At 37.2% G+C, this 92,619-nt stretch carries 76 protein-coding genes and 4 pseudogenes; 45 read left to right on the top strand and 35 right to left on the bottom strand.

Going from position 1 to position 92,619, the window contains the following annotated elements; genetic code table 11:
* Positions 1 to 213: 213 nt before the first annotated feature.
* Positions 214 to 1,563, bottom strand: coding sequence for a helix-hairpin-helix domain-containing protein (locus AC2JBO_RS01680; protein ID WP_496951883.1), 1,350 nt, complete (start codon positions 1,561 to 1,563; stop codon positions 214 to 216).
* A 421-nt stretch (positions 1,564 to 1,984) separates the two neighbouring features.
* Here AC2JBO_RS01680 and gatA point away from each other — a divergent pair, with 421 nt between their 5' ends.
* Positions 1,985 to 3,445, top strand: coding sequence for an Asp-tRNA(Asn)/Glu-tRNA(Gln) amidotransferase subunit GatA (gene gatA / locus AC2JBO_RS01675; RefSeq protein ID WP_496951882.1), 1,461 nt, complete (start codon positions 1,985 to 1,987; stop codon positions 3,443 to 3,445).
* 99 nt (positions 3,446 to 3,544) lie between these two features.
* On the opposite strand, the gene AC2JBO_RS01670 is transcribed toward gatA, so the two are convergent.
* Positions 3,545 to 4,420: a helix-turn-helix domain-containing protein gene (locus tag AC2JBO_RS01670; RefSeq protein WP_496951881.1), complete on the bottom strand. Its 876-nt coding sequence runs from the start codon at positions 4,418 to 4,420 to the stop codon at positions 3,545 to 3,547.
* A 355-nt stretch (positions 4,421 to 4,775) separates the two neighbouring features.
* On the opposite strand from AC2JBO_RS01670, the gene AC2JBO_RS01665 reads away from it, so the two are divergent.
* Both AC2JBO_RS01665 and AC2JBO_RS01660 read left to right on the top strand, forming a co-directional pair.
* Positions 4,776 to 5,507, top strand: a complete 732-nt coding sequence (locus AC2JBO_RS01665; protein ID WP_496951880.1) for an alpha/beta hydrolase — start codon at positions 4,776 to 4,778, stop codon at positions 5,505 to 5,507.
* A gap of 372 nt (positions 5,508 to 5,879) precedes the next feature.
* Positions 5,880 to 7,013 carry a helix-turn-helix domain-containing protein gene (locus tag AC2JBO_RS01660; RefSeq protein WP_496951879.1) on the top strand — a complete coding sequence of 378 codons (1,134 nt, stop codon included), beginning with the start codon at positions 5,880 to 5,882 and terminating at the stop codon, positions 7,011 to 7,013.
* Positions 7,014 to 7,174: 161 nt separating this feature from the next.
* Here the strand turns inward: AC2JBO_RS01660 and AC2JBO_RS01655 are convergent, their stop codons facing one another.
* Complete coding sequence (locus tag AC2JBO_RS01655; RefSeq protein ID WP_496951878.1) at positions 7,175 to 7,555, bottom strand: aspartyl protease; 381 nt, start codon at positions 7,553 to 7,555, stop codon at positions 7,175 to 7,177.
* On the bottom strand, positions 7,552 to 7,857 hold the full coding sequence (locus tag AC2JBO_RS01650; protein WP_496951877.1) for a hypothetical protein: 306 nt from the start codon (positions 7,855 to 7,857) through the stop codon (positions 7,552 to 7,554). The genes AC2JBO_RS01655 and AC2JBO_RS01650 overlap by 4 nt, the downstream gene beginning before the upstream one ends.
* Before the next feature lie 256 nt (positions 7,858 to 8,113).
* Here AC2JBO_RS01650 and AC2JBO_RS01645 point away from each other — a divergent pair.
* The 6 genes and pseudogenes from AC2JBO_RS01645 to AC2JBO_RS01620 all read left to right on the top strand — a co-directional run.
* Positions 8,114 to 8,452 (top strand): annotated as a pseudogene (locus AC2JBO_RS01645) (tRNA-dihydrouridine synthase); the annotation flags it as partial.
* A gap of 197 nt (positions 8,453 to 8,649) precedes the next feature.
* Positions 8,650 to 8,892 (top strand): antitoxin AF2212-like protein, encoded by a 243-nt coding sequence (locus tag AC2JBO_RS01640; RefSeq protein ID WP_496951876.1) that lies wholly within the window; start codon positions 8,650 to 8,652, stop codon positions 8,890 to 8,892.
* A gap of 377 nt (positions 8,893 to 9,269) precedes the next feature.
* The gene (gene dusB, locus AC2JBO_RS01635) at positions 9,270 to 10,322 is read left to right on the top strand and encodes a tRNA dihydrouridine synthase DusB (RefSeq protein WP_496951875.1); all 1,053 of its coding nucleotides are present in this window, start codon (positions 9,270 to 9,272) and stop codon (positions 10,320 to 10,322) included.
* 208 nt (positions 10,323 to 10,530) lie between these two features.
* Positions 10,531 to 11,802 (top strand): chloride channel protein, encoded by a 1,272-nt coding sequence (locus tag AC2JBO_RS01630; RefSeq protein ID WP_496951874.1) that lies wholly within the window; start codon positions 10,531 to 10,533, stop codon positions 11,800 to 11,802.
* 363 nt (positions 11,803 to 12,165) lie between these two features.
* Complete coding sequence (locus AC2JBO_RS01625) at positions 12,166 to 13,131, top strand: protochlorophyllide reductase (protein WP_496951873.1); 966 nt, start codon at positions 12,166 to 12,168, stop codon at positions 13,129 to 13,131.
* Between the two features lie 688 nt (positions 13,132 to 13,819).
* On the top strand, positions 13,820 to 14,416 hold the full coding sequence (locus AC2JBO_RS01620) for a hypothetical protein (protein WP_496951872.1): 597 nt from the start codon (positions 13,820 to 13,822) through the stop codon (positions 14,414 to 14,416).
* Here the strand turns inward: AC2JBO_RS01620 and AC2JBO_RS01615 are convergent.
* From AC2JBO_RS01615 to AC2JBO_RS01585, 7 genes are all read right to left on the bottom strand, one after another.
* The gene (locus AC2JBO_RS01615) at positions 14,369 to 19,711 is read right to left on the bottom strand and encodes a trifunctional serine/threonine-protein kinase/ATP-binding protein/sensor histidine kinase (protein WP_496951871.1); all 5,343 of its coding nucleotides are present in this window, start codon (positions 19,709 to 19,711) and stop codon (positions 14,369 to 14,371) included. The two genes, AC2JBO_RS01620 and AC2JBO_RS01615, sit on opposite strands and share 48 nt — an antisense overlap.
* 78 nt (positions 19,712 to 19,789) lie before the next feature.
* Positions 19,790 to 20,467, bottom strand: coding sequence for a hypothetical protein (locus tag AC2JBO_RS01610; RefSeq protein ID WP_496951870.1), 678 nt, complete (start codon positions 20,465 to 20,467; stop codon positions 19,790 to 19,792).
* Positions 20,468 to 20,501: 34 nt separating this feature from the next.
* The gene (locus AC2JBO_RS01605; protein ID WP_496951869.1) at positions 20,502 to 21,977 is read right to left on the bottom strand and encodes a pyridoxal phosphate-dependent decarboxylase family protein; all 1,476 of its coding nucleotides are present in this window, start codon (positions 21,975 to 21,977) and stop codon (positions 20,502 to 20,504) included.
* A gap of 690 nt (positions 21,978 to 22,667) precedes the next feature.
* The gene (locus tag AC2JBO_RS01600; protein ID WP_496951868.1) at positions 22,668 to 23,144 is read right to left on the bottom strand and encodes a hypothetical protein; all 477 of its coding nucleotides are present in this window, start codon (positions 23,142 to 23,144) and stop codon (positions 22,668 to 22,670) included.
* Between the two features lie 54 nt (positions 23,145 to 23,198).
* A complete protein-coding gene (locus AC2JBO_RS01595; protein WP_496951867.1) occupies positions 23,199 to 23,324 on the bottom strand; it encodes a hypothetical protein in 126 nt (41 codons plus the stop codon).
* A gap of 206 nt (positions 23,325 to 23,530) precedes the next feature.
* Positions 23,531 to 23,905 (bottom strand): phage integrase N-terminal SAM-like domain-containing protein, encoded by a 375-nt coding sequence (locus tag AC2JBO_RS01590; RefSeq protein ID WP_496951866.1) that lies wholly within the window; start codon positions 23,903 to 23,905, stop codon positions 23,531 to 23,533.
* 122 nt (positions 23,906 to 24,027) lie between these two features.
* Positions 24,028 to 24,183, bottom strand: a complete 156-nt coding sequence (locus tag AC2JBO_RS01585) for a variant leucine-rich repeat-containing protein (RefSeq protein WP_496951865.1) — start codon at positions 24,181 to 24,183, stop codon at positions 24,028 to 24,030.
* A gap of 60 nt (positions 24,184 to 24,243) precedes the next feature.
* Here AC2JBO_RS01585 and AC2JBO_RS01580 point away from each other — a divergent pair, with 60 nt between their 5' ends.
* Both AC2JBO_RS01580 and AC2JBO_RS01575 read left to right on the top strand, forming a co-directional pair.
* Complete coding sequence (locus AC2JBO_RS01580; RefSeq protein ID WP_496951864.1) at positions 24,244 to 26,340, top strand: GUN4 domain-containing protein; 2,097 nt, start codon at positions 24,244 to 24,246, stop codon at positions 26,338 to 26,340.
* Positions 26,341 to 26,562: 222 nt separating this feature from the next.
* Positions 26,563 to 26,982: a pentapeptide repeat-containing protein gene (locus AC2JBO_RS01575; RefSeq protein WP_496951863.1), complete on the top strand. Its 420-nt coding sequence runs from the start codon at positions 26,563 to 26,565 to the stop codon at positions 26,980 to 26,982.
* Between the two features lie 81 nt (positions 26,983 to 27,063).
* Here AC2JBO_RS01575 and AC2JBO_RS01570 read toward each other — a convergent pair whose 3' ends face one another.
* On the bottom strand, positions 27,064 to 27,438 hold the full coding sequence (locus AC2JBO_RS01570; protein ID WP_496951862.1) for a DUF4870 domain-containing protein: 375 nt from the start codon (positions 27,436 to 27,438) through the stop codon (positions 27,064 to 27,066).
* 155 nt (positions 27,439 to 27,593) lie between these two features.
* Here AC2JBO_RS01570 and AC2JBO_RS01565 point away from each other — a divergent pair, with 155 nt between their 5' ends.
* The 5 genes from AC2JBO_RS01565 to AC2JBO_RS01545 all read left to right on the top strand — a co-directional run bounded on the left by AC2JBO_RS01565 (position 27,594) and on the right by AC2JBO_RS01545 (position 31,915).
* Positions 27,594 to 28,304, top strand: coding sequence for a HEAT repeat domain-containing protein (locus AC2JBO_RS01565; RefSeq protein ID WP_496951861.1), 711 nt, complete (start codon positions 27,594 to 27,596; stop codon positions 28,302 to 28,304).
* Positions 28,305 to 28,469: 165 nt separating this feature from the next.
* Entirely contained in the window at positions 28,470 to 28,877 is a 408-nt protein-coding gene (locus AC2JBO_RS01560; protein ID WP_496951860.1) for a GNAT family N-acetyltransferase, read from the top strand.
* 35 nt (positions 28,878 to 28,912) lie between these two features.
* A complete protein-coding gene (locus tag AC2JBO_RS01555) occupies positions 28,913 to 30,055 on the top strand; it encodes a M50 family metallopeptidase (protein ID WP_496951859.1) in 1,143 nt (380 codons plus the stop codon).
* A gap of 15 nt (positions 30,056 to 30,070) precedes the next feature.
* Complete coding sequence (locus tag AC2JBO_RS01550; RefSeq protein WP_496951858.1) at positions 30,071 to 30,961, top strand: hypothetical protein; 891 nt, start codon at positions 30,071 to 30,073, stop codon at positions 30,959 to 30,961.
* A gap of 198 nt (positions 30,962 to 31,159) precedes the next feature.
* Positions 31,160 to 31,915, top strand: coding sequence for a DUF4058 family protein (locus tag AC2JBO_RS01545; RefSeq protein ID WP_496951857.1), 756 nt, complete (start codon positions 31,160 to 31,162; stop codon positions 31,913 to 31,915).
* A 438-nt stretch (positions 31,916 to 32,353) separates the two neighbouring features.
* Here the strand turns inward: AC2JBO_RS01545 and AC2JBO_RS01540 are convergent, their stop codons facing one another.
* Positions 32,354 to 34,210 (bottom strand): hypothetical protein, encoded by a 1,857-nt coding sequence (locus AC2JBO_RS01540; protein ID WP_496951856.1) that lies wholly within the window; start codon positions 34,208 to 34,210, stop codon positions 32,354 to 32,356.
* A gap of 208 nt (positions 34,211 to 34,418) precedes the next feature.
* Here AC2JBO_RS01540 and AC2JBO_RS01535 point away from each other — a divergent pair.
* The 5 genes and pseudogenes from AC2JBO_RS01535 (at position 34,419) to AC2JBO_RS01515 (ending at position 41,466) form a co-directional block, all read left to right on the top strand.
* Positions 34,419 to 34,714 (top strand): annotated as a pseudogene (locus AC2JBO_RS01535) (nucleotidyltransferase family protein).
* Positions 34,711 to 35,121 (top strand): HepT-like ribonuclease domain-containing protein, encoded by a 411-nt coding sequence (locus tag AC2JBO_RS01530; protein ID WP_496951855.1) that lies wholly within the window; start codon positions 34,711 to 34,713, stop codon positions 35,119 to 35,121. The pseudogene AC2JBO_RS01535 and the gene AC2JBO_RS01530 overlap by 4 nt, the downstream one beginning before the upstream one ends.
* 148 nt (positions 35,122 to 35,269) lie before the next feature.
* Positions 35,270 to 35,905 carry a sigma-70 RNA polymerase sigma factor region 4 domain-containing protein gene (locus tag AC2JBO_RS01525; protein WP_496951854.1) on the top strand — a complete coding sequence of 212 codons (636 nt, stop codon included), beginning with the start codon at positions 35,270 to 35,272 and terminating at the stop codon, positions 35,903 to 35,905.
* 41 nt (positions 35,906 to 35,946) lie between these two features.
* Positions 35,947 to 36,861: a DUF1822 family protein gene (locus tag AC2JBO_RS01520; RefSeq protein ID WP_496951853.1), complete on the top strand. Its 915-nt coding sequence runs from the start codon at positions 35,947 to 35,949 to the stop codon at positions 36,859 to 36,861.
* A 78-nt stretch (positions 36,862 to 36,939) separates the two neighbouring features.
* Positions 36,940 to 41,466 carry an nSTAND1 domain-containing NTPase gene (locus AC2JBO_RS01515; protein ID WP_496951852.1) on the top strand — a complete coding sequence of 1,509 codons (4,527 nt, stop codon included), beginning with the start codon at positions 36,940 to 36,942 and terminating at the stop codon, positions 41,464 to 41,466.
* A 268-nt stretch (positions 41,467 to 41,734) separates the two neighbouring features.
* Here the strand turns inward: AC2JBO_RS01515 and AC2JBO_RS01510 are convergent, their stop codons facing one another.
* Both AC2JBO_RS01510 and AC2JBO_RS01505 read right to left on the bottom strand, forming a co-directional pair.
* Positions 41,735 to 42,013, bottom strand: coding sequence for a hypothetical protein (locus tag AC2JBO_RS01510; protein ID WP_496951851.1), 279 nt, complete (start codon positions 42,011 to 42,013; stop codon positions 41,735 to 41,737).
* Positions 42,014 to 42,154: 141 nt separating this feature from the next.
* On the bottom strand, positions 42,155 to 42,322 hold the full coding sequence (locus tag AC2JBO_RS01505; RefSeq protein WP_073616654.1) for an NblA/ycf18 family protein: 168 nt from the start codon (positions 42,320 to 42,322) through the stop codon (positions 42,155 to 42,157).
* A gap of 369 nt (positions 42,323 to 42,691) precedes the next feature.
* Here AC2JBO_RS01505 and AC2JBO_RS01500 point away from each other — a divergent pair, with 369 nt between their 5' ends.
* From AC2JBO_RS01500 to AC2JBO_RS01475, 6 genes are all read left to right on the top strand, one after another.
* Positions 42,692 to 43,279, top strand: coding sequence for a phycobiliprotein lyase (locus AC2JBO_RS01500; RefSeq protein WP_496951850.1), 588 nt, complete (start codon positions 42,692 to 42,694; stop codon positions 43,277 to 43,279).
* Positions 43,280 to 43,346: 67 nt separating this feature from the next.
* Entirely contained in the window at positions 43,347 to 43,934 is a 588-nt protein-coding gene (locus AC2JBO_RS01495; protein ID WP_496951849.1) for a hypothetical protein, read from the top strand.
* A gap of 107 nt (positions 43,935 to 44,041) precedes the next feature.
* Complete coding sequence (locus AC2JBO_RS01490; protein WP_496951848.1) at positions 44,042 to 44,773, top strand: phycobilisome rod-core linker polypeptide; 732 nt, start codon at positions 44,042 to 44,044, stop codon at positions 44,771 to 44,773.
* A gap of 289 nt (positions 44,774 to 45,062) precedes the next feature.
* Positions 45,063 to 45,833, top strand: coding sequence for a phycobilisome rod-core linker polypeptide (locus AC2JBO_RS01485; protein WP_496951847.1), 771 nt, complete (start codon positions 45,063 to 45,065; stop codon positions 45,831 to 45,833).
* Between the two features lie 527 nt (positions 45,834 to 46,360).
* Entirely contained in the window at positions 46,361 to 48,949 is a 2,589-nt protein-coding gene (locus tag AC2JBO_RS01480; RefSeq protein WP_496951846.1) for an esterase-like activity of phytase family protein, read from the top strand.
* A 124-nt stretch (positions 48,950 to 49,073) separates the two neighbouring features.
* Positions 49,074 to 52,892 carry an alkaline phosphatase D family protein gene (locus tag AC2JBO_RS01475; RefSeq protein ID WP_496951845.1) on the top strand — a complete coding sequence of 1,273 codons (3,819 nt, stop codon included), beginning with the start codon at positions 49,074 to 49,076 and terminating at the stop codon, positions 52,890 to 52,892.
* A 50-nt stretch (positions 52,893 to 52,942) separates the two neighbouring features.
* Here the strand turns inward: AC2JBO_RS01475 and AC2JBO_RS01470 are convergent, their stop codons facing one another.
* The 4 genes from AC2JBO_RS01470 to AC2JBO_RS01455 form a co-directional block, all read right to left on the bottom strand.
* Positions 52,943 to 53,212 (bottom strand): Imm5 family immunity protein, encoded by a 270-nt coding sequence (locus AC2JBO_RS01470; RefSeq protein WP_496951844.1) that lies wholly within the window; start codon positions 53,210 to 53,212, stop codon positions 52,943 to 52,945.
* Complete coding sequence (locus AC2JBO_RS01465; protein WP_496951843.1) at positions 53,184 to 53,306, bottom strand: hypothetical protein; 123 nt, start codon at positions 53,304 to 53,306, stop codon at positions 53,184 to 53,186. The genes AC2JBO_RS01470 and AC2JBO_RS01465 overlap by 29 nt, the downstream gene beginning before the upstream one ends.
* Before the next feature lie 190 nt (positions 53,307 to 53,496).
* Positions 53,497 to 54,138: a hypothetical protein gene (locus AC2JBO_RS01460; RefSeq protein WP_496951842.1), complete on the bottom strand. Its 642-nt coding sequence runs from the start codon at positions 54,136 to 54,138 to the stop codon at positions 53,497 to 53,499.
* Positions 54,139 to 54,552: 414 nt separating this feature from the next.
* Positions 54,553 to 55,143 carry an alpha-ketoglutarate-dependent dioxygenase AlkB gene (locus tag AC2JBO_RS01455; protein ID WP_496951841.1) on the bottom strand — a complete coding sequence of 197 codons (591 nt, stop codon included), beginning with the start codon at positions 55,141 to 55,143 and terminating at the stop codon, positions 54,553 to 54,555.
* 49 nt (positions 55,144 to 55,192) lie between these two features.
* Here AC2JBO_RS01455 and AC2JBO_RS01450 point away from each other — a divergent pair, with 49 nt between their 5' ends.
* From AC2JBO_RS01450 to AC2JBO_RS01435, 4 genes are all read left to right on the top strand, one after another.
* The gene (locus AC2JBO_RS01450) at positions 55,193 to 55,630 is read left to right on the top strand and encodes a hypothetical protein (RefSeq protein WP_496951840.1); all 438 of its coding nucleotides are present in this window, start codon (positions 55,193 to 55,195) and stop codon (positions 55,628 to 55,630) included.
* A gap of 95 nt (positions 55,631 to 55,725) precedes the next feature.
* The gene (locus AC2JBO_RS01445) at positions 55,726 to 56,265 is read left to right on the top strand and encodes a hypothetical protein (RefSeq protein ID WP_496951839.1); all 540 of its coding nucleotides are present in this window, start codon (positions 55,726 to 55,728) and stop codon (positions 56,263 to 56,265) included.
* Positions 56,266 to 56,420: 155 nt separating this feature from the next.
* The gene (locus AC2JBO_RS01440) at positions 56,421 to 56,687 is read left to right on the top strand and encodes a hypothetical protein (protein WP_496951838.1); all 267 of its coding nucleotides are present in this window, start codon (positions 56,421 to 56,423) and stop codon (positions 56,685 to 56,687) included.
* Between the two features lie 30 nt (positions 56,688 to 56,717).
* Positions 56,718 to 57,776: a 3-deoxy-7-phosphoheptulonate synthase gene (locus AC2JBO_RS01435; RefSeq protein ID WP_496951837.1), complete on the top strand. Its 1,059-nt coding sequence runs from the start codon at positions 56,718 to 56,720 to the stop codon at positions 57,774 to 57,776.
* 112 nt (positions 57,777 to 57,888) lie between these two features.
* On the opposite strand, the gene AC2JBO_RS01430 is transcribed toward AC2JBO_RS01435, so the two are convergent.
* Entirely contained in the window at positions 57,889 to 59,049 is a 1,161-nt protein-coding gene (locus AC2JBO_RS01430; protein ID WP_496951836.1) for a hypothetical protein, read from the bottom strand.
* Positions 59,050 to 59,365: 316 nt separating this feature from the next.
* Here AC2JBO_RS01430 and AC2JBO_RS01425 point away from each other — a divergent pair, with 316 nt between their 5' ends.
* Positions 59,366 to 61,627, top strand: a complete 2,262-nt coding sequence (locus AC2JBO_RS01425) for a cache domain-containing protein (protein WP_496951835.1) — start codon at positions 59,366 to 59,368, stop codon at positions 61,625 to 61,627.
* 104 nt (positions 61,628 to 61,731) lie between these two features.
* On the top strand, positions 61,732 to 62,400 hold the full coding sequence (locus AC2JBO_RS01420; RefSeq protein WP_496951834.1) for a hypothetical protein: 669 nt from the start codon (positions 61,732 to 61,734) through the stop codon (positions 62,398 to 62,400).
* A gap of 36 nt (positions 62,401 to 62,436) precedes the next feature.
* Here the strand turns inward: AC2JBO_RS01420 and AC2JBO_RS01415 are convergent, their stop codons facing one another.
* Positions 62,437 to 67,842 carry a trifunctional serine/threonine-protein kinase/ATP-binding protein/sensor histidine kinase gene (locus AC2JBO_RS01415; protein WP_496951833.1) on the bottom strand — a complete coding sequence of 1,802 codons (5,406 nt, stop codon included), beginning with the start codon at positions 67,840 to 67,842 and terminating at the stop codon, positions 62,437 to 62,439.
* A 41-nt stretch (positions 67,843 to 67,883) separates the two neighbouring features.
* Positions 67,884 to 70,994, bottom strand: coding sequence for a non-ribosomal peptide synthetase family protein (locus AC2JBO_RS01410; protein ID WP_496951832.1), 3,111 nt, complete (start codon positions 70,992 to 70,994; stop codon positions 67,884 to 67,886).
* Between the two features lie 472 nt (positions 70,995 to 71,466).
* On the opposite strand from AC2JBO_RS01410, the pseudogene AC2JBO_RS01405 reads away from it, so the two are divergent.
* Both AC2JBO_RS01405 and AC2JBO_RS01400 read left to right on the top strand, forming a co-directional pair.
* Positions 71,467 to 71,808, top strand: a pseudogene (locus AC2JBO_RS01405) (DUF4351 domain-containing protein); the annotation flags it as partial.
* A gap of 133 nt (positions 71,809 to 71,941) precedes the next feature.
* Positions 71,942 to 72,178 carry a DUF4351 domain-containing protein gene (locus AC2JBO_RS01400; protein WP_496951831.1) on the top strand — a complete coding sequence of 79 codons (237 nt, stop codon included), beginning with the start codon at positions 71,942 to 71,944 and terminating at the stop codon, positions 72,176 to 72,178.
* Between the two features lie 11 nt (positions 72,179 to 72,189).
* Here the strand turns inward: AC2JBO_RS01400 and AC2JBO_RS01395 are convergent, their stop codons facing one another.
* Positions 72,190 to 75,012 carry a DEAD/DEAH box helicase gene (locus tag AC2JBO_RS01395; RefSeq protein ID WP_496951830.1) on the bottom strand — a complete coding sequence of 941 codons (2,823 nt, stop codon included), beginning with the start codon at positions 75,010 to 75,012 and terminating at the stop codon, positions 72,190 to 72,192.
* A gap of 422 nt (positions 75,013 to 75,434) precedes the next feature.
* Between AC2JBO_RS01395 and AC2JBO_RS01390 the strand changes: the two are divergent.
* Together AC2JBO_RS01390 and AC2JBO_RS01385 are read left to right on the top strand one after the other, a co-directional pair.
* Positions 75,435 to 76,079, top strand: a pseudogene (locus AC2JBO_RS01390) (hypothetical protein); the annotation flags it as partial.
* Between the two features lie 133 nt (positions 76,080 to 76,212).
* Positions 76,213 to 76,863, top strand: coding sequence for a hypothetical protein (locus AC2JBO_RS01385; protein ID WP_496951829.1), 651 nt, complete (start codon positions 76,213 to 76,215; stop codon positions 76,861 to 76,863).
* A 472-nt stretch (positions 76,864 to 77,335) separates the two neighbouring features.
* On the opposite strand, the gene AC2JBO_RS01380 is transcribed toward AC2JBO_RS01385, so the two are convergent.
* From AC2JBO_RS01380 to AC2JBO_RS01365, 4 genes are all read right to left on the bottom strand, one after another.
* Positions 77,336 to 77,962, bottom strand: coding sequence for a restriction endonuclease subunit R (locus AC2JBO_RS01380; protein WP_496951828.1), 627 nt, complete (start codon positions 77,960 to 77,962; stop codon positions 77,336 to 77,338).
* A gap of 87 nt (positions 77,963 to 78,049) precedes the next feature.
* Positions 78,050 to 78,199: a DUF8639 family protein gene (locus AC2JBO_RS01375; protein WP_496951827.1), complete on the bottom strand. Its 150-nt coding sequence runs from the start codon at positions 78,197 to 78,199 to the stop codon at positions 78,050 to 78,052.
* Between the two features lie 7 nt (positions 78,200 to 78,206).
* A complete protein-coding gene (locus tag AC2JBO_RS01370) occupies positions 78,207 to 79,775 on the bottom strand; it encodes a rhomboid family intramembrane serine protease (RefSeq protein ID WP_496951826.1) in 1,569 nt (522 codons plus the stop codon).
* Between the two features lie 24 nt (positions 79,776 to 79,799).
* Positions 79,800 to 80,060, bottom strand: a complete 261-nt coding sequence (locus AC2JBO_RS01365; RefSeq protein WP_496951825.1) for a hypothetical protein — start codon at positions 80,058 to 80,060, stop codon at positions 79,800 to 79,802.
* A gap of 218 nt (positions 80,061 to 80,278) precedes the next feature.
* On the opposite strand from AC2JBO_RS01365, the gene AC2JBO_RS01360 reads away from it, so the two are divergent.
* Positions 80,279 to 80,584 (top strand): hypothetical protein, encoded by a 306-nt coding sequence (locus AC2JBO_RS01360; protein WP_496951824.1) that lies wholly within the window; start codon positions 80,279 to 80,281, stop codon positions 80,582 to 80,584.
* A 38-nt stretch (positions 80,585 to 80,622) separates the two neighbouring features.
* Here AC2JBO_RS01360 and AC2JBO_RS01355 read toward each other — a convergent pair whose 3' ends face one another.
* Positions 80,623 to 81,120 carry a helix-turn-helix domain-containing protein gene (locus AC2JBO_RS01355; protein ID WP_496951823.1) on the bottom strand — a complete coding sequence of 166 codons (498 nt, stop codon included), beginning with the start codon at positions 81,118 to 81,120 and terminating at the stop codon, positions 80,623 to 80,625.
* 343 nt (positions 81,121 to 81,463) lie between these two features.
* Between AC2JBO_RS01355 and AC2JBO_RS01350 the strand changes: the two genes are divergently transcribed.
* Entirely contained in the window at positions 81,464 to 82,234 is a 771-nt protein-coding gene (locus tag AC2JBO_RS01350) for a Rossmann-like domain-containing protein (protein WP_496951822.1), read from the top strand.
* 64 nt (positions 82,235 to 82,298) lie between these two features.
* On the opposite strand, the gene AC2JBO_RS01345 is transcribed toward AC2JBO_RS01350, so the two are convergent.
* The 3 genes from AC2JBO_RS01345 to AC2JBO_RS01335 form a co-directional block, all read right to left on the bottom strand.
* Positions 82,299 to 82,694, bottom strand: a complete 396-nt coding sequence (locus AC2JBO_RS01345; protein ID WP_496951821.1) for a hypothetical protein — start codon at positions 82,692 to 82,694, stop codon at positions 82,299 to 82,301.
* A gap of 222 nt (positions 82,695 to 82,916) precedes the next feature.
* Entirely contained in the window at positions 82,917 to 83,378 is a 462-nt protein-coding gene (locus AC2JBO_RS01340) for a TOBE domain-containing protein (RefSeq protein ID WP_496951820.1), read from the bottom strand.
* A 693-nt stretch (positions 83,379 to 84,071) separates the two neighbouring features.
* A complete protein-coding gene (locus tag AC2JBO_RS01335) occupies positions 84,072 to 84,959 on the bottom strand; it encodes a LysM peptidoglycan-binding domain-containing protein (protein ID WP_496951819.1) in 888 nt (295 codons plus the stop codon).
* A 241-nt stretch (positions 84,960 to 85,200) separates the two neighbouring features.
* Between AC2JBO_RS01335 and AC2JBO_RS01330 the strand changes: the two genes are divergently transcribed.
* Both AC2JBO_RS01330 and AC2JBO_RS01325 read left to right on the top strand, forming a co-directional pair.
* A complete protein-coding gene (locus AC2JBO_RS01330) occupies positions 85,201 to 85,374 on the top strand; it encodes a hypothetical protein (RefSeq protein WP_496951818.1) in 174 nt (57 codons plus the stop codon).
* A gap of 168 nt (positions 85,375 to 85,542) precedes the next feature.
* Positions 85,543 to 86,070 carry an HMA2 domain-containing protein gene (locus AC2JBO_RS01325; RefSeq protein ID WP_496951817.1) on the top strand — a complete coding sequence of 176 codons (528 nt, stop codon included), beginning with the start codon at positions 85,543 to 85,545 and terminating at the stop codon, positions 86,068 to 86,070.
* A gap of 482 nt (positions 86,071 to 86,552) precedes the next feature.
* Here AC2JBO_RS01325 and AC2JBO_RS01320 read toward each other — a convergent pair whose 3' ends face one another.
* Together AC2JBO_RS01320 and AC2JBO_RS01315 are read right to left on the bottom strand one after the other, a co-directional pair.
* The gene (locus AC2JBO_RS01320) at positions 86,553 to 86,741 is read right to left on the bottom strand and encodes a hypothetical protein (protein WP_496951816.1); all 189 of its coding nucleotides are present in this window, start codon (positions 86,739 to 86,741) and stop codon (positions 86,553 to 86,555) included.
* 202 nt (positions 86,742 to 86,943) lie between these two features.
* Positions 86,944 to 87,195: a hypothetical protein gene (locus AC2JBO_RS01315; RefSeq protein ID WP_496951815.1), complete on the bottom strand. Its 252-nt coding sequence runs from the start codon at positions 87,193 to 87,195 to the stop codon at positions 86,944 to 86,946.
* Between the two features lie 285 nt (positions 87,196 to 87,480).
* Between AC2JBO_RS01315 and AC2JBO_RS01310 the strand changes: the two genes are divergently transcribed.
* The 3 genes from AC2JBO_RS01310 to AC2JBO_RS01300 all read left to right on the top strand — a co-directional run bounded on the left by AC2JBO_RS01310 (position 87,481) and on the right by AC2JBO_RS01300 (position 89,080).
* Positions 87,481 to 87,744: a hypothetical protein gene (locus AC2JBO_RS01310; protein WP_496951814.1), complete on the top strand. Its 264-nt coding sequence runs from the start codon at positions 87,481 to 87,483 to the stop codon at positions 87,742 to 87,744.
* A gap of 245 nt (positions 87,745 to 87,989) precedes the next feature.
* Entirely contained in the window at positions 87,990 to 88,538 is a 549-nt protein-coding gene (locus AC2JBO_RS01305) for a sensor histidine kinase (protein ID WP_496951813.1), read from the top strand.
* Between the two features lie 65 nt (positions 88,539 to 88,603).
* Positions 88,604 to 89,080, top strand: coding sequence for a hypothetical protein (locus AC2JBO_RS01300; RefSeq protein ID WP_496951812.1), 477 nt, complete (start codon positions 88,604 to 88,606; stop codon positions 89,078 to 89,080).
* 235 nt (positions 89,081 to 89,315) lie between these two features.
* Here AC2JBO_RS01300 and AC2JBO_RS01295 read toward each other — a convergent pair whose 3' ends face one another.
* Positions 89,316 to 89,921 (bottom strand): CAP family protein, encoded by a 606-nt coding sequence (locus AC2JBO_RS01295; RefSeq protein WP_496951811.1) that lies wholly within the window; start codon positions 89,919 to 89,921, stop codon positions 89,316 to 89,318.
* A gap of 456 nt (positions 89,922 to 90,377) precedes the next feature.
* Between AC2JBO_RS01295 and AC2JBO_RS01290 the strand changes: the two genes are divergently transcribed.
* Complete coding sequence (locus AC2JBO_RS01290) at positions 90,378 to 90,953, top strand: PadR family transcriptional regulator (protein WP_496951810.1); 576 nt, start codon at positions 90,378 to 90,380, stop codon at positions 90,951 to 90,953.
* On the opposite strand, the gene AC2JBO_RS01285 is transcribed toward AC2JBO_RS01290, so the two are convergent.
* Positions 90,919 to 92,325, bottom strand: a complete 1,407-nt coding sequence (locus AC2JBO_RS01285; protein ID WP_496951809.1) for an alkaline phosphatase family protein — start codon at positions 92,323 to 92,325, stop codon at positions 90,919 to 90,921. The two genes, AC2JBO_RS01290 and AC2JBO_RS01285, sit on opposite strands and share 35 nt — an antisense overlap.
* Positions 92,326 to 92,619: the final 294 nt, after the last annotated feature.

Here is a 92,619-nt window from a genome sequence, read left to right as displayed (position 1 = left end):
TGTTGCTTACTTAACGTATTAATGGTGCGTGAAAGCACTGTATTTGGCGTTACATTGCTTGATAGTAATAGCTTGAAAGCACCCTACCCAATGCGCGTTGGCGCCTCAAAATGCGTGGAATAGGCCATTCCACCTTATGATCAGGTAAGGTGCGTGACACCACCAGGTCACTAGCTTCGTTTATGGACTGTTGGAAGTGTCACGCACCCTACGTTAATTTATTAAGGGTTGAATACGTGCTTTGAATTCGGCGTTTTGGAGTGCGCTGATAGCGTTGATGGAATCTTGTACCCAAAATTGTCTACCGAAACGAACGAGTTGACGGGTTCCCCCAGATTGAACGACTCCAATAATGGGGGTTTTGCCTTTTTCACTGCCACCTGCAAGTTTTATCAAAACATTTCGTAGACGGTCTTGTTCTTCGATGACGGTTGCTTGTTCAGGAGTAAGCTCAACCATTATCATTTGTAATTGTTCAACTGGCTCTACATCATCTACTATTAATTGGTTTTGTTCGTCACGACGTTTAATCTTAGCCCAGATAATTAATCGGGCATCGACTTGGAGTAAGGTGCTAATACGCTCATAGATTTTGGGAAAGACGACAGCTTCGGATTGTGTTGTTAGGTCTTCGATTTGTAAAATTGCCATCGGGTCGCCTTTTTGCGTGATACGCTTAATTACGTTGTTAAGCATCACAACAGTGCAAATTGCAGCGTCTTCTTTTTGTTCCGGGATTTGCGATAGATTTATGGGTGACAGAATACGCGCGGATTGGCGAACTGATTTGAGAGGGTGGTCAGAAACATAAAAACCAAGCAGTTCTTTTTCTTTATGGAGTTTTTCTTGCGGAGGAAAATCTGGAACAGGTTTGGCTTTCGGCGCCGTATCGAAACTATTCTTTTTAGAACTATTATCGTTACTGCCAAATCCTCCTCCCAGTAAATCAAATAAATTTCCTTGACCACTAGCACGGTCTTTAGCGCGCGACTGTGCCCAGTTATAAGTTAATTCTAAGTCGTAAATTAATTGTTGGCGATTAGACTCGATTTTATCGAAGGCACCGCAATATATAAGAGACTCGATAGTTTTACGACCAACCGCACGTAAATCAACACGGTCACAAAAATCTCCAAGCGATTTAAATTCACCATCTTGTTGACGCGCTTCTAATATCGAAGAAATGGCGCCTTGTCCCAAACCACGCACTGCACTAAGTCCAAATACAATCTTGCCATCCGTTGGGGTAAAATCAATACCCGAACGATTAACATTCGGTGGCTCGATTGTAATAGACATACTTACACAGGTGGAAATATACCTTTGCACCTTCTCTGTATCACCGCTGTTAGCAGTTAAAAGTGCCGCCATATATTCCAATGGATAATTAGCTTTTAAATACGCAGTTTGATAAGTGACATATCCATATGCAGTAGAGTGAGACTTGTTAAAGCAGTTAGAAGCTATCAAGCCTTGTTTAATTATAAAATTGTGGTCTTGCGCTACCCCAATGTCATAAACATCTTGTACGCCTTCATATTTTCTGGCAACTATTTTTACCATATCCACACCTAGTACACTTAAAAAAATCAACCTATAAAATCAACTATTTATCTAAATAAAGCCGTGAGATCAATACTAATGCAGAATCCGTTACTTATGGCACCCCGCATTACCACACCACAATTAATCGAGCAGAAGAAGCCAACCTATACTAAAATCAATCATTTGATAAGAGTTATGAACAATGAGTTAGGAGGCTCGAAGGTAGGGTGTGTGAGGCTACAACAATTCTTAAACGAAGCAATTATTAGGTGGGGTCACGCACCTTATGAGCTTCGCGTCTCTACATTCCTAATTTCTAACTCTCTCCTGTGCGTGACGCTACTAGATCATTCGTTTTGTTTCACAATTGTTATAGCGTCACGCACCCTACCTCTCAGCACTCAGCACTTTCCACTCAGCACTAAATTAAGGAATTACTATGGCATCAATTCGCGAGTTACACGAGCAATTAGTTAAAAAGGAACGTTCTGCGGTTGAAATTACGCAGGAAACATTAGAGCGTATAGAAGCTTTAGAACCAAAAGTACAAAGCTTTTTGTCCGTTACCGCATCTAAGGCAATCGAACAAGCGCGCGCTGTAGATGCTTTAATTGCCGCAGGTGAAGAAATTGGTATGTTGGCTGGCATACCAATTGGGATCAAAGATAACATGTGTACTAAGGGAATTACGACAACTTGTGCTTCACGAATATTAGAAAATTTTGTACCTCCCTATGAATCAACGGTAACGCAAAAGTTATTCGATGCTGGTGCGGTGATGGTTGGTAAAACGAATCTTGATGAGTTTGCAATGGGAGGTTCTACAGAAACATCAGCTTACAAGAGAACAGCAAACCCTTGGGATTTATCGCGCGTACCAGGTGGATCATCGGGAGGTTCAGCAGCAGCTGTTGCAGCTGGTGAGTGTGTTGTGTCGATAGGTTCTGATACAGGTGGTTCAATCCGTCAACCTGCATCTTTCTGTGGTGTTGTGGGTATTAAACCGACTTATGGACTAGTATCACGGTATGGGTTAGTGGCATTTGCATCGTCTCTTGACCAAATTGGACCGTTTTCACGCAGCGTTGAAGATTCTGCAATTTTGCTTAATGCCATAGCAGGTTATGACCCTAAAGACTCGACTAGTTTGAAAGTAGAAATTCCTGATTACACAGCCAATCTCAGACCTGATTTAACATTTAATGGTAAAAAAATCCGTGTTGGTATTATTAAGGAAACTTTTGGCGAAGGCTTAGACCCACAAGTTGAGCAATCTGTCAATAAGGCTATTGAAAAACTTGAGGAATTAGGAGCAGAAGTAATTGAAGTTTCTTGTCCTCGTTTCCGCTACGGTCTACCAAGCTATTACATCATTGCACCTTCGGAAGCTTCTGCTAATCTAGCTCGCTATGACGGAGTTAAGTATGGTTTACGTGCATCTGATGCTGAGAATTTACTATCAATGTACACTCGCACCCGTGCCACTGGTTTCGGCGCCGAAGTGAAGCGAAGAATTATGATAGGTACATACGCTCTATCATCTGGTTATTACGATGCATATTATTTGAAAGCTCAGAAAGTCCGTACTTTAATTAAGCAGGACTTTGAAAAAGCGTTTGAACAAGTAGATGTTTTGGTATCTCCGGTTGCTCCTACAACTGCATTCAAAGCAGGAGAGAAAACAACTGACCCATTGAGTATGTACTTAATTGACTTGATGACGATCCCCGTTAATTTAGCAGGGCTACCTGGTATAAGTGTTCCCTGTGGTTTTGATAGCGATGGAATGCCTATTGGTTTACAGTTAATTGGTAATGCGCTGCAAGAAGACTTATTATTTAGAGTTGCGTATGCATATGAACAGTCAACTGAATGGCATAAGCACGAACCGAATATATAAAAGCTCATAAAAGCTCGTAGTGAGGGCTTCAGCCCTCTTCTTATAATTACGGATAATTACTGAAGTATTTACTACAAGTATATACACACTTACGAGCTTTTATGGAGTTGGAGAAGTTGTTGGAGTTGCGGTTGTTTCCGAAGTGTACTTAATTTCTCTGACACTACCTTCTGTACCCATCGCTTCTGCTGGTTGCTTATTGGCAGATACTAAAACGGCGCCAGCGTTACCTGAGCGTATTGATACCTCTTTTTGGGCACTCCAGGTTTTTTTATCTCCTTTATTCAAAGTTCCTTCAAAATCAGTCTTTCCATCGACTTTCACTCGTATCCATGAACTTTCCTGCAACTCAATTCCAACTTCAACCCCAGAACCAGCTTGAGTTATTGGGGATGAAGTTGGTGTTGGTGCTATTGCGCCTGTAGTCGGTGTTGGTAGTGCTGATGCAACTGGAGAAGTTTTTGGGTTGGATACAGAACTCAGTTTTTGTGACGCAGGTAATGATGCCACTGGCGAAGCTTTTGTTAAAGCCACTGTCTGCTTAATAGTATTTTTGTTCTGAACTACAGATTGGGTTCCTCGCCTTGGAACAAGAATATAGATAAGTCCTAAAGAAGCGGCAACTAATAGTAAGATATACGGTACAGCTAAAGGTATATATAAATTTGATTTCTTTTCTACGTCTTGTGGTGTACTCTCTGTCTCCACGGGTAAAAATACGTCACCAAAATTTGCTGTTAAGGTGGCGCCGTCAATACCGATAACGTCACAGTAGCGGCGAACAAATCCCTGTACGAAAACGGCCTCTGGGAGTACGGACGCATTTCCCTCTTCTATCGCCTGTATGAACGCTGGACGTATCCGCGTATGTACTGCGATTTCATCGATACTAATAGATTTGTCTTCGCGCCGTTTGCGTAGATAAGCCCCTATTTCCTTTAATTGCTCTGCCTGAGCTTCATTTACTAACTTCACGTTCTTCTCCTGTTATCCACCTATGCTTATAATTCAAAAGAGAAAATACTGATTTTTGTGTATATAATTGAACTGGTTAATCAAAATTATTAAGAATTCATATTTGATTGAACATCTCTAATTTAATAGAGTACCAAACTTGGTCACAAAAAGAATAATCATTATGTTTAGAATCACCTGAAGGAGGGAAGGAAAGCTGCTATATATAATACATTTACTCCCTCAGTTAATTCTGGGTCTTGGAGTGCTAATTACTGTTGCGTACTTCGTAGCGTGCTTATTTTTATACTCGCAACAGCATAAGTATCTTTTCTATCCTTCTCCAAACATTGAAAAAACGCCCCTCTTATATAATGTGCCGTTTGAAGAGGTATGGATACCTGTCGCTACCAACGGTAGTATTGAGCATATCAACGCTTGGTGGATGGATAATTCTAAGTGTTCCAACGGCAAGGTGCTGCTTTATCTCCACGGGAATGCGCTTAATATCGGCGCCAATGTTTATGCAGCTAGTGGGTACTATAAGGCTGGATTTTCAGTATTGTTAATTGATTATCGAGGATTTGGTAGGAGTGAGGGCGGTTTTCCGAATGAAAATCGTGTTTACGAAGATGCTGCGATCGCTTGGAGTTATCTAGTTAAGCAGCTAAAAGTTCCTGCTCATCAAATATATATATATGGACATTCGCTAGGTGGCGCCATTGCTATAAACTTAGCGCTCAAGCATCCCGAAGCTGCCGGTCTAATTGTAGAAAGCACTTTCACTTCAATTCGCAATGTTATTGTGGCTCGGAAACTTTTCCGTTTCTTCCCCGTCAAGTTAATCCTGAAACAAAATTTTGATTCAATCAGCAAAATACCACTGATCAAGATACCGATTTTGATAATTCATGGTGCCGAGGATTTAACTGTGCCAGCGTTTATGAGTAAGCAACTCTATAATGCTGCTCCAGAGGTTAAAGAATTAGTCATCATACCTGGTGCGAACCATAATAATGTTGGAGAATTTGCTCCGTCTACTTATCTAAAAGCTGTACAGTCTTTTGTAAAGGTCGTTGAAGCAAAGACCCAACCGAATATCTATTAATTTAATTCAAATTGATTTACTAATTTATTTAATTTTATGAATTTGTAATTGATTCAGCATTTATTACGTGAAATGATAGTATAAAACATCGTCAGTAGATATGACGCTAGGAATTACTCAATTCGATAGAGTAATTCTCAGTATAAAGAATTTAGCAAATGTTTTATTAATTACTAAGTATTATTAAAGCAATTATACGTAATTACTGAGTGTAATTGCTTAAGTTTACATTAGTTAATAAAAGCATTTTAGTAGTTGAAAATACTTGAGCAATTGATACACAACAATCCGGAATCATCCGCAAACAGTCGAAGAAATTACACAGGGAAGAATACTTCGCTCTTATAAATATTATCGGTTAAAACAAAGATTATGACAGCCGTATACTCACTTAGTATTTCTGGGAAATCAACTATTGAAGTCAGCCAAGATGAACTACGGGCAATCTTAGGTCAAATAGAAGCGGAGTTACACCGCAGCAAGGTTTACCGTCGCGCGTTAGCAGCTGTTCAAAAAATGTTAGGAGACTCCGAAGAACAGTTCAAGCAGTTGTTCAAAGCTGTCGGACGTGAGGCAATTAGTATAGCTTTTCATCAATTTGCACAACAGCATAAAGTACGAGATAATCAAGCTGATATAGGCTCCAGTCCTAATATTTCAGCTGATGAAGCAAAACCTGAATTAGAAGCAAATTCCGCAAATGATTCTGAAAAATATGAAACTCCAGCAAGTAATGATTTAGGTGATTTATCTGATTGTTTAACGAGTGCGAAGTTTCACTCAAGAGCAGAGCATGAAGATTCAGCAGTGGATACAGTTTCTGAAACTCCTATATCTAAAACCCCTATACTAAAGGAAGAAGTTAAACAGAGCAATAAAAAGTCCAACTTATCTTTACCGTGGTCTAAGAACAAAAAAGCATTGAAAGCTGAACTTGCGAAACAAGCGGCAGAGGAACAACGTTTTGAAACCTTACGTGAAATTGGTAAACAGTTACGACAAGCGCGCGAACTTAGAGGAATGTCGCTTACGCAGTTAAATATCTATACTCACGTACCAATCTACCAAATGGAAGCGATTGAGAATGGGAAATGGGATAGTTTACCTGAAGAAGTGTATGTTCGTGGGTTTATTCGAGTCATGGGTAATGCATTAGGACTTAATGGCACTCATTTAGTTGCTTCTTTACCTGCTGCTGAACCAGCAAAAACAATTGCACCCATTTGGTACAAGAACCAAAATAACAATTCTCGTGGAGGAGGAATTGGGTTTGATATTAAACCAATGCATTTGTATATGGGTTACACTGCACTTGTTGTAGGTGCCGTTGGTGGACTGTCAGTAATGTCGCAGCAAGCAGAAGCGAAACGACTACTTCCGGATAGCAATGCATCCTCATCTTTTACTCAAACACCAAAAGACAAGCATTCCGACAGTAAACCTGGACTACAATCTAACGGTCAAGTTTCGGTAGGTGCCGGTATTGCAGCACCCGAAGCTCTATAACAAGATTACATATATATGTGTATGTGTACGAGTGTAGAGACGTTACATGTAACGTCTCTACAATTTTTGTCACATCTACAAACCTATAATTTAATTGCAATATAGAAAAGGTAAAATTTTCTATAAATAACACCTAACTAAAAAGTTAATTTGTCACGTATTTATGGCTGTAACATTTCAAGTGTTAAAATTTCATTTGGTTTATCAGCGACCAGCCGCATAATATCTAGCCAAAAAGAACCCATAATAGTTTCGGGAAGTTCTCTACCAACATGGACAGGAATGATAACCTCGACACCATCAATTATAATTTTGCCTGAGCAGATATTAAACTTTGCGGAACCTCGTGCTGTTTGCATATCCACTTGTAAAGTTATCAAAGACCACCCTAAAGCATCCAAGTCCTGACTATTGATAGCTAACCAGCCATCAGTAAATCCGGTATCTAACAAAGCTTCAATCGGAAATTGCTCACCATTGGTAGCAACAAGAATAACTTCAAAAAACAACTCCTTGTTGTCACCAAATCTTCCTTCAATCATATCCTTCCGCAATAACCAGTATTATTGAGCTTAAACATTGTTAGCTTTGGGTCATTACCATAACCATAAGCTTTTATAACCTTTTTGATTATTCCATCAAAACTTGGGTCAATAATGTGCTGTTCTGTATCGGGGTCAATAGCAATATACCAGTTATAGTGATTTTCTATCAAGCTAGGAAGCACACGCTCAAATATAACACGACAGCGTGCGGCAAGTTCATCACTGTACTTTTGGGACTGGGCTTCTTCTTCCTCTGATATTGGTTTGCTCTTTAAAATACGGGTGTTTTGTGGATGCATAGTGTCATGTAAACATGCAGGAATGTTCTAAATATAATTTTATTATGCCGTTGATTTTGAAATATAGCGACCATCGCTAAAAACTATTTTCTCTGTGTTCTCTGTGCCTATGTAGTAAAATATCTTACAAAAAGACACATCAATGGTGCATGACAGCAGTTTAATTGTTCGTTTTGATTTTAGTTTGTAGTTGCTCAGAGCGCACCTTACGTAATGTCAGAATATAGAAGCTATATAGATTTTATGTTTACCTTTTATGCTCCAATTAACTGCTCATCTTAAAGCAAGATTCTCTACACCTCTAAAAATAGGCGCCCTTTGTGTAAACAGTCGTATGCTTCAATCTCCTTTATCTGGTGTAACAGATTTAGTATTCCGGCGCCTTGTTCGTCGTTATGCTCCTGAGTAAATGTTATATACCGAGATGGTTCACACTTCCAGGTTGCAGCATTTAAAGGAAATTCTAATTATTATGGAAATTGACCCAAACGAACGTCCGGTAATTATACAATTATTTGGTTGTCGTCCACATTTTTTAGCTGAAGCTGCACAAAAAGCGGTTGCTGAAGGTGCCGATACTGTTGATATTAATATGGTGTAACATTGTTCTCTTTGAAATGGCACCTGCTGCATCCGTATTAGCGAGTACAAATTGTTAAATTTGATTCTCTTACCTATACAGTATTAACAAAGCATAAGTAAAACTGTAAATCTAAGTGCTATAATATGGAAATATATTGTAATAAATCTATATCTAAATGTAGTTATCCAAATTAACATAAAGTTATCTGTATGCCTCAAACTTTAAAAGCAACTTACAGTAATGGCACCTTTATATTACAAACAACTTGTGATATACCAGAAGGCGAAGAAGTTGAGTTCTTAGTGAAATCTTCTAATGTTGTAGCGCCAACAATTTCTGACGTAGAAAACAAAAAGAGCTTTCTAAAAGCGCTAGTTAAACGGATGCAGGAAAACCCAATTCCTTTTGATGCAGAACCTTTCACACGGGATATGCTGCATGAACGCCGTTGATACTAATATTTTAATTTATGTAAACGACCCACGCGATACTATTAAACAGGCCACAGAATCTTCTCTAATTTCTAACCTAATAGATGGTGTGTTACTCTAGCAGGTTGCATGTGAGTACCTAGCTGCAAGTCGAAAGTTAGAGAAGTTAGGGTATAATAGAGGTCAAGCTTACCAATATATCCGTGACGGTGTAGATATTATTAACCCTTTTAAAGTTTGATAGGCAATACATTAATTTTTAATGAAATCTCAACGGTGCGTGACAGCAGTTAATTAGCCATATGCATTTCTAGTTTGTTATTAGCTGTCATGCACCCTACGTATATATGTAAGAATGTCAAAATATAAAAGCTATATGAATTTTATATTTACCTTTTATGCTGCAATTATCTCCCCATCTCAAAGTGAGACTCGCTACACCTCTAAAAATCGGTGCCCTCTTAATTAACAGTCGTGTGCTTCAATCTCCTTTATCTGGTGTAACAGATTTAGTATTCCGGCGCCTTGTTCGTCGTTATGCTCCTGAGTCAATGTTGTATACCGAGATGGTTCACGCTTCCAGGTTGCAGCATTTAAAGGAAATTCCCATTATTATGGAAATTGACCCAAACGAACGTCCGGTAAGTATTCAGTTATTTGATTGTCGTCCACATTTTTTAGCTGAAGCTGCACAAAAAGCGGTTGAGTCGGGCGCCGATACAGTTGATATAAACATGGGGTGTCCGGTAAATAAAATTACTCGTAAGGGAGGGGGTTCCTCGTTATTACGACAACCGGAAGTAGCTGAGGAAATTGTAAGAGAAATAGTTAAGGCAGTGAATGTACCTGTTACCGTAAAAACACGTATTGGATGGGATGATGCAGAGATTACGATACTAGATTTTGCTCTTCGTATGCAAGATGCAGGCGCCCAGATGATTACTGTACATGGTCGTACACGTGCCCAAGGTTATACAGGTAACGCGCGTTGGGAATGGATAGGAAAGGTAAAACAAGTATTGGATATTCCAGTAATTGCCAACGGGGATATATTTTCTGTAGAGTCAGCAGTGCGATGCTTGGAAGAAACAGGTGCCGATGGTGTAATGTGTTCGCGCGGGACTTTGGGATATCCGTTTTTGGTGGGAGAAATTGATTATTTTTTGAAAACAGGGGAAATATTAGCGGCGCCAACACCTGTACAAAGACTTGAATGCGCCAAAGAACATTTAGAAGCGTTGTATGAATATAAAGGAGAACGCGGTATTTACCAAGCGCGTAAACATATGGCTTGGTATGCAAAAGGATTTGTCGGCGCCTCTGAATTACGTGGTGAGTTGAATAAAATAGAAACTGTAGAGCAAGGCGCCGAGTTACTAGATAAAGCAATTGACCAGTTAGCTAATGGTTATGAAGTTATCGAGGAAAAAGAAGTTGTTATGTTGCAATGACATTGCTTGTACTTATCACTGACATAAATAAAATTTAATATACATTCTGTGTATTTTGCTACATTTTTTGAAAAAATTAAGATATTATGACATAGAGGAAAGGAATGTAGGGTGTGTGACAGCCATAACAAACCAGAAATAAAACAACAAATAAAGTGCTGTCACGCACCATCAACTATCTTTGTATGTACTTTAGAAGCAGAGTATTTTGAAAAGACATCAACAAACTTTAGCTTGGCTCAACGGTATAACCGCGCGTAACCCCTTAACAGTATCGCGTTGGCTTTTGTGCTGGGCAACTATAGGAATTTGCAGCGGTTTATTTGCAGGACTATACTGGCATATTCTTGAGCAAGTAACTAAGTTTTTAAGTTCATTTCAAGGTTATAGCTTGTTAGTTGTGATGCCGTTATCAGGATTACTGATAGGATTAGTAATACATTTTCTTGGTAATCCAGGCGAGATTGCTTTAATAGTTGATAATATCCATTTTCGTGGTGGAAGAATTGATAAGCGCGAAAATCCCTCTATGATTATCTCGTCGCTTATTAGTATTTCGGCAGGGGGAAGCCTTGGACCAGAGGCGCCGATGGTTCAGGTAACAGGCTCTTTGGGGACTTGGGTTGCAGATAAATTGCATCTGGAAGGCGAAAAATTACGCACGCTTAGTATTGCTGGTATGGCTGCTGGTTTTACGGCTTTGTTTGGTGCCCCATTAGGAGGAGCTTTTTTCGCATTAGAGATTTTGCACCATGAGTATTTTTTAGAGTACTATGAAGCGGTTTTACCTGCTATTGTCTCTAGTTGTGCTAGCTACTTAGTATTTGTTGTAATTACGCACTTGGGTATTGCGCCTACCTGGAATTTTCCGCAGTATCAAGTTAATAATATTGATGACTTTATTATCGCTATTTTATATGCGATTGTTGGGGCTGTCGCAGCATGGGTGTTTATCAGTATTTTTCAACTTTGCAGGCAGATTTTTACTAAAATTGCGGTGCCTATTTATTTGAAAACAACACTAGCAGGGTTAATATTAGGAATTCTAGCAATAGTTTTACCACTAACCCGCTACTTTGGACATGAGCAACTTAATACAGTTGTTGAGAATAATTTTAGTGCTTATACATTACTAATTATAGTACTAGCTAAAATGATTGCGATTAGCGTCACTGTAAACGGCGAGTGGCGAGGTGGATTTATTATTCCCCTATTTTTTACTGGAGCATGTCTAGGTAAAGCAATAGCAACTTTAATACCAGGGGTACATCCTGTACTGGCAATGATTTCAATAATGGCAGCAATTAATGCCGCAGTTACTCGTACTCCAATTAGCACCACGTTACTACTTACAAAACTAACAGGCTTTACCCCCTTTACACCAATTCTATTTGCTAGCTTAGTTGGGTTTTTTCTATCACCGAAAATGCCGCTTATAAAATCACAGTTGAAATCTCAAAATAGAGAAACGACGCATTAGTAAAAAAAGTGTAATTAATTTTACATTTTTCATGCGAATATCAAACATTATTAAAGATTTATCATTTATATAGAGTCTGTAAAATCAAATCAGCTTTCTTAAGCTTATGTATATTCAATCGCTTAACAATAGTTTACAAATAAATGTAAATAAAGCATAACAACTAGTGAATTTATTCATAGCATTGAAAAATACGTCAAATTTTGGGAATGATTAAGATAGATAAACTTTTAATAATATCTTATATAGAATCATTTATTATCATTTCACCATATTTATTTTTGTTTGACGAATTGCGAACATCGCATGAGATTCTAGAAACAGCGAAAAAAATTTAATTCTGTTTTGATGAGGTTTTAACAAATGGTGCAAGGTCAAAAACCAACGGTGATTATTACAGGCGCCTCTTCGGGAGTAGGTTTGCACGCTGCGAATGCGCTGGTTAAACGTGGTTGGTATGTGGTCATGGCGTGTCGAAATTTAGAAAAGGCAGAACAAGCAGCAGCTAGTTTGGGGATGCCAAAGGACAGCTACAGAGTTATTCATCTCGACTTGGGCAGTTTAAACAGTGTGCGCGCGTTTGTAAACAGTTTTCGAGAAACTGGCAAATCGCTGGATGCATTGGTATGTAACGCTGCTGTGTATATGCCTTTGTTGAAGGAACCGTTGTATAGTCCAGATGGTTACGAGTTAAGCGTGGCGACAAACCACTTTGGGCATTTTCTGCTGTGTAACTTAATGTTGGAAGATTTGAAAAATTCAGGTGCCAAGGAACCAAGGCTGGTAATATTAGGTACTGTAACAGCGAATTCTAAAGAGTTAGGAGGAAAAATTCCTATTCCGGCACCAGCAGATTTGGGAGACTTGAAGGGATTAGAAGCTGGGTTTAAGGCGCCTATCTGTATGATAGACGGAAAGAAATTCAAAGCAGGTAAAGCTTATAAAGATAGCAAGCTGTGTAACATGATTACCGTGCGCGAGTTACACAAACGTTATCACGACTCCACAGGCATTACTTTTAGTTCGCTATACCCAGGATGTGTTGCTGACACACCTTTATTTCGCAACAGCTACCCACTATTCCAAAAAGTGTTTCCTTGGTTCCAGAAAAACATTACCGGAGGATATGTTTCTCAGGAACTATCAGGTGAACGAGTAGCACAAGTCGTAGCTGACCCAGAGTTTAATAAATCTGGCGCCCATTGGAGTTGGGGCAATCGTCAAAAAGAAGGGCGCCAGTCTTTTGTACAGGAACTCTCTAATAAAGCTACCGACGATAAAACCGCAAAACGTATGTGGGAGCTTAGTGAAAAACTAGTTGGATTATAAGATACGTAGGTTGGGTGAAGCGACAGCAGAACCCAACAAAAATCTTATTGATGTTAACCCTCTTTTGTCAGTTTGGGAAAAGGCAGTCGCTGAAAGGCTTACGGAGCTTAAGTTTTCTTGTTTTAGCTACAATTTTGAGTTTTTATTAGGAAATAAAAGCTCAAACTTAGACGGGTCTTAACTTTCAAATTTTGACCAAGATTATTGTTTTACGAGAGTGACAAAAGAGGGTTAAGCTGCCCGTTTAGTAATTAGGACAAAAACATTAATAAATATATGAATCATTCTGTGGTGTGAATAATTCGGGATAAACCGGACACTCGCTTTGTGATCCTGTTTGATACACCAATCGAAAAGACGACGGAACTAGCCGCTACTTTTTTCAGGGGGTAATACACTTAGTTCGGTTTTAGTATTAGTTAAACTTTTCGCTTTGGCAATTTTACTTAGATAACGCTTCCTAAAAGGAATCAGCTAAGTTGAGTGCTAGTATATTTGAATTATAATATTACAATAATAATTGCACCGGTTCTCTCCTCTTAGTAATGTCTTAATACTACAGTCTTTTCTTTAATTCAGTCTCTAACTATTCATTTGTACTAAAAAAACCGCCTGGTTTTGCTCTGATAATAGCAAAAGCCTTGATTATAAAGGATAATTATCGATTTTAATTAAAATTTAGCACGCTATGTACGGAAAGACCGATTTTCTTTTAGTAGCTTTGATGGCTTATTTGTCTAGGGTTACAGGAGAATTATCGTTTGATGTTGGGTTTAGTTATTCCGATTTGCAAAATGAAGTAAAAGAATTAGAACTTTTTGCTACCCATGTTCCTTGCCGTATTAACTCCTGGTTCGCTCATTTTTTTTTGAGTTTGAGAAATTACCAAAAAAACATAAAATCTATATTCCACAACGGTTTGAGCGATTTACCTAAATTTACCTTGAACTACCATCCCGCTCTAAAAACTCTATTTCTATGGGATGGCGCCAATTCGCCACAAAGTACATTTGAATTACAAGTTAGAACCCTTATTAAATCGTTCAGCTTTTTCCTAACTCAATTTAAAATAGGCGAACCAGGAGTATTTGGGCAAAGTCGAGACAATTGGAAAGAAAAAGCTCTGGTTCTTTACTACGAGGTACTGAAAGCGAGCGACCTTTTCACTTACCATTTTTTAGCTTGTATTATTGTATTATTAATCTATACTATAATGTTAGGGCGAGTTATTTTATTATTATTTCTGTGGAATCTTAATTACAAAAGTTGTCCCCTTGCCGGGTGATGATATACACTCTAAGGCACCTCGATGTTTTTGCGTAACAATTTGATAACTAATCGACAAACCTAACCCAGTACCTTTACCAACAGGTTTGGTAGTAAAGAAGGGGTCAAAAATTTTACTTTTTATCTCGTCATCCATTCCCATACCGTTATCAGAAATGCAAATAACGACTTGATTATTTGCTTTTAATTTTGTGCAAATACAGATAGTTGGAACTGTAAATCTTTGTAAAGTTCTATCTTTTATAGCATCAATAGCATTACTAAGTAAATGCAAAAAGACTTGATTTAACTGTGAAGCATAGCATTTAACACCACGTATATGACCATATTTTTTAATAACTTGAATTTGTCCTAAATTTTGCTGGAGAATCATGAGAGAGCTTTCAATTCCTTCATGTATATCAACTTCTTTACAATCAGCTTCATCTAATCGCGAAAAGTGTCGTAAAGATGTGACAATATCACAAATTCGTGACGCTCCTATATTCATGGATTGAAGCAGCATTGGCATATCAATTTTGATAAAATCTATATCAATCTCATTATTTTTATTCAGAATTTTCTGTGTGGCATTAGGAAACTCTTCTTGGTAGATAAGAAGTAATTCAAGCAGGGATTTAGCATAATCTGACGTGTAAGCTAAATTAGCATAGATAAAATTTATTGGGTTGTTGATTTCGTGGGCAATACCTGCTACTAATTGTCCTAAAGAAGACATTTTTTCACTATGTATAAGTTGAGCTTGAGTACGACGTAATTCTTTCAAAGTTGTTTGTAGTTGCTGATTTTTTTCTTCTATTTGTTGTGTACGCTCATTAACTCGTGCTTCTAAGGTCGTATAAAAATTAGCATTTTCTAAAGAAATAGCTGCTTGAACAGACAGTATTTGTAAAACTTCTAGTTTATCTTTGGTAAAAGCGTTGGTGGTAAGGTTATTTTCTAAGTATAAAATTCCAATCAGCTTACAAGAATGGATAATGGGTGATACAAGGATAGATTTTGGTTGATTCAGAATAATATAAGGATCAAAATTAAAATTTTCTGCCTTGGAAGCATCATCTAATACTACATGTGTTTGAGTTCTTTCTACGTAGTTAATTATAGATGTTGCTAGATAAGAGTGTTTGGTAATAGGAACAGATTGTAAAACTGTTATGGAGGCTTGTTCTGTTAATGAAGCTTCAATAACTAATTCATTATTTTTTTTGGTAATAAAAAATACTTTTTGGGCACCTGCATTTTCTTTGACTAGATGCATAAGTTTTTCCAGTAAATTTGATAGTAAAATCTCGCTGCTTAGTGCTTGCGATGCTTTTACTACTGTTGAGGCATCTAAAGATAAAGATTTGGTATAAGTTTTTGAGATACTACTAGCAGGCAATAAGAGTGATGTTAGTTGCGATGTTTTAATAAGCAAATGAGGATAGCGTTCCTCTAAGTCTTTTACTTTAGCCATAGCTCCCCAGGTGATATAAGCATAATAAGCTTCACTTATATAAGCGGCACCAATGGTATTTTTATTCTGAAAAAAATAAAACTGTGCAGCAAGTTCTGAAGCAATAGCAACTTCATGGGTATAGTTGTTAGCGCGCGCTCCTGCGATAGCTTTGTCATAGAGTTCGGCTGCTAAGATATTTTTATTTAATACCCGTGCTTTTTCAGCCTCTACCAAGTCATATTTATGCTGAAAGTTACAAGGAGCATGGTATGCCCACAGCTTCATTTTCTTTTGATTAACAGTAACTTGATCTTTATATTGTTTTTGTTCTTTATGTGAGGCACTATTATATTGAGCAAGAAGCGCTAGTGAATAGTAGAAGTTATTGACCTGATACATCAAGAAAGCAGGATTATTTTCCTGATATTTTACTACTATTGAAGCAGTATTAATTGCTTGAATATAATCACCAAATAAATAATTAAGAAGTGTTTTGAATGAATAAAAGGCACTTAACCAAGAATAATTATTTCCAAGAAAAGGAAGCATTTCTGTTTCATGAAAAACATCACCCATTAAAATCTGTCTATTTGATGAAATACCTTGTAAATTTAAAGACGTTTGTCTAACAATATTAATAGCTAAAACAATTGAATCTAGTTTCAATTCCTGCATCATTTGAAGACAATTTAGCAAAGTTTTATCAACTACTTCCAAATTAGCTCCACTGAACATTGAATGACAGCTTAAAGAAGTCGAACAGTAGCTAGCAAATTCTATATCTCCTGTTTCTAGCCCAGTCTGTATGCTTTCAGTTAAAGAAGTGATAGTATCTTTTACTGGCACCTTCAAATGTCGAATCGTTGCATCAAATAAAAAATAAACTTTACATTTGAGGGAGCTAGCGTTCATTTTGTTTAATAAGGTTAGCCCCAACCGCCCAAAGCTATAGCCTGTTTCAATGTCTCCTAACTTGTCGCATAAAATGGCAGCATAAAAACTGTAAGCTAAAGCGGCTTCTTTTGAGTTACCATATTTGACCGATAACTTAACAAGCGCATTGACTGTTAGCGGAAAGTATAAAGAACCTGCTTGACTGGCAGCAGCAGCAATAAGCATTAAAATTTGCATAGCTGCTAGCTTATGAGGGTCTGTCATTTGTGGTAAATTAGCTAAATCTTCTATCTTTTTTAATGCTAATGTGAGCTTAGTTTGTAATATCGCCATTAAAACATTAAGCATTTTAGGTTTTATCGGCAATCTGATACCTAAAATATTGAGGGCTTGCACACCAATATCAATAGCTGACTGTAGGCAATTTTGTACAGTATAAGACTGGATTAGTATTTGATAAACTCTAACTTTATCTAAAACACTATTAGCGTGTTGTAAAGTTAGTTGGCAGAGATATTTTGAGTTTTCAAAATTGCCCGTTAAATATAAACTTTCAGAATATTCTATATAAAGATTTAACGTCAAATGATAGTGAGTTTGCCAACTGTCTTCTGTCAGCAGTGCTAAACCTATATTGAAATATTTGTTAGCAATCTCATATGCGGCTTTAGATTTAGATTTTTGACCAGCTATAAGATTTAGTTGTGCTAGCTCTAATATGTCTTTTTCTTGCGTGATTAAGTCGATACCATAATTGAGATGGTGGACAATATCTAAAATATTATCTGCTAATTTTTCATTACTAATAGATTGTCGTAACAACAAACCAATTTTTAAATGATTTGCTTGTTTTTCACTATTTGAAATTAGAGAATAAGCTTCTTGCTGTACTCTGTTGTGTAAAAATTTGTACTTAATGTTTTCAATATCTAAATTTTCTTGATTAAAGTTATTAAGTGAATCATTAATAGATAAAATTAATCCTGCTTGCAAAGCTGGATATAGTTCCTGTATAATGTGTTGAGGTGATTTTTGGTTGATAATGCATAAAACATCTAAAGTAAATATATTTCCTAAAGAAGCTGCTAATTGAAGTATTTTTTGAGTAGATTCTGGTAATTTTGCAATTTTACTGATAACTAGCTCAATAATACTATTATTACTGATACCATATGCTTGGATATCTTTAAGGCACCATTGCCATGACTTGCTAATAAAGTCAAAATGTAAAAATTTTTCTTGATATAAATTTTGAAGCAACTGTGTTAAGAACAAGGGGTTGCCGTCGGTTTTATTAAATAAAGTTTCCGCTAAAGGCTTACAATACTCTTTTTCTGAACTTAATGCATCTGCAACTAACTCAATGGCATTATTTATAGTCAATGGCTGCAATACTATTTTACTAATATTAGTACCAAAGTTTTCAACTTGTTCTATTGTTTGTGCTAATATATGAGACGAGTTTAGCTCTGAGTCGCGATAGGTGCCAATTAATAACAAGTACTTAGTATCGTTATCACATATTAAAAGTTGCAGTAAATTTAGCGTAGCAAAGTCACAATAGTGTAAATCATCTAGAAATATCACCAAAGGATGCTCTTGGCAAAACACTTTAATGAATTGATAAAGTACCCTATGCAATCTATTTTGTGATTCCGTTGGTGGTAGTTGTGCTATCTCCGGTTGTTTACCTATGATTAGTTCTACTTGGGTAATAATTTCAATTAGAACTTGCCCATTTAAACCTATAGCTTTTAAAATTTTGTATTTACATTCTGCAATTTGAGTAGCATTTTTTGTAAGTAATTGCTCTATTAATGAAGTTAAAGCTTGTATCAATGAAGAGTAAGGAATATCACGTGTAAACTTATCATGTTTGCCACTTATAAAATAACCAGATTGTGGGGCAATAGTTTTACTAATTTCACTGACTAGACTCGATTTTCCGCTACCTTCTTCACCAGTTATAAGTATAAGTTCGCAGCTTCCTTGATTGACACGCTTAAATAATTGAAGTATTATGTCAACCTGTTTTTCTCTACCATAGAACTTTTGAGGAATTAGTAATTGACTTTTTGTATCTAATACTCCCGGTATGAAATCATTAATTTTGACCGTTGATGAAAACAATTCTTGAGTACATTCTAAATAAGTCAAATCAGCCAACAACCCATTTGCGCTTTGGTATCTGTCAACAGCATTTTTTGCCATTAATTTTGCAACAATTAAAGCAATAGAGTCAGGAATTTCTGGGTTCAATTGCTTTATAGGAAGTGCTTCAGAGGCGATATGACAGTATATTAACTCGCTTACGTCATGTGTAGTATAAGGTAACTGACCCGTTAGCATTTCATAGAAAGTTACCCCCAAAGAGTAAAAATCACTACGGTAATCTACTGAGCGGTTCATTCTCCCAGTTTGTTCTGGAGACATATACGCAAGTGTCTCAAGCGTTAGTAGATTCTCGGAAAGCAGTTGAGATGTAAGTGCATCATTGTTTGAAGCTATACTAAAATCGGTGAGCTTTACTACTCCAGTTTGCGGGTTGATAATGATATTGGCGCCGTTTACATGGTTATGAATAATCCCATTGGTGTGGACATAGACAAGGGCTTGTGCTAGTTGTACTCCAATCGCAAGAAAATCTGAAATTGATAATTTTTGTTTCTGTTTACTCAGAAACTGCTTGAGACTCAAACCACCAAAGTCTTCAAGCACCAAAGCCGGATGTTTGTCATGGAGTTCTAGTTTGAGAACTTTGACTATATTCTTATGTTCTAAATTTTTAGCAATAGAATACTCGTGTTTGATGCTAGCAACAGCCTCTACTGTAGGTGATTTCAGGATTTTCAGGATAACGGCGCCACTTGTTTGTGACGTACCCCGATAAACAAGAGTATTTGCACCCTGATAAATAACCTCGGTAAGGTAATATGTTGGGATATGGAGGGTTGCGAGCATCACGAGTACACCTTCCTAGACTAAAATCGCTTATATGTCTAGGATTCCCATTTATGTTCTCAAAATGAACAAATTCAATTAGATATCCCTATAATCCTTCCAGACAATTTGACAGCTCGCACATTCAGAGATGTTTGCAAATACGTGTTTACCGTAGTACTCAAACTTCGCATAAGTTATTGGTTCTACTCCTTCAACGTCTTTAAAGCCTAAGCGCTTAGTACAAATTTTGTGAGATATAAGACCTGTAGTTTCTGCAATAGCCGCAATATACCCTTTTTCACGAGCTATAATTTCTGCCGTCTTTGTCAATGGAAGTGATAGTCCTGCATATTCTTTATAGACACCCACCATAAATATATGATACAACTCACCTAGTTTAACTGGATATTTCTCCTTATATCTAGTATCAAGAGCCTCCAATAGTTCAAAAATAGGTAAAAACTTCGGTGAAATAGTCTCAAGACTTGCTGGGGGTTCGGTGATAAAGTCTTCAGCGATTAACACACCTACTACTTTCCCGGTGATATTATCAAGAGCTACTACTGAAAGCTTATCCGAAACGGCTTTGCGTAAAAAAATGCCAGCAAAGTATTTAAATTCTTCTAATGTAATGTCCAAAGCCTTTGTCATGGGTTCTCCAAAGTAAAAAGTGCTGGAAATACATTCAATAGCACTTTTTAAGTTATCTTCAGCAAGAATCTGGTAGCTAATATGCCGCAAGAGTGATACTGATGGCACTAGTATTGTTTGCATTCTTTTCTCTGTTTAGTAAACTAATTACAAATTTTTATGAAACCAAAACGCTGGGTGTTAATGACTTTGCAATGTCATTAAGCTGAATTATTGTTTGTAGGATATCTTCCTCAGTAGTGCGAGGGTTTATTGTACACATGCGGATAACTTTACGTTCTTTAAGTACTGTAGTACTGAGCATTGCAAAACCGCTACTAACTATTTGGTTTACGATTTGCTGGTTAATGGCATCAATCGAAGTATTGCATCTAGTTGGAATATATCGGAAAGTTACAATTCCAATCGAAGCAGAACTAACAACTTCCCAATCTGGTAATTGCTGTAATAAATGCTCGGCAACTTCAGCAAGCCTCATCCCCCAGGAAATAGCCTCACTAAATGTTCCTACTCCAAATGCCTTAAATGACATCCAAAGCTTCAATGCTCGAAAACTGCGAGTTAGTTGGGTGCCATAGTTACAGTAATTGATTTCGTCTTCTGCGGTTTGGTTAACATCATGAAGATACTCTGGCATGATACAGAAAGTATCTTTCAAAGTTCGCTGTTCACGCACGAGAAGACAGCCTATTTCATAAGGTTGAAACAGCCACTTGTGAGGATCAATTGTTATAGAGTCTGCGCGTTCCAATCCTGCAAGCTTCTTTTTCCCCATCGAAGTGAGAACTGTAGCTGCACCAAAAGCACCATCCACATGCAACCATAAATTTTCTGTCTGACAAAAGTTTGCTAAATCTGCTAGTGGGTCAATTGCTCCAGTGTTAGTCGTGCCAGCATTAGCAATTACACAAAAAGGGATATTACCTTGTTCACGGTCACAAGCTACCTGATTCCAGATATCTTCCATCAATAAACGATAATCTTTATCACACGGAATTGACCGTAATTGATGTGGTGCAAAGCCCAGTATTTTCAGCGCTCGAATAATTGATGAATGAGTTTGGTCAGAAAAGTAGACAACAGCCTTATTTATCCGGTCATTGAGCTTGATATGGCGCGCGGTAGCAAGTGCCGTAAGATTAGCCATCGAACCACCACTAACAAACAATCCACCCGCGCTTTCTGGTAAACCACAAAGTTGACGCAACCAATCGATAGTTTCCCGCTCGATTTCTGCGGCACCTTTACCTACTAACCACGTACCTGCAAATATATTAAAACCAGATACAAGAGTATCAGCCATAACACTGACAAAATTGTTGGGGCTAGGAACAAAAGCGAAGAATCGTGGATGGTCAGTATGTACTACTTGATTGAGAATATTTTTTTCAAGTTGTTGAATTATACACCTGATATCCGTTCCTAAATAAGGTATTGATTCACGTTGTCGCCCTAACAGTTCTTCACGTTCAAGGGTCTTTTGAATAGGAAGCTGTTTTGCGAGCTTTTTTACCACAGGTAAACTGTGTAAGTTCTCAAAGTGTTCGATTACTAAATCGATAATTTGGTTAGATAACGCACGCATTTCTGACTGAGACAACTCTAAGTTTTTCGATGTTTTTTTTGGATTCATACTGTTAAAACGCAGATTGCATAAATGTTTGCTATTTTTTGCATCACAAATACTTGCCAATTGCATAATCTACAACTAGCTTTGTATTCAGCTTCAAGTTACTTTTTGCGCTTTCTACAGATATCTTTAAAAAGCGTCAAAAAAGTAATTTTTTTAACAAGAAGCTAACATAACCATAAACAGTTAAAATCCGCGTATATCATAGCGTGAAGTAATAGAGTACATATTGGCTAATAACAACTAGAATACTTTCGTCGTTAGTAAAATACTAGTAGCATACTTTACTTTGACAATATAGTATTGCAGTTTACACTTCTTACCAAGCTATTAGATGGCTAGTTGCTAGCACTATAATTACGTGCAGATCTCTTTTTTTTATGTATTGTTTCACTGACTGCTCCCAACACCATTGGTTGTTTATTGGTGAGTATTGCTTATCCACTGGAGCAAGCAAGCGTGCAACTAGTCTCATAAACCACTTTCTCTACGTATTTATACATAATTATACTTGCTTAATAATTAAAGTTCCGGAAATTTTCTACTTTATTGAGTATTTTCCCTGACTACATAGTTCTAACCAACATTCCGTACTTCAGAATATCGCATGATGTATTACAAAAATACTTATAAATGGCAGTCAATAAAAATATTTATTAGTTTCTAAATCCGTTTCATGCCCATTGTACCTAATTAAACTTGTTTGTTTGACAGATAGTAGATTACTTCGAGACCAATGGCTACTCCTACCATGAATATTAAAACCCAGACAGTTTGTGGGTCTCGAAGCAAAGCAAACCAAATTAACATTCCTAGTGCCGCCAAACATATGAGAGCACCTAAAAGTGAAATCCACTGCTTGCTATGAGTATAACGATGCATACGAGCATTAGCTAAATTAACCGCAGCAAATATCAGGAGAAACCCGGCACTACCCATCGTTGAGATATGATTTACATCAAAAAAATTGGCGATGAGTAAAGTAATACCACTAGTAATAAATAGACCAATGGAAGATTGGTCTATGCCATTTATTTGGCTGCCATCAAAACCCCTAGATTGAGCAATAATAGAGCTAAAACGTCCGGAACTGTAGAGTGTTGCGTTACTAGCTGAGATAGTTGATAACAAAGCAGCAATAGTAATCAAAACAGATCCAAATTGCCCCATAGTTGATTTGGCAACCTCAGCCAAAGCATACTACATTCATCAATTAAACTTATATTATGAAGCTGTGAATATTGGTTTTGAGCTATGACGGTCGTAAGTGTAGCGTTTCAGAACATCTAACAGTATGACATCGACAACTAGACTAAGCAGTAAAAAACCACCCAGCAGCACTGAGTTCATAAAACACAACCATTACTACATTCAAAACTAATTTGCCACCTCTTCGGGCAGGTGCCTACCTTTACGATTGTGCCACCAAGCATACAAAGGGCTAGCTATAAAAATACTCGAATATGCTCCCATTGTAAAACGGCTCTTCCGTACTTTACGTGCTAAATTTGAATTTAAATAGATAATTATCCTTTAAAATCAAGGTTTACAGGCACTTATAGATGAAATTTAATGAATTTGATATTTATAAAAGTAATAGTAGCTCGAAGATAAGCACAGCAAGGATTTAAACCTGATTTTTCAAAAAATTTAGCACGTAAAGTACGGAAGAGCCACTTTTTCTTATAAGTAAGAAAATCTTTGAACTGAGCTACGTCTCTTGGAGACAACTCGACCCAACTAATGTTAGACCACTCTAAAAAATATTTTAAGTCCTGACGGTAAGCTTTCTCACTCTTGGGCGCCAAACTCCGAGCTTGCAAAAACTCCTTGACTCTTAACTCTCGAATATCAGTACTTTCTGATGGTGGAGCAATCTTCCCCCCATCCAACGTTGTTAGCTTTGGCTCAGGTATATCTCTCAACGGCATAAAGTACTTAGTGATAAATTTATTACGTACATATTCCAGATAACATAAAATACTTGGTATCGCAAAGCAACAAATTCATATTGTCAGGGAGTATTAAATTTGATATGTGGGCAAGCCAAAAACTATTTTATAGTTAAATTAAACGCCTTCAATACATCTGTTGGAGTGTTCGGGTTTTTTGCTACAGCTGCTCTTATTTCCATGTCCAAACTGCAAGCAAGCTCTTGCAATACTTCGGGTGGAGTTTCAGGGTTTTGTGCTTGTTGACGCTCATTCATTCGATTTTGCTGTGTTAACGATTCATAATTAAACTGTACACCTCACTTTTACGAAACTAAATGTCTCCTGTTACTATTCGTACCAGTAACTCAACTAATGCTCTAGAAACAGGCGCCGCTAAAATATGGCAGTTGTTAGTGGGTGTAAATCAATATGAAGATAAAAACATACCTTGCTTAAATTATTCAGCTCAAGATTGCCAAGGTTTAGCAGATGCTTTACAGCAAGCGACACAGGGATTTCCACAAAAGCAGGTGATGGTTCATCATGATTTTGCTGCGGAACTTCCATACTTAGAAGCAGTTCACGACAGTTTACGAAAAATTGCTACCTCGGCAAAACCTCAAGATACGGTGATATTTTATTTTTCTGGGCATGGAATTATTGATAGTACCGCGCGCGTAGTCCTTTGTTTACAAGATACGCACAAGGATAATTTAGGCGCCACAGGTTTAAGTTTACAGGAGTTGTTACAAACTCTCGAAAATTGCCCAGCACAGCAGCAGGTTGTTTGGTTGGATGCTTGTCACAGTGGGGGAATGACTTTATTGGGCGCCAAAGGAGATAGCAAAAACGAAGAAAATCCTACGAACCAATTAGTAAATTTGTTGCGACAACGCGCGGCTAAAAGTAAAGGGTTTTATGCTTTGTTATCTTGTGACCAAGACCAACTATCTTGGGAGTTTCCAGAATTGGAACATGGATTATTTACGTATTATCTTATGCAAGGGTTGCTTGGTGATGCAGCAGATGTAGAAGGTGTAATAGATGCAGATGGTTTATATAAGTACGTTTATCAACAGACGCTTTCATATATAGATAAGACAAATCAACAATTAAGATTAATTAACCAGCAGAACCGAGGTATTGGAATTACTGAAGCTTATCAGGAATATTCTCTGCAAACTCCTAAGCGAATAGTTGAAGGGGTAGGGCAATTGATTTTGGGTTTAAAAAGTAGTAAAGGTAAACAGCGTCCTTTACGAAGAGCTTTAGTTATTGAGGGACTTCCACCTAGTGATGCTTGTCAAGGAATTATTGAAATACTACGTACTGATGGTAATTTTGACGTAGACTATTTATTTCAACCAGCAACATCGGTTGATTTACGTTCTAGTATAAGTAAACTATTGGAATTGGAACATGGCGCAGTTTTGTTGTACCTGCGCGCGAGTCTTGAAACAACACCTGATGGTGAAACATTACTGGCATTATCTTCAACTCTAAAAATGACTCGTTCGTGGTTAAAAAAACAGTTACAAAAAATACCAAATACACAACAAATTATTATTTTAGATTGTCCAAATTTAATACAGGAATGGGTAGAGACGTTACATGTAACGTCTATACATCATAATAATAAAGGACAATGCGTAATTGCCGCATCACCCCAAGAAAATTTAGAACAATTTACAAATATTCTACTTAATACTTTAAAACAAAGGCGCCATGCATCGGGATTAACAGCAGCAAGTTGGATTACTCAATTACAAATCGAGTTAGCTTCAAATATTAAAGCATACTTTTGGTTATGGGGAACAAAAGGCATTATTGAAATTCTACTAAATCAAACATTGTTCACACATGACAAAGTAAATATAGAAGATATATCTTTAAATTTTGGCACAAATTACCAAAAACTACACGATTTACTCAAATCTGGAAAATGGCAAGAAGCGAATAACGAAACAACACGCATTTTACTTGAGCTTGCTAATCAAAAAACCTATCTGAAGTCAGAAGATATTAATAATTTACCTTATCAAGACGTTCATACTATAGATAGTCTATGGGTAAAGTATAGCGGTGGACGTTTTGGTTTTAGTATTCAGAAGCAAATTTGGGAAAGTTTAAAATCAACCAAACCTAACGATTACGTTTTAGCAATGGTAATTGGTAATGATAATGTCAAATTTGGGGAAATAGGTATTGATTTTGCTAACCGTGTTGGTTGGAGACTTAAGGATAATTGGTTAGATTATGATTGTTTGAACTTTAGTTTAGATGCTGCTATTGGGCATTTACCGTTCTTTAGCTTTACTGAAAACCCTTGGAGAGTAAAAGTTCTAGGGATATGGGAATTTAATAGCATGATTTTAACTGCTCGCTGGTGGCAGGAATGCGTATGTTTATTTAATTGCTTAGATAATCCCTAGATTCAAGATTGCTCGAAGCTAAACATTATTTATTACACATCGCTCTTTTGATAGATTGAGGTCTATAATTCCATTATTAAAATATAATTTAAATGTTACTAGTTGTACAAATAATTAATTAGATTATATCAAACTTTTTGAATTCAATGATAAGTAACAACAATTACTGTTAAATATTCAAATATTAGTGACTCTAATAGAACAAGTTTTAATCAGAGTGTTATGAGTATCGACGAACTTTTATTGAGATACAAATCAGGCGAAAGAAATTTTAAGGGCGTAAATCTGATTGGTAGTTATCTCAATGGTGTAGATTTAAGTGGGGCAAATTTACACGGCGCCACAATTTGTGAAGCAGATTTAAGTCAAGCAAACTTAATGGGTGCTAATTTAACCGAAGCGTCACTTGTTGGCGCAAATCTTAGCGGCGCCGACCTCAGCGGTGCAAATCTAAGTGGCGCAAAATTATATGAAGCAAAACTTACTGGTGCTGTGTTAAATAAAGCAGAATTAAAAATGGCACATTTAATAGATGCAGATTTAACGGCAGCTGAATTACTTGAAGCAAATCTTTACGGAGCATACACCATTGGAGCAACATGGGACGGCGCCATAATGCCTGATGGAAATATGTATGAGTAAATAAGCATAAAGAAATAGGGTTTCGTAGAGACGTATAAACCAGAGGTTTTCCCGCAGGGTATTAATCACGTCTCTACATTTTTACAATACTCTAAAAATAAATGGGTAACGGAATGGTTCATCAGGTTGGGTAAAACAGTGTAGCAGCGCTACAATTGTAAGCCCCCAGTGAATGAGAAATCCAAGTGCAATAAGTGGGAAGAGTAAAATTCCACCAAGTCCAAAGGTAATAAAAGATAAAATACCAATTGGCACACCAATAACGGTTGCCCAAAACCAAACGTTAAAATGGAAGTTTATCGATTCTTTGGCGTTACTTCTAACTACTGGGTCATCGGAAACAAAATAAATTGCAATCGGAACACCTACCGATAAAAACGTTGTACTAAAGAAAATTGCCCCATGACACAGACAGGATAACAGTTTGCGTTTATCAGAATCGTATGAAGTTTGCATCCTGACAGCTCCTCTATTTGTTTTCTTAAATTAATTGTAACGGGCATTGTCGTAAACCCAGTAGTGAAGCTTACCGTACCTGAACAGTTTTTTGGCTTTTGCTTTAGATAGCTTAATTTTTCTCCCAAATCAAACCAGTACACAGGCGCCGAAACATGGTAATCTCGGTTATGTGTAGTAGCTCTGGTATTATGGACTCATCAATCGAGCAAATTGAGATTGAACTACGTGCGCGCGAACTCAATATCCGCAAAACAGCCTTAGATAAACTTGCTGTTATGAAAGCTGATATAGCCGTACCAGTTATACTTCGTCTTTTGGATGACAAAGACTTTGCGTTACGTCGTTTGGCTGTAATGGGTTTGGGAAATCACAAAAGCGAAGCATCACTACAAGCACTACAAAGAATTATAAATACAGAGAAAGACGATAACGTGCTGTCAGAAGCTGCTAACTCCATATTTGAATTTGGTGAAGTTGCTATTCCTACGCTCGTTGAACTATTTGAACGTTCGAGTAACTGGTTGGTGCGTCAAACGGTTATTTCACTGCTCGTCGAAACCGAGTACTATGAAGCTTTACTCTCAGTGGCAAAGTTAGCACTTGAGGATGAAACTCAAACCGTAGTGGAAGCGGGAATTTTAGGGTTGGGTCAAGTTCTTAAATCCAAAATATCTAACCAAGCTTTAGATATACTCGCACAACTGGCTCTAAGTGAAGATTGGCGAACTCGTTGGAGGGTCGCAATAGCTTTACAATATTCCCAAGACGCGCGTGCTAGAGAGTTAATAACCAAACTTCAACAAGACGAACATTATCGAGTAGTTGCCGCAGCGCTCGAAGTCGCATCTAGCAGGGAAGATTAATCCGAATCTAATTAGAATCTTCATAATATAAAGTAACCCTAAATCTTGCGTTCAAAATTTATTAGGTTTAAGATAGCGCGGTTTGCAATTATACAGATGCGACGCTTTGCTTATGCATCATAATTGCTTGTATATGTAATTCCCTATAGTGATTCATTTAAAAAAATGGCAATTTTCTTTTCAGAAACGCGCGATATAGAACTTACACAAATTGTTCTGCTGTACAAAGCGAACCGTTGGTCTTCGGTGATGAAGCCACACTCATTACACCAAGCCTTGCTAAACTCTCATTATCTCGTTTCCGCGTGGGATGATAGGCAGTTAGTTGGTATCGGTAATGCTATTTCCGATGGTTTTTTAGTTGTATACTATCCACATTTATTAGTACACCCAGACTATCAAGGACAAGGAATAGGCAAGAAGTTGGTGGAAATGTTGAAGTCACATTACGAGGGGTTCCATATGCAAATGCTAGTTGCTGACGGTGAAGCTGTTGCTTTTTATGAAAAGTGTGGGTTTAAGAAAACTGGAAATACTCAAGCCATGTGGATTTATGATAGTAATGAGCATTAGGCGCCTAATTCACCCTTATGCGATAGTTTTTATTTATGTTTAGTCATTTTTCATTCGATATTATTTCGATATTTTATAGCATTATCAGTGTTGATACTATTTTTCGTTTAGCAAAGAATTGGAATTCCGTTTGGGATGATTCTATAACAACAAAAGACAAATTATTAATTCAGCGAACAGCCGCTTTTATTTTAATTCCGGTTGGAGTGTTTCTACACGAACTCGGACATGCAGTTGCAACTTGGCTATTTGGTGGAGAAGTAAGAGAGTTTCAGTGGCGAGTTTTTTGGGGTTACATTGTTCCAGTTGGAAATTTTACTACAGAACAAATTTGGTGGATAGCATTTAGTGGTAATTTAATATCGATATTACTAGGTATTATTGCTATCTTGGCAATATTTTTAGTTAAAAAACAAATTTTAAAAGAATTATTTTATACTTTTGCAAGTGTTGAATTGGTTTACTCGCTAATCTTCTATCCAATTATTTCGTTTACTGGTTTTCGTGGAGACTGGGTAACTATTTATGATTTTTCGATTCAACCATACGCACAAATAACGTTTGTTTTACATGCAGCTTTGTTGTTAGGTTTTTGGTATGGTCATAAAACTAAGTGGTTAGCGAAGTATTTAATCAATAATGCTAAAAATCAACAAGCGTGCGTAGTTATTGAAACACCAAGGATAATATTGCGTGAATTTACAATGGCAGACGTAGATGAATTAGCACGTATTCTAAGTAAAGAAGAAGTAATGCTATTTTCTCCTACTGGCGCCATATCTACTGAGCAAACAGCAGCCAAAATACAAAGTTATATCGATTCATATCAACAGCATGGGTACGGGAAATGGTCAATAATTCACCGTGAAACAGGAAAATTAATCGGGTACTGTGGAATAGCCTTAGAACAAATAGAGCAAAAATACGAGAATGAACTAGGTTATAGATTTGACACTGATTTTTGGCGCCAAGGTTTAGCAACCGAAGCTGCAAATCATTGTTTAAATTATGCATTCGATACATTGCATTTAGAGTATTTACTAGGTATAGTCGAGCCAGAAAATCAAGCTTCTGTAAGAGTGTTACAAAAAATAGGTATGGAATTCGTCAAAGAGTCCCTATGGGGCGACAAAATAGTTCATATATATAAAGTAGATAGAAAAAATACCTTATCTTAAAAAAGAGAGCAAATAATGGTTAGACCAATTCGCATTCTTCTACAAACTACAATTCCCACTACTGAAGATGATTGGAGTATCGCTCGTTTCTCAATGCTACAAGGTTATCTAGCATCGTTACGTGATGAAGCGGGAAATGCTTTGTTTGAGGTATTTGGACGTGATAGGATAACAGATGCTGAAGGTAACGACCCGATACTAAGCTCGCTTGACCAATCTGACTTTGACGAGCTTTGGTTATTTGCCTTAGATGTTGGTGGAGGATTAAGCGAAAAAGATATAGCAGGTATTAATGCATTTCGTCAACGCGGTGGTGGTATATTGACAACGCGCGACCATCAAGATATGGGATGTTCGATGTGTGGCTTAATAGATATTGGTGATACTCATTACTTCCACACCAAAAACCCCGACCCAGATACAGCGCGTTTAATTCGTGATGACCCGTATACAGCTTATATTAATTTCCCCAACTATCACTCTGGCGCCAACGGTGACTATCAAAAAATAACCGTACTTGAACCTATCCACGAACTCTTTAAAAACCCCAACTCACCATCAGGGTTTATAGAATACTTTCCAGCACATCCACATGAGGGAGGTATCGGGGCGCCTGCAAATAATAAATACGCGCGTGTAATAGCAAGAAGTAAGAGTAAAATAACAGGACGCGACTTCAACTTAGTAGTAGCCATCGACCATCATCAAGACAGCGCAGGAAATAATTTAGGACGTGCCGTTACAAACTCCAGTTTCCATCACGTAGTAGATTATAACTGGGACATTGAAAAAGGTTGCCCCAGTTTTGTCGATGAACCACCCGGAAACGGAATGAAAAATGAACCGCGCGCGCTAGACGACATCCACGCTTACGTCAAAAACGTCGCATTGTGGTTAGCAGGATAAAGCAAAATAGTAAATAATTATATATAGGACTTACAATACTGTCACAATCAAGAGTCGGTGCGTGACGCTATAAGTCTTATATCTACACTGAAATTTCCTTATAGCGTCACGCACCCTACGGTTTTTATGTTTCACTCGCGTAAGTCTTGTTAAATTAGAATAAATATTATAAAACCAACTTGTAATAGATATACGACTATGCCATCACCATTACCAGGCATGAACCCTTATCTAGAAAATCCAGAGTTTTGGTCAGAATTTCACAGTCGTATGATTGTAGCAATTGCTGACGCACTAGATGATAGCCTCAGCAGAAGTTACCGCGTTGCTGTAGAAAAGCGTGTATACCTCAGTGATGATGGTGATAATGTACTACTTGGAATTCCAGATGTATCTGTTACTGCTTCTTTACAAAGTACAACACAAACAGCTACCTTACAACTAATTACCCAACCGCTTAATATTGAAATTCCAATTGCAGAGGAAGTACAAGAGCGGTTTTTGGAAATTCGTGAAGGCGCCACTGGAAATGTGATTACAGTTATCGAACTAATATCGCCAAAAAACAAGCGTACTGGTGAAGGACGTAGTACTTATTTACAAAAACGACAAAAAATCTTAATTAGTGCAACTCATTTGATTGAGATAGATTTATTGAGAGGTGGTGAAGCTTTTCCAATGAACGGCGCCGCTACTTCCGATTATAGAATTATGATTAGTCGTAGTTATCAACGCCCAAAAGCACAACTATACGCATTTAACTTGCAACAAATAATACCAAGTATTCCAGTTCCTTTACGTTTTGGTGAAGATGAACCAGTTTTAGATTTACAATCTTTGTTGCATAAAGTATATGACCGCGCGAGATTTGAGCTAGGTATTGATTATAAACAAGCTTGTACACCTAAACTGTCTAAACAAAATGAAGCTTGGTTACGAAGTATAATTTTGTAGGATTGGGTAATAACCGCCAATCTCAAATTTCTCTGTGTCTCTGTGGTAAGAAAATCTTAAAGATGCTTCGTTCACTACTCATGACAAGAGTGAGAAGTATAATTCTTGTGGGGTGAGCATCCAAGCAAACACCCTAGCTTCTGGAACGGGCAAGGATGCCATTGGTGTCAAGTTAAGGTTGGCGCCCATACGTCAACGATAGGTTTTGTGATGAACGAGGTATAAACATGAACTTTTTGCAAAATTTTATACTTAAGCTGCAAGCGATGCAGATAAAAAAAGTACTAATAGCCGCTCTTCAAGTTCATTTTTTGTTCCTTTCAAACGCAAATTTTAAGCATAAATCCTTATTGACGTAGTAGGTTTTAGCTTAACTTGACGCTAATGGCAAGGATGCCCACTCCACATTCCGGGAGAAGTAAATTTTTGGAAGTCCTTCTAGCGCATTCCTAATTTATCCATCACTTTCCATAAGTTACGTCGCCTTTGATGGTCAACTTTCCAATTTTTAAGTAAGTTATTATAATCTTCCGGCGCCAGTTCCAAAAGTGCTGTCATCCATTGTCCATGTTGAGTATAATCTGAGCCTTGCGAGTCTTCTGGTTTTGGTACAAAGTTTTTTAAATGCGTTTTCCAATAAGTTATTACTCTTTCCCACAAATCTGTTGGTGCATATTGTTGTAGGTAAGTTCGCCGAGAAGCATCATCCGGCGCCGATAAATCTTTTGGTCGAATTACTACTTGATAAAATTTGGGGTAAGGTGGTTTACCTTGATAGTGTATCTCAGCTAAATCTTTTGTTAGCAAACGCAAAACATCATATTCCTCACCCAAGTCTCTTTTATCCCCAGATAAATTATCTAACCAGTGCGTAATTTGCTGTTGAAACCAAGTAGCTCCTTTTTCAGGGGTTACAATGCTATCTAGTAACCAATGTAACCACCAAATATCAACCGTTTTAGGTGTTGCATAATATTGATAATATATTTTTGGTTTTGCAGATTTTATTATATATTGGCGCCAGGATTCAAACAAAGCTTGGCGTGTATTATCTGAAACAGGTATTTCAGTAAACGCTTTAAACATACTTGACCAATTTGCACAACAGTCAAAAGCAATTTGCTGAATTTCCAAAGCATTTACTCGTTCAGTGTCTCCTAACTTTTGAACTGTTTGCTGATAATAGTCAAGTAAAGTTTTTTCGTCTCCCCAACGCTCGGCACCGTAATGGAATCCACCAAGAATTGTATATAATAATGAAGTTTCTGGCGCCCAAGGATTCTTCACTTGTTGTATTTTTAACAACGCATTGAAAGTTTCGTGAATTGCAGCAAGACTTTCTTGATATTCCCGTTTAGCTAATAAATCCTCAATTACTATCAAACCATTTTCCCATTGCTGCGGTATAGTTTCCCGAAGATTATCTATATATTTCTCTGGTGCATAACTTTGAATTGCCTCCATATAAAATTGATGCCAAGGAGAGTGAGCATTTTCTAGTACTTGTTTCCACATCGAACTCTCTTTACTAGCAGTTATTCCAGTTAAAATTAACTGTTTTTGTGTATCGGGTAACTCTAAACAAAATTCAACAAGAGTGTCTTCTTCTAAAACTACATAAGAAAATTTTTCTTCCCATTCTCTTATTTTTTGAACAAACCTAAAACCATTTTCTCCTTCTTCCTGTACTGATAACCATTCCCACTGCAATAAGCAATTTGTGATAGCGGGTTCTAAAGGAATACCATTATGAATATCCATCCAGTCAGGTATACCGTTTGATATTTCACTTTCTGCTTCCAATAAAGGTAAAGCAAAACCATCATCATGATTAAAACCATTTTTAAAAGCGCTTTTTACCAGTGGTTTCATCCTTTCGGCAACTTCTTCTAAATCTTCTACCAAGGTGCAATTATCAAAGTAAGGTTCTTCCCAACGCGCTTCTTGAGCTATATATTTTCCTTCTTCCTGTGCTGCCTCATCAATAATATCATTCCATTCTTGCCACAATTCAGACCATGTTTGGGCTGCTTTTGCAAGCGAAGTTAGTGGTGCTTTACTGGTTGTTGTCTGCTCAACTGTTTGAGATGAAGTCATTATTTGGCTTAAAGTCTCTTGTGTATTGGGTTGGAGTTGAGCTAAAGCAGTTAAGCGCTGTTCTTCAGATAAAGTAGCAAATAACACATCAAGTAACTGAGAAATTTCATTTTCGGTTAGTGCTTTAATAACGTGCGAACCAAGGGGAATTTGTGATTCGACATTACCAGTAGAAGTGCTTTGATTCTTTTTCGGCATCTTGGTAGAACTCCTTTCACATTATATATAAAGCTTATTTGAAGGGGAAACTATAATTATTACTGTGAAGCATTATTTAACATTCGAGAGTTTCAAGCGTCAGGGGGTAAGACCTATCGTTCGCTCCTATATCTGCTTGATGATATGGATTTAGATGTTATAATTAGGAGAAAATAAGTCTTGATGCTTTTGAAAGAGGAAAAACAAAATGTCACTAAAAGAAGTACTTCAAGAAAAACGAGAAGAAATTATTAGTATTGCTGCTAAACATGGAGCTTATAATCTTCGTATATTTGGTAGCGTTGCTAGAGGCGAAGAGAGAGAGAAGAAAGCGATATAGATTTTTTAGTTGATTATGATTTAAACAAAATATCATCTTGGTTTCCTAGCGGTTTAATCATAGATTTAGAAAAAATTTTAAATCGTAGAGTGGACGTATTAACAATCAAGTGTTTACATGATTTAATAAAAGATAAAGTCTTAAGAGAAGCTATCTACTTATGAAGGAAAGTCGCGTATATCTAATCCACATTCGTGATTGTATAAATAGAATAAAACAGTACACAGTAGAAGGAAAAGAGGTATTTTTCAATGATATCAAAACTCAAGATGCCGTATTGAGGAATGTTCAAGTTATGTGTGAGTCTGTACAAAAGCTACCAAACGATATAGTTCACCGTGTTATGAGTGCTGCACTTTCAACTCGTCCTGAATGGGTTATTGAAAATTCTCGGCGCCGTGCCGAAAGTATAATGAATGCTGGTAAAGCTGAATACTATCATCATACGGCAGAGTGCTTAAAGAAAACTCGTGCTGGATATGTTGCATCTAACAAGCAAGCAGAATGGAGACAATATTATAACGAGTTGCTCTCAGTTCATAGTCGCAAAAGCAAGTTATGGGGTTTTTGAAGCAAATGTGATTTGTTAAGTTATGTAAATTTGTTTGAGTTATGGAAAATTTTGCATAAAACATCCCTACTTCCTTCGTAAACAACTTGGTAGTTGTGGGGATAACACCTAAAACGACCCTGAAAACGAGTTTTAGTAGGAGGTTTCGATGTGTCAATTAGCTGAACAACTGCGACAGTTGGCGATGGAAGCGCAAAACAACCCCTCCAATAGTGTCGCTAGACGTAAAGCCTTAAATGATTTGGTTAAATTAATTCAATGCTCTGGACAGTTGAGTAGACAAAAAAGATGGTCGCAGTTACCTAACTTTGAGGAAGTATATCAAGAGGCAGTTAATGATGCTTTTGTAAAGTTCTGTAAAGGTATAGATAATTACAATCCTCAATATCCGGTGATGGCATGGGTAAATCATATATTTAGGTGGTGCTTTCTAGATGCGGTGAATAGATACCGTACACGTACACCAATATCTTCCTTTGATGAGGAAGCAGCAGAAGAGAAGCTGTTTAAAGATTTTGTTGAAGGTGAAGAAGAAAGCAAAGAAGATGTTAAGTTATTTAGAGATTTTATTAAAAGTGACCCAGAAGGTATTTTGCGAAATTTGCATATTAGAAGAGATAAAAATACTAATTTACAAATAATTTTGATGTTTCTTTGTGAGGGTAAAGAATGGAAAGATATATCTAGAACATCAGGTCATCCTATTCCTACACTTTCAAGTTTTTATCAAAGAAGCATAAAAAAGCGTAATGTCGTTGAGTATTGTCGTAAATATTTACAGTAGACCATAGCAGCAATTAAATCAATACAAGCAGGTAAGTCATTATGAACATAAGTACTCGACAAGATAGTTTTAAGGTCTTTTTATCTTATTCAGCACATGATGTTGCTAGAAAACAAAGTCAAGGTATATCTAGTACCGAAGCAACAAGAAAAGTTTACCTTAACTCTTTAGCTATCTACGCTGTAGAGTATTATTTAAATTGTATGAGTTTTGAAACAGTTAAGGATAGAGACAATAATCAAAATCCTTGGATGCAAAGTTTAATTAATGTAGCAGATGTAGAAGTTAAAAATATTGGTAAGCTAGAGTGTTTACCTATTTTACCAAATACTAAACATTGCAAAATTTCACAGGAAGTTGCTTCCGACCGTGTAGGATATATATTTGTGCAAATTAATTCATCTTTAGACGAAGCGCATATTATTGGATTTACACCTAGTGTCAGCGTTCAGGAGGCGCCCATTGTTGCGTTAAATCAATTACAATCAGTAGATGATTTACTAGAATATTTAACTCAAAAAGAACAAGCAGCAGTTGTAAACATTCGTGAATGGATGCAAGGAGTGATTACAGAAGGTTGGCACAATCTTGAAAATATATTAAATCCACAGCAGTTAATTTTCGCAAGGAGTCCCAGATTTTGTATTACACAAGCTAAAAAGATTGATGTGGGTTTACAACTAGATAGTACACGTATTGCATTAGTTGCACAAGTGACCTCAGAAAATGAAAACACAGTTAATATTGCAATTCAAGCTTATCCTTTAGAAGGTACATACTTACCTCAAGGATTAGAGCTAATTGTCAATGATGAAAATGAAGAAAACGTTTTGAATGCAACTTCTAGAGAACATGATAACTGGGTTGAAGTCTCACTAAGTGCCCAAGCTGGAGAAAAATTTAGTGTAGACCTTTGTTTAGGAGAGTCGAAAGTCACACAAGAATTCATTGTGTAATAACGTGTAGTAGAGACGCGATTAATCGTGTCTCTACAATGCACGAATTTTATAAAATATTTTAATATTAAACCATTTATGAAAAAACTAGTTGTTCTCAAATTTGACGGCGCCTTAAAATCAGGTTTTAGAGTCAATTTAACAATTAGTAACGAAGGTGAAATACCAAAGTTAATTATTAGTGCTAAATTACCATCAGCACGCGCGATAATTCAACATTCTCAAGCTTGGTGTAATATATATCGTAGTTTATACGGAGAATTTCGGATTCGACCTCTCGGTGCAAAGAATGTAAATATTGAAGCTCTAAACCAAGACTTGAGTCAAAAATCGCAAGAACTAATTAACACTTTAAATACTTGGTTAGCATCAGATTCTTTTATTCAAGTCAAGAATTGTTTGGAAAAATTAAATATTGAAGATGAGATACGAGTAATTATTGCTACTAGTTGTCAAGAATTACGTAAGTTGCCTTGGCATTTGTGGAATGTTTTACAAAAATACCCAAAAGCTGAAGTTGCTTTAAGCGCACCTGATGCTGAACGTGGGGAACGCATTTACCGAGACAAAGCCAGAATACTAATTATTCTTGGTGATAGTACAAGTATAAATGTCGAAGCTGATAAAGAACTTCTTCAAGAATACTGTAAAAATGGTGAAATAATTTTACTCAAAGAACCATCGCGCGAAATTTTAATTGACCATCTACGCGATAATGCTGGATGGGACATGTTATTTTTTTCAGGACACTCTCGAACTGAAGGAACTCAAGGACGTATATTTCTGAACAAACATGATAGCTTGAAGATGCTAGAATTAAGAGATGCGATGCAAATAGCTATCAATAAAGGATTACAGATAGCATTTTTTAATTCTTGTGATGGTTTAGGCATAGCATTAGAGTTAGAACAGTTAAATATACCCCAAGTTATCGTAATGAAAGAACCTGTGCCAGATAAAATAGCACAGGAATTTTTAAAGTATTTTTTGCATGAATTTACTGGTGGTCAGTCGCTATATCTCTCTATCAAAAAAGCGCGCGAATGCTTGCGTAATAATTATGATGTCACTTTTCCGTGCGCTAGTTGGCTACCTGTAATCATCCAAAACCAATTAGAAACACCACCCACTTGGCAAAGTTTAGGAATAATTTCTTTATGTCCTTACCGGGGTTTAGAGATATTTCAAGAACAACACGCGGAATTTTTCTTTGGACGAGAAGCTTTTGTTGAAGATTTGTTGACAGATATCGCCCGTAAACCTTTTGTTGCTGTAGTCGGCGCCTCTGGTAGTGGAAAATCTTCTGTAGTGTTTGCTGGCTTAATTCCCAAGTTACGTGGTCATAATCAAAATTGGCAAATAATTTCGTTTCGTCCAGGGAATAAACCATTTGAATCTTTAGCTATCGCTTTAAAGAAGGGAGAAAGTGTAGTCAAGCTAGAAAATTATTTAAAAAGTAATATCTCCACACTACAAAATATTCTTAAACAACGAAACTTTTTATCTAATATCTTACTCATTATTGACCAATTTGAGGAAATCTTTACGCTTTGCTCAGATGCCGAAGAACGTAAGATGTTTATCGATGGTTTACTGCAAGTAGTAAATAACTCATCTACATTCACTTTATTAGTTACTATACGGGCAGATTTTTTGGGCAAAGCCATATCTTACGAACCTTTGGGTAAAACTTTGCAAAAATATCCACCTTCTTTACTGGCGCCAATGAACCGTCAGGAATTAGAGAAGGCAATTACACAACCTGCGTCAAAGTATTATGTAGAATTTGAATCTGGTTTGGTTAATAAGTTAATAGATGACGTTGGGGATGGAGAAGGTAGTTTACCTTTGCAGCAGTTTGCTTTAACTCAACTTTGGCAAAAACAACGTCCCGGTAAGTTGACGCATCAAGCTTATCGAGAAATTGGTGGAGTTAGGGAAGCTATAGCTAACCATGCTGAATATGTTTACCGACGTTTGAGCAAAGAACAACGGAAAATGGCACCAAATGTATTTATTCAGTTAGTACAACCTGGAGAAGGTACTGAGGATACTCGACGGGTTGCTACAAAACAAGAAGTAGGAGAACAAAATTGGGAATTAGTGCAGCATCTAGCTAATTATAGATTACTAGTGACAAATTGTAATCAAGATAAAAATCAAGAAGAAACAGTAGAAATAGTCCACGAAGCTTTAATTCGAGAATGGGGAACTCTTCGTAATTGGATTCAAGATAACCGTGAATTTAGAACTTGGCAAGAAAGATTAAAGCTAGAGGTGCGAGAATGGCACAATAATAATTACGATTCTGGAAGATTATTACAGGAAACACCGTTAAGTATCGCGTTAAGCTGGTATAATCAGCGTGCGTCTGAGCTAACTCAAGAACAAAAAACCTTTATTCAAGCAAGTGTATCTAAACAAAAAAAGAAACAAAGAGAAACAAAAATCAGGCGTAGATTAACTATTTTTGCCCTAGCTTTTGGCTTGGTAACAGTTTCTATATTTGCTGGACTCAATGAAATTCGCAGGACTGATGCAGAAGTTGCTAGATTAAGTATTATATCAGAAAAGTATTTTGCAAGAAATGACCAAGAAGCTGCTTTAACACAAGCTATCAAAGCTGGGAGACAATTAAAAAGTATTTGGCAACCCTGGATAACCTCAGCAACCCAAATGCTGACTGTATTTACATTACAAGAGACTGTATACAACTTTCAAGTCAAAACCCTGAAAGGACATACAGATATAGTTTTTGGTGTCAGCTTTAGTCCAAATGGTAAACTACTTGCTTCTGCATCAAGCGACAAAACTATCAAACTTTGGGATACTGCAACAGGTAAACAAATTCAAACGATACAGGATGCTCATAATTCTAGCGTCAGAAGTATCAGCTTTAGTCCAAATGGTAAAATCCTCGCTTCCGCATCTACAGACAAAACAATAAAACTCTGGGATATTACAAATAGTAAATATATTAAACCAATCATAACCTTAAAGGGACATACAGGCGCCGTTTTTCGAGTCAGCTTTAGCCCAGATGGTAAAACCATTGCTTCTGCATCTACAGACAGAACAATAAAACTCTGGGATGTTAAAACTGGTAAAGTAATTATAACTCTAACAAGTCACAATGATGCAGTTTTTGGCGCCTGCTTTAGTCCAGATGGTAAAACTATTGCTTCAGCATCTGCTGACCAAACACTCAAACTTTGGGATATTGAAACTGGTGAAGTAATTATAACTTTTAAAGGACATACATCTCAGGTTTGGGGTGTCAACTTTAGTCCGGACGGTAAAATGCTTGTTTCTGCATCTTGGGACAAGACAGTGAAGTTGTGGGATATAAAAACTGGCGAAGAAATTAAATCTTTTTTAGGACACCTAGACGCAGTTTTTGGTGTGAGTTTCAGCCCAGATGGTAAAATTATTGCTTCTACATCCTCATCCAAAGACACAACAGTAAAACTCTGGGACGTTAATAGTGGTTCCGAAATAAAAACTTTTAAAGGACATACAGACTCAGTTATTGGCATCAGCTTTAGTCCAGATGGTAAAACATTTGCTTCAGCGTCTACAGATAGAACAATTAAACTGTGGAATATTAAAACTCCTTCGGATATTAAAACTTTACACGAAAATGCAGATAAGATTACTGCTATCAGTTTTAGTTACGATGGTAAAACTATCGCTACTTCAAATGATAATAATATAATAAAATTATGGGATAATGATACAAAATATGAAAAAAAATCTCTGAGTGGACATACAGCATTAATTAATGCTATAAGCTTTAGCCGAGATGGTAAAACCCTAGCTTCTGCCTCTTGGGACAAAACAATAAAATTATGGGATATTAATACAGGTAAAGAAATTAAAACGTTTAAAGGGCATAAAGAAGCTGTTTTTGGCGCCAGTATCAGTCCAGACGGCAAAACTCTAGCTTCCGCATCTGAAGACAAGACAGTAAAACTCTGGGATATTTATACAGGTAGAGAACTGAAAACCTTTAGTGGACATAAGTCTAGCGTCATAAGCGTTACCTTTAGTCTAGATGGAAATACTTTAGCTTCGACATCAAGTGATACTACGATAAAACTTTGGAATATTAATACGGGAAAGGAAATTAAAACTCTTAAAGGACATACTTCCCATGTTTGGAATGCCAGCTTTAGTCCGGACAGAAAAACTCTTGTATCTACTTCTCGTGACCGAACATTAAAAATATGGGATATAAATACAGGACAAGAAATTAAAACCCTTAAAGGTCATACAAATTTGGTATATGGCGCCAGTTTTAGTCCGGATGGTAAAACGCTTGCTTCTGCATCCAGTGACAAGACTGTAAAACTTTGGGATACTAACACTGGTTCTGAAATCAAAACTCTCAAAGCACATCAAGGTGCCGTTATTGGAGTTAGCTTTGGTCAGGATGGTAAAACCCTTACCTCTATATCTAATGATAATACAATAATTTCGTGGAATTTTAATTTAGATGATTTACTCGCGCGCGGATGTCAGTCAATACAGAATTATTTGCATAATGACCCTGATGTAAATTCTAATGATAGGCGCCTATGTAACGATATTAAACGTGATTATTAAAAAAGGTTTTCTTGAGAAATTCAGTTTCTTAGTCCTAGTTGCATAAAAACATTCAAGTAAGAGCGTATTTATATATGAAGGCTGCTGGTGATACCGTTACACACATCAGTGTCTGCTACAGCCTAGTAATTTTATTATCTTTTATTTTTCAAAATATGCAATAGAAATATTTGCTTGCAAAGATGTTGTGCCTTCATCTTTACAGGGTTGTTTTTTGCATGTTGACCCAAAATTTTGAACCAGGACTTTCTATAATGAAACTAAAATCTCAACTACTCGGCGCCTTATTTTTTATCGTTAATATCTCTGCTGTAATTGTAACGGTGCCTTTGTCACCCCTTCTGGGCGCGGATACAAGTAATGACAATTTTACCCAGGCAAGTGCTAAGTCAATAAAAGTTTTGACAATTCTAAACCCTGGAGACTGCACTCCGCCAAAAAACCGTAAACCTGCCAATATTTCAAGAGCAAGAAATAATTCCTGCTCAAATATCTCACGTTGATCTTCAAGTATTATTAGTCCGGGGAAGCGCTCGCTACTCTTCACCAGACTTGTTTTTTATTCAGCTAATCGTAATTCTTTTGGGGTTTTACACTCCTGTGTTATTTCCAAGGTTTTCTGACTCAAACCTTCCCTAACATACTTAATCTATCTATGAAATTAAAATGCACTCGTTTTTATTGTAAATTAGGCTTGTTTGAGAAGATGTTTTACTAAATTGTCCTTTACCATCATTTGACGCAACACTTCCATCAAAAACTCTTGAGCTTCTTGTTGACTCAAGGTTTGAACTTGGTCTTTCAGAGTTTGTAAGCGGAACTGCTGTTCTAAGGTCAATTCATTGGGGAAATTCATTATTCACTCCTAGTTAAATTATTAAATTGCTCGTAAACAGTAAGCATGGCTAGTATTTAAGCACTAAAGTGCTTATTACGATTGTTTTTGCTACTTTGCTTTAGTTTAACATGCAGTTACTAGTTTTGTCTACTTTGTCAAGCGATAATTAATGATGGCAACAAAAGTTTACAATTAGGTATTCCATTGAGAGGTAAGTTTTTTATGAGGCGCCGCTTGCTGTAATCTGCACTTCAGCAGGTGAGGTAATCAACCAATATAAGAGTTGAAAGCAGATTGTAAACAGGTGTAATGTTAAGTAATAAGGTTAAGAACAAATGAAAGTTGACACATCACTCTCAGGAATTAGGTATAGGAGTCAAAAGTTAGATGGATGCATTAGAATTTTTCCGGTTGAGTGCGGGCAAGTGGAAATCTTCGCGGGTTACACACCACCTTGCTTTTAAGCGTTCGGAGACAGGGGAATCTGAAATTTTAGTGGAAACACTGGCAGCAGATGACCCTGAAATTATTGAATTGTGTAAAATGCACGATATAGACCCCACTTTATCGATAGGTGGTTCGCGCGTGCGTTGGCTAGGAACAATGGCGTGGGATAGAGAGGGTGAAGAAAACCACGAGGGTAAAACAGTATTTGCAATTGTGCCAGATATAGATAATCCTCGTAAGGGTAGATTGTTACGTGAACGCGGTTATGCAGAAATTATGCCTGTGGTTGGTCAGTTCCATATGGATGAAGAAGACGGGTTGGTATTAACTACTGATTATGAAACTATGAGTTCGATAGAACGATTCTGGTTCTCAGGTGGTAATATGCGAATGCGTACTAGTACTGTCAAGCGCTTTGGTGGTTTTAGCACTGCATCATATTGCGTTGAAAGTCGCGTTGATAGTGACGATAAATCAACTGAAGCAAATAATGTGGCGCCGCAATATGCTTCGGTACTAGGTTGGTAAAATATAATATTATGTTAGATTCTCGAAAAATTCAATAAGTCGGGAATCTAGCAATTTTGCAATATTCATGATACAGAATACAAGTTTACATTTCAATAATTCTTATCAGCGTGGTTTTGAGTACCTGCAAATGGTGCGGGGTTTTGCTCTGGAGTCGCGAATGGTTGATATAATGGAGAACTTGCGCGATAGTACGGTGATTTGTAATTGGATTGGTCAAAATATAGACGCAGTTAATGCTCTATTAAATACTTATTTACAAGCTTGCCACGAATGCTTTTATCCTGAAGAACGTCGTGATATTCAAATTTTTGCAGTTCCTTTAGCGCAGTCGTTAGGTATAGATGGACTATGTAATATTTGGATGGCGCCGACGACTATTATAATTGATGTTGGAAGAATTGCACCAGAAGATTGGTTTGGTTTGGTGACACATGAGTATGCTCACGCACATCTAGGAAGTGTAGGACATAATCAGGAATTTGCGAACGTTTTATTTCATTTGTGTTTAGGGTTAGGATTTCCTCTACCTGTATGGGAAGCTCTTACGATGGAAAAAAGTTTGCGAAGCTGGCCTTACTGTCGGTCAATAACAGACCCATTAGCTTTTTGGCGTGGTGAAATTGATATATATGATATTTATTATAATATTTAGTTATGTTAGCGATTAACAGCAAATAGTAATTGTTTTGGTGTTAAGTGAATAATGATTCGCTGCTTCTCCTGAGTAGAAAACTTGCATGTACATGGAGAATGTTTTACATGGCACTTCCATTATTGACTTATTCACCCTCTTCACAAAATCAGCGTGTTTCTGGGTATGAAATTCTTGGTGATGAACAACCGAGAATTTTTACAACCGATAACTTACTAACCGCATCTGATATGGATACGTTGATACTAGCAGCGTATCGGCAAGTATTCAACGAACAGCAAATGCTTGCTTATAACCGTCAAACTTTTTTGGAATCACAACTCAAAGCTGGTCAAATAACAGTTAGAGATTTTATACGGGGACTTGCGACATCTGATACTTTCAAAAGACGTAATTACGACAGTAACAGTAATTATCGTTTCGTGCAAATGTGCATCCAGCGTATTCTTGGACGTGAAGTTTATAACGAACGAGAAAAACTCGCATGGTCAACTGTACTAGCTACCAAAGGTCTTAAAGCTTTCATTGATGATTTACTCAACAGTGAAGAGTATCTAAACAGCTTTGGTTATAATACAGTACCATATCAGCGGCGCCGAATTTTGCAGCAACATAAAAGTGGTGAGCTTCCATTCGCGCGTATGGCTCGTTATGATAAACACTATCGAGACACACAACCGCGCGGACACATTTACCGCTTTACTGATACAGTCAAACCATTTAGTCTAGAAACCTTCTTGCGAGAAGCGGATTTCAGGGCAGCAGGTGGGGTAGTAGCAATCTTCGTAGGGATTATTGTACTCACTTTGCTAATCAGCTACGGACTCAATCCAGCATAATACCTCGTAGGGTGCGTCAAAGCGATTAGAGTCTTCAATAAAACGAAAATCATCTGCTTTGACGCACCATTCATCCAGAGTGTCGGTGCTCGTAGTAACTTACGCTCGGCGCCAACCAAACAGAATTAAAGACATGAAGCACTACCAAGACCAGCACTCTTCGTGCTTACAACGAGTATATACGTGAAGTTTCGTTAATTTTTATAATAATTATGAGATTAAGCTACACCTACTCCTTTAAGATATCTTTTGAACTTGTTAATTTTAGTTAACCTCACGGAGTGTAGTTGTGGCATTACCTCTACTAGATTACGCACCAAAGAGCCAAAACCAACGTGTTGAAGGCTACGAGGTAGGAAACGACGATAAGCCCAGAATATTCTCGACAGATAACTTGTTATCTTCGGATGGCATAGGTGTTCTAATAGAAGCAGCTTACCGTCAGATTTTCTTTCATGCATTTGCGGCTGACCGCGAAAGATTCCTCGAATCCCAACTTCGCAACGGACAAATTACCGTGCGCGACTTTATTCGTGGACTAGTGCTTTCAGATAGATATAGAAGAAGCTTCTACGACCTCAATAGCAATTACCGCTTTGTTGAACAAACTGTACAACGTGTACTTGGACGCGATGTATATAGCGAGCGAGAAAAAATCGCTTGGTCAATTGTAGTTGCAACAAAAGGTATTCGCGGCTTTATTGACCAACTGCTTGATAGCGAAGAATATTTAGATAACTTTGGCTACTCGACAGTTCCTTACCAACGTCGTCGTAACTTGCCTGGACGTGCAGAAGGTAGTGAATTACCTTTCAACATCAAGTCTCCACGTTACGAAGACTACACCCGCGCGAAACTTGGTTTCCCTCAAATTATCTGGCAAACCGAAGTACGTCGCTATATACCTCAAGAGAAGAAGGCGAAAGCTGGCGACCCCGCAAACTTCTTGAATATGGCGCAAAGCTACGGTAATATTGGCAATAACCCACAACGTTTGTCACCTTACAACGTTGACTTTCAAAAAGATGTTCCTTATCGTCAAAAATCTGGCATAAGATAACATCGCGTCGCATAATATCTAAATATCTTAAAAATTGGTCATTAGTCATTAGCCAAGAATCAAGAGTTAAGAGTTGTCTTTCAACTTTCAGCTTTCGGTTTAGGGCTTGAGACTAATGACCTTGGTTTTTGCTTAAATAAGCCAGGTTTTTCTGATGAAATTATTATTATAAATCTTTTTATGTATTTACAGTATTTAATAATTAGTAGTTTTGTGAAATATAAAACTTTTATTCATTTCTTAATCAATAATTAATAGCTTAATAAACTTAACTAGTTAATGTTCAATTATTGTTTTAAATATCAGTACTCAAAAATATTGTTACTAATTGTTGTCAAGTATCCTGTTTTTACAATATTTTAGATACTCATTATCAAATTTGTGGGATTAATTGTATGCCTTATTACTAGAGATAATCAAGAGCTATTATAAAACAATTAAAAAATTATAAAGCCAGTGGGTTTAAATATATTAAGTTTTACGCCCTTATTTATGCACCTAATTTATTATCAAATTTGATGTACCTTATGACAAACAGCCTTGATAGTCGTCCTTTGACCACAGATTTGTCTGCAAATAGTCTAAATGCCACACAGAATACTACAGGCGCTGATCTACAGATAAGTGCGGTTCAGCAACTATCAACACGTAGTTCATCTGACTCTGACACAGTAGAGTTAGTTGGACGTGCAGTATTGAATGCCGATACTTTTGCATTAGGCGCCACTTCTGGACAATTTCTCAACCTGAACAATGATGGTACAGTAGGCACTGCGACAAACTTTAACGGTCGTACTTTTCCATTCTCCAGTCCCGACGGGCAACCAGTGCAGGGTTTTTCTGCTGTTCTTCCTGGCCCTGTGGAAGGTACTTATCTGGTAATGGTAGATAACGGTTATGGGGCGAAAGCAAATTCTCCAGATTCTTTGTTACGTTTTTATGCTGTCGAGCCAGATTTTACAACAGGTCAGGTGTATCCTGTAAACTTGCAAACAGGTGCCCGTTTAGATAGCTTCAACCAAGACAGTTTCTTCCAACTCAACGATAAAAACGGGAAACTCTTAGGTATACAGAAAATAGTCGCTGACGGTGATATTTACCCAGGTAGCACAGCTATTCAACCGAATGGTATCCCTGTTGACAGCAGTATTAAGCAAAATCGCTTACTAACAGGCGCCGACTTTGATTTAGAATCGTTCCGTCAAACACCTGATGGTACTTACTGGTTTGGTGAAGAATTTGGCCCCTATTTACTGCACGTTGATGCTAATGGGACGTTAATTCAACCGCCTTTTTCAACTCCCAATCTTTTACCGTTAAACACTCGTGACGGACAGGTGCCAATTGTAATTGGACATCGAGGCGCCAGTGGACTAAGACCAGAACATACACTAGCATCGTATGAATTAGCAATCGACCTAGGGGCAGATTACATTGAACCAGATTTAGTATCTACAAAAGATGGTGTTTTGATTGCCCGTCACGAAAATGATATTACTGGCACGACAGATGTTGCGAACCGTCCAGAATTTGCTGACCGTAAGACAACTAAAGTCATTGACGGACAAGAAATCACAGGTTGGTTTACAGAAGATTTTACTTTAGCAGAAATCAAAACGCTGCGTGCGAAAGAGCGTTTACCTTTCCGTGACCAATCGTTCAACGGTCAATTTGAAGTTCCCACCTTCCAAGAAGTTATTGATTTAGCGAAACGCAAGAGTCAAGAAACTGGACGAAAAATTGGTATTTACCCCGAAACTAAACACCCTACCTATTTTAGCCATCCTACCTACGTTTCTAGTGTCACCCCTGGTCCAGAATCTCTAGCTCTAGAAGAACCATTGGTTGATATTCTCAAAGCTAATGGCTATAACAGCAAAGATTCAGCCGTTTACATCCAGTCTTTTGAAGTGGGTAATTTGAAGAAACTCAACACCATGATTGATGTGCCGTTGATTCAATTACTTGATGCTACCGATGTTAACCTTGATGGTAGTTTAATTGAGACTAGACCTTACGATTTTGTGGTTAGTGGTGACGCGCGTACTTATGGTGATTTGCGCTCACCTTCAGGTTTGGCAGAAATAGCCACCTATGCTGATGGAATTGGACCTTGGAAACGAATGATTGTCTCAGTTAAAGGTGTAGATCAAAATGGTGATGGTAAAGCCGATGATGTAAATGGTGATGGTCAAGTTAACGATGCCGATAAAACTTTAACGGCGCCTACCTCATTAGTCAGTGATGCTCATCAAGCTGGACTACTCGTACATCCTTATACCTTCCGTAATGAAAATCAGTATTTAGCAGCCGACTATAAAGGCGACCCAGAGCAAGAAATTCGGCAATTTATTGAGTTAGGTGTTGATGGTTTCTTCACTGACTTTGCTGGAACAGGAGTAAAAGCGCGAGGATTTGTAACTCAGGAATTTGTGCGTTCACCTGATAACCGAATATTCAGTAACCTAAGTGAAGCAGATAAAGTAAAATCAGCAAACCTGCCTCGTTCTAAAGGTTTTGAAGGTATGGCACTAAGTCCCGATGGTACAAAACTCTACCCATTACTTGAAGGACCATTAGTTACTGATACTAACCAAAGCAGATTGCTGATATATGAGTTTGATGTGCCAAACCAGGAATTTACAGGTAAAACCTACGCTTACCGTCTTGATGAACCTTATCCGAACCGCGCGATAGGGGATATGACGGCTATTAACGACCACGAATTTTTAGTTATCGAACGTGATAACGGACAGGGAGATGCTAGTAACCCAGCGTTTACTAGTCCCGCGCGCTCAAAGAAAATCTACAAAATCGACATCAATCAAATTGATAGCGAAGGTTTTGTTAACAAAGAATTAGTTGCTGATTTACTCAGCATTTCTGACCCTAATGGAATAGGTGCAAATGGTACGAGTAACGGTGTCTTCACTTTCCCCTTTACCACTATTGAGGATGTATTAATAATAGATAATCAAACGCTTTTGGTTGCTAACGACAACAATTATCCCTTTAGTGTTGGTCGTACTCCTGGACAACCAGATAACGATGAGTTTATCAAAATTAAATTGAGTCAGCCTTTGGATTTGTCTGACCAATTTCAGCATAGTGCATAAAAAATAAATCTTGTGGAGCGGGCGTCCTCGCCCGTTCCACAAGAGTAGCGTTCCACAAGAGTAGTATTCCACAAGAGTGGTATAGGTCAAGAAAGTTTTAGTCCACAATTTATACATACAAATTATGGTGCTTTTAAATACTCAATCTCCTTTGAGCATTAATTTTGATACCCGCGCGCAGCAATTTGATTCTCTCCCTATATCTTTTAATAGCAGTTCTCTACCAATAACCAACTTTTCACAAGGTATTGCGGCTGGAGATATTACAGATAATAGTGCCATTTTATGGACGCGCACAGAAAATTCTGATAAACAAGGTATTGCTACGCATCTAATTGCTGAAGTTTCTTCAGACCCGCAATTTACAACGGGAGTACACACTTTTGAAGGTAATACCGATGCTAACCGTGATTATATTCTAAAGCTTGATGTATCAGGATTAGATAGTTTCACTCCCTACTATTACCGCTTTCGCACACAAGATTATAATTACAGTTCTGTAGGAAGTTTTAAAACGGCGCCTACAGCAGATCAAGAAGTTGGTGTTAGGTTTGGTTTTAGTGGTGATGCTGATGGTAAATGGCGCCCTTATGCTTCATTATCGGGTCTAGAAAACCAAAATCTTGATTACTTTGTTTTTCTGGGTGACACAATTTACGAAACTAAGTCAAATATATCAGAAGCGACGGCAGACCCATTTGCAAATCCTGCTCAAGCTCTAGCTGACTATCGCCGTAAATATAGAGAAAATTTAGAACCTGTTAAAGAAGGTGGTTTCCCTGGCGCCCAAGATATTTACTCCTCCCAAGGAAATTACATCCTTTTAGATAATCATGAACTTGGGAATAAGCAATTTATTAATGGAGGGGCGCCTGCGGGAACTCCTGAAGGTAAAGGTGTAGATGCTACTGATATTACTTACGATGTCAACCGTACTGGTACATATATAAATGATACAGAAGGCTTTAAAGCACTGTTACAAGCTTACAACGATTATCAACCAATTCGAGAAAAAATAATTTCCGCTCCTAATGACCCACGTACAGACGGCACTCAGCAGCTATATTACTCCCAACAATGGGGTGATAATAGTATTTTCATCAACGTTGACGACCGCTCTTATCGTGATATTCGCCTTAAAACACCAGCAGGCGCCGATGATTTAGGAAGTCGCGCGGATAACCCAGAACGCACTATGCTGGGTACAACTCAACTTAACTGGCTTAAAGAAACTTTGCTCGATGCCAAGGCAAATAATACGACTTGGAAATTTATCGCTGTTTCTTCTCCTATTGACGAAACCGATAATGATAGCGGCAAATCTTGGCCTGGTAATTATCGCGCGGAACGTAATGACCTACTCAAATTCATTGCTGATAATCAAATTGATAACGTAGTCTTTTTAAGCACCGATGACCATTTCAATCGTGTTAATGAACTAACTTATTTAACAGACCCAAGCGACCCCAGCACTCGTACACGGGTTCCAAACACCTTTACAATTGTAGCGGGGCCAATTGGTGCAGGTGGTCCAGATGCAATAACTGACCACAGCTTTAGTAATATTCAAAAGCTAGCAGATGATATTGTTGCCAAAGAGACAGCTAGAGGATTAGACCCTCTTGGACTTGACCCAACTAACCCTAATTTGCACAATGTTTTTCGTGAATTTGATAGCGAAGCAGATACTTTGCGGCGCCCAGTGGCTTTTTACTCACCTGATACCTTCAACTACGTAACGTTGGATGTGAGTCCAGATGGTAAAACTCTTTCTGTAAACACTTACGGTATAAACTCCTACGCCACCGATACATATCCAGAACCAAGTTCTAATAATCCAAGCAGACGCATTTTAGGTTTTGATATTGATGCAGCCACTCCCAAAGTTACTGAAAAGCCACAAGTACCCAAAGTAATTTTAGTATCTCTTGATGGTGCCACACCTCGACTCATCAATCAATACCTAGCTGATGGTACTTTGAGTTCAGACAAAGGGTTGGGACTACTAGCAAGTCAAGGACTTGTTGCCCAACAGAATCTTACTATTACTCCATCTTTAACAGCACCCGGACATATTGCCATTGCTACAGGTTCGACGGCAGCAAATAATGATATTAATTCCAATACCTTCCACTTAGTTTCCAGTCCATTTAATCAAAATATCAGTGGTTTTGCGGCGCCTATTGGTGGTTATACAGTAGGTATTGATGGACTAAGTGAAAGTAGCGAACCAACTGCTCATCCTTTATGGCAAGCATTGCGCGCAAATGGTAAGAAAGTTGTAGCAGCAACATTTCCGGGAGCAGATGGCGCCGATATTACCGTTCCAGGTTTATCTAACAGTCCAATTATTCAACCAGCAAGCGAGCGAACTGTAGATTATACCGTACCCTTTGGTACTTTTGCTGGAGTTGCTGCAAAAGGATTTAACTTAACAGCAAGTGATTTTGAAACTGCACCTCAAACATTAGTTGACCAAATCGTCGGAGCAGGTAAAGTATCTTACAGCCCAATTTTGGAGACGAAAAATTATGTTGAGGAATTTAAAGTAGGTGGAGTAAATTATGCTATCGATGTTGCTGCCCTCGATACTACTAATGATGGTAGAGTAGATTACGACACTTTAGTATTTTTCGATGCTAATCAAGGAATTCAATCGGGTTCATTTAATTTACCATCTACCGGGCCAGCTTACGTAAAAGCAAGCGACCAAAAATCTAGCCCATTCTACTTAGAAGGTAGTAGTAATAAAGCTGGAACAGCTTTCTACGTCACCAACTTAGCACCCGACTTATCAAGTGTTCGCTTTGCACGTTACTCTGCAAATTACATCCCTCGCAACCCCGCAGTTGTAGCAGACGTAGATGACATTAATAATAATGTTGGTTTCTGGGCGCCACAATCAGATTTTCGCATTACTGAACGTCTCAGTCCTGGGTTTGAAAATTTTAGCGACATCGAATTAGAAGCAATTTACGAAGACCAAGTTCGTAATTTTGTAGATTATCAAACTCGTGTTGGACAACGCGCGATTGCAAAAAATCCCGATGCTGATTTGGTAATGCTTTATATTGAACAACCGGACGGTTCTGCACACCAGTTCTTAATTACCGACCCACGTCAAGCAACTGACCCCCGTGACCCTTATTCAATTGGAGAAAAGCAAGACTCCGCAAAAATTGCTCGATATCAAGATTACGTCAAAACAGCCTATCAAGCAGCCGACCGCGCGGTACAAAAAATAATTGATACCGTTGGTACTGATAGCCAAGGCAGACCGAACAGCAACATTATCGTTGTTTCTGACCACGGGTTTGACCCCTTCTGGACAACTGTCGATATAAATAATTACCTCAAGCAAAAAGGTTTCGACTCAAACAAAGTGCGTGCTGTCACCTCTGGGCCAGCAGTAAACGTCTACTTTAATTTACAAGGAAGAGAACCAAACGGTATTGTCAGCCGCGAAGAGTACATAACACTGCAACAACAAGTAAACGATGCTCTTAAATCATTAACAGACAACAACCCTAATTACACTGATGGCAATCTTCCTGTATTCGACAAAGTTTACACTCGACCTGTGACTGATGTGAATGACCCTAACTTTGGTTTAAATACCAGTGATTTTATCGGTCAAGATACAGGAGATGTGTTTGCACTGCTAACAGAAGGTTACAATTTTGATGGTACACAAACCCCAGTTGTACCGCGTTTAGGAGATTCGGCTTCTAATACACCTGTATTCTCCGTGCCTAATTTCTATGGTGCCCACGGTTATGATCCAAACTTACCTAACATGAGCGCAATTTTCTACGCTGCTGGGCCTGACATTCCTCAAGGTACATTAGAGCAAGTTCGTAATATAGATATTGCACCAACTATTTTGCAACTACTCAACGTTGAGGCGCCTGCAACAGTACAAGGCGAGCCAATTGTCAAATAAATAATCAATGTAGAGACGCTCCCTATCGCGTCTCTCCATGTTCCCTCTGGCTATGCCGCAACAGTAAAAACCATACCATGACCGCCATACCCTAATTGTTGCATTTCCCTCCACAGACGCTCGCTCTCCTGATCCGCAACTTCTACACTAATAGTTCCAGCAAGCGTCTTTTCTGCAAGATTAAGAATATATTCGGGTCTATCATCATAAAGAAATTTTTTATTCCAGATAGGAAGTACGTGGCGAACTGTGTTTAAAGCTAAGATGGCACGGCGCCTATGACCATTTTCATCATCCCCACTCTTCAACCCAGATGGCATGACGATAACCAAGACTTAAATCGTGTGATGGGTGTGAATGTACTGATGAAAGCGCATTTAAAACTAATTTTTGTAATGTTGAAGGAATAGCCATATATGACAAAGCCTCAAGCAGTTGTTCTAGCAATGCGGAGTTTTGGAATAGTCATGACCCAATCATGTGGGTTGACAACAGTATCTGTCTTTTTAGCAAAACTACTGGGTAAAAAAGAAAATACTGTAGGGCAGGGATCCCCGCTCCACAAGAGAGAGTTTTACAAGAGAGTTTAACGTCGGAGAATTGATTATGATTTGGTTAATACTTGGAATGAGGGTGGGTTAGTGTTGAAAATAGTTTTGTATACTAACCATCCTTTTTCTGTTTTTTGCAAGTAGTTAGTTTGTGGAACGTTAGTAGGTGGAGATTTTGCGAGTAATTCATTTGTTTCCTGAAAAAATATTTTATGACTCCAAGTTTCAATTAAATCAACTTTCGCTATGGCGCCATCTGTACTAATTTGAAAATTTTTAAATTCTTGTCTCCGCAGCCGAGAATATATGTACACGTTATTTGACTTCAATTCTTTTATGAATGCTAGTTTTTTTTGCAATTCTACTCCTGTATATACTTTGTTTAGTATATCCGTATTTAAAGATTGATGAACTTCTCTATCAATATCATCGGCAAGTTTGATAGCATTTTTGAGTTCATCAATTGTTACTTCACCTCCTTGATCAGCTTTGACGACTATTAGGTTTTGTTCGGGTGTTTGAGTAGAAGCTCGATGCGATGCAAAAGATGTACTCACAGCTTCTGCCGCACGATTTGCAATGACTTTAGATGAAATTGTCTGGACTTTCGACGTTTCAAGATTTTTACAGCTATTCAAAAACAAAGTAACGGAAGTTAGACAAAAACAAGTATAGAAAAAATTTAGCTTCATCATTAATTGCTCCCTGATTAACAAATCGCCTTCAAAATCTTCTTCAACAATTATGATTAAATCTTACCTTGGAAACATGGCTTCTGGTTGCAACGTTAGAGATTAATCGAATTAGGAATTTGATACGTGTATTTACTTGTGCTACCTTGTTAAATGTATCAATTAGTACATTTTTTGGAATAAAAAGCAATGTAGATTGAGAACAGTTAACTTGATGTATTCCTTGAATTGACAATTATTTGTGTTCCCAAGATAACGATCTTCAGGCAATTGTGGAAACAATATTATTAATGTCACCAGAAGAATTTACTCCTTTGCTGATACAGCTCTCACAGCTATCGCGCGAGGAGTTGAGGTTTGGTGCGTTACGCTACATGTCTGGTTACTACGTTGAAGTTTTTTGTAGCGTGACGCACCCTACTCAAACGCTCGAAATGTTACGGATATCCTTTTTCCTTGATAACGTTTGGACGAAGTGACTTCGTGTGTCCAGGTATTATTCGTTTCATACGGTATAATAAATACGCTGCCATGCGTTGTTGTAAAGTCTTTATACCCGCTTCCTTTCCACGGTCTTAATCTAAATGTACGCTCTTCTCCAAACGAAATTATCACTATTGGGGCGCCTAAAATCATATTTGTTGTTGAGTCACGGTGTTTACCCATGTAATGACCTAAGTTGCCGTCGTACCAGTTTATGACCATACCATTGAGATGGTTATATATATTATCTTGACTCCATTGATGAAGTGACTCTAGTAATGGTGGTATCGGTAAGGCTTTATTGACGATACCTGTATAATGATAATCTGCTCCATGCACTGATTGCCAACGCGGTGTTTTTACTAGGCGCCCATGTATTTTGATTTGTTTAAAATCACATGGGTGCATGTCCCATAATTCATCAAACTGTAATTGATTCAAATTAACTTCTTGTGATACATGTCCATTCCAAAAACTATGATTTTTATCTAACTGATGATTGGTGAAGATTTTATCGTTAAACATGTTTATAATAAGTTAAACTTTCCCATAGTAACTATTTTACCATTTTACTATGAATTTTAGTGCATATGAACCATCATGGCTAGGCTGTTGGAAAGGAGTAGCTAAAATTTTTGACTTTGAGCAAGGAAAATTAATTGATTCGGGAACAACAAATACTACTCTCACGATTGATGAGAATATTATGATAGTCTCTGAATCCTACCAGTGGAGTAATGGACGCTTGGAGGAATACACACTTACTGGAGAAATTGTAAATCAAAATTGCATCTTTAATGTGGCACGATTCAAAGGAACAGGTTGTAAAGTTGATCCAAATACTTTTGTATTACAAGGTGCAACTTATAGTAATGAGGGTAAAGTTTTATTTGAACTTTACGGCACCAACTTTTTTATAACTCATGAACATCGAGTTCGTAATTATTCTTATCTTCAAAATGCTGTGATCAAAAGTGTTAGAAGCGCTTCGGAATATAAAGTTGATTCATAAAACTTTCAAAGATGGTGTAGTATATAGGAAATATTCCAATGTCAATGATGCTTACTGATTTATCTGGATAAGTAGTAAATTTGAATTGATTTTCTATGTACATTGAAGATATTCTTGAAAAAGCAAATGACCCTTGTACATCTGCTGATGAACTTCAACAAATCTACCTCGAACACAGAACGCGCGGTTATAAACGACCGATAGTTGAAGCAATAGCCAGTAACCCAAACGCTTCTACTGAATTACTCGAATATTTGTTTGCTCAAGAATCCGCTATGGCTGATATTGTATTTGAAAATCCTGTCATGCCGTTACTGATTCTCGAAAACCCTTTACTCGTTAATGACTGGTTTGTCAAACATTACACTGCCATCTTTAGATATAATAAAATATTGTCGTTAGATTTACAAAATATTGCACTCAAAACTGAACGCACAGAGATATTTGTACGTCTTGTTGATCTCAATACTACGGCGCCAGAAATAATCGAAGCTATTGCTAAACGTATAAATATAGATAAATACTTAGTCGCAAATTCACCTATTGCTCTAAAAATTTTTAGACACCGTAATGCTCCAGAGAGTATTAAAGAGCTTCGCTCGAAATATCAAGGCGAACTCAGTCCAGTTATTTAATTAAATAAGATTCAATATTGAATAAAGTGTTAGTGTAATTTAGTAAAATTTGATACAAAAAATATTACTGATTCGGATTTGTCCCTTATAAGCTTCAATAATAATAATTGGGTTATCTCAATGTACATTGACGAATTTAGCGAAGGGAAAAGGGTTTGGAACGTCTACAGATACCTGCTTTAGGTGAATACTACGATGATTTACTCGATATCGATGCTGAACTAAGCAACCGTACCAAGGTTCAGCAAGCACAAAGTTTGATCTCAGAGAGACTTCAAGAGAAAATGCCCGGTATAAAAGAGAGGGTACAGTATCTTGCAGATAAACGAGGTATGACCTTTAATCAGATGTGGGCTGAAATCCTTGCTCGTAAAGGTAAAACTACTGTTTTTAATGACGGCACTACTCAAACAGAAAGTTAGGAAATCATAACTTAATCAGGGAGGGTTAAAATGGATAATGTCCCACACAATAACTTAATCAACAAGAATATTGCAAATTCTCACGTATTATTAACGCCTGATGAGCTAAAAGCCAAATTACCGTTAACAAAATCAGCCGAGCAGCACATATTAGCATTTAGAGAACAAATAAACAATATTCTAGATTTTGGTGATAGGAGAAAATTTATAGTTGTTGGACCTTGCTCTATTCACGACACAACAGCAGCTATTGAATATTCGCATAAGCTCAAGCATCTCGCAGATAAAGTCAAAGACAAACTGCTGCTCATCATGAGGGTTTATTTTGAAAAACCTCGAACTACTGTTGGATGGAAAGGTTTAATTAACGACCCTGATATGGATGACTCTTTCCACTTAGAGAAAGGTTTAATCACCGCGCGTAATCTTTTATTACAAATTGCCGAAATGGGTTTACCATCTGGTACAGAAGCTCTTGACCCGATTGTACCCCAGTATATTAGCGAACTGGTATCATGGTCTGCAATTGGCGCCCGTACAACTGAATCACAAACTCACCGTGAATTAGCAAGTGGACTTTCGATGCCAGTAGGTTTTAAAAACGGTACTGATGGTAACATTCAAGTTGCTTTAAATGCAATGCAAGCAGCCAAAAGTCCTCATAACTTTTTAGGAATTAACCAACAGGGACAAGTTAGCGTCTTTAAAACGAAGGGTAATACTCACGGACACATTATCTTACGAGGTGGTAGCGGGCAGCCTAATTATGATGCAGCCAACATTGAGCAGGTAGAAGCAAAGCTCAAAGGCGCCAACATATCACCCGCAATTGTCATTGACTGTAGCCACGGTAATTCTAATAAAGATTACAAGTTACAGTCTACCGTTTTTGAAAATGTGATTCAACAAATAGTGGATGGTAATTCCTCAATAGTTGGCATGATGTTGGAATCAAACCTGTTTGAAGGAAATCAAGCAATTCCTGGTGATTTGAAGCAGTTGAAGTACGGTGTTTCTGTAACAGACCAATGCATAAATTGGCAAGAAACAGAACGTATTATTTTGGATGCTTACAATAAACTTAATTAGCAGCGGATAATAAATGGATGTAACGGATGGTTAATTTTGAATAACAAGATTTTGTTTGTAACAATAAATTATCCGTTACATCCGCTCTATCCGTTGCTGATATTTTACATATCTAAACTTCCCTGTTAGCTTCTAGCCAACCAAGTGCTTGCTCGTACAGCGTTTCGTATACTAAACTAATTTTACTGCCAGTCAGGCGCCTTCCTTGACGGGTAACTTGGATGGGGTAGGCGATAGAGTCTGAGAGGGTTGCACAGAAGTCTACACTCAATATGCCTATAAAATCAAATTGTGATGCTGTTTCTTGAAGTGCTTCTAATAATTCAACATCATCAAGTGGACTTGCAAAACAAAGGTAATTACAATACGCTGAATATTCTTCCCACTGAGTAAAGTATTCAAAATCATCTATACAGGTCATAATTTTGATGGCAAATAAGTCTTTTGGCAGTTTGAAGTTCCAGCGAGCTACACCTACTAAGTCTAAACGTAATATCTGACTCGAATCTTTATTTGGCTCTTTAATAATACGTACTTCCTGATGCGTTGCCCAATGTTTTGGTGAATACTCTTTATTCGTGTAGTTCTGCATCCAAGTATAATCTTGTTTCAACGCGCGTTTAATGGTAGACTCAATTTGACGACTTGTAAAACGACTGCTTGCTGCTGGTATCGCTTTAACTTCGACTTCTCCTTGTGTTCGCTCAATAAATGTATCAAAAGAAGCCCCTCTCCAATGCCCTAAATGCTCTATTTTTCCCTCTTCCCCTTTGTGCGGGCGCCCACGATTACTTCGCCCTTCTGCTACAGGTGGTCTATAATCTTTTTCTAGGCGCCGACACTCCGCAACCGTCGCGTCTCCCGAAAATATTCGCTTCTTCAATGTCTCAAATATTGGTGTTGGCGCCTGACGCTGAAGCTTTTCAAGTTTTTCCAAAGCTTCCGGTGGTATGCGCGCGGCTTGGTGAACTTGCTCCAAGTCCTCATATCCTGTTAACTTTAAGAAATATTTAGCCGCTTTGATAAATCGCCACAATAATGAAGGTTCACGGTCATTAGTTACAGCTAATTGTCGCACCCAAGCCGAAAAAGAAGAAAAACCACCCTGTCTGTATAGCTTCTGCTGCTGCACGTTGAGCGTCAGTTTCGCCATTTCTGTCCAGTCTGCGCGACTCTTAGTCAGAAGTTGCGACAAACGAGTTTCAATTTCTGCTAACTTAGCTTCTTCTTGCTGAGATTGGCTAGTACTGCTTGATGTCGATAATTTTTTCACAGTTCCCATTTTAGGTTAGCTAGATTCACTTTGATTACTATGGCAAGTAAAATATTTATTTATTAAATAATCTATATATCTTCTCAAACTAATCAAAACACGCAAGCCTTAGATGAATTTATAACAGTAGCCAATAAAAATAGTTGTTAAATAAGTTACATTTTTATTTATCATATATATAGTTGTGCGTAATTATATAAAAAATTAACTTAAATTGCAACAAATAAAAAGAAACCGAGTTCACAAAGCAGTACGGATGTAAAAAAAAGAACTTTTAGTTTATACTCATCTCAGTGGCTTTGTTAACGCGATTGACATGATACATTTGTTTTGCATAATCACCGCGAAACGCAAACTCAAGTCTGATTTCAGATTACGCCTGCTAAAAGTTAGTAAAAATCTTCGTAGCTTTTGGTTTAATTCTAAGTTTCGGACAAAGTTGTCGTTTTTACTTATAGCGGCCGCAATTTTACCGACAATTTTGGCGACACAAGGAATTGTTGCAATTGCTGAAAGTCGCTTGATGGAAAGTCTGCAAGACTTATTGCAGAAAGATTTATTTAATTTTGAGCAACAATTACATCGAGTTGAATACCATTATCGTGACGTTGCAAAAGGTTTAGGAGAAAGTTTGGAATTACTAGAAATAGATTTAAGCAAGACTGAACCATTAAATACGATTAGTGGAAAATATAAAGAGGATGTTTTAAATGCGTTATTGCGTGACCCGATAGAAACCGAGTTTGAACCAAGTTTCTATTTAATAACTGATTCGCAAGGGCGTACAGTTGCTCAGAGAATCAAAATTTTATTAGAATCATCTGAAGATGTAACTGAAAATAAAGCTGTATTGAACCCTAACTATAAGGGGATTTCTATACCTGTCGGAATTGATATTAGTAGTTTAGGAATTTTTCAAACTGCAATGCATTACGAACGTACATTGTCAAGTATTGAATTGTTAAATAACGATATATTAAAACAGTTGCAGTTGACTCAACAAGCAAGTATTAATATTTATCCTCAGCAAACTCAAGGTATAGATAAAAGTAGCCTGGGTATGGTTATTATAGCAGTTCAACCAGTCAAAATTAACCATCGCCTTGTCGGCGCCGTAATTGTTGGGAATTTACTAAACCGCAATTATCAGATTGTTGATACTGTTAGCAAAACATCAGGTGTTTCAACAGCAACTTTATTTGCTCATGATTGGCACATTAGTACAAACGTAAGAGATAGCAATGGAAAACGAATAATTGGGACGCGAGTGTCACGAGAGGTCACGGAGAAAACTTTGAACCAAGGAAAGAAATTTATTGGTCGTGCAAATATTATTGGTAAGACTTATCAAACTGCTTATGCTCCAATTTTTGATCATCGTAAGCAGTTTCAACCAGAAACAGCAAAGCCAATTGGAATTTATTATGTAGGTACACCATTAGCAAAAATTCAGCAAACATTATCCACCTTAGCTATTACAGGTTATAGTATTGGCGCCTCAATAATGTGTTTAGCTGTAATAATTGTATTACCTACAGCAAATATCTGGGCAAAATCGATTCAACGTATTACTGATTTTGCTCAAGCAATTGGTAGCGGTAAATTGGAAACTAGGTTAAAAGAAAGCAATAGCACTGATGAGATAGGAATTTTAGAGCACGAACTCAATCAAATGGCAGACAAAATTGAAGTTTATTTAAAAAATGCAGCTAATTCAGAGTTAAAAATTAGGTATCAAGCTGAACAGTTAGAAACAGCTTTACAGCAGCTTAAACAAACACAAATACAGTTAGTGCAAAAAGCTAAAATGGCTAGTTTAGCGCAACTAGTAGCTGGAATAGCTCACGAAATCAACAACCCTGTCAGCTTTATTTACGGTAATATAGTTTGTGTAAAAGAAGATTTTACTAGTTTAATAAACTTAATTAAACTTTATCAATATTATTATCCAGAACCGCCGCTAGAAGTTAATAACGCAATTAAGCACATAGATTTAGAATATATAGAGAGTGATTTACCTAATGCGATTTCTTCAATACAAACTGGCGCCGAACGAATAGAAAAAATAGTTAAGTCTCTGAAAACTTTCTCACGTCTGGATGAATCTGAATATAAAACCGTTAATATGCATGAAAACATTGACAGTATTCTCGATATTTCTCAAAGTCATTTCAATTTGAAAAATAATCAAAATATTAAAGTTCTCAAGAATTATGGTCATATCCCCTTAGTTAAATGCTATGCAGCATTATTCAACCAAGCGGTTATCAATATTTTGAATAATGCCGTTGAATCACTTCAACAATCATCAAAAAAACATCCTCAAATTCAGATTTCCACAAGTTTAATTTTACCTGAATATATACAGATTAGCATATTAGATAACGGGGTAGGTATTCCTAAAGACATAAAAGCAGATATTTTTAATCCATTTTTTACAACAAAACCTGTAGGTCAAGGTATTGGAATGGGATTATCTATTAGCTACCAAATTATTACACAGAAACACAATGGAACTTTGGAATGCATATCTAAACCTGGTGAAGGCACCGAATTTATCATTACAATCCCAATCTAACTCAGAGAATGTACTTACGCTTATAGTATATTACTACTTTATCAGTATATTGTAATTTATACAATTTATGCTATGTTAGTCTGTAATTATACTTAGTTAAACTCATGTTCAATTTGCGTAATGTCTTGCTCCCTGCAATTGGTTTATCGCTTGTAACTATTGGAACCTGCATTATACCAAATCAAGCACAAGCTCTGATTAAATTTACTAACGAGTACGATTTCTCAACAACTAGTGCGCCAGTACCAGAAAAAGGTCTCATAGTGGGTCCGGGTGAGGGTACTTCCAAAAGTGCAGATTTGAATCTAACAAAGTTCACAAGTTTAGTATACAGTAGTCTTGCTGATGCTTTGGCTGGTACTCAAACGGGCACCCCATTCATCTTTGACTCAAATCCAAAAACCTTTGGTAAAGATGAACAACAAGGTGGTATCACGTTTATTGGAGAAGATAATGATAGGCTGTTTGGTACTCTAAAAGGTACAAATACAGTTGACCCATTGGCTTTAACTACTACTGTATCAGGTGATATCACTATTAATGGTGGTGAAGGGAGATTCTTTGGCGCCAGTGGTGTGGGGACTGTATTGGCAAACTTTAGCTTAGACTTCAGTAAACCAGTTAATACAGGCAAAGCTTTGATAAATTTATCTTTTGACGCTCCAAAGAGTGTTCCTGAAAACACAAGCCTGATAGGTATTGGGTTTGCAACACTCGGTGCAGGCTTTGTGTTGAAGAAAAAAGCTAAACACACATTAGGTAAGTTAATCTAAACCATTAATAATTGAAGGTGTCAATACGCGCGAAAACTAAACTGGAAGTTGAATAACAAATTCTGAACCTTGCCCTGGTGTTGAATTAACATTAATACTTCCACTGTGTTTTTGAACTATCTGACTCGCTATAGCTAATCCCAAACCTGTACCTTTTCCTACACCTTTGGTAGTAAATAAGTAGTCAAATATCTTCTGCTTTACTTCTTGAGTCATTCCTATTCCATTATCTTGAATTTTAATTAAGATATATTGCTCACAGTTACTTTTTGCAGTTGTAATCGTGATGCGATTTGGATTAATTTTTATATCTTCAAAACTACGTTCTGTATTTGATTCCTCCAAAGCATCAATAGCGTTTGCGATTAAATTCATAAACACCTGACTCAACTGACCAGGAAAACATTTAATTTCTGGTAGTTCATCGTAGTTTTGTATGACTTCAACTGCTGGACGAGATCCAGACGCTTTTAAACGGTGTTTGAGAATCAAAATTGTGCTATTTATAATTTCATGAATGCTGCATTTAATTGGTTTTTGAGCATCTGCCCTAGAAAAAGTTCTTAGGCTCATACTCACGTCATGAATACGATTTATGCCTTCTTGCATCGAAGCAATTAAATTTGGCAAGTCTTCACGCAAATAGTCTAAATCAATATCTTTAATTTTATTTATAATATCTGACACAGGTTGCGGATAGTGATATTGATATAAGTCAATTAATTCTAACAAGTCTCGTACAAAATCTTTTGCTGGTTGTAAATTGCCATTAATAAAACCAATTGGGTTATTGATTTCGTGTCCTATTCCTGCAACTAAACTTCCTAAAGTTGACATTTTTTCGCTTTGCACTAATTGCAGTTGGGTAGCCGTTAGTTTACTTAACGAAGCTTCTAATTGTTTCGCTGTATCTTGTGCTTGCTGGTAAAGTCGAGAATTTTCTAAAGAAATCGCTGCTTGAGACGTGATGAATTTTAGTAGCTCTACACGTTGACTAGTGAAGGCGCCTATAGCAAGATTATTTTCTAGGTATAAAATTCCAATCGATTTACCTTGATTAAAAATTGGCACACATAAAATAGATTTAGCTTGATTTTGCCTAATATAAGGGTCTAATTGGTAAACGTTGTCGGACGCTGCCGAAGCTAACACAATATCTGATTGGGTTGCAGCAACATAATTGATAAGCGAAAGAGGTATGTCTTCAGTCTCATCAATTTTTATTGATTTGAGAATAACATCCGAGTATTCATTTTTAATTGCTTCAATAAATAATTCGGCGCCTTTATATAAAATTAAGCAACCTTTTTGAGCAGCAGCATTTTCTATGACTATAAGCAAAAGTTTTGTTAGCAATTTATCAAGAAGCATCTCACTACTAATTGCTTGTGAAGCTTTGATAACAGAGGTTAAATCTAAAACTTTGTTTTTAATGTTGCTTTTTGTTTTAGAATAAGTTGTAACTAAAGTGGCAGATTGAGTTGCTGTTATATCTAATTCGTGCGGACTGTCTGAATAGTTAATAGTATTAACAATTATTAAATCAGGGTAACGTTCCTCAATGTGCTTGACTTTCGTCATTGCTCCCCAACGTACATAACCGTAATATGCGCTACTCATATATATTTTAGCGATTTTGGCTTTACCCAAGTCTAAGTAAAACTTTGCTGCTAATTCATTGAATATAGCGTGTTCTTGAGTATAATCGGCTTCGCGCGCTCCGGCAATAGCAGAGTCATATAAATTCATTGCTACGTTGACTTGACCCAGAACTCTCGCTTTTTCTGCCTCAACAATTTCGTATTTATGTTGAAAATTACATGGTGCATGTTTCGCCCATTTTTTCATTTGTTTTTGGTTAGCTCGTACTTGACTTAAGTATTTTTTTTGTGTGGAACGTGTAACCGTATTAAATTGAGCTAAAAGTGAAAGAGAATGAAATAAATTATTAACGCTATAGAATATAAAGCCAACATTATTAGCGTGAGTATCTTCAGTAATTACCGCGCTATTAATAGCAGTTTGATAATCATTAAACAAATAAGCTAAAAAAGCTTTACAAAAATAGAAGTAACCTTTGTAAGAGTAATTTTTTTCAACCTCAGATTTCATTGTCAGTTCATCAAATGCATCACCTATAAGCATCAGCGGATTTGACGATGACTGTAAATTTAAAGCTGTTTGCTGAAATATACCAGTAGCAATAACTAGTGATTCCAGTTTCAAGCTTTTCATTAAATCAATATAACTAGCAATTTTGGTTGTCAATGCCTCTAAATTTTCTCCGACAAAAAATAAGTGATTACATAATGTTGTGGCACAATAGCCCAGAAATTCCATATCTCCCACATATAGTCCACTTTGAACTCCCTCTACTAAATTTGCAATACTATCACCTAAAGGGTCTTTATAAAATTGAATATTTGAATTGAATAAAAAATATATTTTAGCTTTAAGTAAATCACTGTTAATTCTCGAAATAATATTGAGCGATAAAGTACCAAATTTATAACCTGTTGTAATGCTATTAAATTTGTCACACAATATTAAACCATAAACACCATATCCATACGCAGAAAAAGGTGAGTTTCCATATTTAATAGATAACTGCACCATTGTTAAAACTGCTGGTAAAAATACTGAAGATCCAGCTTGAGCAGCAGCAGTACTCACAAACAATAAGATTTTCATTGCTGCTAACTTATAAGGATCAGTCATTTCTGGTATTAAAGCTAAATCTTCTACTATCTTGCCAGATAATGCCAACTTAGTTTGTAATAGTGCTAAAATAACATGAAAGTTATTTGCTTTAGTAGATAGTTTTATTCCTAGTATACTCAAGAACGCGGCACCAACATCCACAACTTCTGACATTTGATTTTGCGCCATCAATGTCTGTATTTTAATTTCATATAACTTGACTTTATCAAGAGTACTAACAGCTTTTTCTAAAGTGATATGAACTAAATGAGTAGAAATATCAAAGTTACCAATTAGATACTCAGCTTCAGATGTCTCAACATGCAAATCGAGAGTGAAAGTGTAATCTTTCTCCCAACTATCTATTGTAATCAATTCTAAACCTGTATTTAAATATTTTGCTGCTGCTTCGTAAGCTGTCGCTAGTTTAGCCTTTTTACCCGCAATCAAGTTAAGTTTTGCTAACTCCAGTTTTTCTATTTGCTTGGTAAGTAAATTTTTACCTTCATTGAGTTGGTTAACAATATCTAATATATTATCCGTTATTGATTCAGATGAAGTTACATCTAAAAGTAGCTGACCTATTTTAAGATGAGTTTCCTGTTTGTTCCCCTCTGGAATTAGCGAGTAGGCAGCTTGTTGTACTCTATCATGTAGAAATTTATAATTAACTCTAGCAATTTTAGATTTAATTTCGGTTTGTAATAATTTTTGTTTTTCGTCTATAACTAAAGGTATCTTATAAGCTTCATTTAAAGGTAAAATTAATCCAGATTGTAAAGCGGGATAAAGTTCTGCAGCGGTAAGCGACGTAGACTTGTTAATTACAATTGATAATACATCTAAAGTAAATTGATTTCCAATACAAGCTGCTATTTTTAAGATTTCTTGTGTTGCTTGCGGTAAAATCTCAATTCTATCAGCAACTAATTCTACGATACTTTTGTCTGTAATACCAATCGCTTGTATTTCTTGTAAATTCCATTGCCAAGTCGAGGTATAAAAATCAAATTGTAAGTGTTTTTGTTGATATAACGTAATTAATATTTGTGTTAGAAAAAAGGGATTGCCCCCGGTTTTATTAAATAATAGCTCTCCCAAAGATATTAGTTTTTGTGTATTGTTTTGGTTAAATGTATCAGCAAGTAATTGTGTAATGTTGTTTAAAGATAAAGGTTGTAAATTAATATGGTTAATAGCGATACTACTTTTTTCAAGTTCTGTGACAGTCTGTATCAAAGGATGAGTTGAAGTTACCTCATTGTCTCGGTAAGCTCCAATTATAAGTAAATATTTGCTTTCCGTATTAATAATCAATGCTTGCACTAATTTCAAAGTGGCAGCATCAACCCATTGCAAGTCATCTAAAAAGATTACTAATGGATGCTCATTAGTTGCAAAGACATTAACAAACTTGCAAAAAACGCTCTGAAAGCGGTTTTGTGACTCTATAGGAGTTAGTATTGGAACATCTGGTTGGCGCCCTATAATTAACTCTACTTCCGGTATTACATCAATAATGCATTGTCCATTGGCTTCCACTGCTTCTAGAATTTTATGGCGCCACTGGTTTAATTTAGCAGTTGTCTCTGTAAGCAGTTGCCGCATTAACTCACTAAAAGCAAATTTCAGAGATGCATAAGGGATGTTACGCTTAAATTGGTCAAATTTACCGCTGATAAAAAAACCTGACGAGCGGGTAATAGGTTTGTTTACCTCATTAACAACAGAAGATTTACCAATTCCTGAGTAACCAGAAACTAGTATCATTTCGCACTTGCCTTGGCTAACTCTATCAAACGCTTGTAAAAGGAAATTGACTTGATTTTCTCGACCATAAAGCTTTTGAGGTATAAGCAGTTGACTTAAAACATCTAAACGACCAGGTATAAAATCTTGAGTTGTACCTGTAAAAAGTTGTTGTTGACATATTTCTAAATCTGCTAATAGCCCTTTGGCTGTCTGGTAACGATTTTCCGCGTTTTTTGCCATTAGTTTCATGACTATAGAAGCAACTTCTTTTGTAAGCTCCACATTCACTTCATTGACGGATATTGGTTGTTTTGCTATGTGGCAATAAATTAGCTCTAATACATCGTTACTTTCAAATGGTAATTTTCCTGTTAGCATTTCATATAAAGTTACACCCAACGAATAAAAATCGCTTCGATAATCAAGCACACGATTCATTCTTCCAGTTTGTTCGGGTGATATATATGCCAAGCTTCCTTCAAGATGATTAGGATTAATGAGTTGTGGTGTATATGCGCTCAATTGTGAAGCAATGCTAAAGTCAGTAAGTTTGGCTACACCTGTCTCAGTGTTAATAATAATATTGCCTGGTTTGATGTCCTTATGGATAATGTGGTGACTATGCAGCGACGCTAAAGCCTTTGCAAGTTGGATGGCGATACTTAAAACCTGGTTCAATCCTAATTTACTGGCGCTCAGTACAAGTTTTAGTGAACATCCACCAAAGTCTTCAAATACCAAAGCTAAACGATTTTCAAACGTTTCAAGCCGCAAAAGCTTAACAACACCTTCTAAATCGAGATTTTTGGCAATACTGTACTCGTGCTTAAGACGAGCAATCGCGTCAACCGATGGATATTCTGCTTTTAGGACTTTTAAAATAACGGGTTGATCATCCAGAGACGATACTGCCCGATAAATAACAGTATCATCTCCTTCATAAATTAGTTGCTCAGACTCGTAACCTGAAAGCTTCATGGGCAAAAGCATTGCAAAACCCCTCGGTGTGCGATAGATATTGGATAAACTAATTATTCCCAGTTTTTGATGTAAGTAATCAAAGTGCGATCAGATTCAGATTCCCGACAGCTTTTGTGAAGTCGGGAATCTTGGGGGAATATAAAGTTTGGTAAATAGCATTTGACTAGAGCTTTGTCAAATTTTGGAAGTATAAGCCCAGAACCTGAGATTGCCCGTATAGTGTTATCTATCCTGACAGTTTGACTGCGGTGATGTAGTTCTAGAACTGTACTGCGATTTTGATAAATCTTCTCTTGCCAAAATGATGCAAGTGGATGTAGCGGATTTGACTCTGGTAATATTGATAGGGCTTTCAGCCAAGTTTTCAGAGAAATTTTCTCGACTCGGTATCCTAACTCGTTGATATATTCAAACATCTCTACATGGCTCAATTCCGATATCCGAGGAACTGTCAGATTGTAATTTCCTCCAGTGTATTGGTGATTTGTAGATATATGTGTAATTGCAGCAGCAACGAAGTCTACAGGAATAGGCGCCCAATATTTTTCTGGTAAATCTGGGTAGACGCCCATTTGAATACAACCGCTAACTAAACGGTGGAAAGTGTCTTTTCGGTTAGCAATTCCTGTTTGTCTGTTTCCAGTTATAAATCCGGGACGATATATTGAGCAATTTAGTCCTGAAGCACGCGCGGCACTCACTATTCGTTCAGCAGCCCATTTTGCGCGTACATAGCCATACTCGACAGACATAATTGGCGCACTAATGTCAATATCATAATTTTCCGAAACTTCATCCATGTTAAAAAATGAACTTACTGCTCCATAAACAGCTAACGTTGATAGGTAGTGCAAAGTCTTATGGCGCCGATGTGCTGCAAAAGCAATGATATTTGCTGTACCACTGAGGTTAGGTTCTTTGATTACTGAGTAAGGTTTTATGTAATTAGTGTCGGCGGCTACATGATAGATAGCGTCAACGCTTTCACTAAGTTGCTCGAACAACATGACTGGCAATTGCATTCTAGGCTGTTCAATATCTCCAGCTATGACCTTGACTCGTACTAATTCGACTGTTGGTAGCTGATACTTGATAAAAGCCGCGCGTAGTCTTTGCATTGCAACAACATCATTCTCCGCACGCACTAAGCAATAAATAATTTGGTAACTATTTTTGTTCAGCAACTCGTGCAGCAAATGCGCTCCTAAGAAACCAGTGGCACCTGTAATCAATGCTGTGTCGAATTTAACAATAGCTGATTTGTGCCAAGTTGAAGTATCTAAATCTAAAGGCAACGCAGCATCTGCCATCAGGTCAGAATTATCATTAACATCTTCGCTTTTGAGTTTAAGTTGTTCGAGCAATCGAGCTAAATCTGATGGCGTAGGATATTCATAGACAAGACGGGAAGGAATAGTGATGCCAAAATCTCGTTGTATCAAACATAATACATGAGCGATTCGCAGCGAGTCCCCACCCATATGAAAGAAATTAGAATTGGGTAAAAAACTACATGGAGTTAATTGCAAAGCCTCATCAAAAATTGCGGCAATTTTAATCGCGTAATCTGTTGCGTTTGTGACTGGAAATTCGATCAATTCTAATTCCGGTAAAGAGGAGCGGTCAACCTTACTACGGTTCGGCATTAAAGGCAATTCGGAAAGAAAAACAAAACGCGCAGGCACCATATAATCAGGTAAATGTTCAGCAGCAAACTGTTGTAAGCGTTTTTCCGTTACAAAAAACCCAGCACGAGGAACCACATATCCCACTAGCATCGAGGTGTCTTTATGAGATTTATTTTTTTGTTTTGTAATATTTGTAGGTGTAACAACCTTAACAGCAGTCGCTTGCACAGCTGGGTGTTGTCCCAAAACTTTTTCAATTGCTTCTAATTCAACGCGAAGTCCCCGAATTTTAACTTGATTATCAACTCTACCAACATAATGTAACAATCCACCATTACATAAATCTTCAGAGACAATATCACCCGTTTTGTATATTTTACCCGTTCCAAACGGATTATTTATAAAGCGCGCGTCTGTCATTTCTTCTTTACCCAGATACCCCTGTGCAACTCCCACACCCCCTATATATAATTCACCCTTCTCACCACTTTTACACAAGTTTAGTTCTTCATCTAAAATATAAAGTTCAACATTGGGTAATGCATTTCCGATAGGTACACTTTGACTTTCTGCTTTAAACTCATACATCGTCGCGCATACAGTTATTTCTGTCGGACCATATGCGTTAAAAAAACGTGTATTCGTACCAATCCAAAATTGAGCCAGTGAGAGTGGACAAGCTTCACCACCTGCCGCAATTACTCGCAAACAAGATAATTGATCACGAAACTGAGTTAATGTCGCAAGTACAGAAGGAGGTAAGCAAAGCATTTCAATATTGTGCTTGGCAATGAACTCTGCTAATGGTCTGCCCGGTAGCATTTCCTCTCTCGCACCTAGTACTAAAGTTGCGGCGCCGCATAATGCTGTAACTAATTCCCATACTGCCGCATCAAAACTAATTGAAGCAAATTGTAGTACACGAGTACCGAGATTAATATCAAAAGCACGGATGCTAGAAGAAGCGAGATTCAATAAGCCTCTGTGTGGTAACATAACTCCTTTGGGCGTACCTGTAGAACCAGAAGTATAAATAACATAGGCGAGTTGTTCAGGTTCTACTATTGGGGGAATGAATTGTGAAGTATCTTCATCATCTTCATCCCAAAAAAGTGTATCTAAGAAACATATGTAACCTGTGACATCACTTTGGCGCAGCGCTGGTTCGATATCAAAGGCAAATTTACGAACAGTCAAAATTGTATTCAATTTAGCGTCAGAAATCATATAGCTAAGTCGCAAGCGCGGTAAATCCGGGTCTAAGGGAACAAAAGCGGCGCCTGCTTTCAAAATAGCTAGGATAGCAACCACCATTTCAAAAGAAGGCTCTAAACAAACTCCCACTAAAGTATTAGGCTCTAACTTACCTTGTGCTTTTAAATGGCTATATAATTTTTCCGCACGTTGGTTTAATTCTTGATAGGTTAACTCTTGCCCTTGATATATTAAGGCTACATGATTTGGATATTTATAACAAACTGAGTCAATTTGGGATATCACAGTTCCTGCTTCAAACAAATTTATATTATTCATTTTGAATGTCATTACAACAACTATTCTGGATTTTGGCTTTACTTATTCATTTTTTCCTAGATTATTTCCAAAATCCAGATTATTCATCTAATCTTTGATTTCAGTTATACTGACTACGTAATATAATTAGGCTAATTAGTTTAAAAAATGTTAATTTTAAACTAATTAAGTAATATTATTTAATCTAATACAAATAACTCGACTATTTTTTAAGTATATCTACTTAATAATTATACTAAATTTGTAAAAAGCGTATATGTAAGTAGTACTATGCCGTTGTTAAATTCATACTGGTAAATATGGATACAAAAAATAATATAGTTTGTTAACAAAACTACATGCTATTATGTATATTTTTTTACTTGCGTATTTTACAGTAGTAATAAAAGCACATGTCTTAGTATTTTTAATTAAGTGAGATTTATACAGTATTCCGCCAGATATCGACACTAAATTAGATTTTTACCTTTACCTATATCGATTTATAGATTGGGTTATGATCTTACCAGAAAGACTGGAAAACGAGTTTTGGAAAGAGTTAAAACATTTTGAGGAGGAACAGACTATGCCTTATCTTACCACAGGTGAGCGGATTGGTTACAAACTTGGCAGAGAGGAAGGACGAGAGGAAGGACGAGAGGAAGGTAAACAAGTGCTGATTTTGCGTCAACTGTTACGACGATTCGGAGAATTATTGCCTCAAGTGCGCGCGCGTGTTCAGTCTATGAATTCAACTCAGTTAGAAGCACTTGGCGAAGCGTTGTTAGATTTTACTAGTGTTGATGATTTAAACAACTGGTTGCAGGAACATTAAATAATATTTATGTATTAGCGCGGGTTTAGAACTAGTGCTGTAAAAGTTACAGATTCCTCTAACCCCGCCACTTAAAAGCTTCTATTGGAAGGATTGGAAAACTATATTAAAACTGTTTGAAGAGGAACAGACTATGCCTTACATGACTACAGGTGAACGAATTGGTTACAAGCTTGGCAGAGAAGAAGGACTAAAAGAAGGTAAACAAGTGCTGATTTTACTTCAACTGTCACGACAATTCGGAGAATTATCACCTCAAGTGCGTGCGCGTGTTCAGTCTATGAACTCGACTCAGTTAGATGAACTTGCCGAAGCGTTGCTAGATTTTACTAGTGTTGATGATTTAAACAAATGGTTGCAGGAACATTAAATCTTTATTGTTTATTGCTCAATATTAAAGATTGCTTCTAGAAGGAAAAGTCCTAGTTCTTTGTTTAATGGTTCGTTGTGTTGGGGACACCCTGAAGCGTGTAAACATCTAGGACATCCGATTTCGCAGCTACATCCAGATGCTAATGCATATGCTTTCTGGGCAAATTTGCTGATGTCGTGAAATATTGCTTCTGCGGCGCCGTTTCCTCCTTCACATGTATCATAAAAGTAGTTGTATGTTCTACCTTCTTTTTCGGTGACGATACCATCTACGTCTAAACTTGATGATAATACTACTAACGGTACGGCTTTGATTATTTGATGTTGCAAACTGTGAAGCGCTATAAAATCAGCGGCGCCTGTCCATAATGGTTGTAAGGATTCGGGTATAGTCATACCATACTTGTTTACAATTTCTTGTTTTAATAAACTCACCTGAGTGCGAAGTGCTTTTTTGAGTGCATCGTTCAAGTCTATCAACACACATGGCGCCTGATATTTAGTAACATATGGTGATTCAAACATGATTTCATCTTGCAGCGTCGTTACTTCTGCTGCATAAATTGGGCGCCGACATTTTGGACAAGAGTGACCTTCTAAAGATTTTTTAAAATTCGCACACTGTTGATTTTTACAAGTTTTACCGTATGTACGCTTCATCAAACGGTATCCTGTCACGCTGGTGGTAATTTCTCCCCAAGCAAGTGTTAACCGAATTCTAGCATCCTCAATGTTCGTATTGATTATTTTGGGCTGTGCTAGTGTGGATAAAGGTACTATATCTAATTCAGATTCCGACTCAGTATATAAAGTTGTTTCTTTACCTAGATACGTCAGTTGCGCTTCTCCTTTTTCTACATTCAAACTTTCGCAGCGGTAAGCAACAATATCACCGTTCTCGTCTTGAAGAAAATAAATTGCTTCGGGAAATACTTCGCGATACGCTACCTCAAGCGACATTTTTTCAAGAATATCTCCTGAGTGTTTATCAATCAAATTAATCGAAGTATTTGCTGCACTTCGCAAATTAACCTCTTTATGTGGGTATCCATGACCCCACAATTTACCCCCATTGCTTAAGTAAAGTTTACTTTGCTGTAGTAATGAGTCAGCTATCGTACCTGCAACACTACCAAAGCGATGATTAATTTCTCTTAATGCCAAAGCACTTTCGACACATCCACATTCCAAATGTTTTCCTAATATGGTTGGATAATCAGGATTGAATGCACTCGACTCAACGTCTCCCGATAAAAGCTGCTGAGGATTTTTTGCGTAGTATACATCAATTGGGTTTTGCGCTAACGGTAGATATACCACGAGTCCATGCTGTTTACGTCCTGCCCTTCCGACTCGTTGCCAAAATGACATCAAACTACCGGGGAAACCACGTATTAAGCAGCAATCAAGTTCTGGTACGTCGATTCCTGCTTCTAAACTAGATGTTGAAATAATTACCTTAATTTGCTTAGACTGTAACTTGGAAATAATTTCTCGGCGCCGTTCGACGGTTAATGAACTGTAAAATAAAGCGATTTGGTTGGCTAGATGTCCGCATCCAGTGCGTTGAGTTTCACGTTGAATTAATCCTAGTAATCCTTTGACAGCAGCGCGCGAGTTACAGAATACAATCCCACTTAGATTATACTGTAACCAGGAAATAATCATTTTACTAGCTTCAACATTCGCGGCACTACTAGGTTCAAGACACAATAAACTTCGACCGGCAGTATCTGCACCACTTTCTCGAATTAAGTATAACCGATTTGGTTGCTGTGTTCTGCCGCTAAATCGTAACGCCATTTCTTGAGGATTACCAATTGTTGCGCTCGAACAAATGAACTGTAATTTATTTGAATTACCACCGACAGCATCAACAGCTAACCGTAATCTTCGCATCAAGTTAGCAAAGTGGGCACCAAAAGCACCAATATAAGTATGTGACTCATCGATGACAACATAACGTAACTGTCTCAAAAATAGGCGCCATCCTTCACCTTCTTGTGGGCGCCGTATATTATATAGATAATGATGAAGTAAGTCGGGACTAACGGCTAAGATATTGGGAGGATAAGGAATAAATAACTGCTGTCTTTCATCTCTGGGAGTATCCCCAGTCATCAAGGCAATTTTAATTCGGTGGTTTGGAATAGCTTTGACTAACTGCTGTAACTTCCGCATTTGGTCAAGCGCCAAGGCTTTGAGTGGAAAAATATATAATGCTCTAGTATCTGGCTGTTTAATACAAGATTCAAGAATCGGTAAATTATAGCAAAGCGTTTTTCCGGAAGCAGTTGGAGTTGTAATACTCAAATCATAACCCGCGCGGAGCTTATTCAAAGCTTCCAACTGGTGCGAATAAATTGTATTCACACATATATTCTGTAAACCCAACTGTAAATTAGAAGGTAAATCTTCGGGTATCGGGTGAATACTGCCACCGACACCGTGTTTTATATCAACTTTGGTTATCGTGGGTGCAAAGTCGCGCGCAACAGATTGAAATGCGATATTTGGAATTTTGTCAATATCTTCCCCAATACTCGCTAAATCCGATTTATCATCATAATCATTACCACTTACACTTAAACTGGCGCCGCTTTCCTTAATCAAGCCTTTTTCGATTACATCTTCCCAATCAGCGAACTGCGTCGGGTTAACTTCTTCAATAAACTTTACAATCAAGCGTTTACCCAACACTGCCATCACTTCTCCCACACCATACTCAGGAGAATAAACGAATTTAGATGGCGCCAACCATTGGGGAGGTTCGTTAATTGTTTGGTTAGTCGCGCGGAGAATAGCAGCGTAGTCAGTAGGCTTATCAGTCACAATAATAACAAAGTAGGGTGCGTAACTGCATCAAAAAACCACAAATTAGACTCAGAACGAATGCAGTTACGCACCATTTTAATACATTTAATTAAATCAAATAAAAAAGTTTTCTCTTGTGAAGCAGCCAAGGATGCCTGCTTTTGTAATTATGACTTTAAAGGATGCCCATCCCACAAGAGAGATAATTTAATTTATTCAAATAAAAATAGATTACGCACCTATACAGCAAAATGATAGTCCAATTTGTTAATTTGTTTCCTGAAACGGAAAGTGGTTATCACCTGTTATTTCAAAAAAGAAAGCACACAATTGACTCAATGTCATTAAATATTAGACAAATAAAAATCTGTCCGCGACGATAATATTTTTCAACTATATAGTCATATAATTAAAAATATACCATCTAATGCATCGCCAGTATGCCACGTAAGAAGCCCGAACGAGCCGACAATGACTCACCGTGGAAGGAAGTTTTGGAAGCATACTTTCCACAAGCAATACAATTTTTCTTCCCAAACACAGCTAAAACCATTGACTGGACACGTCCCCACGAATTTTTGGATAAAGAATTTCAGAAAATAGTTCGTGCCGCAGAAACAGGAAGACTATACGCAGATAAACTAGTCAAAGTTTGGGATATTAAAGGCAAAGAGACCTGGCTCTTAATTCACGTAGAAGTCCAAGCTGTAGTTGACGACAATTTTGCTGAGAGAATGTATGCTTATAATCAGAGAATTTATCAGCGCTTCGGAAAACATCCTATAAGTCTGGCAATTTTGTGTGACAATAACCCAAAATGGCGCACGTCCCAGTATAAATTTAAACACCCAGACACAAGTTTTGTCTTCAAATTTGGAATAGTCAAGCTATTAATATACTTAGAACGTTGGCAAGACCTAGAAAACAGCGAAAATATTTTTGCCATAGTTGTAATGGCACATCTAAAAATGCAGCAAACAGAAAAGCTGCCACAGGAACGTAAAATATGGAAACTCTGGCTAGTTAGACGCCTTTACGAAAAAGGTCTTATTCAGCAAGATATCCGTAACCTTTACCGCTTCATGTAGACAAAACTGACACGCATCGACGGCGCCAGTAATTTATTGTATACACTCTTCATCTATACAAAAATATATTTTATACGTATAAGTTCAGTAGGAAATGTTAATATGTTATTGTTCGTGAGGACGCTGAGAAATGTCTAAATTGACTGAAGCGCTTGAAAGAATAACGGTAACGCGTGGTTTCCGTTTTACTGAAAAGGGCATGAGCTTAGAAGAGGTTGAAAGACGGCTTAGTTTTTTCCCATTTAGGCTATCAAATGAGGCTTATGAGTTTTATCAATGGGCAGGGGCGCCTATAGGAGACCGCCGTCCCGATGATTGGGATGGTTCTTACAATGACAGTTCAACTTATGAATGTTCATTAGAAGGACTACTTGAAAAAGCCGATGACTTGATTCACTTCTTGTCTATTGAGGAAGCTGAAAAATATTATTCTCCTAGAGACGCGGATATTTATGACCCAAAATGCCTTCCATTTGTTTCGTATGAGAATGGTTTGTTAGTCATTGTTGGTTCGCTTACCCCAGTTGAAACTTCTCCTGTGCTGCAACGAGAGGACGCAAATAACGACAAGTTATGGTTTCCGAGTTTGACGAACATGATGTTAGCAATTGCAGAGTCTTTAGAGACGGTTGGGTCAATTTTACCAAGTTTATGCAGTAGATACGACGATGAAGACTATGGAACTGATGAGTATGATAACAAAATTAGAGAAAAGTGTAAAATAGTAGAAGCTATTGCAAAAAAGTATGGTTCTCCGAGGGGAATAATTCTTACTAATTAATTCTGTTCGTCAAAGGATAAAATTTTAATACATTTATTGCAAAGTATTTAAGTAAAAGTTATTAAAAACTTAATCGCTTCAGCCTTATCTTGAAATCGAAGCGTGAATAATATCGCCATGATTGTAACAAATATCAATCTCATATTGTAAAATGGGTATGAGCGTAGTTTGAACGGAACGTAAATACCATAAGGTGCCGAATCTCCAATTACGAAATAAACCTTTGCAGATGATTGACAAACTATATGCAATGCTATCCAAACTTTAGCTATGTCTAAAAAATAGCAGGCAATCATTAAATCATAATTCTTTTTACTACCATATCATAACCTTTCTTAAGATAATTTATAGCATTTTTCTGGTTAGTCGCGCGGAGAATCGTAGCGTAGTCAGTAGGCTTCTCATAGTCAAGGTCATGAAAATTACCGTACCTATCTTGCCAAGATATCTTTTTGCTAGTTCTTGCTTATCATCACACTTGTACTAATTGCTTGAGCAACTTTAATATTTGTAATACCCGATATAGTCCATTTTGTTGATTTGCAATTGTAAATTCGTCTGATAAAGCATATTGAGGCGTATCTTGCTTTATTAACTTGATAAACTGAAAGTGTTTACCATTCGTTACAAAACCAAAAACTGGTTTTTCATCGTTGGAAGTCGCCATCATATAAATTAAAGCTTGTGGCAATGCGACATCAACACTAAATTGCTTATTTTTTGCCTCAATGATTACTGCACAGAGACGTTTGAGTAAAATTCTTATATCAATTTTGCCACGTATTATTTCTTCCCCATCTTCTACAGCAATTTTTATATCCGCTTCTGCTTGCGGATATAATGGGAACCGTAAAAGACCTGCTAACGATAATAATGGCGCCAAGACAGAGAGTTTTACGATTTCTTCATGCAATGGATACTTCATCAAAGATAAAAAATCATCGCGACTTCTATCTAAACATTCCTTTTCATATTCGTTTAACTTAGGTAAATCAAGTTGCCATTCTGGAAAAAAAGATTCTGTTGTAACCTGCACTAAGTTAAACTTTTCTTCTACTTCATACAAGGATAATTCGCTTGCTTGGGTTGTTTTAACCATTTTAGTATTATAGGTTTGGTTTGGTTTACTCTCTTACCTCTGTTCCTCTGTGTCTCTGTGGTAAAAAATTATTTAATAACCACAAAGCTAATAATCACTGTCAGCAACACAAATCCCTTTACACTTAATGCCATTAGTCGCAGTTCGCTTACAATGAACGCATAAAATTTTTTCTTTTTCTGCTTCTCGCTCTATCTGAGTATTAATACTTACCTGCGGCTGATCTTTTTCTGTCATAAGGATACTATTTAGCTTTCCCATCATATTTTACAATCATTCCAAGCAAAAAGCCGATAATCGTTCCAGAAATATGACCAATGAAACTAATACCGGGTGTAGTCAAATCAAATACTGTTTGTAGTAAAATAATAAACAAAAATTGTCGCAAATTTTTAGAGGCAATCTTAACTTTATGTCTCAACCAATCACGTAAAAAGATTGCAATCAAAACACCAATTAAACCCATTAAGCATCCAGAGGCACCTACTATAAACGTTGCTTGTGAATAGCCTAAAACTGACATTATAGTAACTGTCAGCATTGAACCTAAGCCTGTCATTAAATATACAAATAAATATTGTGGTACTCCTAAGATAAGTTCTACCAAGCGACCGAATAAATAAACACCAAACATATTCATTAACAAGTGTAACCAGCCAAAGTGAAGAAATGTTGCTGTAAAAAGGCGCCACCAATCTCCAGCTAATACTTGTTTTGGAACTAATGCACCTAATTTATATAAAGCGTAAACACTAGTACTGCCACCAAATTTAATTTCCAAAGCGAATGCTACTAAATTTAAACCAATAATTAAAAACGTGGCATTTGGTCGTCTTCGCTGACTTTCGCTTCTCCCTCCATACCAAGCTTCTTGTTCCATATCTGTAATTATTTGGTCAAGAACATGTTGAGAAGAGCGCGTTAACTCAGATGATGCTAAAATACAAGGTTTCGTTAGGCGCCATTCTATAGCTTGGCGAATACGTATATCTTTAGTCTCACTTATACTCAAAAGTTCAGAGCGCGCAATTTCTAGACTTCCGGTTGCTTGTTCTGCGGTGGCTAACCAAAATATTTTAATAATTTGAGGGTACATGAAGAGCAAATTGTCAAATAATTTTGCGACTTGTTCCTTTTGTCCACAAAATGATAATACAAGCATTCTCGCATAACTGCGTGTTTCTAAATTGGTTTTTTCTATACTTAACTGAAATTGCTGCCATGCTTGTAACAAGCCATTAACATCACCTGTTTCTCCTAAAGAACGTAAGTAGGTAAGCAGTACATATGAATCTTTACTTAATACCTCTGATTGAATATTTATTTGCATCCATACTAGTAATTCATACCAACGAGAATTCATTTGGTAAAGAGTAATTGCAGCATATCTACCAGTTAAAGTTGCTGATGATTGGTAACGTTGAAAAATAAGAGTTGCTTCATCAATCAACCCCTCTTGAACCATTGAAAGTGCTTTGATTAGTTGTGGTTGCTCGCGCCATCCATCCGCAGGGTGTAGCAACCGCACTATAATGGACATTATTCTTGCTTGTTTAAACTTTTGTTGCGTTACAAGTTGATTAGTATTTATAATCGCAATGCTAGGAACAACTATTAGCAAAGCCCACAAGCTCCCACCAACTAAGCCAGCAATAGTTGGAGTAAAGTATAATAGTACTGCTGTGACAACAAAGACAAACGCTGCAACTAAAAACCAACCAGAAGTAAAAACAGCGGAATTACGAATTCCCTTAATAACTAGCGAAATGCACGATATGAAAACTATCCAAGTCAATAAGTGGTTTAAATCCATAAGGGGAATTCGTTTAGCTTAATTTTAAACCTCTTGAGCGTTGATATTCCATAAGCTAATGTAATAACCCATTTTTTCTACTTCATTTGATTTAATGTGGGAGCCAAAATAGACGATTGGACAAGCAAGAGGGGAAGCAGGCGCCACGATAGCATTATAATCATTCTCAATTGCCAGTAATTCTTCTGCGTGTGTACTGTTTAAAATCCGTACTATTGTATTAGTATGAGTGCCGTGTTTGTCAGTCAGATTAACACGGTTGTAAATCAACTCAACTTTAGGCATGATAAAAATACCTTCCGCACGAAGGTGAATAAGGCGACTGCACCCAGGTATCCAAGCTTTGTGCAGTCGCCTTTCGATTGTACAATGCAATTGTACCCAATTGTGAGTTTTTATGTACCCAAAACAAACCCGCAAAAAAGATAAAGATTTATAAAGGAAATTTTTACCATTCCCAAGGTGAGATGAGTTTGAAACAATAGAGAACGAATAGTAAACATATGGCTTACACAATAATGTCCCGTAAAGATGAAAGACTCCAGATTCCCGCTTTAGGGGAATATTTCGATGATTTGCTTACAATTGACAGTTGGTTGAACAGGAAAAATAAGGTACAACAGGGTCAGAGCTTGCTTTGTGCAAAACTCGAAGAGGAGGAAGCAACAATTAAAGAACGAATCGAGTACTTAGCAAAGAAGCGTGGCATTAGTGCAGAAGAACTATGGTTTGACATCCTAACAGGAAAAGCTGCTCAGTTACCTGCATCAGAAATTGAGATAACTTATAAACCGGGTAGTGAGGGGTAATTGTAAGGTAGGCGCCGACTTCTCAAATCTCTTAACTGTTATACAACAGTGTTAGGGGGTTTTGGGCGCGTAGACAAACTTTGAAGTCGAAGTAGTCTATTTATATGCTGGGGTGTTACCTCAATATCAAACTCTTTTGCTAAATGTTTACTTAACAATGTTGCTGACCATTGCTTCAAAGAATAACCGTAATCACGAGGACTGCTGTTAACTAATTCTTTTAAACGTTCTAAGTACTGGTCATTAACACGAGTAGGGCGCCCAATTGGACAATCTTGCCATTGATGAGCCATACCTGAACGAGCTATATCCATCCAATGACGTGCTGTTGCCGCACAACATCCCAAGCTACGACAAATAAGAGCTTGAGTTTCCCCTTCATCAGCAAGCAACATAATGTAGATACGCTGACGATATAACCCAGCTAAATCGGATTGCAGACTTTTATATAGTAGCTTCCGCTGGAATGGTGTTAAAAATTTTCCACTACCAATTTCCAGATTGCCAGTACCAATTTTATTTTCGTAACTTGACATCTCTTTAAAACTAAAGCTTTATTTACAAGTCCTGAAACACACTAAAGCTAAATATAAATAAGTCATAAATTCAGCTAGTAACTTTGTACAAACATCATTTTAACCTCATATTAGCTTTATACTGCTACGGCAATATTAAGCACCTTCCGGAATAAAACCAGTAATTATTACTAGATTTCTAGATGCCATACATGAATTTAACATCTCTTCTCAACTTTTATACGTATAAACACGTATAAGAATTGATTTTATACTTAGATAGCGAGTATGAGGCGCCTGATGTAAGATGCGAAGCGAGTATGAGTGGATATGTGAAGATAAATAGGTGAGGAAAATCGGAATTATGAAAGTACACCCACGGGAAATTTATAATTTATTGCTGGAGTCGAGTCAAACAGACGCTACCGTGCGGGAGATAATTATTGGACTTACATGGACATACTGCCAAGCTGATGGAATTGGGTTGTGCATGAGTCCCGGTCAACCAACCCGTACCTTACCTTGGTCAGGAACGCTAGTAAATCGAAAAATTAAAGATTTGGCGCCTTGGGTAAAATCATGGGATAATTATGAAGCGACTATTGGAATGGCAGCAATCAACGCAGCGATTAACCCAACATCCACACTAATTGCAGCTTCTCAACCTTTATCTCCGACTGTTTCTCCAAATCTTGCTGTTTTTGAACATTTTTTACCTCAAATTCGAGGCAAACGAGTTGTAGTCATTGGACGCTATCCAGGGTTATCGCAGTACGAGCAAGAAATAAACTTAACGGTTCTAGAACGTCAACCAAGTTCACAAGACCTTCCTGATACCGCTTGCGAATATATGTTACCAGAAGCCGACTGGGTATTTTTAACTGCGACCTCAATTGCAAATAAAACCTTTCCACGTTTAGCGGAATTATCGCAAAATGCTGTATTGGTACTGATGGGTCCAACTGTTCCTTGGTTGCCAGAACTAGCAAATATGGGAGTTGATTATCTAGCTGGTGTTACCGTTACTCAGGAAAACTCACTTAGACAAACAATTGCAGAAGGAGGAGGTACAAGAATTTTTGAAACGGGTGTGCAATATCAAGTTGTAAAATTATCTACTTCGACTCATTATTGATTCATTCTGTAACTTTTTTCAATTTGGGAACCATTGGTTCCCAAAACCGCATGTAGAGATTTAACTATCGACAAACTTTAATTTGCGGGATTACAATAAACCATTCTTGAATTATACCTGATGTCTCATCTATTTTGCAATAACGGTATATATTTTTAACTTTTATCTCACCCGAACGGAACTCAAATTCTCCTGGTATACACCCATAGGATGCTAAACGACTGTTTCCTTGTTGAGATGAGGCACCGACTAATTGACCGTCTACTGTTAAAATATCCCAACCGTTTGAATATGAGTTGACTTTCATCAACAACTCGGCACCTTCTTTTAAGTCAACAATAGTCTGCTGATTTTTCTTAGTGCTGTAATGTCCAGCAAAAATATCATCAGCTACACATAGTCGTGTATCAAAGTCATAAGTCTGCGGACTCAATAGCAGTTGTCGTAATAACCGAAACAAAAAGTACGGTAAACCGATTTAATGGGTTGTATGGTGCGGTTATACGATGCGGTTATTTGGTGCGTGACGCTATTAGACTTGCTCTTCGTTTCAAAATTTTGGTAGCGTCACGCACCCTACGAATATACATACCCAAATAATATAACTTTTCAAAAGTATATAATTTAAGGTGCTTTCTAGCATTGCAAATTATCCTGTGGAACTCATAACGCGCTCGGTGATTCAATCGCTAGCAATTACAATATCTGTAGATTTAATGACCGCATAAGCATCTTTACCTACTTCGAGTTCCAGTTCTTCGGCAGAAACTTTAGTAATGACTGAAGTCAACTTAACTCGATGCACAATTTCTAGCGTCACCTCACTGTTAACAGGGCCAGTAACAATTTCTGTAACGACACCTTTAAGGATATTACGAGAACTAACTTTTAGTGCTTTCTTCTTGGAACTAATATCGGAGTCAGGAGTTTCAGCATACTCGGTTTGAGTTGTAGATATTTTAGCAGCTGTTTTCTGTTTAATTGATTTGGCTTCTGCTGAGGAAGATTCTTTAGTCAAATTCCTGACAAGTTCCCGTAGTATCTCTGTTTTTGTGCGTTGAGATTGCTGACAGTACTCTTCTAGGAGTTTGCGCTCCTCCTCTGATGTTTGAAACGTTATCCATCCTTGTTCTTTTCTTGGCATAAATTTTACCAAGTTTCTTGGTAAGTTGGTTAAATGATTGGTAAGATGCTACTACCAAGCTTCAATTCTATAGAAAAAATCTCTCATAGTGCGAGTTTTCCATGAACAGAAGAAGGTTTTTTGCCTTTGTTGGGGCATCACCAATAAGTCGGCGCCTTCTATTGTAGTAGGAAGCGTCGAACACTAGCTAGCAGGTTCCCACAAGTATGGTTGTGGGAATCTTTTCTTTTATTTTACCCTTATGTGTATATGCCGGCATTACTCACAACTACGAAGTACGGTGCATGACATGCATCGCCAAGGCTATTTAAGTTAATTTATTCTGAATAAGTTAAAGAAGTTATTGATAATATTATGCCCTTATTGATAATTGTCTTTCTCCTCTAACGCCACCTTGACTGGGCTGCCCTCCCTGATGTATATGATAGGCATGTCGTAGCGGCTGCTATAACGGGCAACTGCGATGTTAGCGTCACCTTTAACCTAAAGGATTTTCCCGATGCTGCCCTTACAGCTTATGGACTAATCGCCGTGCATCCTGATAATTTCATCCTACAATAGAGACGCAGAGTACACTGAGGCAAGAGTTAAGAGAGAACTGAGTTTGGCGCCTACTTTTTTATACAAAGTTATTATACACGGGCAAGAATGCCCGTTCCACAAGGTTCCACAAGATAATTTTATTTATAGAGTTTAATAACTGAGGTTAAAGTCAGCGGTAGAAACGTTGTAGCCACCATATTCATCCATATAACGGAGAATTGAAGTGCCATTTTTATCATGACTAACTTCGTTATTTAACAGAAGTTTGGCTACTCCACCAGAACCACGCAAGTGAGTGCCTGCTAAAATTCCAGAAAGACTAATTGTAATTGTTTTTGATGTTCCTCTGTCGGTATATGTCTTTTGTTTGCCAAGATAATTATTTATTGACTGCCCTTTTGCTGCCAAGGCGCCGTTCACACGTTGCCAGTTTAACTGAAAAGCTTCACGAATAGCAATTTCTTGGATTTGAGGCGAATTTTGAAATTGTTCTTTACTAGTAATGCCATTCTTCCCTGTCCAAGTACCTTGCCAATAATTTTTTTTGGCGCCTTGACCAAAGAAAGTTGTAGCTTTGTAATAACCAAGGTCTATCAATAAAGGTTCCCCAAATTGATACTTACCCATAAAACCCAGTGAGTTTTCTACTTTGTATTGATTTGGGTTTCCTGGTGGCAAACCAGATTCAAATGCTCCCAAAGCTTCGAGCATCTGCTGAAAATTTCCTTTACCAAAAAAAGGCGCCGATTTTTGTGTATAACTTTGTGTATAACTAGATGCAGTAGGAATACATATTTGCTGTCCTGGCTGTAAATATGAAACTTCTATCTCCGTAAAAGTACTACCATCTACTTTTCTAATTTCACGCCAACGATTACCATTACCTAATTGAGCTTGAGCAATTGAAAAAAGCGTATCTCCTGATTTGAAAATGTATGAACTACCATATTGACAAGACAAAGTATTTTGAGCAATAGCAACTGCTCCTAAAGACTGCATACCGATTAAAACTACAGCGAAAGATTTACATAAAATCATATATTAACCTTTTTTAGTTTAAGTTTGTGGAGTTAAGATTTATACATCTATCTTAGGTAAGAAATTTTCAAATTAATGCTTGTGCATAATTACAATATGTTGCTACCCATATCTACATATTAAGACTCTGGTTAAATTTTTTTAGTACCGACAGCGTAAATTATGTACAAATTTAAATTTTCAAAAAGAATAATTAGAATTGTCACCATTAACTTAGCACTGTATTGAGCAAGGAGAACGTTTGTTTCAAAAAGTTCGCCTGAATGATGGTAATGAAGAAGTAAAAGTAGACGCTGGTAATGGCAAGGTACTTTATACTGAAAATGAACAAGAGAATGAAGCTTCTCGTTCTAAGAGCAGTATACAAGTTCCCCAACAAGATAACGAAAATGAAAGTAACGAAGGACGTAGATAAAATTATCAATTAAAATAATGTAGAGACGTGACATGTCACGTCTCCACACATATCACGTTTGCAAAAATAAAATTTATCTTGAATTTTCTTCGTCTATTGCATTACTATTATTGTAACTTCTAGATTTTGTGCTTTATACTGCTAAGTAATAATACTCTAATTGCCATTATGTCTACAAAGAAACATACAGAAGTAGTAAGTAGCATACCTGGAAGAACACGGTTTCGAGTTCCTACACATCATCGTAATGAGCATGATATGAACCGTGTTGCTACTCGTTTACAAGATTCGGCTGGTGTTTGTAATGTTGAATACAATGTTAAAACAGGCAGTATCCTTGTCAATCACGAGCATCACGAAGGTAAATTTGAAGATATCAAGAATGTTATGCGAGATTTAGGTGTAGTTTTCGCCGGTGTTACCGAAGCTGGTGAGCTTGTACAAATTGGTGGTAAATCACAAGAAGGTTTAGATTTACCTGATGCTGTTTATGATTTGAACCTGCGATTAAGAGAGGCAACGGGCGGTATTATCGATTTACGGTTTGTATTACCGCTTGCTTTAGCTTGGTTGGGTGTCTTCCAATACATGACTTATGGGTTGCAATTTGAGTTGATTCCCTGGTACGTTTTATTTTACTTTGCCATTGATACCTTTACTAAGCTCAACTTCTGCCGTCAGGCGCCTGCAACCTAAATTGTAAGATAAATTTACAATCATGAATCGGTGCGTGACGCTACAAGTCTTATATCTATGTTGAAATCCCTTATAGCGTCATGCACCTTACTCTTTATTCCTAAGTGCTTTAATATCATTACGCAATTTAAAAAATTCACTACGCAACGCATCGATTTATTTAGTATTTGCAAATAATGACATTGATAAGTAATATTAAAAGGACATGCAGGGGTAACGGGAATTAAACTAACAGACGCAGGAATTGAAGAGAAAAAAGTATAGGTTGGGTGAAGGCTTTGCGTAACTCAACCTACTTAATACTAATTTAAATTATTGATAATTTAATCTTAAAAATCAAAACCGAGCTACATTATAATACTTGCAATAGTAATAGCTCATATTTCGGATACCGTAGCAAAAATTTGCTACTTTATTCTTAAAGAGGCGCCGTAACCAAAATCATCAAGTAGTATAACAGCGCACTTCTTACAAGTTTGATATCATGAATGCTCTAGCCATTTGCGACCAGCACTTTCTGCGGCTTGAGCGCTCCTGTAAACTTTGGATTTTCCGTAAACACTTCCGGACGGGCTAATTACACGGAATTGCCACAGGTGGCTACCAGTGTAGAAAACCATTAACACAAAGTGGTTGATGCCTGTAACCTGTTGAATTATTGTTCTTGTCATGCAGTGTATTCTTTAGCACATAATCTACACTCTTATAACTTTGAATATACCTATTTTGTCAACTGTATTCCAAAAAGATTTATTACAGATGGCGCCAGTGAGATATATTTAAATGTGAAGTTATATTGAATTATGATACAAAATAATGTAGAGACTAAACATACTTAATCTCTACGAAAATTTGATTATGCTTATGCTACTATTAATTCATTAACGATACAAGCCGAGAAAACCAGTAAACAATTTCTGGGTCAGAAAAAGTTGTTAAACGGGCGATTTCACAGGCAGTTTGGTATATTTCAGCACCTTTAGGTTGATTTGTTAACCCTGCATGATTAAGTAGCGCAGTTTTCAAGTCACCTGGGTAAGTAGGTAGTGTTTTTCCCTCTACCCAACAAATACGGTTAAGAATAGGACTCCAATCAGTTCCACCAACAGAACTATGGGTATACATGACTTTAATGATTTTTTTTAGTTTATACTTCTAATTTAAACAGGAATATTCATAAAATCAAATATTCTTAGTTGTCGAAATGATAAATTTTAGTTATCAGTGTAAATTTTGACACTAGTAGAGACGTTACATGTAACGTCTCTACTGGAATAATATAAATTTGTTAGTTTGATAAAGATGTCACATTTATAACACAGTGTTTTATGACTAAGGAGATATAATCATTTTGGAAAAGTTTCATTTTCCATCATCAACAATATATTGTATTCTGCTACTCAACTATATATGTATAATTATTTAGAAGGTTCACACAACGTGAAACCAGATGAAGCGGCGCCTGTTATCAACTCAACTTTTTGGGTAGTTCAGAGAGTAGTTGCTTGTTTGTTGGTGATTGGGTTTGGTGTTTTACTGGGTTTCGTTATAGCGTTTTTACCAGTCGCACTGCTGATAAAGTTAGCTCATCAACAATCTGAAAAGAAAAAAATATCTAATACTTATAATAGTTTGATAACAAGATATTACAATAATACACTATTTATAGTGTAATACAAAGGAATGAGAATAAGGGTAATATTGCCATTTCAAGCTTCGGTGTGGGAAAACTAATGTATAACCTAACACATTTATTTCCATACCGAACAATTTATGCGCGCGCTTGTTTAGTTATCTTTTGGCAAAAAATGCTACTCAAAATTCATCGATCACCCGTAAGACTATATATAATATGGGGCTGCGAGTTACAAATGTAGTCGTCGTAAAAAGTCGGCGCCACTCGTATTAGTGATATTATAGTGCAATCATTACGCTCATTTTCGCGACTTGACGAAGCTGAGTACAAGGAAGTAGATATACACGAAGGCATAGAAAACACATTACTAATTATACAGCATCGTCTGGAATTAGTCTCAACCAGACCAGAAATAAAAGTAATTAAAGAGCATGGTCAATTACCTTTAGTTAAATGTTATCCTAAACAACTAAATCAAGTATTTTTAAATATTTTGAATAATGCGATAGATGCAGTAGAAGCGGTTAAAAGAAATAATTTTGCTTCAATGATTAAAATTTCTACTCAAGCTGTGGAAAAAGACTGGATACAAATATCTATTTCAGATAACGGTGTTGGTGTAAACGAGGAAGCAATAAAATATATATTTGAACCTTTCTTCACAACTAAACCAGTAGGGAAAGGAACTGGTTTAGGTTTGTCGATAAGTTACCAAATTATTGTCAAAACCCATCATGGCAAGTTGTCGTGCAATTCTCAGTTAGGTAACGGTGCCGAATTTATGATTACGATTCCAGCTAGTGATGCTGCTAACTTCCATGACTTGACATAGTTTTGTCATAATCTCCCATCATACTATAAATAAACGTTATTGAAAGACTATTCTATTTTACCTTTATGCAACTCCAATCTAGTAACCTAATCAATAAAGTCGTAAAACAAACAACTAATCTAAAAATTTTAGCTGCAACTGCCGCAGTGAGTTTACTGGCAACTGTACTTCCCATGAACACGACGACAGTAAACACTAGTTCCATGAGTTCACGCGAAACAGAACAAGCTTCTCAAGCTGGACTAATATTAGCTTCTGCTGCTGTCGTTGGTCTTGGTATCGGCGCCTTACAAGCTTCTAAAAATAGTAGCCACACTGGTATTAGCTCTTATCAAACCCCAAAACGCAATCAAGTTAATGCTATCACCCTTGAGCAAGTAAACGGTAAACTCCGCACGCAGCTTTTAACTTTGCTACATAAAGATGTACAAACAGCTAACCGACTGCTCACTCAAGCTATGTTCAAGTATCCAGACAGAACAATTAATTGGTACGCTGAAAAAGTTATTTACGACCTAACGCGCGACCGTGGCGCCTATTAATCAAAAGTAGGGTGGGCACTGCTAGCCCTGTCAAGGTGTACCACTTGCGTACTAGCTGGAAGCCTTATTTTTACGTTGTACCCCCAACCCTGAAATATAAAATTGAGCGCAAATTTTGTTTTTTGCTTTCAAATTTTAATCAGTGAAAGGCTAAAACCCTTATAAATGGGTAGTACTCATGCTCACCTTGACAGGGCTAGGTGGGCACTGCCCACCCTACTCAACATAATGTAATTTAAAATACAGGTTGCCCACTAAAATTACCTGGGGGACTATATCTACAAACCAAAATATCATTACCACCAGCGCGCGAAATAGCACAGCCTATCTGGGTAGTTTTTCGCCAAACGATTTGAGTATAATGTCCAACCTCGTACCAATTACCTGTAGTACTAACATTTGGAAAGCGACCAGATTTAAAATACTGCTTCTCACAACCCCAAGAGTCAACCATATTTGTATAGTTAAAAGCGCCAGCTGTTCCCATCCATAAATTTTCACCTTGTCCCGGACGTGTACTGTTGGAACTGTGTTGCAGTCTTCTTCCACCTAATGATGCTAAATAATTTGCCCATTTTTGAGCATCACTAGAAAGTTGATTTGACCAAGTGACTGGTGGTACTCCAACCTGGCTTCGATATTTGTTATGCGCCTTCAATATATCACTATTCATCGTTCTTGGATTAGTTGGTCTTGATGCTTGAGGAGGACAATCTTTTGATGACTGCTTGACCACCGGAGTACCGTTAGCTGTTAAATTGTAGCTTGGCAAGGCCACCATAGAAGTCAATATCCCTGACCAAACAAAACTAAACCCAAGAGCAAATTTGTTTTTATGCATATTTTACTTACTATTCCTGAATTAATTCACTACTACGCAGCGCCTTGTGCGGAAAATTAGATCAAACTCAAGCAATATAATATACAAAAAAATTCTTCTTCAGGATTTTATAGTTTCTTTATTAATATTTATGTACTATATTTGTTTTAATTTTGTGGACGTATGAAAAAATTACCACAGAGTCAGAGTAGAGACGCGATTAATCGCGTCTCTACAGAGAGAAGTGCTTGTATTTTACAAGCATCGTGTTCATGCGTATTTAATCGCATGTCAATAAACATGATTTTTTTCAATAAACCCATAAAGTAACCATTTTCAGCCTGCGTAGGCAATTTTTGCTTGTATATTTTTACCATTGATGGTGTAAATCAAAATATATTTGACAAATCCGATATATCGCGATAGATTGTTTATAGCGATAACGATATATCGTGAAATGTTGATTAGGAGTATATTATGTTTGGAAGATTTCCGAGGCACGCAGGAGCGCCAGCATGGGCAGAAGGAAGTTTTGGCGGCAGCTTTTTTGGAAGTGAGCGCTTTAAACACAAAGAGTCATTTGGTCATGGGTGGGGTTCTGGGCACCGTACTCGTCGTGGTGATATGAAGTTTATTCTGTTGGAGGTGTTATCTGAACGTCCCCAACATGGGTATGAAATTATCAAAGAGTTAGAAACTCGTCGCGGTGGGTTTCGTCGTCTAAGTCCTGGTTCTGTGTATCCAACGCTTCAAATGTTGGAGGAAAGCAATCATTTAACGAGTGAACAGGTTGAAGGTAAACGTGTTTATACTATTACTGACAGTGGAAGACAACTGTTAAGCTCGCGCAATCAAGATTCTAATTCAGAAAATGCCTGTGATAGCTTTACAGCAAGTACACCTTCTGAATTAACTGAGTTGCGCGGGACTTTAACCGAGTTGAATGATGCTGTTACAATAGTTGCTCGAAGCGGTAATAAAGAGCAGGCAAGTCAAGTACGTGAAATGCTTGCTACTGTTAAGCGTGAGATTTATAAAATTCTCGCTCAGTAGTAGGAGTATACAGATGCTGTAATATTAGGTTGCAGACTTCTGTTGCAGCAATTGTGTTGTCGGTTGAAGTTGATTTTTGAGTGGTGATAAACAACGGTTTATCTTCTGGTAAAACGTCTATACTGCCATGTGAACCTTTAACTAGGGTGGCATCTAATGGAATAACATCCATTAAATAGCGGAAACCTAATTGTTTCTGCAATAGTTTTAAACCAACTTTCAGCTTTGGCAATTTAATTTGTGGGTTGATGAATAGTTCTACAGGGTCGTAACCTGGTTTGCGGTGGATATCGACGGTACGCGCAAAGTCCGGCGCCTTGTTATCATCGAGCCAGTAATAATAAGTAAACCATGCGTTATTATTGGCGACAGCAACTAGCTCACCTGAGCGCGAATGATTTAAGCCGTGTAGTTTTTTCGCTGTATCATCTAATATATAGGCGATACCATCAATTGATTCAAGTACTTCTCTTACTATTGAAGTATACTCTGGGTCATTTATATAGACGTGGGCAAGTTGGTGGTCGGCAACTGCAAATGCTTTACTGGCGCCTGCGTCTAATATTTCGCGTCCTAGTTCTTCCCTGACTGTTAATAAACCCTTTTCACGAAGGACGCGGTTAATATGAATTGGTTGTGATACATTCGTGATACCATATTCTGATAGCACAATTACTTTGGCGCCTCGTTTAGAGTAGAAGTCAATCAAATCGTAACAAACTGTATCGATTTCTTGTAAATCTTTAACTATGTTCTTTTCATCATACCCAAACTTCTGTAAACAGTAATCCAAATGTGGTAGATATATTAATGTTAATGTTGGGTTAGATATTTCTTCTGTCCATTTAGCGGATGCAGCTATCCATTGTGTAGAGTCTATAGATGTATTCGGGCCCCAGAATTTGAACAGTGGAAATTGACCTAGTTCTTTTTGTAATTCAAATCGCCAGTTACTTGGTTGGGTGTAAATATCAGGTAATTTTCTGCCATCAGCAGGATACATCGGTCGCGGAGTAATTGAGTAATTAGCTTCGGAGTACATATTGTACCACCAAAACAAGTTAGCACAGCTAAACTCTGGATTATTAGCGCGCGCAATATCCCATATTTTCGGTGACTGCACTAATTTGTTTGACTGGCGCCAAAATTTTACCTCACATTCAGAGCGAAAATACCAACCGTTAGCAACTATTCCATGTTCATGTGCTAATTTCCCAGTTAAATATGTAGCTTGTGCAGTACAAGTAACAGCAGGGAGTACAGGATTTATTGTAGTAACTTGAGCGCACGTTGCCCATTGTGAAAGTTTTGGGGTATACTTCAATAGTCGTGCGGATAATCCGACAACGTTGATAACAACCGTTTTATTCATGCTTTTAATTGTTTTATTTATAAACTTAGCTGATGCAACAAATAAAAACATGACAAAATTTTAGGTCTTTACAACATAATTTTTGGTTGTAGGGTGCGTGACGCTAAGAACAATTCTGAACAAAGCGTAAATCTGGTAGCGTCACGCACCTTTATGAGTGATTATGAATTTATTGCGTGGCGCCATAAGATTATGAATTTATTGTATGGTGCCACAAGATTATGAATTTGGTGCGTGGCGCCATAAGATTATGAATTTATTGTATGGTGCCACAAGATTATGAATTTGGTGCGT

Source organism: Calothrix sp. CBUCES-K 9914, from assembly GCF_059640475.1.
Note: the sequence above shows the minus strand (reverse complement) of the source record. Positions and strands in the feature narration are given on the sequence as shown.

Excerpts from the sequence above, each read along its gene's own strand:
- AC2JBO_RS01540 (WP_496951856.1), bottom strand. The coding sequence starts at position 34,210 with ATGCCGAAAAAGAATCAAAGCACTTCTACTGGTAATGTCGAATCACAA.
- AC2JBO_RS01380 (WP_496951828.1), bottom strand. The coding sequence starts at position 77,962 with ATGGTTAAAACAACCCAAGCAAGCGAATTATCCTTGTATGAAGTAGAA.
- dusB (WP_496951875.1), top strand. The coding sequence starts at position 9,270 with ATGCTGCAATTATCTCCCCATCTCAAAGTGAGACTCGCTACACCTCTA.
- AC2JBO_RS01465 (WP_496951843.1), bottom strand. The coding sequence starts at position 53,306 with ATGGCTATTCCTTCAACATTACAAAAATTAGTTTTAAATGCGCTTTCA.
- AC2JBO_RS01515 (WP_496951852.1), top strand. The coding sequence starts at position 36,940 with ATGAAAAAACTAGTTGTTCTCAAATTTGACGGCGCCTTAAAATCAGGT.
- AC2JBO_RS01450 (WP_496951840.1), top strand. The coding sequence starts at position 55,193 with ATGAATTTTAGTGCATATGAACCATCATGGCTAGGCTGTTGGAAAGGA.
- AC2JBO_RS01315 (WP_496951815.1), bottom strand. The coding sequence starts at position 87,195 with ATGTATACCCATAGTTCTGTTGGTGGAACTGATTGGAGTCCTATTCTT.
- AC2JBO_RS01460 (WP_496951842.1), bottom strand. The coding sequence starts at position 54,138 with ATGATGAAGCTAAATTTTTTCTATACTTGTTTTTGTCTAACTTCCGTT.
- AC2JBO_RS01365 (WP_496951825.1), bottom strand. The coding sequence starts at position 80,060 with ATGCCTAAAGTTGAGTTGATTTACAACCGTGTTAATCTGACTGACAAA.
- AC2JBO_RS01335 (WP_496951819.1), bottom strand. The coding sequence starts at position 84,959 with ATGATTTTATGTAAATCTTTCGCTGTAGTTTTAATCGGTATGCAGTCT.
- AC2JBO_RS01500 (WP_496951850.1), top strand. The coding sequence starts at position 42,692 with ATGGATGCATTAGAATTTTTCCGGTTGAGTGCGGGCAAGTGGAAATCT.
- AC2JBO_RS01475 (WP_496951845.1), top strand. The coding sequence starts at position 49,074 with ATGGTGCTTTTAAATACTCAATCTCCTTTGAGCATTAATTTTGATACC.
- AC2JBO_RS01290 (WP_496951810.1), top strand. The coding sequence starts at position 90,378 with ATGTTTGGAAGATTTCCGAGGCACGCAGGAGCGCCAGCATGGGCAGAA.
- AC2JBO_RS01360 (WP_496951824.1), top strand. The coding sequence starts at position 80,279 with ATGGCTTACACAATAATGTCCCGTAAAGATGAAAGACTCCAGATTCCC.
- AC2JBO_RS01445 (WP_496951839.1), top strand. The coding sequence starts at position 55,726 with ATGTACATTGAAGATATTCTTGAAAAAGCAAATGACCCTTGTACATCT.
- gatA (WP_496951882.1), top strand. The coding sequence starts at position 1,985 with ATGGCATCAATTCGCGAGTTACACGAGCAATTAGTTAAAAAGGAACGT.
- AC2JBO_RS01525 (WP_496951854.1), top strand. The coding sequence starts at position 35,270 with ATGTGTCAATTAGCTGAACAACTGCGACAGTTGGCGATGGAAGCGCAA.
- AC2JBO_RS01410 (WP_496951832.1), bottom strand. The coding sequence starts at position 70,994 with ATGAATAATATAAATTTGTTTGAAGCAGGAACTGTGATATCCCAAATT.
- AC2JBO_RS01650 (WP_496951877.1), bottom strand. The coding sequence starts at position 7,857 with ATGCATCCACAAAACACCCGTATTTTAAAGAGCAAACCAATATCAGAG.
- AC2JBO_RS01300 (WP_496951812.1), top strand. The coding sequence starts at position 88,604 with ATGCAACTCCAATCTAGTAACCTAATCAATAAAGTCGTAAAACAAACA.
- AC2JBO_RS01470 (WP_496951844.1), bottom strand. The coding sequence starts at position 53,212 with ATGCCATCTGGGTTGAAGAGTGGGGATGATGAAAATGGTCATAGGCGC.
- AC2JBO_RS01625 (WP_496951873.1), top strand. The coding sequence starts at position 12,166 with ATGGTGCAAGGTCAAAAACCAACGGTGATTATTACAGGCGCCTCTTCG.
- AC2JBO_RS01620 (WP_496951872.1), top strand. The coding sequence starts at position 13,820 with ATGTACGGAAAGACCGATTTTCTTTTAGTAGCTTTGATGGCTTATTTG.
- AC2JBO_RS01480 (WP_496951846.1), top strand. The coding sequence starts at position 46,361 with ATGACAAACAGCCTTGATAGTCGTCCTTTGACCACAGATTTGTCTGCA.
- AC2JBO_RS01555 (WP_496951859.1), top strand. The coding sequence starts at position 28,913 with ATGTTTAGTCATTTTTCATTCGATATTATTTCGATATTTTATAGCATT.
- AC2JBO_RS01680 (WP_496951883.1), bottom strand. The coding sequence starts at position 1,563 with ATGGTAAAAATAGTTGCCAGAAAATATGAAGGCGTACAAGATGTTTAT.
- AC2JBO_RS01425 (WP_496951835.1), top strand. The coding sequence starts at position 59,366 with ATGATACATTTGTTTTGCATAATCACCGCGAAACGCAAACTCAAGTCT.
- AC2JBO_RS01655 (WP_496951878.1), bottom strand. The coding sequence starts at position 7,555 with ATGATTGAAGGAAGATTTGGTGACAACAAGGAGTTGTTTTTTGAAGTT.
- AC2JBO_RS01565 (WP_496951861.1), top strand. The coding sequence starts at position 27,594 with ATGGTAATCTCGGTTATGTGTAGTAGCTCTGGTATTATGGACTCATCA.
- AC2JBO_RS01545 (WP_496951857.1), top strand. The coding sequence starts at position 31,160 with ATGCCATCACCATTACCAGGCATGAACCCTTATCTAGAAAATCCAGAG.
- AC2JBO_RS01295 (WP_496951811.1), bottom strand. The coding sequence starts at position 89,921 with ATGCATAAAAACAAATTTGCTCTTGGGTTTAGTTTTGTTTGGTCAGGG.
- AC2JBO_RS01550 (WP_496951858.1), top strand. The coding sequence starts at position 30,071 with ATGGTTAGACCAATTCGCATTCTTCTACAAACTACAATTCCCACTACT.
- AC2JBO_RS01385 (WP_496951829.1), top strand. The coding sequence starts at position 76,213 with ATGTCTAAATTGACTGAAGCGCTTGAAAGAATAACGGTAACGCGTGGT.
- AC2JBO_RS01600 (WP_496951868.1), bottom strand. The coding sequence starts at position 23,144 with ATGGGGCAATTTGGATCTGTTTTGATTACTATTGCTGCTTTGTTATCA.
- AC2JBO_RS01530 (WP_496951855.1), top strand. The coding sequence starts at position 34,711 with ATGAAGGAAAGTCGCGTATATCTAATCCACATTCGTGATTGTATAAAT.
- AC2JBO_RS01375 (WP_496951827.1), bottom strand. The coding sequence starts at position 78,199 with ATGACAGAAAAAGATCAGCCGCAGGTAAGTATTAATACTCAGATAGAG.
- AC2JBO_RS01585 (WP_496951865.1), bottom strand. The coding sequence starts at position 24,183 with ATGAATGAGCGTCAACAAGCACAAAACCCTGAAACTCCACCCGAAGTA.
- AC2JBO_RS01490 (WP_496951848.1), top strand. The coding sequence starts at position 44,042 with ATGGCACTTCCATTATTGACTTATTCACCCTCTTCACAAAATCAGCGT.
- AC2JBO_RS01520 (WP_496951853.1), top strand. The coding sequence starts at position 35,947 with ATGAACATAAGTACTCGACAAGATAGTTTTAAGGTCTTTTTATCTTAT.
- AC2JBO_RS01660 (WP_496951879.1), top strand. The coding sequence starts at position 5,880 with ATGACAGCCGTATACTCACTTAGTATTTCTGGGAAATCAACTATTGAA.
- AC2JBO_RS01340 (WP_496951820.1), bottom strand. The coding sequence starts at position 83,378 with ATGCCAAGAAAAGAACAAGGATGGATAACGTTTCAAACATCAGAGGAG.
- AC2JBO_RS01350 (WP_496951822.1), top strand. The coding sequence starts at position 81,464 with ATGAAAGTACACCCACGGGAAATTTATAATTTATTGCTGGAGTCGAGT.
- AC2JBO_RS01285 (WP_496951809.1), bottom strand. The coding sequence starts at position 92,325 with ATGAATAAAACGGTTGTTATCAACGTTGTCGGATTATCCGCACGACTA.
- AC2JBO_RS01325 (WP_496951817.1), top strand. The coding sequence starts at position 85,543 with ATGTCTACAAAGAAACATACAGAAGTAGTAAGTAGCATACCTGGAAGA.
- AC2JBO_RS01560 (WP_496951860.1), top strand. The coding sequence starts at position 28,470 with ATGGCAATTTTCTTTTCAGAAACGCGCGATATAGAACTTACACAAATT.
- AC2JBO_RS01495 (WP_496951849.1), top strand. The coding sequence starts at position 43,347 with ATGATACAGAATACAAGTTTACATTTCAATAATTCTTATCAGCGTGGT.
- AC2JBO_RS01640 (WP_496951876.1), top strand. The coding sequence starts at position 8,650 with ATGCCTCAAACTTTAAAAGCAACTTACAGTAATGGCACCTTTATATTA.
- AC2JBO_RS01400 (WP_496951831.1), top strand. The coding sequence starts at position 71,942 with ATGCCTTACATGACTACAGGTGAACGAATTGGTTACAAGCTTGGCAGA.
- AC2JBO_RS01310 (WP_496951814.1), top strand. The coding sequence starts at position 87,481 with ATGTATAATTATTTAGAAGGTTCACACAACGTGAAACCAGATGAAGCG.
- AC2JBO_RS01355 (WP_496951823.1), bottom strand. The coding sequence starts at position 81,120 with ATGTCAAGTTACGAAAATAAAATTGGTACTGGCAATCTGGAAATTGGT.
- AC2JBO_RS01370 (WP_496951826.1), bottom strand. The coding sequence starts at position 79,775 with ATGGATTTAAACCACTTATTGACTTGGATAGTTTTCATATCGTGCATT.
- AC2JBO_RS01610 (WP_496951870.1), bottom strand. The coding sequence starts at position 20,467 with ATGCAAACAATACTAGTGCCATCAGTATCACTCTTGCGGCATATTAGC.
- AC2JBO_RS01595 (WP_496951867.1), bottom strand. The coding sequence starts at position 23,324 with ATGAACTCAGTGCTGCTGGGTGGTTTTTTACTGCTTAGTCTAGTTGTC.
- AC2JBO_RS01570 (WP_496951862.1), bottom strand. The coding sequence starts at position 27,438 with ATGCAAACTTCATACGATTCTGATAAACGCAAACTGTTATCCTGTCTG.
- AC2JBO_RS01575 (WP_496951863.1), top strand. The coding sequence starts at position 26,563 with ATGAGTATCGACGAACTTTTATTGAGATACAAATCAGGCGAAAGAAAT.
- AC2JBO_RS01415 (WP_496951833.1), bottom strand. The coding sequence starts at position 67,842 with ATGCTTTTGCCCATGAAGCTTTCAGGTTACGAGTCTGAGCAACTAATT.
- AC2JBO_RS01420 (WP_496951834.1), top strand. The coding sequence starts at position 61,732 with ATGTTCAATTTGCGTAATGTCTTGCTCCCTGCAATTGGTTTATCGCTT.
- AC2JBO_RS01455 (WP_496951841.1), bottom strand. The coding sequence starts at position 55,143 with ATGTTTAACGATAAAATCTTCACCAATCATCAGTTAGATAAAAATCAT.
- AC2JBO_RS01590 (WP_496951866.1), bottom strand. The coding sequence starts at position 23,905 with ATGCCGTTGAGAGATATACCTGAGCCAAAGCTAACAACGTTGGATGGG.
- AC2JBO_RS01605 (WP_496951869.1), bottom strand. The coding sequence starts at position 21,977 with ATGAATCCAAAAAAAACATCGAAAAACTTAGAGTTGTCTCAGTCAGAA.
- AC2JBO_RS01320 (WP_496951816.1), bottom strand. The coding sequence starts at position 86,741 with ATGACAAGAACAATAATTCAACAGGTTACAGGCATCAACCACTTTGTG.
- AC2JBO_RS01580 (WP_496951864.1), top strand. The coding sequence starts at position 24,244 with ATGTCTCCTGTTACTATTCGTACCAGTAACTCAACTAATGCTCTAGAA.
- AC2JBO_RS01435 (WP_496951837.1), top strand. The coding sequence starts at position 56,718 with ATGGATAATGTCCCACACAATAACTTAATCAACAAGAATATTGCAAAT.
- AC2JBO_RS01505 (WP_073616654.1), bottom strand. The coding sequence starts at position 42,322 with ATGAATTTCCCCAATGAATTGACCTTAGAACAGCAGTTCCGCTTACAA.
- AC2JBO_RS01615 (WP_496951871.1), bottom strand. The coding sequence starts at position 19,711 with ATGCTCGCAACCCTCCATATCCCAACATATTACCTTACCGAGGTTATT.